The sequence below is a fragment of the Nonomuraea sp. NPDC049625 genome (assembly GCF_040675285.1).
GTDB classification, from domain to species: Bacteria; Actinomycetota; Actinomycetes; order Streptosporangiales; family Streptosporangiaceae; genus Nonomuraea; species Nonomuraea angiospora_A.
This window is the reverse complement of the sequence record NZ_JBFAOQ010000015.1, coordinates 279,640-364,861: the sequence shown is the minus strand read 5'-3', so window position 1 is coordinate 364,861 and position 85,222 is coordinate 279,640. Positions and strand designations below refer to the sequence as shown.

Here is an 85,222-nt window from a genome sequence, read left to right as displayed (position 1 = left end):
GCGCGGCGCGGCCGCCGGCAAGTGCGTCAAGTGGGGCGGCAAGGCCGGATCCAGCACGTACAACAGCCCGTCCGAGCACTGCGGGAGCTGAACCCCCTTGAACCTGCGCATTCTCCTGACCGGCGCCGCCGTTCTGCCCCTGTCGATGCTGGTGGGGCACCCGGCCGGCGCGGCGGCCGCCGATCCGATGACCGACGCGTTCACCAAGGCGGCCTCGACGTATGAGGTGCCCCGTGACCTGCTGGTCTCGGTGGCCTACTCCGAGACCCACCTGGACGGGCACCAGGGCCAGCCCAGCGCCGACGGCGGGTACGGCGTGATGCACCTGGTCACCGCCAAGACCCTCGACAAGGCCGCCACGCTGACCAAACAGCCGGTGTCCGCCCTCAAGTCGGACGACGCGGCCAACATCACGGGCGGCGCGGCCGTCCTGCGTGCCCTCGCCGACGAGCTCAAGCTCGACGCCACCGCCCGCAAGGACGCGGGCAAGTGGTACCAGGCGGTCGCCAAGTACAGCGGCGCCTCCTCCCCCGCGGTCGCCCGGCTGTACGCCGACACCGTCTACGAGGAGCTCGCCAAGGGGATCCGCGCCACGACCCCCGGCGGCGAGAGCGTCACCGTACCGGCGAGCACCGTGACGCCCGAGCGCGGCCCGTACGCCGACGCGGACGACCTCGACAAGCCCAGCACCCTCGCGGCGAGCACCGACTACCCGTCGGCCAGGTGGGTTCCGGCGCACAGCAGCAACTACGCCGTCTCCAACCGGCCCACCAGCGACGCGATCGACCGCATCGTCATCCACGTGACCCAGGGCAGCTACGCCGGCACGATCTCCTGGTTCCAGACCGGGCCCCGGCCGAACCCCACCTCGGCCCACTACGTCGTCCGCTCCTCCGACGGCGCCATCACCCAGACGGTCAGGGAGAAGAACCGGGCCTTCCACGCCGGCAACTACAACCGGCGCTCGGTCGGCATCGAGCACGAGGGCTTCGTCGACAACGCCACGTGGTTCACCGACACCATGTACCGCGCGTCGGCGGCGCTGACCCGCAACATCGCCGACCGGTACAACATCCCCAAGGACCGCAGCCACATCGTGGGCCACAACGAGGTCCCGGGCGCCGACCACACCGACCCCGGCCGGTACTGGAACTGGTCCAAGTACATGCAGTACGTCACCGGCAGCAGTGGCGGCGGCGGGGGCACCAACCCGCACACCGCCGAGTCCGTGTGCGGCACCGGCTACAAGGTGATCGACTCCGCCGCCCTCGGCTCCAGCGGCACGGTCTACCTGACCTTCAACTCCGCCAACGGCAACAACTGCGTGGCCACGATCAAGAAGGCCTCGCTGGGCAAGGCCACCGCCACCGCCGCCTTCCTGGAGGTCAAGGGCAAGACCCGGGCCACCGACACCGGCAACTTCGACTACTACGCCGGACCCATCCGGGCCACCGCCGCCGACAAGTGCGTCAAGTGGGGCGGCAAGGCCGGGACGAGCACGTACGAGAGCCCCTTCGAACACTGCGGCGGCTGATCCGCTGACCCTATGACCTGTGGCCGGATCGCGCGGGCTCGCGATCCGGCCACAGCTTTGCCGTGGGGCAATTGCGGCTGACGACACGCGGCCGATAAAGGCGTCTGACGTCCGTGTCGGGCGAGGGCCGCCAACCCGGGAAAGCCGTATTTACCGTAGCCCGGTGCCGTGTCATCATGCGCTCACCGTCTGTCGATGGGAGCGTAGTGATTCGCGACCTACTGACCGTTCTGCGCTGTGCCCGGCTGGCGATCGCCCTTCCCGTCGCGCTCAAAGACGCCGTCGCCTGCGCTCCCGACGCCGTACGCGACTTCGAGCGCGCCGTGGAACCGATCGTCCGCGACGTGTTCTCCGAGCCCGAGCGCGAGGCGATGATCGACTCCCTGCGCGGCACCGCGCTGAGCTTCAACGTCGGCATCCATGCCTATGCCAGGATGGCGGGCCGCTCCTGTGACGGGGAGCTGGTCATGCTGGCCGGATCGGTCGCCCGGCTCTATGACGACATGATCGACAACGGCGGCGACCCGGCGATCGACTCGTGGGTGGCGTCCCTCTTCAAAGCCGAAGAGCATGCCGCCTCACCTGATCATCACCAGCGCCTGCTGGCCGCGCTCTACGCGGAGATCCGCCGCCGTGCTCCCGGCGAGCTCTGGCACACCGCGCTGCTCGAACTGCACGACTACCAGGTGCTCTCCCGCAAGCAGCGCGATCCCGCCACCCCGGCGGCACAGCTCGGCAAGATCACTCGGGGGAAGGGCGGGCTGGCGGGCCTCGTACTGTTCGGCCTGGTGCATCCGGACATGAGCGTGGTGCAGCGCGACGCGGTGATGGAGGCGGGCGAGGCGCTGCAGGACCAGGCCGCAGCTGGGCCGACACCGCCGGAGTCAGCACCACCTGCCCCGCCAGCGACCAAGCCGTGACCCGGCCGTTCGCGCCGATGGCGTAGCTCGCCTCGGGGAAGCGCGCCCGGCCGCTGTCCGGTGCGAAGCGCGCGTACCGGATCTCCAGCTCCGCGCGCCTGCGGCGGACCCGCTCGACCGCGACGCGCCCGCCCGTCGCGGGCCGGTAGCCGAACTCCAGCACCACCTCTTCGTCAGGCGCGGCCCGCGTCAGCGCCTCCACGTCGCCGGGCCTGGTCAGGTCGCAGACCCGGCCGCCGACCGTACAGCGCAGGATGTCGAAGCCGTGCCCGCGCAGCACCCGCGTCTGCGCGGCCAGCCAGTCCGGCTCGAACCGGCGCTGGGCGCGCGCCAGCAGGCGCAGCGCCATGACCCGGGCCACCACGTACGCCGCGGTCAGCCAGGTGGCGGCGGAGAAGAGCGGATGCGGCGCGAAGGTCGCCGCCAGCGCGAGCGCGGCGGTGAGCACCGCCCAGCCGAACGTCGCCGCGGGGGCGCGCTCCGGCGACGGCCCGGCCAGAACTCGGCGCACCGTCACCGGCAGCCCGGGCAGCGGCACGAGCGGGACCGGCAGGTCGGGGCGGGAGTATTCGGGCCCGTAGGTGACCGGCATCTTGCCAGTATCACCCGAGACGCCGCCCGGTGTTACTGGCCTGCCGGCTCGTCTCGTTCTGCCGGACGCGGCACCGGCCCAGCCTGAAGGGCCGCGACATCCGGATGTCGCGGCCCTTCTCCCGGTCATCGCGCCGATCAGCCGAACGGCTGGTTGTCCAGCGTGTTCACCTTCACGGCGGTGATCTTCACCTGCTTCATCAGCACCTGGGACGTGCCCGCCGGCTTGGAGCAGGCGAAGCTGAGCGGCCCCGTGCCGGGGTAGGTGTGTACGACGTTGAGGAAGATGCTGTGCCTGCTGTGCGGCGCCAGCGTCACCTCGGTGATGTCGCCGTCCGAGTTGGGGCCCGTACCGATCGTGCAGAGGTAGTCGATCGCGGAGTTACCGGTGTTCTCGGCGTACAGCTTCGCGGTGATCGTGTACGAGCCCGTCCCCAGGAACCCGCTGAAGCCGGGGCTGAGGGCGTTGGAGTGGACGATCTCGTTGTCCCACCGGCTGATCACCTCCGGTGGCACCGCCTCGGCCGCGTTGACGTTCCCCGCCAGCAGCGCGCCCGCGGCCACGACGGCGGCCAGCGCGGACAGGCGCAGGCGGCGGCGGGATGGGGCGGTTGTGGGCATGGTCATGTGAGTTTCTCCTGATGTGAGCCGTCCCCCTCGCGCGGACGCGCGAGCGGCCGCACGCTGTCGCCGGCCGAGGCGGCGGTCACCGGCTCGCGTGCACCCTGGAAAACTAGCCCTCGCGGTTTCGGAAGACCGCGCAAAAATAACCGCGCCGGCCGTGCCGGTCGTCATCGCGCTTTCGTCCACCGGACCCGCACCGAAGCCCCCGTACCAGGCACGGATCTGCGTCTAGGGCCCCTCCAGGAAGCGGCGCAGCGTGGCCTCGATCCAGCCGTACGCGATCGTCTGCTCCGGCGGCCAGGGCCTGTCCTCGATGATCGACACCAGCTCCCACAGCCTGGCCGCCCGCGGGTCGTGCTCGTCGAACGTGCGCAGCAGCTCCTCGCGGCCCTGTCCCATCACCGCCAGGATCCGATCGAGGATCGGCTCGGATTCGGGGGAGCCGGGCTCGATGCCCGCCCGCGAAGCGGTCAGCGCCTCCCGCATGATCTGGGCGTTCATCTCGTGCCAGGCGTCGAAATCCCGGTCCTCCTCCCAGAACTCCGTGTTCTGCCGGCGCAGGCTGTCGCGGTAGTCCTCGTCGGCGAGCAGGTCGGCCAGCTCCAGCCAGGCGTCGAGCTGCGCGACGGTCGGCTCCTCGGGCAGTTCGGGGAGCATGGCGTCGCGCATCTGGGTCAGCCACTCGCGCCGGGCATCGATGCCGCCGCCGACCTCGTCGACGAACTCGTCCAGCAGGATCTCCATCTCGGCCGCGCCGAGCCGGCCGAGCGCGTGGAGTCTGCTCAGGTCCTCCTCGGCGGGATCGCCGTCCCGGGCGAGCGTCGCCCTGAGCACCGCCCTGGTCCGCTGGAGCGATCTGAGCTGCGTCTCGACCGCCTTGAGGTGAAGATCGAGTACGTCCCTCAGCCGGCGGTCGCCGAGCGAGCGGATCGTGGCCAGGTCGACCCCGATCTCCCTCAGCGTGCGGATCAGCTCCAGCCGCGCCCGGTCCTCATCGCCGTAGAGCCGGTAACCGGAGGCAGTGCGCTCGCGCTCGGGCAGCACGCCCGCGTCCGAGTAGAAGCGGATCGTCTTCACGGGAAGGCCGGTCAGCTTCGCCAGGCGGCCGATCGTGTAGCTCATAATTCCCTTGAGCCTCCAGTAACTGGAGACTTTAGCGTAGCCGACATGGCGAAGCAGAAGATAGCCAGGGTCGTCACCCTGCACATTCAGGCCGGCGAGGCGGGCCCCGCGAACGTCGGCAAGGACCTCGGCCCGCTCGGCATCAACCTCATGGAGTTCTGCCGGCAGTACAACGCGCAGACGCAGGACCGGCGCGGGTTCGTGATCCCCGCGGTGATCACCGTGTACGAGGACAGGTCGTTCGAGGTCGTCACCAAGCAGGCGACCACCGCCTCGCTGATCCGGCGCGTCGCCGGGCTCGACGGCGGCAGCCCGCGGCCGGGCCACCAGAGCGGCGGCTCGATCACCCGCGCCCAGCTCCGCGAGGTCGCCCAGGCCAAGCTCCCCGACCTCAACACCGCCGACCTGGATCAGGCCGAGAAGATCGTCGCGGGAACGGCCCGTTCCATGGGCCTCACCGTCCGCGACTAGAACCGGGATCCCGCTCGGCCAGATCATGATGGGCATGGGAATCTGCGTTTTCTGCGAGATCATCGCCGGGCGCGTCGAGGCCGGCGTCGTTCATGAGGATGACAGCGTGGTGGCCATCATGGACCACAAGCCGGCCACGGTCGGCCATGTGCTGGTGATCCCGCGCGTACACGTGGTCGGGCTGGCGGACGCCGATGACGCGGTCGGTACGGCGATCTGGCGCACCGCGCGGCGGGTGTCGGGCGCGTTGCGGGCATCGGGGCTGCGCTGCGACGGGGTGCGGTTGTCCCTGGCCGACGGGGAGGCCGCCGGTCAGGACGTCTTCCATCTCCACCTGCACGTGGTGCCGCGCTTCCTGGGAGACGGCGTGGTGGTCACCGCCGGCTGGAAGAAGCGGTCGCGGGAGCTGCTCGACCAGGATGCGGCGCTGATCCGGGAAGCCCTTACGTAACTCCGGCGAAAGCGTTCCTGCAATCGCCTGTTCCGCTGCACCCAGCTGCCCAAGAAAAGACGGTCTGATAATCACCTGTTTTGATCATTTCCATCTTTTTCTCCAAGTCGATCCCCGACGCGCGTTATCTCGCCTTCGAGCGGGTACCTCCAGCTCGCACCATCAGGGGGATGTGGCATTAAGTCCGATTCTTCCGAATCCGACCTACAGGGGAAGAAACAGATGATTAAGCACCGAAGCATCAGAAGCGCGCTGGCCTTTGCCGTGGCAGCGGCGGCGGCCAGTGGATTCGCGACTCTGACCTTTACGGCGTCGGCGGGCGCCACGGCCGTCACCAGCGTTCACAGCACAGTGGACACGGCGGCAACCGCGATCAACCTCGCCACCGATCCGAGGTCGGAGAAGGAAGAGCAGCCGACCCGGGCGATCGACTCGGCCTTCCAGGGCGACCCGGAGGACCCGAAGAAGCCGCCGACCAAGTTCGTCGGGGTCATCCGCGACGACAGGGTCGCGATCAGGGACCCGCGGACGATGCCACAGTGGCATGACCTGACCGAGCTGCTGCCGCGCGACTTCGGCCGTCTGGTCGACATCACCCTGGCCGCGCCCGACGAAGGCGACACCGTGCACATCACTGTGCTGAACGAGCGCGGCAAGGTGGCCCAGAGCAGGTGCACCGTCTTCCCGACCCCGGGCACGAAGGGGACGCCGGAGTGGCCTGACAACTGCACCGACTTCATCGATCTCACGCGTAAGTGAGTCGCCTGATCCACCGATGATGAATGCCGTGCCCGGGAAGCTTTCCGGGCACGGCATTCATCGTTTTTTGCTACATTTTTGTGGCTGTACGGCACACATGATAGTCCAATTGAGCGGATTTGCCACCTCATCGCCCGCGCCATTTTGGGCGATTTATGAGGAGAAAGCGCGCTATGACGCTATCCTGGACGAAACGGCCGCAGGCCATGCAAAGTCATCCCTGTAATGCATGGAGCGAGCCGAAAGGAAAACGCATGAAGCGTTACGAGAAGCCCCGTCTTATGGCAGCCGGATCCTTCCGCAAGGCCACCGGCCTCCTGGCCCTGCACGGCAACGACCGCCTGATCTTCAGCAAGAACTGAAATCGGACAGTCCATGCCCGACTGCGGCATGCTGAGCCGGCCGCACCACGGCGAGGCGTACTTCGTGGTCCTCCCCGACCACGAGGCCGCGCCCGCCGTGGCGGCGGTCCTGCGTACGGCGACTGCTCGCACCGTCACCTACGCCTCCGGACGGCCCTGGCTGGTCGGGCACTGGTCCGACGAGGAGATGACGGTGGCCGAGGCGGGCGCCACCAAGCTGGCGGTGATCGGCCGCTGCGCCTTCGACGCCGAACGGCTGGCCGCGGAGGCGAGCCGGCTGCGTGACCCGGCGCACCTCGACCGGCTGGCCCGGACCCTGCCCGGCAGCTTCCACCTCGTCGCCGCGCTGGACGGCCGGTTACGCGTCCAGGGCACCGCGTCCGGACTCCGGCTGGTCTTTCACGCGCGCGTGAACGGGCTCACCGTCGCCTCCGACCGCGCCGACGTTCTGGCCGCCGCCACGGGCGCCGAGCTCGACGTGCGGCGCCTGGCCGTACGGCTGCTCTGGCCCGTCCCCCATCCCCTGCCGCACCTCCCCCTCTGGCCGTCGGTCACCGCCGTCGAACCCGGCCACCACCTCACCGTCGCGCCGGACGGGGTGACCGCGGGGCATCGCCGCTGGTGGACGCATCCCGAGCCCGTCCGCACGCTGTCCGACGCCGCCGAGGACGTCCGGCGGGCGCTCGACGACGCGGTCGGCGCGCGCACCAAGGCGGGCGGCACGGTGAGTTTCGACCTGTCCGGAGGGTTGGACTCCACGTCGCTGTGCTTCCTGGGCGCCGCCCGGCAGGAGGCGCACCTCATCGCCTCCACCTGGCCGGGCCGCGACCCGGCCGACGACGACCTGGCGTGGGCCCGGCGCGCGGCGGCCCACCTGCGCGGCGCGGAGCATGTGGTCTGGCCGGCGGAGGAGTCGCCGCTGGTCTACGAGGACCTGCTGAGAGTCGACGACACGCTGGACGAGCCGACCATCGGCGTCATGGACCGCGCCAGGGTGCTGGCGCACCTGCCCCGGCTGGCCGCCAGGGGCAGCAGGCTGCACGTGACCGGTATCGGCGGCGATCACGTGGCCTGGTGCTCGGAGGCGAGCTACCACCGGCTGCTGCTCAGGCGGCCGATGCTGGCGATCGGGCGGCTGCGCGGTTTCCGCGCGCTGTTCCACTGGCCGTACGGACCGATGCTCCGGACGCTGGCCGACCGCCGTTCCTACCGCCGCTGGCTGTCCGGCTCGCTCGCCGATCTGCGCGCCCCGCTGCCGCCCCCCGTGTCCGGCGCGCTGGGCTGGGGGGTGCCGCCCCGGCTCTTCCCGTGGATCACCCAGGAGGCGGGCCGCATGGCCGCCGAGGTGCTCGCCGAGACCGCCCCGTACGCCGAACCGCTGGGAGCCGACCGGGGGCAGCACGCCGACCTGCACGCCATCCACGACACCTGCCGGATCATCCGCCAGTGGGACCAGATGAGCGTCCGCGCGGGGCTGCCGATGGCCTCCCCCTTCCTCGACGACCGGGTGATCGAGGCGTGCCTGTCGGTACGCCCGCAGGACCGGGTGACGCCGTGGCGCTACAAACCCCTCCTGACGACCGCGATGCGCGGCGTCGTGCCCGAGGAGTGCCTGCGGCGGACCAGCAAGGCGGAGGCCTCGCTCGACGCCGCCGAAGGTCTGCGCCGCCACGGCCCCGACATGCAGGCACTCTGGGCTGACTCCCGGCTGGCCCGGCTCGGGCTGGTGGACACCGCCCTGCTCAAGGACCTCACCGCGCACCCCGACACGCCGGGACTGCGGGAGGCGATCCTGTACTCGACCATCGGCTGCGAGGTCTGGCTGCGGACCCTGGAGCCGTTCGACAAGGAGGACGGCCGATGAGCCTGCGGCTGAGCGCCGATGTGTCCACCGCCGACACCGACTACGGCATCGTGCTTCTCAACCAGCGCAACGGCGACTTCTGGCAGCTCAACCCGAGCGGCGCGCTGGCCGTGCGCCGGCTGCTGGACGGCGACACCACGGAGCAGGCGGCCGCGGCCCTGGCGGCGGAGTTCGAGGTCGGGCACGGGGAGGCCCTGGAGGACGTGCTGGCGCTGCTGGAGCAGCTGCGGGCCGCCGGGTTGGTGGCGCCGTGACCGTTCCGAGCGCGCTGGAGCGGCCGCAGGGGGTTCCGTGGCGGGCCAGGCTGGCGGCGCGGATGGCGGTGGGAGCGGCGTTCTCGCTGGCCGTGCTGCCGCCGAGGCGCCTGCGTACCGTGCTCACCCTGCTCAGCCGGCGGGCCGGGCCCGCCACGTACGCCGAGGCCAAGGCTGCCAAGGACGCGGTGCTCGCGGTGAGCCTCACCTGCCTGGGCGTGCACGGCTGCCTTCCCCGGTCACTGGCCACCGCCCTGCTGTGCCGGATGCGGGGCTCGTGGCCGACGTGGTGTACGGGTGTCCGGGTACGGCCCCCGTTCGGGGCACACGCCTGGGTCGAGGCGGAGGGCAGGGCGGTGGACGAGCCCACACCGGAGGGCTATCTCGCCCCCTTGATCGCTGTCGCCCCGAGAGGTCAGGAGTTGTGTGGGACCACCAGTCCGGATTCGTAGGCGAAGACCACGAGCTGGGCGCGGTCGCGGGCATTGAGCTTGGTCATGGCCCGGTTGATGTGGGTTTTCGCGGTCAGCGAGCTGATCGCCATGCGGTCGGCGACCTGGTCGTTGGACAGGCCCTGCGCGACCAGGGCGACGGCCTCGCGTTCGCGGCCGGTCAGCTCTTTCAGGCCCGTGCCGGTGGCGGCGTGGAGCGGCTGGGTGACGTACCGGTTGATCAGCTTGCGGGTGATCGACGGTGCGAGCAGGGCGTCGCCGCGCGCGGCCACGCGTACGGCGTGCAGGAAGTCCTCCGGCACGATGTCCTTGACGAGGAATCCGGCCGCGCCGGCGCGCAGCGCGTTGAAGACGTACTCGTCCAGGCCGTAGTTGGTCAGGATGACGACGTGCACCCCGGCCAGGGCCGGGTCCGCGGCGATGCGGCGGGTCGCCTCGATGCCGTCGACGACCGGCATCCGGACGTCGATGAGCGCGACGTCCGGCAGGTGCCGCCTGACCAGGTCCAGGCCCTCCTTGCCGTCGGCGGCCTCGGCCACCACCTCGATGTCGTCCTCCAGGTCGAGCAGCGCGCGGAATCCGCTGCGGAGGAGCGGCTGGTCGTCGACCAGCAGGACACGGATCATGACGTACGGTCCACGGGAAGTTCGGCCTGGACGGTGAAGCCGCCCTCCTCGCGCGGTGCCGCGCGCAGGCGACCGCCGAGGGCGGTGACCCGTTCGCGCATCCCGAGCAGGCCGACGCCGGGCGGCGGGGCGGCGTCCGGGGTGGCCCTGCCGTCGTCGTCGATGCGGACCGCGAGGGCATCGGGACGGTAGTCGATCCGGACGGACGCGGTCGCGGCGGCGGCGTGACGGGCGACGTTGGTGAGGGACTCCTGAACGATCCGGTAGACGGTCCGGTCCACCGCGGCCGGCACGTCGTGGCGCTGTCCCCCGATCGTCAGCGTCGCGTCCAGGCCGGTCGTCCGGGCCCGTTCGACCAGCTCCGCGACGTCGTCGAGCCCACGCGGCGGGCTCGTGTCGTCGTCGCGCAGGGCCTCCAGGGTCGCGCGCAGCTCCCGGGTCGCCTCGCGTCCGGCTTCCTGGATCGCCAGCAGGGCCTCGGGCACCGGTTCGCCCCTTTTGCGGGCCACGTGGACGGCGACCTCCGCCTGCACCTTGATGATCGAGATCTGGTGGGTGAGCGAGTCGTGCAGCTCCCGCGCGATGTGCAGCCGCTCCTCGTCGGCGCGCCGCCGCGCGGTCTCCTCCCGGGTGCGCTCGGCCTCGTCCGCCCGCCGCTCGGCCTGCCGCAGCGCCTCACCCGCGGCACCGGCCGCGACCAGCCAGGCCAGCTCCAGAGCGCCTCTGGCCTGCGCGAACGCCTCGCCCGTGTCGTGCAGCCCCGAGGCCAGGGCCGCGAGGGGCAGGACGGCCAGCATGGCCACGCTCACCGCCACCGTGACGGCACGGTGACCTGCCCGCACGGCCGCGTACACCGCGAACAGGTACGCGACGGCGGGCACGTCGAACCCGGCCGCCTGGTAACCCGCCGCGCACAGCCCGGTGACGGCCAGGACGAGAACCGGGGCCCGGCGGCGCGCGGCCAGCGCCAGCCCGCCGGCCGCCAGCAGCGCGTAGCCGAGCAGGTCGAGGTAGGTGGTGGAGTGCTGCCCGGACAGCCCGGTGACCAGCAGCGCCGCGGCCACGCCCCCGGCGATCGCCCAGTCTGTGACAGCCGCCGGGACGCCGAACCGTCCTGTGCTCATGCGCGCACCTTAGCCGGATACCGCCGCGGGCGACTCCACCGCGCGGATGAGCGGCCGGCTACCGCAGCCGCGGTACCTGCGCGGCTTGTGCGGCATTCGCGGTAGCCGGCTGCGGCATCGGCGGCACCGCGAACTGCCCACGTCAGGCGGACGACCGGCGACGGCTCCGGCGGACATGCTCGACATCCGGTCGTAGGAGAAGGAGCACCTCATGATCATTCGTCATCTGCTCGCCACAGCCCCGGACGTCAGCGCCTATGACCTGACCCCCGGGCGTCTCTGGTCCTTGGTGGCCATCGCGCTGGGGCTGGTCGGCGTGATCCTCGGCGGGCTGGCCCTGGCCCGCTCCACCGGTCGTGCCAGGGCCGTCGTGGCCCTGGCGGCGGGGCTGGCCGGCGCGGTCGTCGGCGGGCTGGTCGTGGCCGCCGCCGAGGGCGGTCCGGGCACCGGCTACGGAATAGTCGGGGGCGTCATCGCCCTGCTGGTAGGACTGGTCGGCGTGGCCCTCAGCGGGCTGGCCCTCACTCGCTCCCGCCGCTCCTCCTTGTCACGGTGAAGGTGTGGGTGCCGGCGCCCACCTCGTGCAGGACGCTCCCGGGCAGGTCCACCTCGGCGGCCGTCCCCGGAGGGACGGTCGCCGTGACCGTGAGCGTCTCACCGTCCCGCTCCCACGAGACGGCCGCGAGGCCGTACGGGGTGTCGAGGCGGGCCGAGGCGTGCGTGAGGTCGCCCCCTGGCCGGGGCGCGATGCGCAGGCGGCGGTAGCCGGGGGCGGCCGGGGCGAGCCCCGCGACGGTGCGGTGCAGGAAGTCGGCGACCGCACCCAGGGCATAGTGGTTGAACGAGGTCATCTCGCCCGGGTTGATCGTGCCGTCGGGCAGCAGGCTGTCCCAGCGCTCCCAGATGGTGGTGGCGCCCATCGTCACCGGATAGAGCCAGGACGGGCATTCGCGCTGCGTGAGCAGCTCGTAGGCGGTGTCGTACGCCCCGACCGAGCAGAGCGCGTCGCAGATGAGCGGCGTGCCGGCGAAGCCCGTGCTGATGCGGTGGCCGTCCTGGACGACCAGCTCGACCAGGCGCCGCCCGGCCCGCTCGCGCTGCGCGGGTCCCTCCAGCAGGTCGAAGGTCAGGGCCAGCGCGTAGGAGGTCTGGCTGTCGCAGGCCAGCCGGCCCGACGGGGTGACGAACTCGCGGCGGAAGGCGGCCCGTACGGCCTCGGCCAGCTCGCCGTACCGGGCCGCGTCGGTCTGGTGGCCGAGCAGCGCCGCCGTGTCGGCCAGGACGCGAGCCGTGCGGGCGTGGTAGGCGGTGGCGACCAGCGCGGGGTCCGTACGCGTCTTGCCCGGCTTGTCGGGGGGCGCGGCGGGGTCGAGCCAGTCGCCGTACTGGAAGCCCTCGTTCCACAGGTGGTCGTCGCCGGCCAGGGACGTGACGTGCTCCACCCACGCCTTCATGCTGGCGTACTGCCTGCGCAGCAGGGCGAGGTCGCCGGAGCTCCGGTAGAGCACCCACGGGACGAGCACCGCGGCGTCACCCCACACCGCCGCGGAGCGTGGCGGGAACTTCAGCGGCACCCACGGCACGTACGACGGCACCGTGCCGAGGTCGGCCTGCTCGGCGGCCAGGTCGGCGAGCCAGGACGCCAGCGCTCCCGTGCAGTCGTACAGGAACGCCGCGGTCGGGGCGAAGACCTGGAGGTCGCCGGTCCAGCCCAGGCGCTCGTCACGTTGGGGGCAGTCGGTGGGCAGGTCGACGTAGTTGCCGCGCATGCTCCACCGGACGTTGTCGTGCAGGCGGCTCAGCAGCGGATCCGAGCAGTCGAACGCGCCGATGGGCCGCAGGTCGGTGTGGCAGACCACGGCCTGGACATCGGCAGGGCCGACGTCTCCGGGCCACCCGTCGACCTGGGCGTAGCGGAAGCCGTGCGTGGTGAACCGGGGCTCCCACTCCTCGGGCCCGTCGTCGCCGCGCAGCGTGTACGCGTCGAGCGCGGCAGCCTGGCGCAGTGGCCGCAGGGCGAGCGCGCCGTCCTCCAGGACCTCGGCGTGCCGGAGCGTGACGGTGTGCCCCGCCGGGCCCTGGACGCGGATGCGCAGGCGGCCGGCGATGTTCTGGCCGAAGTCGAGGATCGTCTCCCCGCTCGGGCCGGTCAGCACCGCCACCGGGCTCAGCGTCTCCGTCCGGCGCACGGGGGGACCGCTGGGGGCGACCAGCCGGGCCGGGTCGTGGGCGAGCACGTCGGCGGGCAGCCAGGCGGAATCGTCGAAGCCGGGCGCGGACCAGCCGGCGGGCACCAGCCGGGCGTCGTGCTTCTCCCCGTCGTAGAGGCTCGTGGCGGTGATCGGCCCGGTGGCGCAGCGCCAGGAGCCGTCGGTGACGACCGTCTCCGTCGTGCCGTCCTCGTACGCGATCTCGAGCTGGGCGATGAGCGCCGTGCGGTCGCCGTAGACGCCGGTCGTGCCGCCCAGGAAACCGATGCGGCCCCGGTACCAGCCGTCGGCCAGGGTGGCGCCGATGGCGTTGGCGCCCCGGCGCAGGAGAGTGGTGACGTCGTGGGTGCGGTAGCGCAGGCGGTGGCCGTAGCTGGTCCAGCCGGGGGCGAGCACGTCGTCGCCGACGGCGTGGCCGTTGATCTCGGCCTCGTACAGGCCGTGGGCGGTGACGTACAGGCGGGCGCGGGCGATCGGGCCGCGCAGGGTGAAGTCGCGGCGCAGCAGGAGGGCGGGGCCGTCGGGCGGGCCGAGCAGTGCCGGCGGGGGTGCGGCGGCGCCGGCCTGCCAGCCGGCGGGTTGCAGCAGGCCGGCCTCGGCCCAGGACCATTCGCTCCAGTCGCTCGCCGAGCCGTCGTGGCCGTGGACCCGTACGCGGGCACCCCGCCGTTCGCGCGAGCCCAGCGGCTCGCCGGGCCAGGGCACGAGCACCGACTCCGCCGACTCGACGCGTCCGCTCGCCGTGCCGTCGCCGAGCTCGATCTCGTAGGCGGCCTGCCGCCAGCCGGGGAGGTCGGTGGCGACGGTCCATGACAGGCGGGGCTCGTTCTCGCCGATGCCGAGCGGCTCGCGGTGGTGTTCGAAGGTGGGGGCGTGGACGTGCGGAGAGGTCATGTCATCCCTTGATGGCGCCGGCGGTCATCCCGGCCACGATCTTGCGGTTGAAGAAGACGAAGAGCAGCAGCGGCGGGATCGTGATCAGCACGATGTCCATGAACAGCAGGTTCCACTGCGTGCTGTACTGGCTCTGGAAGTTGTAGAGGGTCACCTGCACGGTCGCGTTGTCGTCGCCGGGCAGGAAGTACAGCGGGTTGACGAAGTCGTTGAAGACCGCCACCGAGCTGGTCACGATCACGGTGACGGTGACCGGCTTGAGCAGGGGGAAGATCACCCGGAAGAAGAGGGCGGGCCCGGTGCAGCCGTCGATCATGGCGGCCTCGTCCAGCTCGCGCGGGATGGCCGCGACGAACGCGCGGAAGAGCAGCACCGCGAAGGACAGGTGGAAGGCGACCTCGATCAGGATCAGCCCGGGCAGCGTCTTGAACAGGCCGATGGCCTGCAGCAGCCAGATCGTCGGGACGATCGCGGGCGGGATGATCAGCCCGGCCAGGACCAGGAAGTTCGCCAGCGACCCGATCCGGCCCGCGCGGCGCTGCAGCACGAACGCGGCCATGGCGGCGAAGAGCACGACGAGCGTGACCGACACGACGGTGAGGATCGTGCTGTTGAGGTAGGCGCGCAGCAGCACGTAGTCATGCGCCTCGATCACCTCCAGGAAGTTCTGGACGACCCGCCACTCGCTCGGCCAGGAGAAGTCCAGGTCCGCGGACTGGAGGGGATCCTTGACCGCGGTCAGCAGCATGAACGAGAACGGGACCAGGAAGACCACGGCGGCCCCGAGCAGCGCGATCCCCTCCGCGCCGAATCTCTTGAGTGCTCTCACGAAGTCACCTGCCTCTTGGCCAGGAAGCGGTTCAGGGGGACGACGATCGCGGTCACGACCACGAACAGGATCACGTTGCCCGCGGTGGACAGGCCGAAGAAGCCGGCCTGGTACTGCTTGTAGATGATCGAGGCGATGGTGTCGCTGGTGAAGCCCGGTCCGCCGCGGGTCATCGTCCAGATCAGGTCGAAGGAGCGCAGGCCCCCGATGAGGGAGAGGACGATCACCGAGTACGTGGCCGGCCAGGACAGCGGGAGGGTGACGTGGCGGAAGCGGTGCCAGGCCCCTCCGCCGTCCACGGCGACCGCCTGGTAGTAGTCGCGAGGGATGGACATGATGCCGGCGATGTAGATCACCGTGGCCAGGCCCACGCCCTTCCACACATCCACCAGGGCGACCGAGAGCAGGGCGGTGCCGGCGTCGCCGAGCCAGTCGGGGCCGTCGATGCCGACCACGGCCAGGGCCTTGTTGACCAGGCCGGTGTCCGGCCTGAGCAGGGCGCTGAAGGTGATGCCGACCGCGACCGTCGACACCAGGACGGGGAAGAACACCACCGAGCGCAGGAAGCCGCGCAGCCGCAGCCGTGAGGTGAGCAGCACGCCGAGCAGCAGCCCGAGCACCACCTTCAGCCCGGAGGTGAGCACGGCGTAGACCAGGGTGTTGGCGAAGCCGGCGCGCAGGTTCTGCTCGGCGAAGAAGTCGCGGAAGTTGTCCAGCCCCACGAAGGTGCTGTCGAACAGGGTCCAGCGGGTCAGCGCGAAGTAGAAGGCCATCGCCGTCGGCACCAGGAAGATCACCAGGTAGACGACCGCGGCCGGCAGGTAGAGCGCGTACGGGTAGGCCGTTGCGTGGGGACGGGGCAGGGCCGGGCCGGGCCCCGTGCGGGGCCCGGCGTCCTGCTGGGTCACCATCCGGGCAGCCCCAGCTGCTTGGCCTGCTTGTCCACGTCCTTGTCGTACTGCGCGGCGCCCTCGGCGGGCGGCGTCAGCCCGGAGCCGACCGCGACGGTGATCTGCTCCAGCGACGGGCCCTTGACCGGCGAGACGAACTCCAGCGCGGAGGCGGTGGCGCCCTTGTCGAGGTAGGCCTGGAGGTCCTTGGCCGCCTGGATGGCGTTGTCCGGCAGCTTGGCCCCGTTGATCCGGAACGGTCCCGCGGGCTGGACGGCCTTGCTGATCGCGTCGGTGCCGGCCGGGGAGGCGATGAAGGCGAGGAACTTCTTGGCCGCGTCCAGGTGGTCGGTGGTCTTGGCGATGTAGACGCCGGGCGGCTCCCAGACGGTGGCGCCGTTCTTGGCCGCGTCGGCGCCGGGGACGCCGAAGAAGCCGATGTCGGTGGCGGCCTGCGGCATCGTGGCCACCAGCGGCGGGATCTGGGAGCTGGTCATCGCGTAGTGCGCGCCCTTGCCTTCGACCAGCATCTTCATGCCCTGCTCAGCGGTGGCCGAGCCGAAGCCGTCGTTCTGGTAGCCCTTGGCGTGCACCTCGGCCAGGTGATCGAACCCGGCCCTGGCCGCGGGGGTGGTGGCGAACTTGGCCTTGTTGGCCGTGTAGTCCTGTGCGAAGGCCGGGACCGCGGCCTGGACGTTGTAGTAGTCGCTGAGAAGCAGCAGCTGCGAGGTCCAGGTGTCCTTGAACGTGGAGATCACCGGCGTGATCCCGGCCGCCTTGACCTTGTCGTTGTTGGCCATGAACTCGGCCCAGGTCTTGGGCACCTGGAGGCCGAGCCGCTCGTAGACCTTGCGGTTGTACAGGATGCCGCCGCCGCTCATGCTGCCGGACGGCACGCCGTACACCCTGCCGCCCTGGGTCACGGCGGGCAGGTACTCCTTCTGCACGTCGGCCAGCACCGGATCGCCGGTCAGGTCGACCATGGTCTGCGCCGGGTTGAGCGCCTGGAGCAGCGAGCCCGAGTTGTACCAGAACACGTCCGACATCTCGCCGGTCGAGAGCCGGGTCTTGATGAGGTTGTCGCCTTCGGTGCCGCCCGGCCGCGTCTCGGTCTCAATCTTGATCTTGGGGTTGGCCTGCATGAAGGCGCCCGCGAGCCCCTTGGCTCTGGCCGTGGTCGACGCGCCGTTGTCGATGAGGAAGGACAGGGTGACGGTGCCGTCGGCAGCCGTCCCGGAGTCGGATCCGCAGGAGGTCAGTGCCGCCGTCGTCAGAACGGCCAGGCCCGCTGCGAGCATGCGGTGAGAGGTCTTCACAGTGCCCCTACAGGTCGTTGAATCGTTTTAACGGGCCCCCGATGCGAGTTAACGTAGCCGTTACGCCACCAGCGGTCAAGGAAAAACGTAGACCGGTCTACGCCATATGCCCTAGAAGGGACATCGCATCTCACGGCTTATGTAAACCGGTCTACGCGGGCGTACAATCGGCGGGACTCGGCTTCGAGAAGGGATGCCCATGGTCGCGCCTGAGCGACGACGAAGAGTGACCATATCCGACGTGGCGAAACTCGCCGGGGTCTCCAAGGCGGCGGTCTCGAAGGTCATCCGGAACGACTACGGGGTCAGCGAGGCCATGCGGGACCGCGTCAAGCGGGCCATCGACGAGCTCGGCTACCGTCCCCAGGCCGCTGCCCGCGCGCTGCGCGGACGGTCGTTCACCATCGGCGTCCTCATGCAGCACATCGGGATCCCGTTCTATGCCGAGATCATGAGCGGCCTGGTGGAGCAGCTCGCGGAGTCCGACTACCAAGCGATCATGATCCAGGGCGGCACCCGCAACAAGACCGAGGAACGAGCCATCGACGCCCTGATGGATCGGCAGGTGGACGGCATTCTCATGATCGCCCCACTCGCCGCCCGCACGCAGCTGGAGCGGGTGGCACGCGAGATCCCCACCCTGGTGCTCGGCCGGCACGATCGCTCACCGGCGTACGACTCGATCGTCGACGACGACCGTACGGGCTCCGAGCTCGTCATGGAGCACCTGATCGCGCTCGGTCACCGTCGCATCGGGCACATCACCTTCCACGAGGAGCAGGGACAACCCGCCGACCACAAGCCGCACATCAGGGCCGAGACGTACGAGCGCGTGATGCGTGACCACGGGTTCGCCGACGAGATCGCCGTCGTCGCGACCTCGTACTCCGAGGACGGCGGTTATCGCGGCGCCCAGGAGCTGCTGAGCCGGTCCCCGCGCCCGACCGCGATCTTCGCGGGCTCCGACGAGTCGGCGCTAGGCGTCCTGACCGCGCTCCACGAAGCCGGTCTCTCCGTCCCGGACGACGTCTCCGTCGCGGGCTACGACAACACCCGCCTGGCCGCCCATCCCAACATCGCGCTGACCACCGTCAACCAGGACGGCGCCGTCATGGGCCGTACGGCGGGGCGGCTGCTGCTCGAACGCATCGAAGGCCGCACCACCGCCGTGCACTTCTCCGTCACGCCGAGCCTGGTCGTGCGCCGCTCCACCGCGCCGCCCGGCCTATGAGCAGGTGATGCCGGTCGGGGCGGCCGTGGACGGGCCGTTGGCCTGGTAGCCGAAGGTGGCCGTCGCGCCCGCCGCGAGGCTCGTGGCCCAGCTCGGCGCCTTGATCGTCCACGTGGTGCCCGACGACGTGACGGTGGAGCCCCAGCCGTTGACCAGGGACACGCCGGACGGCGCGGTCCACGTGATCGTCCAGTTGTTCCAGGTCGAAGTGCCCGTGTTCTTCACGGTGACGTTGGCCGTGAAACCGCCCTGCCAGGCGCTGGCGACCTGGTGGTTCACGCTGCAGGAGACGCCGGTGCCGCCCGTGGGCGTCACGGTCGGGGTCACCGTCGGAGTCGGCGTGGGCGTGGAGGTCGGGCCCTGTGAGGTGGTGTAGGTGACCTTGGTGTACGGCGTGCCGCACTGCGGGCTGCAGGCCGACGGCAGCGAGAAGCTGTACACGCGCCCGCCGTTGATCAGCGTGTCCGTGGCGTCCCGCACCCGGATCTGGAACTGGCCGCCGCCCGACGTGGTCCCGCCGATGACGTAGGACTGGCCCATGTCGCCGTTCATCTGGGCCGTCTGCCAGGTGCCGTTGGCGTAGTACTCGACGCCGTGGATGCCGTTGGCCAGGTGCGAGACGGAGATGGCCGGCCACCAGGCCTGGGCACCCTGTAGGAAGCCGAGGTTGATGTCGCCGCTGTAGTTGGGCGCGGGGACGAACGACCAGGTGACGTGCCGGTTGTTCCAGTGGTTGGGGTACATGTCCCCGATCGCGCCGCCGTTCTTCACGAACCGGTTGAGCGAGTCCTTGGACAGGTCCAGATGGTAGGGATCGTCGCGGCACCAGCCGTTGGAGTCACCGCAGCTGTCGGCGACGAGCATGGTCAGCTTCGCGCCGTTGTAGGCGTCGGAGACCCAGGAGCCGTTGCGGCAGAACGCCTGGTTCGGCGCGCCGTCGTTGGTGCCCGTGCAGTAGTCGCTGATCTCGACCTGCACGTAGCGGCCGCAGTTGAGCCCGTTGTTCCATAACCCGGCCTTGCTGAGGTTGGCTCCCGTCAGCGGCCGGGGGTAGAAGGCGTAGTCGCCGGGGGTGTTGTAGACGTTGAGCGCGACGAAGTCCTGCGAGTCGAGGCTCGCCTGGGGCATCCCGCAGCCGCCGTACGGCGAGCCGAGTCCGTCGAAGTAGGTGGCGTTGCCGGTCACCGGGCCGGGCGGGTCGGCGACCGCACCGGCGGACTGTTCCGTCAAGGACACGAAGGCGCAGAGCACGACCAGGAAACCGGGAAGCAGGAGGGCAAGCCACCGGCGACGAACGTAACTCATCGGACTCCCAACCCAGAAAGGTTCGGATCGACTCTTTCCGCGGGGCTACGGCCCGGTCAAGCACAGGCGATCGCGACCTGGGCGAACACGCCGGAAAGCCTGTAACTTTCATCGGCTCGCTATGCCACGGCGCCGTCCACGAGCTGCTGGACCCGCGCGGGGGTGTAGATGCCGTCGACCAGCAGCTGCGCCAGGCCGAGCACGCCCGCGTGCGGGTCGAGGTCGCTGCGCACGATCTGCAGGTTGCGGGTGGCCAGCGGGAGCGAGCGCCGGTAGACGATCTCGCGGATGCCGGCGAAGAGCTGCTCGTCGGTGTGGGCGAGCTGCCCGCCGATGACGATGACGCGCGGGTTGAACAGGTTGACCGTGTCGGCGATCGCGCCGCCGAGGATGCGGGCCGCGCGCCGGGCGAGCCGCACCGCGACGAGGTCGCCGCTGCGGATCAGGCGTACGGCGTCGTCCACGGTGGTCACGTCGCGGCCCGCCTCGCGCAGGTCGCGCACGATGGCCCAGCCCCCGGCGTACGCCTCGACGCAGCCCGCGTTGCCGCACCGGCAGATGGGCGGCTCGGCCACGTCGTCCACCGTGACCTGGATGTGGCCGACGTCGCCGGCCGCTCCGTCGGCACCGCGGTGCACCTTGCCGCTGGCGATGAGGCCGGTGCCGACGCCGGTGCCGATCTTGAGCATGAGCAGGTGGGGCACGTCCGGATAGCGCAGCCGCTGCTCGCCGTACGCCATGGCGTTGACGTCCTTGTCCACCAGGACGGGGCAGTCGAAGCGGGAGCGGAACCAGCCGGGGATGTCGTAGCGGTCCCAGCCGGTCATGATCGGCGGGCTGACGACCCGTCCGGTCTCGAAGTCCACCGGGCCCGGCACGTCGAGCCCGATGCCGAGCACCTCGCCGGGCTTGCGCCTGGCCGCGGCCAGGACCTCGGTGAACAGCTCGTCCACGATGGTGAGGATGGCCTGCGGGCCCGCCGTCACCTCGGCGCGAACCTCCCGCTCGGCCCGCACCTCGCCGGCCAGGTCGCACACGGCGGCCCGCAGGCCGGTCGCGCCGATGTCGGCCACCAGCAGCACCCCGCGGTCACGGTTGACCACGAACTGGCCCGCCGGGCGGCCGCGGGTGCGCGCCTCCTCCTCGGCGGGCATCAGCAGACCGGCCGCGAGCAGGCCGTCGAGCCGCTGGTTGACGGTGGTGCGCGACAGGCCGGTGTGGCGCATCACGTCGGCCTTCGTCAGGCCGTCGGGGGCGTCGCGGAACAGGCTGAGGATCTCGCCTGAGCTGGCTCCCCGCCACACGCCGGGCAGGCTCGGTGCATCCATACGGGTCACTCTAGCTATGTCTCCCACTAGACGGAAGTTAGCCATGTTTCGACATAAAAAGTCGAAAGGAGTGTTGCAATCTAACGGAAACACTGGTTACGGTCATGCCATCGACGCTGAAAGGGGCATCCGATGATGGCCAACACCCGAGGTCGCCGCACCGCGGCCCTCAGCGCGGTTCTCGCTGCGGGTGCGCTCGCGCTGGCGGCCTGCGGCTCCAGCGAGACCACCGGGAGCACCCCCGTGGCCGGGGAGGCGGGCACCGCGACACCCAAGATCGCCGCCGTGATCAAGGGCCTGGACAACCCGTTCTTCCAGACGATGAAGCAGGGCATGGACGACCAGGCCGCCACGGCCAAGGTGCCGGTCACGGTCCAGGCGGCCAACGCCATCACGGACACGACCGGCCAGGCGGACAAGCTCAACGGCCTGGCCGGGCAGGACTTCTCCTGTTACGTGGTCAACCCGATCTCCGGCACCAACCTGGTCCAGGGCCTGGCCCAGCTCTCCGCCCAGAACAAGACCGTGGTCAACATCGACAGCCCGATCGACGCCGCGGCGGCCAAGAGCGCGAACGTCAAGCTCGCGACGTACATCGGGACCGACAACGTCGAGGCCGGCAAGACGGCCGGGCAGCGCATGACCGAGCTGCTGGCCGACGGCGGCGACGTCGCGGCCATCGGCGGCATCGCGGGCGACGTGACCAGCGGCGCCCGGGTCGAGGGCTTCAAGCAGGGCCTCGGGCCCAAGGTCAAGATGGTGCAGACCGTCGCGGCCAACTGGGAGCGGCAGACCGCGCTCACCGCCGCCACCGACGTGTTGCAGGCGCACCCCGACCTGGCCGGATTCTTCGTCGCCAACGACGACATGGGGCTGGGCGTGGCGCGCGCCGTCGCCAACGCGGGCAAGGCCGGCAAGGTCAAGGTCATCAGCGTCGACGGCATCAAGGACGCGCTCGACGCGGTCAAGGCCGGCACCCTGGACGGCACCGTCGCCCAGTACCCGTACGCGATCGGGCTGATGGGCGTGGAGGCGTGCCAGGCGGCGGCGACCGGCAAGACGCTGCCCGCCAACGTCAAGGCCCCGGTCGAGCTGGTCACCAAGGAGAACGCCGACAAGGCGCTGGCGGCCACACCCAAGCCGTTCGGCAGCTACGACGACCCGTTCGCGTCCCTCATCAAGTAGCGCCTACGCCGTCCTGCCCGGCCGTCCGGCCCGGTGGGACGAGGAGTGACAGACATGGCAAACGCAACGCTCGCGGCCCGCGACGGAGAGCACTGGGCCGCGAAGCTGAAAGACGTCGGGTTCTGGGCGGAGTGGGCGGCCCTCGTCGGACTGGTCGTCCTGGTGATCGTGTTCCAGGCGCTCAATCCGACCTTCCTCAGCCCCGGCAACATCACCTCCATGCTGCTGGCCGCCGCGATCCTGATCGTGCTGGCCGTGGGCCAGACGTTCGTGATCGCCACCGCCGGCATCGACCTGTCGATCGCCTCGGCGATGACGCTGGGCGCGGTGGTCTTCGGCCAGGCGTACACGGCGCAGTGGGGGCTGGCGCTCTCCTGCGTGACGGGCGTGCTCGCCGCGGCGGTGGCGGGCCTGGTCAACGGCATGATCACCGCCTGGGGCAAGATCGCGGACTTCATCGTGACGCTGGGCATGCTCTCGGCGGCCTCCGGTCTGGCACTGATCCTCTCCGACGGCAAGCCGGTCACGATCATCGACCCGGCGCTGCTGGCCCTGTCCACCGGGAGAGTGGGGATCTTCGGCTACTCGTTCCTGATCGCGATCGTGGTCGCGATCGTGGCGCACGTCGTGCTGTTCCACACCAGGTTCGGCACCCACGTGCTGGCCACCGGCGGCTCGCCGGAGTCGGCCAACGCGATGGGCATCAGCACCCGGCGGATCAAGATCGCCGTCTACGCCATCAGCGGCGCGCTGGCCGGGCTGGGGGCGCTGCTCCTGGTCGCCCGCGTCGGCGCGGCCGAACCCGCCTCCAACACCTCCTTCCTGCTCAACTCCGTGGCCGCGGTCGTGCTCGGCGGGGTGAGCCTCTTCGGTGGGCGGGGCACCATCATCGGCCCGGTCATCGGCGCGCTGCTGCTGGTCGCGCTGGTCAACGGGCTGACCCTGCTCGGGGTCTCCCAGTTCTACCAACCGCTGGCCGTCGGCGTCGTCGTGGTGCTGGCCGCCCTGCTCACAAGGTTCCAGCGATGATCGAGAACGGCACTCCCCTGCTCGAGGCCCACGAGGTCTCCCTGGCCTTCGGCAGCGTACGCGCGCTGGCCGACGTCTCCCTCACCCTGCGCCGTGGCGAGATCACCGCGCTGGTCGGCGACAACGGCGCGGGCAAGTCCACCCTCGTCCGCTGCATCTCCGGCATCCACCGTCCGCAGAGCGGGCGCATCGTCTTCGACGGCGCCGAGACCGACTTCCGCTCCCCGGAGGACGCCCGCGAGGCCGGGATCGAGACCGTGCACCAGAACCTCGCGCTGGTGGAAGACCTCACGGTGTGGCAGAACCTGTTCCTCAACCGCGAGATCGTCCGCAGGTTCGGCCCGGTCGCCCTGCTCGACCGGCGCGCCATGCAGGCCCGCGCCCGCGAGATGGTCTCCACGCTCGCCGTCAACGTGCCTGCGGTGAAGTCCCGGGTACGCCGGCTCTCGGGCGGCCAGCGCCAGGCCGTGGCCATCTGCCGCGCCGCCGGGTTCAGCTCCAAGCTCGTGATCATGGACGAGCCCACGGCCGCGCTCGGCGTGCAGGAGACCGCCCGGGTCGAGGAGCTGATCCTCAGACTCCGCGACGAGGGTCACGCGGTCCTGCTCATCAGCCACAACTTCGCCCAGGTCATGCGGCTCAGCCAGCAGGTGTGGGTGATGCGGTCCGGGCGCTGCGTGGGCGGGCGGCGTACGGCCGAGACCACCGGCGAGGAGATCGTCGCCCTGATCACCGGCGCGCTCAGCAACTGACGCCCCAGAAAGGCAATCCACTCAGATGACCACCAACCCCATCGGCGTCCACGCTCTCGTCTGGGTCGGCGACACCGGCCCGGCCTCGCTGGCGTACGCGATCGACAAGACCAAGGCGACCGGCTTCGACCTGCTGGAGATCTCGCTGCACGACTCGGCGAACCTCGACGTCGCCGCCGCGCGCGAGGCCCTGCGTACGGCCGGGCTGGGCGTGGCCTGCTCCCGCGGCCTCGCCTTCGACGCCGACGTCTCCAGCGACGACCCGGCCGTGGTCGAGCGCGGCGAGAAGCTGCTGCACGACTCCCTGGCCACGACCCGCGAGCTCGGCGGCACCCACTTCACCGGCGCGCTCTACAGCGCGCTCGGCAAGTACGGCCGCCCGCTCACCGAGGCGGGGCGGCGCAACGTGGTCGCGGTGCTGCGCCGGCTGGCCCAGGAGGCGAGCGCCCACGGCATGACGCTCGGCCTGGAGATCTGCAACCGGTACGAGACCAACGTCATCAACACCGCCGGGGACGCGCTGCGCCTCGCCGACGACATCGGCGAGGACAACGTCCTGATCCACCTCGACACGTACCACATGAACATCGAGGAGGACGACCTCGTCCGCCCCGTGCGCGAGGTCGGCGACCGGCTGGGCTACGTCCACATCGGCGAGAACCACCGTGGCTACCTCGGCTCCGGCCACCTGGACTTCACCGCGTTCTTCCACGCTCTGGGCGACATCGGATACCAGGGGCCGATCACCTTCGAGTCGTTCTCCTCGGCGGTCGTGATGGAGGGGCTCTCCAACGACCTGGCGATCTGGCGCAACCTGTGGGACGACGGCGAAGACCTCGCCCGGCACGCCCGCGCCTTCATCGCCGGCCACCTCCACACCAGCCCGGCCCGATGAGCCTGGACGACCTCCTCGCCCGGGCCCGCTCCTGGGGCGGCCGGCGGGCCCTCCTGGGCATCACCGGCGGCCCCGGCGCGGGCAAGACCACGCTCGCGGTGACCCTCACCCGCCTGCTCCGGCAGGAGCCACCCCCCGGCCTCACCGCCGACTGGGTGGCCCACGTCCCGATGGACGGCTTCCACCTGGCCGACGTCGAGCTCGACCGGCTCGGCCGGCGTGACCGCAAGGGCGCCCCCGACACCTTCGACGCCGCCGGCTACGCCGCCCTTCTCCGCCGCCTGCGCGAGGACGAGGAGGACGTGGTCTACGCCCCCGCCTTCGAGCGCGACCTGGAGCAGCCCATCGCCGGCAGCATCCCGGTCCCCCGCGCCGCCCGGCTGATCATCACCGAGGGCAACTACCTCCTGCTCGACGAGGGTGGCTGGGGCCGCGTACGCCCCTGGCTGGACGAGGTCTGGTACTGCGATCTGGGCCACGCCGAGCGCGTGGACCGGCTGGTCACCCGGCACATCCGCTTCGGCAAGCCGCCGGAGCACGCGGTGAGCTGGGTGGCGGAGGTCGACCAGCGCAACGCCGATCTGATCGCCACCACCAAGCCGAAGGCGGACCTGATCGTCCCCGACGCCGTCATCCGGTCGATCGAGCATCCCGGCGGCATGTGAGCGGCTCCGTCCGGCCTGCGGCTAAGCCTCCGCTCGGGGTATCGCGGTCATCAGGAGGCGCTTGTCCGGTTTGCCGTTCGGCGCCGGTGGCGCCTCTTCGATGACGGTGATCGTCGCCGGCACACACGCGTCACCCAGTTGCCCACCGACCCGCCTCCGCAGCTCACCGAGGTCCGGGGTCCGGCCCGCCACCGGCACCACGAACGCGTGCACCGCCTCGCCGGTGTTCTCGTCGGGGGCGCCGACCACGTACGCCTCCGCGACATCGGGGGACGCGGCCAGAGCCCGCTCGATCGGGCCGGCGTAGTAGAGATTCGCGTTGACGATGACGACGTCCCGCGTCCGCCCGGCCAGGTACAGCCGCCCGTCCTCGTCGAAGTGGCCCAGGTCCCGGGTGCGCACCCACCCGTCCACGAACACCTCCGCGGTCTCCGCCGGTTCGGCCCAGTAGCCGATGGCCTGCGCGGGTGTGCGGACGTACAGCTCGCCGTCGACGCCGGGCGGGACGGGCCTGCCGTCCGCGTCCCGGATCACGACGTCGACGGCGTCGGGCGGGAACCCGACCGAGGGAGGGACGTCCGACGGCATGGCCATCGAGATCGTGCCGGTCTCGGTCTGGCCGTAACCCTGGAACACGACCGGGCCGAGCACGTCGAGCGCCTCTCGGAGCCGGGACGCCGCCAGTGGCGACCCGGACACCATGAGCGCCTGGAGACTGCTCAGGTCGGCCGGGTCGTCACGCTGCGCGGCGACGAGTTTGTACAGGCGGGGCACGGTGATGACGGTGGCGGAGGCCCGATGCCTGACGATCGCGTCGGGGAAGGCCGGCGGGTCGGCGACGACCATGGCGCCGCCCGCGGCGAGCGTGAGCACGCCGTACTCCATCATCACCTGGCTGCTCAGCGACCCGAACACGAGGTAGCGCCGCAGCCGGGAGGCCAGCTCCCGGATCGCCGGCGGCCACGCCCGCGGCCGGGCCGTCCACGCCGCGTTCATGGCGGCGTACGTCTGCGCGCACGCCTTCGGCGTGCCGGTGCTGCCGCTGGTGTGAAGGAGCCGGGCGACATCGTGCGGCCGGCCGGACAGCTGCGGCGGGCCGCCGTCGTCGGGCGCGGCCAGCAGCTCCGGCACGGTCAGCGTGCGCGGCGCGTGTTCCGGACCGGTGGGCGCGTCGGTCACGACGGCGGCGACGTCCTGGCGGAGCAGGTGGCGCAACTGGCCGTCGGACAGCCCTGGCCGCACGCCGACGACCCGGGCTCCCACGACGTACCCGGCGATGATCGCGGCGAACGCTTCGGGGGTGACGCCCAGCAGCATGGCCAGGCCGTCCCCCGGCCCGACGGCCGCGGCGCGCAGCCCGGCCGCCATCCGCCGGACGAGGCCGAGCAGCTGCGCGCCGGTGACGGCACGGGCACCGTGCTCGAAGACGGGCCGGTCCCCGGCCGCGGCGAGGAGGTCGAGGACGACGCCCGGGTACGGTTCAGCCGGCGTCGGCAAGGCACTCCTTGACGAAGACGGCCAGCGGCTGCTGGTGCACCGCCGGCAGGTCCCACTGGTTCTCCAGGTTCTCGGCGAGGTGGTGGACGCCGGCCGGCGCCCCGTCGCGGTAGTGCCGCACCACCGGGTGCAGGTAGCTCGCGTCGTGGGCGTTGACGGCGTCGTTCTCGACGACCCTCGGGACCGAGATGTCGAAGGGGTCGACGGCGTCGTGATCCTTTCCGTACTCCAGGGTGACGACGAACGCGTGCCGGGCCGGGCCGAACCCGCCGCCGGCGACGTAGGCGACCGGCACCTCCTCCTGGTAGAGCGCGGTGGCGCCGTCCACCGTGACCAGGTCGCCGAGTACGCCGAACTGCTGCCAGAGCGCGGAGGAGCGGTTGACCCTGGCGATGATCGCGTCGCTGATCGCGTCCGGGGCCGGATCCACCTGCTCGGCCGGCCAGGTCCCGCCGTGGTAGCGGGTGGTCAGGATCCGGTGCAGCGCGCGCACCCCGTAGCGGAAGCCGTGGATGAACCCGCTGGTGGCCTTCTTGAAGTCGCGCTGCTGGGTGAGCGTGCCGGCGAAGTACAGGTCTGGCACGTTGACCGACTCGTACGCCGGCGTCTGCTCCGGGAACCGGTCGTCGATGACCAGCGCGGGCCGGCAGCCGTCGTCGAACGCCGAGGCGTCGAACCGGAACCCGGTGCACACGATCACCCGGTCGTAGAACAGCTCGCGCAGGGCCTCCACGGTGCGGGCGTAGCGGAACATCACCCGGTAGCGGCCGTCCTCGCGGCGTTCGATGCTCTCCACCGTGCCGTCGAGGACCGTGTTCTGGGACTTCAGCTGGTAGCTGTCGAGGAAGTTGTTGTTCACCGCGCGCAGGTGCCCGACGTAATGCGACTGCCAGGCCATCCTGATGGAGTGCGGCCCGGCGATGTGGATGACCGCGGCCTGCTCCATGAGCGCGTCGGCGGTCTCGAATCCCGAGTTGCCCTTGCCGATCACCAGGACCCGCTGGTCGGCGAAGGACGCCGGGTCGGTCTCGAACGTGTCGTAGCGTTCGGCGGTCTCGATGCCGGGGATCGGCGGGACGTACAGCTGGGAGACGCCGGTGGCCATGACCAGCCGCCGGCCCGCCCACGAGCGTCCGCCGCGGTCGGTGACGGTGAACCCGCCGTCGTCCCGGCTGATCCGGACGACGTCGGTGTCGTAGCTCACCCGGACGCCGGTCGCCGTCGCGAAGTCGGACAGGTAGCGCACGAGATCGTCGGCCTGCGGGAAGTACCGCTCGCTGTACCGGGTGAACAGCAGCTCGGGATCGTCGCTCAGCAACGAGTTCCAGTCCATCCGCAGCCGCAGCTCCGGGTCCGCGTACCCGGTGTGCACCTTGTTGATGGAGATCAGCCGGCGGTGCCGCGGGAACCTGGTGAAGAAGGTGCCCGGTCCGGCTCCGCGTTCCAGGACGACATAGTCATGACCGCTACGTTCGAGCGATGCGGCGAGCTGCAGCCCGGCCGGTCCGGCCCCGATGATCAGGTAGTCATGCGCCATGATCTGGAAGCTACGGACGAATTCTCAGAAGATTCTGAGAATTGACCGCCTATGGTCCGGGCATGCCCGCCGCCGAAGTTTCCATAGATCTCAGCGTCCCGCTCCGCTCGGCCGACCTGCGCCGCGCCGCCGCACCGGTGTCCGTCGTGGTCGACGCGGATGTCCGCGACCGGGTCGAGCGCGGCCGTGACTTCCTCCGCGACGTGCTGCGGGAGGAGGAACGTCCGGTCTACGGCGCGACCACCGGCTTCGGCGCCCTGGTCGGGTTTCCCGGCCGGGAGGAGGAGGCGGACCAGTGTGACAACACCCTGGCCCACCTCGGCGCCGGGCAGGGGCCGGATCTCGCCCATGAGGTGAGCCGGGCCGCGCTTCTCGTGCGCGTGTGGTCGCTCGCGCAGGGGGTGTCCGGGGTTTCGGCGCACGTGATCGACGGGCTCGCCGCGATGTTCGCGACGACGTTCGTACCGGCGATCCCCCGGTACGGCTCGGTCGGCGCGAGCGGAGACCTGATCCCGCTCGCCTGTGCCGCCCAGGCGCTGCGCGGCCGGGGTGAGGCGTACGTCGACGGCCGGCGGATGCCCGCGGCCGAGGCGCTCCACCATGCCGGGCTGACCCCGTTGACGCTCGACGGCCGGGACGCCCTCGCGCTGGTCAACGGCACGTCCCTCACCACCGCCGCGACCGCCCTGGCCCTGGACGGCGTCCGCTCCGCCCACCGCGCGATGCAGGCGCTCACCTGCCTGCTGGTCGATCTGCTGGGCTGCGACCCGGGCTTCCTCGACCCGCGCCTGATCGCGGCGTACGGCCACCCGGGTGCGGCCGACGTCGCCGACGGCATGCGCAAGCACCTTTCCGGGATCGTCCCGGCCGGCACGCGCGCGCTGCAGGAGCCGTACAGCATCCGCTGCTCTCCCCAGCTGCTGGGCGCCGCCGAGGATGCCCTGCGGTACGTGGACGGCGTCGTCGCGGCCGACCTGTCCGGCGTCAGCGACAACCCGCTGTTCTTCCCCGGCGACGACCTGGTGGTGCACGGCGGCAACTTCTTCGGGCAGCCGGCCGCCTTCGCCTCCGATGTCCTCGCGATGGTCACCGCTCAGCTCGGCAACCTCGCCGAGCGGCAGCTGGACCTCCTCGTCGACCCGGCCCGCAACGGCGGCCTGCCCCCGATGCTCGCCGCCGGGCCCGGCCGTCAACACGGGATGCAGGGGGTGCAGCTCGCCACGACCGCGTTCGTCGCCGAGATCCGCCACGCCGCCGTACCGGTCAGCATGCAGAGCCTGCCGACCAACCTGCACAACCAGGACGTGGTGCCGTTCGGCACCCAGGCCGCCCTCCGCGCCTACGACACGGCCGCCCTGCTGCGGTTGCTCTGCGGGTCGCTCGCGGTGGGGCTGCGGCAGGCCGCGCACGTCGGCGCCCGCCGCCCCACGGCTCCGGGCTGCGCGGCGCTCCTCGACGCCCTGATCGAGGCGATCCCTCCGGTCGACCCCGACCGCCCGCTGGACGCCGATGTCCGCAAGGCCGCCGAGCTCATGGTTGACGTATGGTGACCCTGAGTGACTACGCCGAGTTCGGGGGCCGGGATGAGCAAGGAAGCGTGGCTGTACGCGCCGGAATGCCTGGATGCCGCGAGTGACGATTTCGGGCACCTGATCAGGCGGCGGCCCGCGGCCGTGTACCGGCCGGGATCGGCCCCGGACGTGGCCGCCGCGGTGCGCCGGGCGGTCAAGCAGGGGATGCCCGTGGCCGCCCGCGGGCAGGGCCATTCCGTCTACGGCCGGGCGCAGGCCGAGGACGGTCTCGTGATCGACATGAGCGACCTGAACGCCGTGCACGCGGTCGAGGCCGATCGCGTGACCGTGGGCGGCGGCGCGACCTGGCGGTCGGTGCTCGACTTCACCCTGCCGCACGGCCTCACCCCGCCGGTGCTCACCGACTATCTCGACCTTTCGGTCGGCGGGACCGTTTCCGCGGGCGGTCTGGGCGGCATGACGTTCCGGCACGGTTTCCAGAGCTGCAACGTCATCGAGCTGGAGGTGGTGACGGGCGAGGGCGAGGTCGTCACGTGCTCGGCGAGCGCGCGTCCCGAGCTCTTCGACGCCGTACGCGGCGGGCTCAGCCAGTACGGGATCATCACGCGGGCCGTCCTCCGGCTCGTCCGCGCTCCCGAACGGATCCGCCTGCACACCCTGTCCTACCCGGACCACCGGGCGATGACGGCCGACCAGCGCCACCTGCTGTCCACGGACCGGGTCGACTTCCTGCAGGGCACGATCCGGCCGGGCCGGCAGTGCGTGGTCGAAGTAGGGGTCGGTCACTCGGCCGACTCGCCGCCCGATGACGAGGAGACGCTGGCCGGCCTGTCCGACCTCCGCGACCGGGCCGAGCGCGTCGATCTGCCGTACCTGGAGCTGTTCCTGCGGCTGAGCAAGCTCGAGAGCCACCTGCGGGCGGCGGGCACCTGGCACCATCCCCACCCGTGGCTGCACTCCTTCGTCCCGGACGCGGCCGCCGACGGGTTGGCCGCGGAGCTCCTCGCCGACGTGACCCAGGAGGACCTGGGCGAGTTCGGGCGCATCCTGCTCTACCCCATCCGCCCCGGCCGCGTGAGCTCGCCGCTGGTGCGCCTGCCGGAGGGGGAGGTCGCGTTCCTCTGCAGCCTCGTGTGCTTCCCCGCCGACGATCCCCTGCTGGTGGGCAGGCTGGTCAAGACCAACCGCGCGCTGTACGACCGCATCCGCGCCATCGGCGGCCACCTCTACCCCGTCAGCGCCGTCGCGCTCACGCGGGCCGGCTGGAAGGACCACTACGGCCCGTTGTGGCCCGCCGTGGAGCACGCGAAGGCCCGATTCGACCCCCGCCACCTGCTGACTCCCGGGCAGGGGATGTTCGCCGAATAAATCTTGAAAAAACTTCGGGGCGCGTGTCGAAAACGCCTCCCCTCGTTCGCAGCGTGTCCAGAGGGCCGGATGGGCCGGCCCCGCCGACGCGAGGTTGACGACCATGACCCGGCAGCTTGCCCACTCCCCCGCCCGACCCACCTCCACCCAGCGCCTGCTCCTCGGCTGCGGCGTCGCCGCCGGTCCGTTCTACGTGATCGTCGCCCTCGCCCAGGCGTTCACCCGTCAGGGCTTCGACCTGGCCCGCCACCCGTGGAGCTTCCTCGCCAACGGCGAGCTCGGCTGGATCCAGACCGCCAACTTCGTCCTCACCGCCCTGGCCACCATCGCCGCCGCCGCCGGCCTGCGCCGAGCCCTGGCGCCCGGCCGGGGCGCCCGGTGGGCGCCGATCCTGGTCGGCGTGTTCGGCGCCAGCATGATCGGCGCCGCGATCTTCCCCGCCGACCCCGCGATGGGTTTCCCCGCCGGGACCCCGGAAGGCCCGGGCGTCATCACCCTGTCGGGTACCCTGCACCTGGCCGCCGGCGGCGTCGGGTTCCTGTGCATGGTCGCGGCCTGCTACGTCATCGCCTCCCGGCAGTCGCGTGAGGGCCGCACGGGCTGGGCCCTGTACTCCCGCGTCACCGGCACGCTGTTCCTCGGCTCCTTCGTCGGCATCGCGAGCGGCGGCGGCGTCGCCTGGACCAACCTGCTGTTCGTCGCCGCCATCGTGGCGGTCTGGAGCTGGCTGTCGCTACTGTCCCTGAACCTCTCCCGCGCCTGACCTTCCACCCCACCCATAGAGAAAGGAAATGTCACCATGCGCTACCTGGTCACCCTCAAAGTCAACGCCCAGCCCGAAGGGCCGCCGCCGGCCGACCTCATGGAGGCCATCTTCAAGCTCGGCCAGGAGGCCACCGAGGCCGGGGCCCTGCTCGACAACAGCGGCCTGGCCCCCAGCTCCGAGGGGGCGCGGGTCGAGGTGAGCGGGGGCCGGCTGACCGTCAGCGACGGCCCGTTCGCCGAGGCCAAGGAGCTGATCAGCTACGCACTGTACGAGGTCAGGAGCAAGGAGGAAGCCGTGGAGTGGACCACCCGCTTCGTCAAGCTCCACCGTGACCTGTGGCCGGGATGGGAGGGCGAATCGGACGTGCTGCGGCTGTTCGGGCCCGAGGACTTCGCCCCGCCGGCCTGACCTGGTGCCCATCCGGCCGCGGACCACGTCCGCGGCCGGATGCTGTATGCAGGACGCATGACGGTAGCCGATTCGCACCGGGCGGTGGAGGCGGTGTGGCGGATCGAGTCCGCCCGGGTCATCGCCGCCCTGGCCCGCATGGTCAACGACATCGGGCTGGCCGAGGAGCTGGCGCAGGACGCGCTGGTGGCCGCGCTCGAAGAGTGGCCGCGTAAGGGCGTACCCGACAATCCGGGCGCCTGGCTGACGCTCGCGGCCAAGCACCAGGCCCTCGACCAGTTCCGCCGCCGCGACACCTACCAGCGCAAGCTGCAGCAGATCGGCCGGGACATGGAGCTGCGCCAGGAGTCGGCGGAGGCCGAGCTCGACGAGGCCCTCGACGACCACATCGGCGACGACCTGCTCCGCCTGATCTTCACCGCCTGCCATCCCGAGCTGCCCGCCGAGGGCCGCCTCGCGCTCACCCTCCGGCTGCTCGGCGGCCTGTCCACGGCCGAGATCGCCCGCGCCTTCCTCGTCCCGGAGCCCACCGTCGGGCAGCGCATCTCGCGGGCCAAGCGCACCCTCGCCGACAAGAGGATCCCGATCGAGCTGCCGCCGCCCGCCGAGCTGCCCGCGCGGCTGGCCTCCCTCCTGGAGGTCATCTACCTGATCTTCAACGAGGGGTACGCGGCGACCGCCGGCGACGACTGGATCCGCCCGTCGCTGTGCCAGGAGGCCATGCGCCTCGGCCGCGTACTGGTCGGGCTCATGCCCGCGGAGCCCGAGGTGCACGGCCTGCTCGCGCTCATGGAGATCCAGGCCTCGCGCATCCCGGCCAGGACCGCCCGCGACGGCTCGCCCATCCTGCTGCTCGACCAGGACCGCAGCCGCTGGGACCGGCTCCTGGTCCGCCGCGGCCTGGACGCGCTGCGCCGCGCCGAGGAGCTGGGCACGCTCGGGCCGTACGGGCTGCAGGCGGCCATCGCCGCGTGCCACGCCCGCGCGCTCACCCCGGAGGCCACCGACTGGGAACGCATGGCCGCCCTCTACCGGCTGCTGGCCCACCTCACGCCCTCGCCGATCGTCGAGCTGAACCGGGCGGTCGCGGTCGGCATGGCGTACGGGCCCGAGCGCGGGCTGGAGATCGCCGACGGCCTCCGGGACGAGCGCGCCCTGCGGGAGTACGCGCATCTGCCCGCTGTCCGCGGTGACCTGCTGGCCAAGCTCGGCCGGGCCGAGGAGGCGGCCGCCGAGTTCCGGCGCGCGGCCGAGCTGACCCGGAACGTCCGCGAGCGCGACCTGTTCCTGGAGCGCGCCGCCGCGCTGTCATAGTGCGATAACGGTCACCGGACGATCCGCTCCCGGGCCCGGAGCAAGGAGCCGCTGCACGGGGCCGCCTGCCACTTCCCGCTCCAGGAGGTGGCGGCCGCTGATCGATCAGGAGGTGGCCGTGGCCCGGCCGAACAGCCGGCCGGCGAGGTCGACGCCCACGACCGTGCCGCTGTCGTCGCGGGTGAAGAAGCCGCGCTGCCCCTTCAGGCCGCCCTCGGTGATGATGTACTCGTTGCCGTCGCCGGGCAGGAAGCCGACGGCGGCCGGCGGGTAGTCCGGGGGCATCTCGGTCTCCGACGCCTGGCGGATCTCCGGCTTGATCCCGACCTCGAGGGTGAGCCGGGTGCCGTCGGTGGCGAGGTCGAGGTTCATGGCGTCGATCTCGTAGCGGCCGGCGACCTCCTCCGCCCGCGCCCGGTCGTACGGGATCGGCTCGGGGTCCCGCTCGACCACGCCGAGGCAGTGCTCCAGCGCCCAGCGCGCGACGCTCTCGTTGAACCGGTAGCCGTCCGGACCGGCGTTGGCCAGCGAGACGACGGCGAAGTCGTGTTCGGGCACGATGAGCAGCTCGGCGAACTGGCCGTTGCCGGATCCGCCGTGCCCGATGGTGCGCACCCCGTCCACCTCGCGCAGGAACCAGCAGATGCCGAAGGCGTCGCCGAGCGTGCTGGCCCGCAGCTCGACCGTCGGCTCCCGCATGCTCCGCAGCGTCTCGGCGGGCAGCACCCCCACTGCGCCGCCCAGGTGGAAGCGGGCCCAGGCCAGCAGGTCGCTGACGGAGGAGGCGAGGCCGCCGCCGGGGTTGTTGCCGCGCATGCCGGCCCGCCACGCCTTCCACGGCCGCGCGAACCGCAGCGTGCCGTCCTCGCCGCGGTTGTAGCCGACGGCGAAGCGGCGGACCATGACGTCGTCCGGCTCGAAGAAGGTGTTCGACAGCCCGGCCGGCTCCAGGACCAGCGCGGACACGGCCTTCTCGTAGCTCAGGCCGGTGACGTTCTCGATGATCCGGCCGGCCAGGTTGTAGCCCGCCTGGCTGTAGGAGGCGCGGGCGCCGGGTGGCGCGATCAGCGGCAGGCCGGCCAGCTGCGCCACGAACGCGGCCAGGGAGCCGTCCTCCTCCTCCACGTCGATCAGGTTCCAGTCCAGGCCGGCGGTGTGGTTGAGCAGGTTCAGCACGGTGATCCGCGCGGCGGCGGCCTCGTCGGCGAGCGTGAGCTCGGGGACGTAGCGGCGCACCGGCGCGTCCAGCTCCACCTTGCCCTCCGCGACCAGGCGCATCAGCGCGGTCGCGGTGAAGGTCTTGGTCACCGAGCCCAGGTGGAACAGGGTTCGGTCGTCGACCGGCAACGGGTTGTCGAGGCTCGTCACGCCATGTGCGGCGACGAACTCCCGGCCCCCGGCCAGCACCCCGACGGCGACACCGGGGATCCCGAACTCCTTGGCCGCCGCCTCGACGAACTCGGCCAGCTTCTCCTGCGACATGTGATTCCCTCTCGGCTTCTCGTACGCTCTGACGTGCACGTACGACGATGGCCGCCGCCGCTGATACGGGTCTGACAGCGCGCTGCCACGCGCTCTCAGCGCTGCGACTGGCCAGGGACGGGCTTCACATGCGCCGGGTCATCTCATGGTCACGATGATGCGCTGGTAGGCGGTCAACGCCGGGCTGCCGTCGTCCTTCACCTCGACGATGACGTGGATGGTGCTCCCCGGCCGCGCGTCCGCCGGCACGGTGAAGCTCGCCTTCGAGGAATGACGTCCCGGTGCGGCGGCCGTCGCGCCGTCATCGGTGGTGAGCTCGACTGCGCCCCGGTAGCTGCCCGCCTCCTGGTACTGCCACCAGCGAGAGCTGAGTGCGTCCCCGTCGGGATCGGTCGCCCTGGCGGAGAGGCGCACCTTCTGCCCGGGCCGCGCGCTGATGTCGCGGCGCCCCGCCGGCAGGGTGACCTCGGGCCGGTGGTTCGCCGCGCGGAAGTCGGGCGTCACGCTCCATCGCAGGCGCGCGGCGAAATCGAGCTGGGCGGCCTCGAACCAGCGGGCCGCCGCATAGTCGGCCGGCGCGTTGCCCTGCGGATCGTGGTCCACGGCTTTCGAGGCGAGCCATTCGGACGGGTCGTCGGGGCTCTGCTCCTGGCGGCCGCCCCATCCGCCGTAGCCGCCCTTCTCATGACCGCGCAGACCGTTGTCCACGAGGTTCATGAAGTTGGAGGTGTCTCCTTCGGAGATCCAGGAGCCCTTTTCCTGGATGGGCATCCATATCTTGTAGCCGCGCGCGCGTAGCTCGTCCTCGCCGAGGTAGGACAGGCCGAAGTGATCCCAGACGTCGCCCTCCACCATCTGCTTTCCGTCACCCCAGATCCGGTACAGCTCGCCGAAAGGCCCCTTGCCGGACACGTTCTCCGCCGTCCATCGGGCCGACAGGTATTTCGCGTGCTCGGGAAGGACCGTGCGGCGGGCGAAGTAGCCCCAGATCGTGGTCGCCACGTCCCGTGCCTCGATGTCCGGCCAGTTGGGGGCGATGTAGTCCTGGTAGCCGGCATCCTGTGAGCCGAACTTGGTGATGATCGCCTTTCGGGACACCTCGCGGCGGACGCGGTCCCACCGGGGCGTTCCCTCGTACTGTTCCTGGATCGATTTCAGCGCGCGGGCGATCGTGCTCGTGCCTCCCCACGCCTGCAGGTAGACGGGTCCGCCCTTGCCGTCGAGGAGAACGTCCTTGATGAGGTTTGATCCCGGGGTCTCCTTGGAGATGTCCCCTTCGAACTCGACGTTGCCCACGCGGATCTTGGAGAGCAGACTGCGGGGGTCGGGGTAGTCGCGGTCATGGCGTACGAGGTTGGGATAGACCTCGGCGTACGCCTTCACCGCGGTGTGGATGAACTGCTCGTCCCGCGCCCACCGCCACGACGTCTGCGAGGTGGTGTACTCCCTGCCCGGCAGGAAGAACTCCGTCCCCTTGCCGTCGCCTTTCCAGTGAAACCGGCTGCTGGCGTAGACGAGCCCCTCGGTCGTCACCTCATTGCTGTAGAGCAGGTATCGGATCAGCGAGTTGGCGTCGTCGAGTTCGGGGTCGGCGGTGACGATGGTCCGCGGCCGGGGGCTCTGGGTGACGGCTTCGGCCGGCGGCGCCGTCATGCCCGCCGTGAGCGAGAGCAGTAAGAAAGTCCCGAGAGATCTGCGTATCCACTGACGAGCCATGCTCTCTCCTGCCGCGCAATGTCCTGTTGTGAATATCTATTCACTAACGACTGGACATTTATCACGCTACGGAGAGTGCGCATCCATGTCAATGGCGGCCGGCCTCACGCCCCGCCGGTGGACTCGCGGGCCACGACCGTGAAGCGGCTGACGAACTCGCGCGCGACCTCCCGCTTCTTGCCCTTCTCCGTGATCCGCTTGGCGAGGAACCGGACGGCCGTGCCGGCCATCAGCGAGTGATCGGGGTCGATCGACGACAGGGAGGGCACGATGTAGCCGCCTTCGGCGATGTTGTCGAAGCCGATGACCTTCACCTCGCCGGGCACGCGGACGCCCCGGTCGGCCAGCCCGCGCAGCACGCCGATCGCCACCGTGTCGGTCACGCAGAACACGCCGTCGAACTCCACCCCGTCGTCCACCAGGCGCCGGGCCGCGGCGGCCCCGCCCTCCATCGTGAACCGCGAGGTCGGGGCCACGAGCCGCGCGTCGAAGGCGACGCCGGCCTCGTCGAGCGCCTCGCGGTAGCCGGTGAAGCGCAGGCTGGAGACGTTGACCTCCTCCCCCTGGGCGCCGCCGTCGACGAGCGCGATGCGGCGGCAGCCCCGCTCGATCAGGTGGGCGGTGGCGGCGCGGGCGCCTTCGACGTTGGGCATGGCGACGTGGTCCACGGGCCCGTCGAAGATGCGCTCCCCCAGGATGACGATGGGGTAGTCGACCTTGAGCAGGTCGGTGTCGGTCGGCCCGAGCCCGACGGTGCTGAGGATGAGCCCGTCGTAGAGGCGGTTGCGGGACAGGGCGAGCGCGTCCAGCTCGCCCTCGCGCGAGGCGCCGGTCTGCTCGATGGCCACCTTGAGGTTGTGCCGGGCCGCCGCCGTGATGATCTCGGCCGCGAGCTGCCCGAAGTACGGCCGGTCCACCTCGGGTACGGCGAGCCCGATCGTGCCGGTCCGCCCGGTACGAAGGTTGCGCGCCGCCACGTTGACCCGGTAGTCGAGCTGGTTGATGGCCTGCAGCACGCGCTCGCGCGTCTCGGCCTTGACATGGGGGTGGTCGTTGAGCACGTGGGACACCGTCATGGCGGACACCCCCGCGGCCCTGGCCACGTCCTGGATCGTCACCATTTCTGGATCACCCGCACGGCCCGCATCCTCTCACGCGTCAACCCTTGACGCTCCCCCGCAGCAGCCCGTTGACGATGTGCCGCTGCATCGCGATGAAGAAGATCACGACGGGAGTCAGCACGATCACGCTGAGCGTCATGAACGCCGGCCAGTCCACCGAATACTGCCCGACGGCCTTGTAGACCTGCAGCACCAGGGTCTGCTTGTCGGGCGAGCTGATGAACACGTTCGGCGTGATGAAGTCGTTCCAGATCCACATGGTCTGGAACACGCCGACCGTGATGAGGATGGGCCGGATGAGCGGCAGCACGATCCGCCAGTAGATCTGCCACGGCCCCGCGCCGTCGATGCGTGCCGCCTCGAAGATCGAGATCGGCAGTGACCGCAGGTAGCCCTGGATGAGGAAGTAGCAGAAGACCGAGCCGGCGGCGTACAGGAAGATGAGCCCTTCGAGGCTGTCGACCAGCCGCAGCTGCACGAGGATGCGGTAGACCGGGATCAGCGTGGCCTGCCCCGGCACCAGGAACGCGATCACGAGCAGCGCGCCGGCCACCCGGTTGAGCAGCGTCTTGCGCAGCAGCATCGCGTACGCCGCCATCGACCCGATGATCAGCATGATCACGATGGAGACGGCGGTGACGTACAGCGTGTTGAGGAAGGACTGCAGGATCGGCGTGCTCTCGAAGACCCGCGCGTAGTTGTCGAGGTACAGGCCCGACGGCAGGCCCAGCGGTGAGGCCGACGTCTCCGCCTGCGTCTTGAAGGTGTTGACGACGATGTAGTAGAACGGCACGCCGACCACGGCGGCGGCCAGGATCATCGCGAAGCTGAGCAGCGGCCTTCTCATGACAGGCGCCCTTCGAGCCGGCTCGACAGGACCAGTTGGACGGCCACGATCGCGCCGACGACCAGCATGAAGACCACTGCCAGCGCCGATGCCTGGCCGAACTTGGCCTGCGCGATGCCGCTCTGGATGATCGACTGGGTGATGGTGAACGTGGCGTAGCCGGGGCCGCCCTTGGTGAGGGTGTAGGGCAGGTCGTAGACCTTCAGGCCGCCGGTCATCAGCAGCAGCGAGCTGATGGTGACGGCCGGGGCGAGCAGCGGCAGCGTGATGGAGAGGAACGACTGGCGCGGCGAGGCGCCGTCCACCCGCGCGGCCTCGTAGTAGTCGTCGGGGATCGACTGCAGGTACGCCAGGTAGAGGATGGCGTGCCAGCCGGTGGACGACCAGACGGCGACCATGATGACCGACAGCTGGGCGAGCGTGCTGTCGGACAGCCAGGGCACCGGGCCCAGCTCTCCGAGCAGGCTGTTGATGGCGCCCGACCCGAGCGGCGACAGGATGAACCCCCACACCAGGCCGAGGATCGCGATGCTGGGGATGGCGGGGAAGAAGAAGACGGCCCGCACCACGCTCCGGCCGAAGAAGCGCCGGTTGAGCAGCACGGCCAGCGGGATCGCCAGCAGGGTGATGATCAGCGTGGTGCCGATCGCGTACAGCAGCGTGAACCCCAGCCCGGCCAGCATGGCCGGGTCGGCGAAGATCTTCCGGTAGTTCTCCAGCCCGACGAAGTTGACCTCCGTCGAGTAGCCGTTGAAGTCGGTCACGCTGAAGTAGAGCGACTGCGCCAGCGGGATCGCGAACAGCACCGCGAACACGATCCCGATCGGCACCAGGAACGCCTGCAGCCGCAGCCCCTCCAGCCGCTTCGGCGAGACCAGCCAGGACAGGGCGCCTGTCGCGGCGGGCGCCCTCGTGCCGAACGCCGTCATGTCAGCTCTGGCCCTTGAGCCGGTTGTCGAGCGCGGCGGCCACGTCGGCCGGCTGCTCCTGGCCCTGCACCATCAGCTGGAGCTGCGCGACCGCCTCGGTGTTGAGCGCGTCCTGCGCCCGTGGCCAGGCGATCTGCGGCAGGTAGAAGGTGCCGTCCTTGAGCGCCTGGAGGTTGGGCTCCAGCACCTTGTCGATCTCGGGCGTGACGTCCGACGTGGTCGTCATGGCCGCCGTCTGCTTGTTGAACAGCGTCACGCCTTCCTTGCTGCCGAGGTACGTCAGGAACGCCTCGGCCTCCTTCTCGTGCTCGGTCTTGGCGTTGATGGCGTAACCGGGCGAGGCCGCGCCGGACCAGAACGGCTTGCCGTCGGGCGTCGGCACGCCGACGAAGGCCATGTTCATCTTCGGCGCCTTCTCCCGCAGCGTGGACACGTTCCACGGGCCCGCGGAGATCATCGCGACGCGGCCGTTGGCGAACTCGTCCACGATCTGCTCGCCGCTCAGGCCCACGACGTCCTTGCTCATGACCCCGCTGGTGAACAGCTGGTTGAAGTTCGTCAGCGGCCCGAGCCACAGGTCCCCGAACTTCTTCTGGCCCGCGAAGATCTGCGCGTCCACGTCGCCGCCCTGGCGCGCGTTCTCATGGCCGACCAGGGCCGCGAGGGTGAGCGGCATGCCCGTCACCGAGTCGTAGTACGGCGTCGTGCCCGCCGCCTTGAGCTTCTGGCACAGCGCGACGAAGTCGGCCCACTTGGTCGGGAACTCGGTGACGCCCGCCTTGGCGAGGAGGTCCTTGTTGTAGAGGATGCCGGCGGACCACGACGAGATCGACATCCCGTACGCCTTGCCGTCCCGGGAGTAGGTGGCGGTGTTGAACTTCGACATGTTCGCCATGTACGGCTTGCCGGTCAGATCTTTGACGAAGCCGCCCTGGATGAGGTTGGTCTTGTTCTCGGCCGCGATCGCGAACACGTCGGCGCCGGTGCCCGAGACGAGCCGGGTCTGCAGCGTGGAGATGTACTCGGCCACCGGCGGGGCCGTGGAGAACTCGACGTCGATGGTGGGATTCTGCTTCTCGAAGGCCTCGATGATCGGTTTCATCGACTGCTCGTTGTCCCAGGAGAAGAACGTCAGCTTGGTCTTCCCGCCGCCTCCGCCTCCTCCTCCCGAGCCGCATCCGGTCAGGGCCAGAACGGCAGCCGCCAGGATCGCTGTTGAGCTTCTGAGCAGGGACATCGCGCACCTCTTTGGCACTCATACCGGGGGGTCGGGCACGTCGGATCGTCGTCCGCGGACGCCTGGACAGCTGCGCCCGCTTGGGGGTTGTATCGATAAAACATGTATCGACACAGATCGCAGCCTGTCAAGAGTGCGTTACCGATCGCGCAACAGGCCAGGCCCGTCCAAGTGAGGGTCTGGCCAGGCTCGATGCGGACATGTAACGTTACGAACCTCAAGCCTTCTGGGCGTGCCAGAGGGCGGCGAGCTGCCGGGTGGCCAGGCGGGACGGGACGGCCCGGAGCAGCGTGTCGCGCAGCCACGCGGCGAGACCGGTCTGGGAGGTCAGCCGCGACTGCCGGGACGCCGCCCGCATGATGCGGTTGGCGCTGGGCCTGCGCTCGGCGTCGTAGCGCAGGAGCCGCTCGGCGACGTCGGCCGGCTCGGCGCCGGTCAGGTGGCGGGTCAGCGCGGCCGCGTCCTCGAAGGCCTGGCTGGCACCCTGGCCGAGATCCGGTGGCATGGCGTGCGCGGCGTCGCCGAGGAAGGCGATCCGGCCGGCCGCGTACGAGGGCAGGGGTTCGGCCAGGCGGGCGATCGGGTCGACGTAGATGTCGTCGGCTGGGGTGGCCTCGATCAGCGCGGTGACGAGGGGGTGCCAGTCGGCCATGAGGGAGAGCATCTGCCGGCGTGCCTCGTACGCGTCCGGCGGCGTGCCGTGCAGGACGGAGTCGGTGAACCAGTAGAGGCGGTCCTCGCCGACGGGGAACAGGCCGAACATCGCCCCGCTGCGGCGGTCGACCAGCTGGCTGGCGAGCAGGTCCGTGGCCAGGCCGGCAGGGCGGGGCAGCATGCCGCGCAGGTCGATCCGGCCGGTGCGCCGCAACCCGGGGTGACCGGGGAAGAGTTGTGCGCGCAGCTTGCTGCCGATGCCGTCGGCCGCGACCACGGCATCCGCTCTCGCGACGGGGTTCCCGTCGCTGATCACGCTCACCCCGGCGGGATCGGGCTCCAGGCGCTCGACGGGGGTCGCGGTGCGCACCAGGCCGGGAGGCAGCGGGGCGCGCAGCGCCCGGTGCAGTTCCGCCCGGTCGATGATGGCGGCCGTCCCGACCTCCTGCTGCGCCCGGGCCAGGTCGGTGATCAGCAGCGGCCGTCCGCGCCAGTCACGCAATCCCCCGAGGGTCGCGTGCATGACGTGCCCGCGAACGTCGTCGGCCAGCCCCACCGCGTCCAGCGCGCGAAGCCCGTTGGGCATGACCACGATCCCGGTGCCGGCCTCCCGGAGCTCGGCGCCCCGTTCGAAGAGGGTCACCTCATGACCCAGGCGGTGCAGCCCCACCGCGGCCGCCACTCCTCCGAGCCCGGCGCCGACCACCACGACCCTCATGAGGCCTCCCCATCAATTCACTACGATCGTACTAGTACGGGCATTGGTATCATGGCCGCATGCCGCCCACGAATCCAGCCCGTCGCCAAGCCCTGACCGATGCGGCCATCGAGTTGCTGGCGTCGTCGGGTGCGCACGGGCTGACCCACCGCGCGGTGGAGAAGGCGGCGGGCCTCCCGCCGGGGACGGCCTCCAACTACTTCCGCAGCCGGGAAGCCCTGCTGGTGGCCGCCGCGGAGCGCATCGTCGAGCTGCACCACGCCGACACCGACCGGGCCGTCGAGCAACCGGCGACCCTGGTCGACCTGCTGACGGAATCGCTGCTCACAGCGGCGACCACGCTGCGCGACCGCTATCTGGCGATCTTCGAACTGCAGCTGGAGGCCGCGCGCCGGCCGGTGCTCGCCTCGGCGCTCGCGAGGCTGCAGGACACGGCGGTGCTGGTCACCGCCGGGCACCACGACCAGCTCGGCCTCACCATCCCGCGCGAGAAGATCCCGGCCCTGATCGCGCTCTATGGCGGTACGCTGTTCACGCTGGTCAGCGCGCCGCCGGGGAGCGTCAGCAGGGACGTCGTCCAGAATGTGGTGCAGGTCATGGTGTACGGCTGCATCGAGGACGTCCAGGCACGAAAAGGTCAATCCACGGCAAAACTTTTCGGACGCGACGGTGAATAGGAAAGTCTCATCCAGCTGCACCGGAAGCGTGTGATAGGGTGGGGGAGTTGCAGTTGCGGTACCCATCGACTTAGTGCGCGCCCGACGGAATACAACCTTCGGGCGCGTTTTGTTTGCCGGGCAATTCCGGATGGGCTCATGTTTTCTGCACTTATCTAAAGGAGATCTACATGGCTACCGGAACCGTGAAGTGGTTCAACTCTGAAAAGGGCTTCGGCTTCATCGCGCAGGACGGCGGCGGCGCCGACGTCTTCGCGCACTACTCGAACATCGTGTCCAACGGCGGCTACCGCGAGCTGACCGAGGGCCAGAAGGTGTCCTTCGACATCGTCCAGGGCCAGAAGGGCCCGCAGGCGGAGAACATCGTCTCGGCCTGACGCAACAGCGCACGTCGAGAACGGGCCCGCACCCTCATGGGTGCGGGCCCGTTTTCGTCAGGGATTCTGGAAGGCCACCTCGGGATTCGCCGCGGACGGGCCGTCCAGCAGCGGCTGGTGCCTGCCGCGTAGGTGCTGGTCGAAGAAGGCGCCCACATAGGCCGTGGTGATCTCGCCCGATCGTTCGCCCGAGAGCGGGGCGGAGGGGTCCACGACTCCCGCCTGCCCGCCGATGATCGTCAGGTCGATGAAGGTGAAGTGCCCGGAGTCGGCGACCGTCAGCCAGCGCTTCCAGCCGTCCAGCCGCTGCCAGGCCAGCGGCCAGCTCGTGTCGACGCTGTCGGGCGAGTGCTGGGCCTTGGTGCCGAGCATGAGGAAAGGCCGCTTACCGAGGCCGGACTGCGGTACCGGCGCGAAGAACGTGCCGTCCATGTCCACCCCCGCGCGGATGCGGCGGTCGGCGGCCATGACGGCAGCGGCGGCGTTGCCGCCCAGGGAGTGCCCGGCGGCTCCGATCCGCCCCGGGTCGATCATCTTCCAGCGCTTCCAGTGGGTCAGCTCGCCGACCACGAAGGAGAGGTCGGCGCCTCGGCCCTCGGCGGCCTTGGCCATCAGCTTCTTTTCCGCCTCGTCGGAGGGGGCCCGCTCGATCGCCTCGCAGGCGACGCAGGTCAGGGTACGGCCGCCGGGGAAGGCGGTCCCGTACGACTCGTAGGCGTGGTCCACGAGCGCGACGACGTACCCCTTGGACGCCAGCTCCTCGGCGAGTGTCGTCAGGGTGGCGCGGTTGAGCGTGAAGCCCGGCGAGAGCAGCACCAAGGGATGCCTGCCGCCGATCGGGCGGGCGCCGGCGCGGGCGTTCACGCGCACGCCGGCGAGCTGCTCGGCCTTGAACCTGGTGTCGAGCTTCAGCCCCTTGAGCAGGAGCCGGGCCTCGTCGACGGTCATGTACGGGGCGGGGCCGCCGCCGGTGGAGGCGGGGTAGTACATCGACACCATCAGCTCCCGCCCGTCCGCGGTGGGCACCCACGGGTCGGGACGCTTCCTGTCGACGAGGTGCAGGGTGTCGCGACCGACCGCGTACTGCCCGGTGGGGCGGGGAATGGAGAAGGCTTCCGCGGAGGCGGCGGCCGCGGAAGCCGGAAACACGGCGCCCAGCAGAGCGACGATTGCGAGCGCAAGACGGGATCTCATCATGGGCAGGAGCGTAGAAATGACGCCTCTGTCGCCGACACTCCCGAAAGGCCCGTTCGCTCCCTTACTTTCGTCAACCTAGTCGCCGGCGGCGCTCCGGTACTGGGCGGCGAGGGCGACGGTCTGCTGCGCGGTGTACGGGTCGAAGGTGCGCAGCGCCCGGGCGTCCAGACCGGCCAGCAGCCGGGCGGCCTGCTCGGGGTCGCCGTCGCGGCGGACGTACTCGTTGTCCTGGAACCGGATCGACGGGCGGGCGGCGTCGAGCGCGGCGGTCCGGACGATCGCCGCCACGACCGGGTCGTGGCTCCCGGTCTCGGCCTGGCGGCGCTCGCGTACCCCGGCCAGCGCCTCGCCCGCCGAGGCGAGGGCGTCGCTGCCGCCGAGGGCGAACCACGCGCCCGTCTCCGCCGCGTGCAGCACCTCGGCGTCGCGCTCCTCCGCCACGCCCTGCGGGGGTGTGATGCGGACGCGCAGCGGCTCGCCGGTGACCACCCACTGCACGGGCTCCCCCGCCGGGTCGCGGGCGGGGATGCCGAGGACCGGCGTGATGTCGTATTCGCCGGGTTCGGCGAAGGTGAAGCCGGCCGAGCCGAAGGTGAGGTTGACGTTGTTGCTGATCGCCCCGCTGGGCGGGATGGTGAGCTTCGCGGTGGAGTCCATGGCGGCCATGCACCGCTGGGCGATCGGGGTGAACGCGGTCACGTCCGCCGGCGGATCGCTGCGGCGGCGTACCAGGATCTCCAGCGGCCCGGCCTTCGGGTCGAGCACCCAGCGCTCCACCTCCAGATCCGCCGCCGTGCGGTTCTCCAGGGTGACCTTGAGGAACACGGGCTGGCCGAAGGCGAAGACCGGCCCGGACTCGGGCGCGGCGAGCGTCAGCCGGTAGCCGTCGAACGGGATCTCCGGCGCGTACGGCGAGTGCCCGCCGCCCCCGTCGGCCCAGTAGCGAACGGAGTGGAAGGGCTCACCCCCGGGGATCAGCGCCGTCAACGGCCCGTGCCGAAGAAATGTCAGCTCGTCGGCGTCGAAGGTGAACGCGAACTCCCGCCAGTAGTCCTGCTCGTGGCCGCCGCCCAGGTATCGCCAGTCGTAGTTCATGAAGGAGGTCGAGTCGGCCCGGCCGACCACGCGCTCGAAGCGGTGCGCGAGGTTGAGCGCGTGCCCGAGCTCGTGCACGATGGTCCTGATGATCTTCTGATCCCTGGTCGCCCCCTGGAAGCCGGCGGTGAAGACCGCCGCGCCCTGCCGCTGGAGCAGCCCTTCGGCGTCGAACATCACGCCGGCCTGCCCGGGGATGGCCGCCCGGGACAGCAGGAGCAGATGCAGCTCCCACGCCCTGGCGCGCAGCGACGCGTCGCCCGTGATGAGCATGAGATCGCTCAGCATGGTGTAGAGCAGCGAGTCGTCCCAGGCTCCGGCGATCCCGGCGGGGATGGGGCTCTGCCGCCCGACGTCCTTGATCGCGAACCCGGCGCCCCGCAGGCAGCCGTTGATCGTGCGCTCCACGCCCTGGAAGATCACCGGGCTCGGCGCCGGGACGTTCTGCTCCAGCTCGATCTCCAGTCCCAGCTCGCGCAGCGCGTCGTCCTTGTGCTCGACGGGGACGACCACCTCGGTCTGGGTCGGCAACCCGTTCAGCGGGGCGTCGAGGACGAACGTCACCGACACGCCGTCGCTCTGCGCCAGGGCCAGCGACCCCGTCGTCTTATTGGTGGGACCGGCCTGCCAGATCGCCGGCCACTTGCCGTCGTCGAGCGCGACCTTGGTGCCGGGCGCGGTGCGCGCCGACGCCAGGTACGCCTTCCGGCCGTCCGCCGCGACCTGGAACACGTCCGCGCTGATCACCCCCGAGCCGTCCGCGTCCACCCGCAGCGTGACCGAGATGCCGCCGCTCTGCCCCTCGTAGCGTCCGTCCCTGATCATGGGATCTCCTCGATGTCGATTGCACCGTTCCAACGATGGGGCACGACAGGCCGGGATCGCATGAGTATCCCCTACTCAACCACCGCCTCGGCGACGATGGGGCTGTCGTCGTCCATCAGGAAGCCGCCGGACTGGTGCCGCCAGAGCCGGGCGTACGGGCCTTGGGTCTGCAGCAGCTCGGCGTGGGAGCCCTGCTCCACGATGCATCCCCGGTTGAGCACGACCAGCCGGTCCATCCGGACGACGGTGCTCAGGCGGTGGGCGACCACGAGCGCGGTGCGGTCGCGCATCAGGTGCCACAGGGCTTCCTGGACGAGGATCTCGCTCTCGGAGTCGAGAGCGCTGGTGGCCTCGTCCAGCAGCAGGATCGGGGCGTCGCGCAGGATGGCGCGCGCGAGCGCGAGGCGCTGCCGCTGGCCGCCGGAGAGCTTGACGCCGCGCTCGCCGACCAGGGTGTCGAAGCCGTCCGGCAGGGACTCGGCGAACTCCGTGACGTGCGCCGCCCGCGCCGCCGCGAGGATCTCGGCGTCGGTGGCGCCCGGCCGGGCGAACGCGATGTTGTCACGCACCGACCGGTGGAACATGGCGGGTTCCTGGGGGACGTACGCGATGAGGCTGCGCAGGTCGGCCTGGCGCAGCCGGGAGATGTCCTGGCCGCCTATCAGGATCCGGCCCGCGTCGACGTCCATGAGGCGCAGCAGCAGCCGGGTGAGGGTGGTCTTGCCGCCGCCGGACTGGCCGACCAGCCCGATCTTGGTGCCGCTGGGGACGTCCAGGTCCAGGCCCTCGAACAGGGGCGCGGCACCCTCGTGCGCGAACCTCACCCGCTCGAAGCGGACGCTCGAGTCGGCCGGGCGCAACGGCTGCGGGTCGGCGGAGTCCAGCACGGTCGGCGGCACGAGGAGGAGTTCGGTGAACTGGGCGGCCTCGGTGAGCACGCTCTCGATCCGCCGGTAGATCTGGTTGAACTCGAACATGATGCTGATCGCGCTCGTGTAGTAGGAGAACGTCACCACGATGGCCTCGACGCCCAGACCGCCCCGCAGCACCACGGCGAGGAGCAGGCCGACGGCACTGGTGAGGACCGAGATCGGGGCGACGACCGTGTCCACCCGCAGGTTGCCGTAGTCCCAGGACCGCAGCGCCAGCCGCTGCTGCTCGGCGATCCTGGCCCGGTGCTCGGTGGCTTCGCGGTCTTCGGCGGCGAACGCGCGGACCGTCTCCATGTTGGCCAGCACGTCGGCGACGTGGCCCGACACCAGCACCCTGGCGGCCTCGCGCTCGTCGACCAGCGCCTGGCGACGGCGGATCAACGGGGCGACGAGCACGCCGGTGACGACGATGAGACCGATGAGAACGAGGACCAGCAGCGGGTGATACTGCCACAGCACCACCGAGGCGAAGGCCAGCGGCATCAGCTTGGCCATGATCGAGAAGGTGAGCGTGTCGGCGAAATCCTCGAACCGGGAGGAGAATCCCAGCACCCGCTTGGTCAGCGAGCCGGCGAAGTTGTTGTGGAAGAACGCGGCGTCCTTGGTCAGCAGCTCCTCCATGCCCACCACGCCGAGCCGTTCGATGCCCCGGGCGTCCGTGCGGTTGAGGAAGTGCAGCCCGATCCGCCACAGCACCTCGCCCGCCAGCAGCAGCGCGCCGAAGGCGAGCACGTACGGCAGGAGCGTGGCGACGGTGCCGTCCCCGCCCCCGGCCAGCTGCCCCACCAGCCCGGCCACCGCCAGCGGCGCCAGGTAGGACAGGCAGATGTTGCCCAGCGCCGGCAGGGTGAGCGCGGGCACCGCGACCCACCGCTGTCGGATCAGCTCACCGCAGTAGTAGCGCAGTGCCAGCATGATCGCCGACCTCCGCGCAGATGGATTGCCTGGGGAATCCTGAAGTGTTCCGAGCACAGCCATCCGCCCTCCCGAATGCAGACACCGCCCCGCTAAATGCTGCCGTCCGGGGGTACGAGGGAGCGAACGATTTTCCGGCCGCCGCCCCCTCGTACGACGCGGGCTTACTGGATTGCGCCGGATTGGGAGAGAAGGTCCTGATACCAGGTGTCGTACGGGTGGTTGGTCGCCGGGTAGTTGGCGAGCGGGCTGGTCGCGTCGCCGGTCGAGTCGAAGTCCCAGCCCCGTACGAGCCGTCCTGCCTGCCGTGCCGCGGTGATGAACGAGGACTGCGTGGCGGGCGCGGCGTAGAACAGCGCGCCCTGCTGGAGCTCCGCGCTGTCGCCCTGCTGGAACTCGTCGAAGGCGACCTGCTGGTAGCGGATGCGGTCGCCGGTGTACCTGTCGGTGTCGATGCGCAGGGTCTGCGACGGGGTCGGGCCGTCGGCGCCGGTCCACACGCGCACGCGAGAGGTGCCGCTGGCCGAGGTGGTCTTGTCGTAGCGGGCGTCGGAGGTCTTGGCGTTGCCGCTCCACGAGACCGTCATCGCGCCGGCGTCGAGCACGCCGTCCCAGTCCCAGTTCTGGCTGCTGCTCTGGCTGCGGTGGATCTCGCGCAGCTGAGTGCCCGCCGGATCGGTGAACCTGATCGTCGGCAGGACGCCGTCGTCGTACTTGTGGCTGGCCGACCAGGTGATCTCGCCGTCGGCGCCGAGGCGGCCCACGCGGTACCACAGCGTGGTCGCGGTCTGGGACTGGTGGACCTCGACCAGGTCGCCGTTGTCGTTGAGGGCGACGGCCGGCGTCACGCCGTTGTCGTACTTGCCGTGGCGCAGCCAGGTCACGCGGCCGTCGGGGCCGTACGTGCCGGACCAGTACCAGAGCGCGCCCGCACCCGAGTCGTGCACCTCCACGACCTGGCCGCGGCCGTTGATGGCGACGGCCGGGTTGGAGCCGACGTCGCGCTTGTACTGGGTGCGGGTCGTCCCGTTGCCGGAGATCAGGGGCAGCACCCGGCCGCGCAACGCGTCCACCGTCGGCGGGGTCGCCGGGTAGTCCTTGGCCCAGAGCAGCCGCGAGCCGAAGACGGAGACGAACTCCTGGTTGAGCGCCGCCAGGTTGCCGGCCGCGTACGAGGTGTTGTCGGTCAGGTCGTCCTTGATGTCGAGGGCGACGACGATCGGGGCGGCGGTGGGATGCTGCGCGGACCAGGTGTTGATCACCTTGAGCCAGTCACGCAGGAGGTTGGAGGCGGGGTTGCCAGAGTGGTCGACCTGGTTGCCCGGGGAGTCGTGGCCGATGGAGTAGTCGTTCGAGGTGGCGTAGCCGTTGTCGTGTATGTCGAGTTCGATGAAGCGGATGCCGTGGTCGAGCTGGTAGGCGATCGAGTTCTTGGCGCCGGCGACGTTGCCCGAGTAGCTGTTGTGCGTGGCGCGGAAGATCGCCGAGGGTAACGGCGGGTCCGCCTGCGCCTCGGCGGGTCCGCTGATCAGCAGCGCGGACGCGGCGAGGGCGAGCGCGGACAGGACGGTTCGTGATCGGAGCATGCTCTGATCATCACGTCGAAGATCTTTCCCGACAATACTGCTGCCGAGGCCGTTCAGGTAGGGCTGTCCCTACCATGGACACGCCCGTGCGCAGGGTCGATGCGTCATGGTCCCGGCTCGTAGCGTCTTTCCCATGAGAACCCTCCAGCGCCGCCTCGCCACCGACACCCGCTACACCCTGCTCGGCCTCCCGCTCTCCGTCGCCTCCTTCGCCACCACCGTCATCGGTGTCTCGGCGGGCCTGGGCAGCGCGGTCGCCTTCGTCGGCCTGCCGGTGCTGGCCGCGACGGCCGCCGCGGCCAAGCACCTCGCCGACCTCGAACGCGTCGCGCTCCCCGACGTGCTCGGCCACCCCGTCGCCCGCCCGGCGTACACCCCCGTCCCCGAGGGCGCGGGCTGGTTCCGCCGCGTGATGAACCCGCTGACCAGCGGGCAGGCGATGATGGACCTGCTGCACGGGATCGTCGCGCTGCCGTTCGCGCTGGCCGCCTTCGTCCTCAGCGCCGTGTGGTGGGCCGGGGCCATCGCCGGCCTCACCTTCCCCATCTACGGCTGGACCATCGCCCGGATCCCCGGCGCCCTCGAGAACGGCCTGCCCGAGTGGCTGGGACTCGCCCCCACCCCCACGACGTTCGTGCTCGTCACCACGGCGGTCGGCGCCCTGTTCGCGCTGACGCTGGTGCCGGTGGTCCGGATGGCCGCCCTCCTCAAGGCGAGCGTGGCGCAGACCATGCTCACCCGCGCCGTCCACCCGGAGCCCGCCGCGACCCGCGAGCCCTCCTGGGTGATCGCCCGATGACCCACCATGGCCGCCTCTGCCCGCGTGAGCCGGGCAGAGGCGGCCATCGTCATTTTCCGGACAGGTCAGGCGCGCAGCACCTGGACCACGCGTACGCCGCTGAAGACCCCCATCGCCAGGTGCGCCCCGACGAGGGCGACCTGGAAGAGCCGCAGGGATACGGTGAGCCGCGGGTCGTCGTAACCGCCGTCGTAGAAGCCGGAGACGAACGCGAGAACGCCCGCGACCGCGAGCAACCCGGCGGAGACCGCGGCCACGCCGCGGTGGCTGCGGGTGGTCCCGAAGGCCAGGACGGCCTGGACGATCATCATGGGGAGCGGCGCGGACAGGCGCGCCTCGGAGCCGAGCGCGTCGAGCAGGGTCGGGCTGAGGCCGGTGCCGATGGAGATCAGGGCGCCCGTGACGTCCATGACGAGCAGCAGGGCGACCAGGGCTGGGACGGGGCGGTTCATGGTGATTCCTCCGTGTGTCGATGGAGCAACCATGGGCGCCCGGCCGTCCGCGTTTCACGAGGCCACGGTCATGATCGCGACGGGACGTCCGGTCCCGGCCGGGCGGGACGTGACAGTCGGGACATCCTGTCCCGTGACCTGCGCACGCGCGGCGGGCACAATGGCGCCGTGTCACCACGCGACAGGCAGGCCAAGGCGGGCGCCGCCGCCGGCGCGGCCCTCACGCTGGGCCTCACCGCGGCCGGCATCGTGCTGCACGTCGCCGACGGGCAGACGCCCGGCAACCCCGATCTCATGGCGTGGTGGCCGATGAGCGCGACGGCCGCCTGCTCGTACGGCCTGATGGGCGCCTGGCTCGCCGGCGCGCGCCCGCGGCTCGTCATCGGCTGGCTGCTGCTGGCGATCGGTCTCCTCCAGGCGATCAGCTTCGCCGGCCCCCAGTACGCCGTGCACGCGCTGGCGATCGGGCACCCGCTGCCGGGCGCCGAGGCCGCGCTGTGGGTCGGAAACTGGACGTGGCGCACCGGGTTCGCCCTCATCGCCCTGGTGCTGCCGCTGCTGCTGCCCGACGGGCGGCTGCTGGGGCGCGGCTGGCGACCGGCGATGTGGCTGGCGGCGGCCGGCGTGCTGGCGGCGAGCGTGGACGCGGCGAGGACCGGCTACACCGTGGACGCGCCCAGCCTGATCGGCACCTACCTGCGCAATCCCGTCGGCGTGGACCGGCTGCCGCCGTGGCTGGGGCTGGCGGTGAACGCGGTTCCGGCGGCCGCGCTGGCGTTCGCGCTCGTGTGCCTGTGGCTCCGATGGAGCGAGGGCGGCCTGTCGCAGCGGCAGCAGCTCAAGTGGATCGGGCTCGGGTTCGCGGCCACGGTGGTGCTGTTCGGGCTGGGGTTCCCGCTCGGCCCGGTGGTGACCGCGGCGGCGATGCTGCCGCTGCCGCTCGGGTGCCTGGTGGCGGCCATGCGGTACGGGCTGTGGGACGTCGACGTGGTCGTCAGCCGGTCGCTGCGCTACACCCTGCTCCTGCTGTGCGCCCTGGTCGGTTACACCGCGCTGGTGGACGTCCTGAGCGGCCTGCTCGGGCGCTCGACCGGCGCGCCGCTGGTCGCCGTGGCGGTGGTGGCGCTGGCCGGCCGCCCGCTGGAGGGCCTGCTGCGGGGCCGGGTGAACCGGCTGGTGCACGGCCAGCGCGAGGACCCGTACGCGGTGCTGGCCGGCATCGCCCGGCGCCTGGACGCCGCCCGCGACGCGGACGTGGTCGGCGCCGAGCTGCTGCCCGAGATGACCCGCACGGTGGCCTCGACGATGCGCCTGCCGTACGTGGCGATCGAGCTGGCCGACGGCGAGCGCGTCGCGCACGGGAGCCCCGTGGCGGAGACCGAACGCCTGCCCCTGCGTTACGGCGGTGCCGACGTCGGCACCATGCTGGTCGGCCACCGCGCCGACGGGCTGAGCCGGGCCGAGCGCAGGCTGCTGGCCTCGCTCGCCGCGTCCGCCGGGGTGGCCGTGCACACGGTCTCCCTGACACGGGACCTGGTGCGCTCGCGCAAGCAGCTCGTCACCGCGCGGGAGGAAGAGCGGCGTCGGCTCTACCGGGAGCTGCACGACGGCTTCGGCCCCCTGCTGGCCGCGGCGGCGCTGCAGGCCGAGACCGCCCGCGACCTGATCGGCGAGGACCGGGCGGCGGCGACGCGGCTGCTGGACAAGGTGGTCCCGCGGCTGCGCGGGGCGGTGGACGACGTCCGCGGGATCGTGCACGGCCTGCGCCCGCCCGCCCTCGACGATCTCGGCCTGCCGTCGGCCGTGCGCGAGCTGGCCGGCCGGTTCGCCGGCGCGCGCCTGCGGATCGACGTCGAGATCGCCGAACCCCTGGAGCCGGCGCCGGCCGCCGTCGAGGTCGCCGCGTACCGCATGGTGGCCGAGGCCCTGACCAACACCACCCGCCACGCGGGCGCGGCCACGGCCCGGGTCGAGCTGCGGCGCGAGGCGGACGACCTGCGGGTCGTGGTCGAGGACGACGGCCGCGGCATGCCGACGGCGCCGGTGCCGGGCATGGGGGTGGCGTCCATGCGGGCCAGGGCGCGCGAACTCGGCGGTGACCTGACCATCGGCGCCGGGACCGGCGGCGCCGGAACCCGCGTCGAGGCCCGCCTGCCGCTGCACACGCGAGGCGAGATCGAGCTGACCGAGGAGGTGCCCGCGTGAGGGTGCTCGTCGTCGATGACCATCCGCTCTACCGGGAGGGACTCATCACCGCCCTGGAGTCCCTGCCGGACGTCGAGGTGGTCGGGGAGGCGCCCGACGGGCACGAAGCCGTCCGGCTCGCCGCCGAGCTGACGCCGGACATCGTGGTGATGGACCTCAACCTGCCCGCGCGTGACGGCGGCCCGGCGCTCAACGGCATCGACGCCACCCGCGAGATCGTCCGGCACCGCCCGGAGATCGCGGTGCTGGTCCTGACGATGCTGGACGGCGACGACTCGGTGTTCGCGGCGATGCGGGCGGGCGCGCGCGGCTATCTCGTCAAGGGCGCCGACCGGCAGGAGATCGCGCGGGCGCTGCGGGCCGTCGGCAGCGGCGAGGTGGTCTTCAGCGCGGCGATCGCGGGACGGGTGCTGTCGTGGTTCGCCTCCGGCGGCCGGGCCGCGACCATGCCGTTCCCCGAGCTGACCGAACGCGAGCGCGAGGTGCTCGATCTCGTGGCCCGCGGGCTGACGAACGCCGCCATCGCCAAGCGGCTGTTCCTGTCGGACAAGACGGTCCGCAACCACGTGTCCAACGTCTTCACCAAGCTGCAGGTCGCCGACCGCGCCGAAGCCGTCGCCCGGGCCAGGGACGCGGGCCTGGGCACGGGCGGCTGATCATCCCGTACGGACCGGCGGCCCGTCGGCAGCCGATCCCGGCGTGTGTGGTCAACTGGCGGCATGACTGCGGAGAGCTGGGACGGGATGGGTGTGCGTGAGCTGGGCCGCACGGGGCTGCGGGTGACACCCGTGGGGATCGGGCTGGCCGCGCTGGGCCGGCCGGCGTACATCACGCTCGGCCGGGAGGAGGACCTCGGCGATGATCGCAGCGTCGGCGCGATGCGGGCCCGGAGCTGGGCGGTCCTGGACGCGGCGCTGGCGGCCGGGGTGCGGTACTTCGACGTGGCCCGCTCCTACGGCCGGGCGGAGGAGTTCCTAGGCGGCTGGCTGCGCGAGCGCGCCATCGCGCCCGGGGCGGTGACCGTGGGGTCGAAGTGGGGGTACGCCTACGTCGGCGACTGGCGGATGCAGGCCGACCGGCACGAGGTGAAAGAGCTGTCCGCCGGGCAGTTGCGACGGCAGCTCGACGAGACGCGGGAGCTGCTGGGCGAGCACCTGTCGCTGTACCAGATCCACTCGGCCACCCTGGAGAGCGGCGTGCTCGACGACCGGGACGTCCTCGCCGGGCTGCGCGAGCTGCGCGCCTCCGGCGTGTCGGTCGGCCTGTCCACGACCGGGCCGCGTCAGGCGGACACCATCGACCGGGCGGTCGGGCTCGGCCTGTTCGACACGGTCCAGGCGACCTGGAACCTGCTCGAACCGTCCGCCGGCCCGGCCCTGGACCGGGCCCATCGCGCCGGGCTGGGGGTGATCGTCAAGGAGGGCGTGGCCAACGGCCGCCTGACCGCCCACGCCGCCCCGGACGCGCTCGCCCGCGCCGCCCGGGAACGCGGCCTCACCCCGGACGCTCTGGCCCTGGCCGCGATCCTGGCCAGGCCGTGGGCCGGCGTGGTGCTGAGCGGGGCCGCGTCGGTGGAGCAGCTCCACAGCAATCTCGCCGCGGTCCGCATCGCCTGGGACCCGGACCTGGACGAGCGGCTCGCCGCCCTGGCCGAGGATCCCGAGACCTACTGGGCGACCCGGGGCTCGCTGGCCTGGCAGTGACCCCGGGCGGCCGATCGCTCAGGGCGCACGGCACGGGCTCATCCGACGGGCCGTCCCGCCCGGGCTGCGTCGAGGCGGCGGCGGGCCAGGTCCGTCGCGGCCCGGGCGGGGGTGACGTTCCGGTGTTCGGCCTCGTGGAGCAGCTCGGTGACGGTGTGCTCGATGGCCTCGACGCGTACGCGGGCCTCCTCGGGGCTCTCGTGACGCAGTTCCACGGCGAGCGCGTTGACGGCGCCGCCCGCGCTGACGACGTAGTCCGGCACCCAGACGATGCCGCGCTCGTGCAGCAGGTCGGCGACGGGCTCGGTGGCGAGCTGGTTGTTGGCGGGCCCGGCGATGGCGGCGCAGCGCAGCTCCGGTACGACGTCCCCGGTGAGGATGCCGCCGAGCGCGGCCGGGACGAGGAGGTCGACCTCGGCGGTGAGGGCCTCCCCGGGCGAGGTCCAGGTCGCGCCGAGCTCGCGGGCCGGGGCCCGCTTGGCGGGGTCGATGTCGCTGACCAGGAGTTCGGCTCCCTCCTCGGCGAGCAGGCCGGCCACGCGGAGGCCCACGCTGCCGAGTCCCACCAGCGACACGCGCGCGCCCTTGAGGGCCGAGGTGCCGTGGAGGCGGTGGCGTACGGCGCGCAGGGCCGCCAGCGTGCCGAGCGCGGTGGCCGGTGAGGAGTCGCCGCTGCCGCCCTGCTCCACCGGCCGGCAGAAGACGTGGGCGGTGCGTTCGCCGATGACCGCCATGTCCTCGGGGCTCGTCCCGACGTCCGGACCGGTCGCGTACGTGCCGTCCAGGGACGCGACGGCGTCCGCCACGTCCTCCAGCAGCTTGCGGCGCAGCGCCGGATCCAGCTCGGTGCCCTCGGGCACGGCGACGACGGTCTTGCCGCCGCCGTTGGCCAGCCCGGCCACGGCGCACTTGGCGGTCATGCCGGCCGACAGGCGCAGCGCGTCGGCGAGCCCGTCGCGCCAGTCGGCGTAGCGCCAGACGCGGCATCCGCCGACCGCCTGGCCGAGCGCCGTCGAGTGGACGGCGACGATCACCGGCAGCCCGGAGCGCGGGCCGGTGCGGATGGCGACATGTTCGTGGTCGAGTTCGGGCACGGCTCCGGTCCCTCCGGTCGAGCGGCATCAGGGCTCAAGCGTCCGCCATACGCCGGCGCGCAGGCCCCTCGGCCCGAACGAACGGCCGGAAATCGGCGCGACCGCGCGAACGAGACGAACTTCGTTTGGCGATCGGGCGGCTTCACCGACCGAATGGCGAGACATCGGATGAACGATCCCGTCCGACACGCCCATGCCCGGAAAGTTTCCGGAAATCGGCGATATAGCTCCGATCTAAGGCATTGACGTCCGCCATCTCACAGGGTCATATCGGTTGTAACACCCTACGGAAGGCAGGTACGCATATGTCCCAGCCGAAAGAGCAGGGCAAGAAGCAGCCTCGCAGGATCCACGAGAAGAAGGTCCGGACCCGCGGCGAGGAGACGACCTGGCACAAGCCCGACTACCAGGTCGTCGAGGCATCGATGGAGATGACCGCGTACTTCCTGGCCACCCGGTAACCGGGCGCCGCCATGCGACTGCAGGTGCTCGGCACCGCGGCCGGTGGCGGCGTGCCCCAGTGGAACTGCGCGTGCCCCGGCTGCTCCGGGGCGCGCGCCCATCCGGGCCGCCGCCGACGTCACGCCAGCCTGGCCGTCCAGCTCGACGACGGCGCTTACGTGGTCAACGCCACGCCCGACATCGCCGAGCAGATCGAGTCGTGCGCGTGGCTGCGCCCGGGGCCGGGCCCCCGCGAGTCGCCGCTGAAGGGCGTGATCCTCACCGACGCCGAGCTCGACCACACGATCGGCCTGCTCAGGCTCAGGGAGGCCGACGCGCTGGAGGTGCGTTCCACCCCGGTCGTACGGCACGCGCTGCACCCCTTCGCCGAGCTCCTGCGCCCCTACCTCCAGCTGACCTGGGCCGACGCCGCCACCATCCCGGTGTCGGGCAAGCGTCCCCGGTATGCCGCCGGCTCCCCCGAAGCCGCGGGCTGGGTGTCGGCGCTGCGCCTCGGGCTGCTGGTGTACGCCCCCGCCATGGGGGTGTGGCCGGACGAGCTGGACGAGGCGTTCCGGCAGGCCGCGTGCGTGATCGTGGACGGCACGTTCTGGGACGACGAGGAGCCCCGCCGTACCGGGATCTCTGCCAGGACCGCCACCCAGATGGGCCACCTGCCGATCGAGGCGACCATGGAACGGCTCTCCAAGCTGCCCGGCCGCCGCCTGTACACCCACCTCAACAACACCAACCCCCTCGTGGACCCGGCGGCCGAGCAGCACGAGGTGCTCGCCGAGCTGGGGATCGAGGTGGCCGCCGACGGGATGGTGATCGACCTTTGAACGGCTTCGAGGCCGAGCTGCGGGCCGTACCGGAGAAGCGTTACCACCACCTGCACCCGTTCAACCAGCGCATGCACGCGGGTGAGCTGACCCGGGACGAGCTGCGGGGCTGGATACTCAACCGCTTCCACTACCAGCGGCACATCCCGGTCAAGGACGCGTTCGTCCTGGCCAAGCTGACCACGCCCGAGCTGCGCAGGATGTGGTTGCGCAGGATCCAGGACCACGACGGCGCCGCGCCCGGCGAGGGCGGCATCGAGCGGTGGCTGCGCCTGGGCGAGGCGGCGGGGCTGGAGCGGTCGCTGCTGCTGTCGGGCGAGGGCGTGCTGCCCGGCGTGCGGCTGGCCGTCGACGGCTACGTGAACCTGTGCCGCAACGGCTCCGCGCTGGAGGCCGTCGCGGCGTCGCTGACCGAGCTGTTCGCCCCGGACCTCATGCGTACGAGGATCGCCGCCTTCGAACGGCACTACCAGTGGATAGACCCGGACGGACTGCGATATTTCCAGGTACGCGTCTCCCAGGGCCGCCAGGACAGCGGCGAGGCTCTGACCCTGGTGCTCGACTGGGCGCGGACGCGCGCCGATCAGGAGAAGGCCGTCGCGGCGCTCGCCTACAAGTGCGACCTCCTGTGGTCCTTGCTCGACGCCGTGGACGGGGCGTACCGATGACCTGGCGCCCGGTGCTGTCCCGCTCGGCCATGCTGCGCCACGACCCCGTACGCGGGGCGGACCTGCTGATCGTGCCCGAGCGGATCGTCGTGCTCAACGCGGAGGCCGCGGCCATCGTCGCCCTGTGCGACGGCGCGCGGACCGTGGCGGACATCGTCGCCGAGCTGCCCGAGGGCGCGGAGCCCGACGTCGTGGAGTTCCTCGAACGGGTCCGGGCCGAGGGCTGGCTCCGGTGAGCGCCCCCTGGGCCATGCTGGCCGAGCTCACGCACGCGTGCCCGCTGCGCTGCCCGTACTGCTCGAACCCGACCGAGCTGGCGGCCAGGTCGAGCGAGCTGGACACCGGCGAGTGGCGGCGGATATTCGGCGAGGCGGCGGCGCTGGGCGTCGTGCACGCGCATCTGTCCGGCGGCGAGCCGCTGCTGAGACCCGACCTGGCGGAGATCGTGGCGGCGGCCGACCACGCGGGCGTCTACACGCAGCTGGTCACCAGCGGCGTCGGGCTGAGCGAGCGCAGGACGGGCGAGCTCGCGGCGGCGGGGTTGCGCAGCGTGCAGCTGTCGGTCCAGTCGGCCACGGCGCCGGAGTCGGACCGGATCGCCGGGGTCGCGTCGTTCGCGAAGAAGGAACGGGCCGCCGCGGCGGTGGTCGCGAGCGGCCTGCCACTCGGGCTCAACGTGGTCCTGCACCGGGCCAACCTGGACGCCGTCGGCGAGATCATCGAGCTCGGGCTGGCGTGGGGCGTGGAGCGCATCGAGCTGGCCAACACCCAGTTCTACGGGTGGGGGCTGCTCAACAGGTCCGCGCTGCTGCCGACCAGGGAGCAGCTCGCCCGCGCCGAGGCCGTAGTCCAGAAATATCGGGAAAAGACGGATGTTGAGCTGATCTGGGTGATCCCTGACTACTTCGACGGCGTGCCCAAACCCTGCATGGGCGGCTGGGGCGCGATCTCGATCACCGTCGCTCCCGACGGCCGCGTGCTGCCCTGCCCGGCGGCGTACGACCTGCCGCTGGACCTCCCCAGCGCCCGCGATCACTCGCTCGGCTGGATCTGGGAGCACTCGCCCGCCTTCAACGCCTACCGGGGCACCGGCTGGATGCGCGAGCCGTGCGCGAGCTGCCCGCGCAAGACGCTCGACTTCGGCGGCTGCCGCTGCCAGGCGTACGCGCTGACCGGCGACGCGAGCCGTACCGATCCGGCCTGCGGGCTCTCCCCCGACCACCACCTCGTCACGGAGCTGACGGCGGAGGGCACGTTCACCTACAGGCGGCCGGCGCGCTAGGAGCCCTCCGCGTATGCGCGGCGTCAATCCGCGGTAGACGACCGCGTCCTACGGTCGGCGTCATTCGCCTTTGCCGCCGACCGAGGAAGGCAACCATGTTCCGCACCCCTCTCCGCCGAGGTCTCGCCGCCGCCGCGGCCTGCATCGCCCTCTCCGGGTCCGCGAGTGCCTGCGGTGGCGGCGGGAACGCCGAAGTGTGCACCGAGACGTTCAAGCTCTACGAGGACTACACGACGCAGGCGCAATCCGCGGCCGGCGACGCCGCGAGCATGAACAAGCTGAACGCCGACATCGGCGCCAAGGTCAAGGAACTCGCGGGGAAGGCCGAAGGCGACCTCGCCACGGCCCTGAACGGCATGGCCGACACCTTCACCAACGCCCAGATCGACCCCTCCGACAAGGACGCGGCCCTGGCCGAACTGCAGGAGGTGCGGACCAACATGAAGGCCGCTCTGGACAAGGTCAACGCGATCTGCACCTGATAGGCGGAGAAAGGCGGTGACCTCTCCTGACCGAGCGGATGTGGTTCACGCTGCTGGGCCCGGTGCGCGTGCTGCGGGAGGAGCGCGAGGTCCGGCTGGGCGGGCCGCAGCAGCGTGCCTTCCTGGCCCTGCTGCTGGCCGCCGCGGGACAGCCCGTCGGCGTCGATGACCTGGTCGACGGCCTGTGGGGGCAGGACCCGCCGCCCACCGCGCTCAACGTGCTGCATCGGAACGTGGGAAGGCTGCGCCGGGCGCTGGAGCCGGGGCTGCCGGCGCGGGAGGCGGGCCGGTGGCTGCTGCCCGCGGCGGGCGGTTACCGGCTCGCCGTGGACGCGGCCGGCGCGGACCTTCTCCTGTTCCGGGAGCAGGTGGCGCGGGCCCGCGCGGCCGCCGCCGAGGATCGGCCCGCCGAAGCGGTGGACCACTACGTGCGGGCGCTGGGGTTGTGGCAGGGGGCCGTGGCCGCCGGGATCCCGCCCGCGGTCCGAGCCCGGCCCGTGTTCGTCGCCCTGGACCGGGAGTACGCGGCGACGGTGGGCGTGGCCGCCAACTACGCGCTGGCCGTCGGCAGGCCCGCGCCGCTGCTGCCGGCCGTACGGGCGGCGGCCGAGCGGGAGCCGCTGGACGAGCTGCTGCAGGCCCGGCTGGTTCAGCTGCTGGCCGCGACCGGCCGCCGGAGCGCGGCCCGCGACCACTATCTCCAGGTCCGCGCCCGGCTGGCCGAGGATCTGGGCATCGACCCGGGGCCGGAGCTGACGGCCGCGGGAGAGGACGTGCTGCGCCGTCCAGCCGCCCAGCCAGGGGCGCGGGCAAGCATGACCGGGCCCGCAGCGCGGCTGAGCATGACCGGACCCGCCCAGCCCGGGGCGTGGGCGAGCGTGGCCAGGCCCGCCCAGCTGCCCGCCGATCCGCCGGTCTTCGAGGGGCGCCACGCGGAGCTGGCACAGCTGCCGGCCCCGGAGGAGGACCACGCCGGGCCGGACGCCGCGCAGGTCAGGGTCATCTACGGCATGGGCGGCATCGGCAAGACCACCCTGGCCGTGCGCTGGGCGCATCAGGTCGCCCACCACTACGCCGACGGGCAGCTGTTCCTGAACCTGCGCGGCTTCCACCCCAGCGACCAGGCGATGAGCGCCGGTGAGGCACTGGACACGCTGCTGGCCGGCCTCGGCGTGGCCGCGGAGGAGATCCCGGTCGACGTGGAGGCGCGGGCCGCGCTGTTCCGCGACCGCGTCGCCGGACGGCGGATGCTCCTGCTGCTGGACAACGCCCGGGACGCCCGGCAGGTACGCCCGCTGCTGCCCGCGTCCCCCGGCTGCCTCGTCATCGTGACCAGCCGCAACCGGCTCGACGGGCTCGCCGGCGCCCACCCGCTGGTCCTGGAGCCGCTGCCGGCCCGCGAGGCCGCCGACCTGCTGCGTGCCCGGCTGGGCGCGGCGCGGGTGGAGGCGGAGCCGGACGCGACCGCCCAGATCCTGTCCCTGTGCGGCGGGCTGCCGCTCGCGCTGGTCGCCGTCGCCGCCCGCGCTCTGACCCACCCGTCCTTCACGCTGGCGTCCATCGCGACCGAGCTGCGCCAGGCGCGCGGCAACCTGGACGGCTTCACCGGCTTCGACGCGACGGCGGCCCCGCAGGCGGTGTTCTCCTGGTCCTACCGCGCGCTCACCCCGGCGGCGGCCCGGCTGTTCCGGCTGCTCGGCACCGCGCCGGGGCCCGACATCAGCGCGTCGGCCGCGGCCGGCCTGGCCGGCCTGAGCCTTTCCGGCGTGCGCCCGCCGCTGCTGGAGCTCACCGCCGCCCACCTGCTCACCGAGCACGTGCCGGGCCGCTTCACGTTCCACGACCTGATCCGCGCGTACGCCGCCGAGACGGCGGCCGAGGAGGAGGCGGATCACGATGTCAGCGCCGCACTGCACCGGCTGCTGGACCACTACCTCCGTACGGCGCACCGCTGCTCGGAGCTGATCAAACCGGGCCAGAACACGATTCCCTTCCCCGAGCCGCAGGACGGCGTCACCCCGGACCCGATCGACGACACGGTCCGGGCGCTGGCCTGGTTCGGCGCCGAGGAGGATGCCGTCCTCGCCACCGTCGAGCACGCCGCCCGGCTCGGGCTCGACCACCACGTCGCGCATCTGGCCTGGTCGGCGCATACGTACCTGATCCTGATGCGCCCCGCGGAGCGGGTGCTGGCGCTGGCGCGGACCGCGGTGCGGGCCACGGAGCGGCTCGGTGACCCGCGCATGCACGCCCACGCCCTGCACGCCCTGGCGTCGGCGTGCACGCGTGCCGGGCTGCCCGGCGAGGCGCACGACGCCTACCGGCGTGCTTTGAGCCTGTTCACCGAGCTGGGGGACGTGAAGGGCCAGTCCGTCGCCCATCTCGAACTGACCCGCCTGCACGACCGGCAGGGCCGTTACCAGGAGGCGCTGCGCCACGCGCGGCGCTGCCTCGTGTTGTCCCGCCAGGAGGGAGCGACCCCGTTCGAGGAGGCCGGTGCCCTGAACGCGGTGGGTTGGGTGCTGATCCGGCTGGGCGAGCCGCGCGCGGGCCTGGCGTACAGCCGGCGGTCGCTGAAGCTGCAGACCAACGTGGTCGGCCAGAGCTTCGTCCTCTACACCATCGGCTGGGCGCATCACCTCCTGGGAGAGCACCGTGCGGCGATCGACAACTACCGCAGGTCCCTGGCGCTGGGCGACGGCCAGAGCTGGCACGGTCGTGACCACGACGCTCTGGTGCTGGAGCGGCTCGGCGACGCCTTGGATGCCGCCGGTGATCCCGGCGCGGCCAGGTCGAGCTGGCGGGCCGCCCTGGAACGCCTCTACGACTCCCGGACCGAGGCCAGGGCGGCCCTCACCGCCAAACTCGACGGCGGATCAGCCCATGGGCAGGGCCGCCGGTCGCCGTGAGCGGTGCCTCAGCCCATGGGCAGGGCCGCCGGCCGCCGTGAGCGGTGCGTCAGCCCATGGGCAGGGCCGCCGGTCGCCGTGAGTGGTGCCTCAGCAGCCGGCTCAGCGCGGCGTCGCACTGTTCGACGCCCTCGCACGCCCACGCCTGCCGCCTCGCGAACGCCTTGACCAGGCCGTGGTACCGGTAGGTCCCGCCCGGCCCGGCCAGCAGCAGGTGCGCGTCGACCAGCGACTCCAGCAGCCGGTGGGCCCGCGGTCGCGGCAGGCCGAGCAGCGCCCCGACCGACTCTGCCGTCAACTCGCCGTAGTCGGGCAGCGCGGCGAGCCGGAAGGCCGTGGCCTGCTGCGGATCGAGCCGGCTCTGGGCCAGCAGCAAGGGCGCCTCGATCAGCGCGCAGCCGTCGTTCGCGCCCGCGGGCCGGTACAGGTCGTCCTCCAGGCGCATGCGGACCTGCCGCACCGTCCAGTGCGGCCGGGCCTGCAGCAGGTCCGCGGCCACGCGTACGGCCAGTGGCTGGTGCGAGCACAGATCGACCAGCTCGACCGCGTCCTGCCGGTGCCCGAGGACCCGCCTGTGGCCGGCCAGCCGGGCCAGCAGCTCCAGCGCGTCCGCCGGGGGCAGGGCGTCGAGCCCGATCCAGCGGGCGCCGGGCAGGTCGATCAGGTGCCGCCAGGTGGTGACGATCGCGGCACAGCCGGGCGCCGCCGGCAGCAGGTGGCGTACCTGGTCCGCGTCGCCGGCGTCGTCCAGCAGGATCAGCACCCGCCGGTCGGCCAGCACGGTTCGCCACAGGGCCGCCCGCTCCTCGAGCCGGTCGGGCAGCCGATCCCCCGGCACGCCGAAGGAGCGCAGGAAGAAGCCCAGGACCTCGGCGGGGTCCGCCGGGCGACCGGCGGACGTTCCGAGATCCGCGTAGAGCTGGCCGTCCGGGAACCGGTCCCGCATCGCGTGCGCCGCCTGGACGGCCAGCGCGGTCTTCCCCACCCCGCCGAGCCCGGTGATCGCCACCACCGGCGTCCACCCGCCGGGACCGAGCGTGTCGTGGACGGCGGCCAGCTCCGCCTCCCTGCCCACGAAGCCGGGTGGCGCGGCGGGCAACTGGGCGGGCGGCCGCTCGGGCGCGACGACCGGTCCCGGCACCGGCGGGGCGAGTCCGGGGTCCGCGCGCAGGATGCGCTGGTGCAGCTCGCGCAGGCCGGTGCCGGGGTCGATGCCGAGCTCCGCCGCGAGCAACCGCCGTACCTCGTCATAGGCGCCCAGCGCCTCCGCCTGCCGGCCCGACCGGTAGAGGGCGACCATCTGCAGCTCGCGCAGCCGCTCGCGCATGGGCTCGGCGGCGACGGCCTCGGCCAGCTCCTCGCTCGCCTCGGCGTGCCGGCCGAGCTCCAGGTCGAGCGACAGCCGCTCCTCCAGCGCGGCGACCCGGCGCTGGACCAGACGGGTCCGCTCCTGGTCGACGTAGTCGCCGCGGGCCCCGCCCAGAGGCGGGCCCTGCCACAGCCGCAGGGCGCCGCGCAGCAGGCCGGCCGCCTCGGCCGCATTCCCCCGAGCCCGTACGGCCTGCGCCTCCCGCACCTGCCCGAGAAAGGTGTGCCAGTCCACGGACACCGCGCCGGTGGAGATGACGTAACCGCAACCGGACGACCTGATCACCCGATCGTCGTCCTCGCCGGATGACACGACACGGCGCAGCCGGCACACATAGGTACGCACGACGGCCCGCGCGCTCTCCGGCGGCCGCTCCCCCCACAGCGCGTCCACGATCTCGTCGATCGACGCCGCCTCGCCCTCGCGTAACAGCAGGAAGGCGAGCAACGCCCGCTGCTGGGGTGCGCCGAGGTCGAGCTCCGCGTCACCGCGCCATCCCCTGACCGGCCCCAGCAGGGCGAACCGCAACCCAGTCTTCATGATCGATCGTTCCTCCCCCCATCGGTAAGACCCCTGGTCAGACCGCGGGAAATCGTAGGCCGCCCCTTGTGACCAAGGACTGACCGAAGTGTGACCGCGGCTCACCCTCGACGAGCCGCCACCAGTTCGGCGATGGACTCCAGGGCGTCGAAGCCGGCGATCTCCTCGCGCAGCTCCCGTGCGCGGGCGCGGTAGGACGGCGTCGACAGGACGGTGTTCACGGCCGAGCGGAGTGCGGCGTCGTCGGGTCGCGCGGTGGCCAGGTTGACGCCCGTACCGCTCCACTCGACCCGGGCGGCGATCAACGGCTTGTCCTCCGTGACGCCCGCGACGACGAGCGGGACACCGTGCCGCAGGGCGGTGTGCACCCCGCCGTAGCCACCGTTGGTGACCAGGAGGTCGGCATGGGGCAGCAGCAGGTCGAAGGGGATGAAGTCGGCCACCCGGGCGTTGTCGGGAACGGTCTCCATGAGGCTCCGCACGTCCTCGACACCGCCCGGCCGCGCGGTCGCGGCGACGACGAGGACGTCGGAGTCGGCGAGGACGCGCAGCGTGGGGACGACCAGCTCCTCCAGGTCCACGTTCGCGAACGTCCCCTGCGTCGTCACCACGACCGGGCGGCCGTCCGACAGTTCCCTCCACCACGACGGCCGCTCGAAGGCCCCGGGAGGTGCCGACGGCAGGGGGCCGACGAAGCGGAAGGAGCTCGGGAGGTCGTCACGGGGGAACTCGAACCCGGGGACGGTCAGCTGCAGGTAGTGGTCGGGGACGGTGATCAGGCCGGTGAGCACGAACTCGGGAAGGCTCACCCCGACCGACTCGAACAGCTTCTCCAGATGCTGCTGCGCGTCCACGTGGATCTCGGGGCCCCAGCCGGTCGCCGGGGGCGGCGGCGAGACGCCCACGCTGACGGTGATCGGACGCGTGTCCGGCCCGGAGGCCAGGGAGAGCGGCAGGGCCCCGAGGAACAGGTTGTCGGTGATCACCGCGGTGGCCGGGATGTCGGCCAGCAGCCGCCGCAGCGCCTCGTACTGGGCCGGAACCGGGTCGCCGAAGATGTGCTTGACGTCGAACCCGAGCTGGACCGGGCCGGGAGGGAGCTGCCCGCGTTCGGGGAACTCCAGGTCCATCCGCCGGTCGTCGTAGTCGGCCTCCTCGGGGAGCGCCGTGAAGTACGCGCCGACGGCCTCCGCACGCTCCTTGAACCTCGTGCCGGTCAGGAAGGTGACCTCGTGACCGCGCCGCACCAGATCGGCGGCGACGGCGAGGAGGGGAGCCACGTGCCCGTTGGCGGGCGTGGCGGCGATAATGATCTTGGGCATGGACATCTCCGCTGTCAGAACGTGAGAAACAAGCGGAGATCGTACGTTCGCCCTTGTGCATAACTAGTGACCAGATTCAACACATGCGAACGGCCGCCGCCGGAGCCCGTGCTCCGGCGACGGCCGCGTCCGTGGCCTCAGGACCTGCTTTTCTTGCCCAGCATGCTCGTGGCGGCCGCCACGCAGGCGACGGCGAGGACGAGTTGCACGACGATCACCAGCCACGTCTTCTCGCTGAAGCCGAACAGGTAGGCGATCCCGGTGCCGACCCCGGCGGCGACGATGCCCGCGGCGATGGTGGCGAACCAGCCGATGTCCTGGCGTCCGGGCAGGAGCAGCCGGCCGAGGCCGCCCACGACGGCCCCGCCGATCACGGCGCCGAGCAGGATGGTGAGCATTTCAGTCTCCTTGCGTGAGTGTTTTCCGATGGGTCGGAGCTAGTTGCCGCTGTCCTGCTGGGCGAGGTCGCCGCAGGTGAAGCCCTCTCTGCGCTCGGGATCGAGCTGGATCCGGCTGAGGTTGGTGGTCTCCATGGGCCTGCGGAAGGTCTCGAGCTTGTCGCAGTCGTACATGACGTACGTGCCGTCGCTCTCGCCGAGCAGCATCATCCAGCGGCCGTCGTAGAGCGGCTTGTCGTCCTCGGCGCTCTTGACCACCGTCCACTGGTCCTGGAAGCCGACCGCGCCCAGCAGCTCGCTGGCCTGGCCGGTCTCCTGGACGTCGATCGCGCCCTCGACGAGGCTCAGGATGAGCAGGAACCCCAGGCCGACGCCGGTCAGGCCGCCGACGATCACCTTCGTGCCGGCGCGCCCGACGGGTTTGCGGCGCATCAGCCGGAACGGGATCAGGAAGGCCAGCACGCCCAGCCCCACCGCGACGACGACCATGACGAACAGGTCAAGCGTGCCGAAGATGCGGAAGATGCCCCAGTACGTCGCACCGCACCACAGCGCCGCCACCGTGGCGGCGATCCAGGGCCGCTTCCTGACCCCCTGGAAGAGCCTGTTCGCCGCGCCGCCGGTCAGCTTGTCGATCAGCCATGCCAGGCCGGCGATGACGCCGAGCAGCGGAAGGGCGACCAGCAGGAGCAGGACCAGGGTGCTCGTCAGCCGGCCGAGCAGGACCGACTGGTCGACGCCCACCTGCTGCGGGTTGACGCCGAAGACGGCGTACATCTGCTCGACGCCGATGTAGAGGACCGCATAGAGCGCCACCGTGATCGGCACGACGACGGATCCGATGCGTTCGAGCAGCGTCATGACGCCGCCGCCGTCCTCCTGCTCCTGCTCCGGCCCCTGCTCCGGCCCCGTGGCGACGGCGCTCTCCGGAGCTTCGGGAGGGTACCGGTGCTCCGGCGATATCCGATGACTCGACATGGCCCACGACCGTAGGACCCGCCCGCATGCGGAACGTTGACGGCGCGTATACGCGGCGGCGGAGACGAGCCCGGCCTGCCTACTGCGCGCCGTCCGGCTCGATGAGGTGATCGAGGAGGACCTGGCTGATGTCCTCCAGTTGCCGCAGCTGCTCCGGGGTGAGCAGGTCGATCAGGTGCTCGCGCACACTGGCCACGTGGCGGGGAGCCGTGGCCCGCAGCGCGGCCAGGCCGTCGTCGGTCAGGACGGCGAGCCAGCCACGCCGGTCGTCCACGCAGTGCTCCCTGCGCACCCATCCCTTCTCCTCGAGCTTGTTGACCGCGTGGGAGATGCGGCTGGGCTTGGAGTTGGTCCAGTGCGCCAGCTCGCTCATGCGCATGGTCCGCTCAGGCGCCTCGGAGAGCAGGACCAGCAGCTCGTAGTAGGTCGGCGGCATGCCGGCCCCGGCCAGCAGGTCGCGCTCCAGGCGGTCGGTCAGCAGGCGGCTGGCCAGCCCGAAGGCCCGCCAGGCCCGCTGTTCGTCGTCGTTGAGCCATCGCGTCACGAAGGCATCGTACTGAATGGTTTCGCGCTGAAATAAGCGCCGGACCCGGCCCCGGGGGCGGGCCCGGCGGGTCCGACCGTGGTCAGTATCGGAGCTTGCGCAGGTAGCGGTAGCCGACCTCCGCGGTCTGCCGGGGGGTCACGTCGGGAGTGTCGTTCTCGACGATGTACTCCTTCACCTGGTGTTTCTCGAAGATCCGCCGGAAGTCGATGGTCCCGGTGCCGAGGTCGGCCATGTCGCCGTCCAGGTGCCGGTCCTTGACGTGGAACTGCAGCACGCGCTGCGGCGCCCTGCGGATGACGTCGAGGGCGAAGCGCACCGGGTCGGCGGCGCCGCGTCCGACGCCGCCGGTGACCGCCCAGTAGATGTCGATCTCCAGGTGGACCAGGCGGGGGTCGAGCTCGGAGGTGAGCACGTCCCAGGGGGTCTTCCCGCCTCCGAGGTCGGTCGTGAACTCGTGGGCGTGGTTGTGGTAGCCGTAGCGCAGACCGGCCGCGCGGGCGGCCTGCGCCTCGACGTTCATGCGCTCGGCCCACGCCTTCCACTCGTCCAGGCTGGTGGAGTTCAGGTAGGGGACGACCATGAAGGACTGGCCGAGGGTCAGCGCGTTCTCGATCTTCGTGTCCAGGGCGGCCTGGTCGGCGGTGAGGCCGTCGTGGCTGGAGCTGGCCCGGATGCCGAGCCCGTCGAGGAACGTACGGAGCTGCCTGGCCGTGCGGCCGAAGTAGCCGAGCGCGACCTCGATCTTCGGGTAGCCGGTCTCGGCCAGGTAGGCGAGGGTGGCGTCGTAGTTCTTGGCGAGGTCGTCGCGTACCGTCCAGAGCTGGATGCTGATCTGGTCCCGGGGGATGCGGTTCCTGCCGGGGTGGTGCGCGGTGGCCGCGGCGGCGGCCGGGGAGGCGGCGGCGACGGCGGCCGCCCCGAGTCCGAGGCCCGCGGCGAGCAGGGAGCGCCTGCTGGGGCCGTATCCGTAGCACATGGGGGGTTCTCCTAACGTGTGGGCTGGAGGATGACCTCGTCGCTGCCGGTCAGCGAGGGCAGGTCCGCGCCGCCGGGGTCGGTGTAGGTCGCGACGAAGACGCCGGTGAGGTGGTCGGTTTCCGGATCGTGCCCGCTCGGCACGGTGGTCTGGATGGAGCCCGTGCAGCCGCGGGCCGTGGTCTGCGGGTGGCCGTGCTCGTCGTGGCCGAGGATGTAGTCCACGGTCACGTTGGCGCAGTTCACCGGCTGGTCGTCGGTGACCCGCACCTCGAACTCGACGGCGTCGCCGAACCTGAACGTCTGCCCGTCGGCGGGCCGGACCAGCTCGACGACCGGCGCGGCGTTGCCGACCACGATCCGCACCGACGTCGCCGCCGACCTGCCGGCCTCGTCGCTGACGCGCAGCGTGGCGTTGTAGAGGCCGTTCTGCCGGTACGTGTACGACGCCTGCGGGCTGCGGGAGTCGACCCGGCCGTCGGCGTCGAAGTCCCAGGCGTAGCGGATCCGGTCCCCGTCGGCGTCGGTCGTGCCGGCGCTGGTGAAGTCGACGGTGAGCGGCGCGTGGCCGGCGGTCGCCGACGCGGCGGCGGCCGGGACGGGAGTGTGGTTGCCGGTTTTGCCGATGTAGTCGAAGCGTGAGAGCTGGGCGTCCGGGTTCTCCTGGAAGTAGCCGTCGCCGTACTCCAGCACGTAGAGCGCGCCGTCGGGGCCGAACTCCATGTCCATCGGGTTGTCGAACACGAGCGACGGCAGCACGTCCTCGATCCGCCCGTCACGGTGGAACGCCTTGACGTAGTCGCGGGTCCACTCGTAGAAGAGCGGGACGCCGTCGTAGTACCTGGGCCAGGCCACGGTGGTGCGGCCCTGCGCGGCGCGCGGGTCGTAGGCGTACGCGGGCCCGGCCATCGGGCCGATGCCGCCGGTGCCCAGCTGCGGGAACTCCTGCGACGGCCCGTACGAGTACCACACGTCCGGCTGGACCACCGGCGGCAGCCGGCGCAGGCCGGTGTTGTGCGGCGACTCGTTGACGGGTGCGGCGCAGGCGAACGCGTTGCCGGACGCGCCGGTCGCGAAGTCGTAGTCGACGTACGGGAGCCGCGCCGTCGCGCAGTACGGCCAGCCGTAGTTGCCCGCCTTGCGGATCTTCGTCCACTTGCCGTTTCCCGCCGGACCTCGCTGCGGATCGGCCTCCCCCGCGTCGGGCGAGTAGTCGGCGACGTAGAGGTCACCGTTGGACCGGTTGACCTCGATGCGGAACGGGTTGCGCAGGCCCATCGCGTAGATCTCCGGCCGGGTGCCCGCGGTCCCCGGCGGGAAGAGGTTGCCGCGCGGGATCGTGTAGGAGCCGTCCTGGCGGACCTTGACGCGCAGGATCTTGCCGCGCAGGTCGTTGGTGTTGCCGGCGCTGCGCTGGGCGTCGAACGCCGGGTTCCGGTCCGCCCGCTCGTCGAGCGGGGTGTAGCCGTCGGAGGAGAACGGGTTCGTGTCGTCGCCGGTCGACAGGTAGAGGTTGCCGGCGGCGTCGAAGACGATGTCCCCGCCGACGTGGCAGCAGATGCCGCGGTCCACGGGCACGTCGAGGACGCGCTGCTCGGTGCGCAGGTCGATGGTGGAGCCGGTGAAGCGGAACCGGGACAGCCGGATCAGCCCCTTGAAGGGCGCGAAGTCCGCGGGCTTGCCGGTGACCGGGGCGTCGCCCTCGTTGACGTCCGGCGTCGCGGGGTCGTCGATCGGGGTGCCGAGAGGCGGCGAGTAGTAGAGGTAGACCCAGTCGTCCTTCTTGGAGCCGGTGCCGAAGCCGGGACCGAGGGCGATGCTCTGCAGCCCCTCCTCGTCGTGCCGGTAGACGTCGAGCCGGGCGGCCAGCGTGTTGAGGCCGGTCTTCGGGTCGTTCAACCAGACGTCGCCGCGCCGGGTCGTGTGCAGCACCCTCGAATCCGGTAACACCGCCAGGTCCATCGGCTCGCCCGGATTGTCGTTGAGCGTCACCTTCTGGAAGTCACTGTCGGGAGGCGGGGCCGGGGCGCTCGCGGCGCTCCCGGCGCTCCCGGCGCTCCCGGCGCTCCCGGAGGCGTGGGCGGCGGCGGGCAGGAGGATCGCCGCGGCAGACACGGCCGCGATCACGGTTCTCACTCGCATTGCCTCTCCCTTCGGTCTACTCGGGGGATAAGAGAGGGCAAATCACCGTGAATGTAACCCGAGTTACGCCGATAGAGGAGGGGGCAATCGCGGATGATCGAGCATCTTTCGCCTTCTGCTCGGACTAAGTGCCCCCATCGGTTCCAAGTTGCGCTGCAGTGTGCTCCAAGTCGGCTTGATCACACTTGGCCAGTGGAATTCCGAGTTCTGGGGCCCTTGGAGGTCCGTACCGGTGACGGGCGGGCCGTCGCGCTGGGCGGGGCACGCCCGCGGGCGGTGCTGGCGCGGCTGCTGGTCGCGCGGGGAACGGTGGTCTCCTCCGACGCCCTGATCGACGACCTGTACGCCGGAGCGCCGCCGCCCAGCGCCCTGCCCACGCTGCACTCGTACGTGTCGAACCTGCGCCGCGCCCTCGAGCCCGGCCGCCTCCCGCGCGCCCGGCCCGGACTGCTGATCGGCCGGCCGCCCGGTTACCTGCTCGCCGCCGAGCACGTGGACGCCGACCGGTTCGCCGAGCTGCTGCGCCGGGCGGAACTGCGGCCACCGGTGGAGGCGCTGGCCTGCCTGGAGGAGGCGCTCGGGCTGTGGCGCGGCACGCCTTACGGGGAGTTCGCCGAGGAGCCGTGGGCCGTCACCGAGGTGAGCCGGCTGCGCGAGCTGCGGCTGGTCGCGCTCGAACGGCGCGCGAACGTGCTCCTGGAGCTGGGCCGGGCCCAGGCGGTGATCACGGACCTGGAGACCGAGGCGGTCGCGAACCCGCTGCGCGAGCGGCTGTGGAGCCTGCTCGCGCTGGCCCTGTACCGTACCGGCCGCCAGGCGGAGGCGCTGGGCGTGCTGCGCCACGCGGCCGAGCTGCTGGCCGACCAGCTCGGCCTCGACCCGAGCCCCGAGCTGCGCGCGCTGGAGCAGGACATCCTGCGGCAGGCGGGCTCGTTGCTCCCCGCGCACGACACCCCCGCGTTCGTCACCGCGCCCCCGTCCACCCCCGCGTTCGTCACCGCGCCCCCGTCCACCCCCGCGTTCGTCTCCACGCCCCCGTCCACCCCCGCCATGCGCGGGCGCGACCGGCAGCTCGCCGAGCTGACGGCGCTGGCCGCGCGGGCCGCCGACGCCGGTCTGTCACTGGCGGCGGTGAGCGGCGAGCCGGGGATCGGCAAGACGCTCCTGCTGGAGGAGTTCGGGACGCACTGCGCCGCCCGGCTCGGGCAGCTCGTGCTCCGCGGACGCTGCCACGACGCCGAGGGCACGCCGCCGCTGTGGCCGTGGATCCAGGTCCTGGAGGCGCTCGAACACCACTGCCCGCCACCGGACCGGCAGGCGCTGGCCGGGCTGCTCGACGCCGGGACCCCGGCGGGTCCGGCCGACGGGATGCTGTTCCAGCGGAACCAGGCGGTGGCCCGGTGGCTGTCGTCGGCCGCGCGCGCCCGGCCGCTGGTGATCGTCCTGGACGACCTGCAGTGGGCCGACGCCGCGTCGCTGGACCTGCTCAGGGATCTCGTCGTGCTGCTGCGGGCGGCCTCGGTCACGCTGGTCGCGGCGTTCCGCACCGGGTGCGACGACCCGCTGGGCCGGCTCGCCCACTACGACCTGCTGAGCCTGCGCATGTCCGGCCTGGAGCCGGCCGCGGTGCGGGCCATGGCGGCGGACCTGGGGGTGGAGCTCGACGCGGACGCCGCGCTGCGGATGGCCGGGCGGACCGCGGGCAACCCGTTCTTCATCCGGGAAAGCCTCCGGCTGCTGGCCCAGGGGCAGGCCATGGACGCCGTCCCGGACGGCGTCGCCGAGCTGGTGCGGCAGCGGCTCGACGCGCTGGCCGGGGACCCGGCGGCACTGGAGGTCGCCGCCGTGATCGGCAGGGAGTTCGACCCCGCGATCGTGACCGAGGTAGCGGGCCAGGAGGCGAGCGACCTGCTCGACCGCGCGGCCCGTCCGAGTCTGGCGGGCGACCTGCTCGACCGTGCGGTCCGCTCGGGTCTTCTCCAGGCCGCCGGGAGCGGCCGGCTGGCCTTCGCCCACGACCTCGTCAGGGAGGCGCTGGTACGGGATCTCCCGCCGCTGCGCAAGGCCGCCGTCCACCGCGACCTGGCCGCCGCGCTGGCCGCCCGCCCGTCGACCGACGTGGCCGTCATCGCGCACCACGCCGTACAGGCCGGGCGGGAGTCGTACGGCCAGGCCGTGCACTGGGCCACCGCGGCGGCCGAGCAGTCCGGCCTGCGCCTGGCCTACCAGGAGGCGGCCACCTGGTGGGGGCACGCGGTGGCCGCTCACGACGCGGCCGGCGGCGATCCCGCCCAGCACGTGGAGCTGCTGCTCTGCCACACCCGCGCGCTCCTGGCCGCCGGCGATCCGGCCACCGCCCGCCGGAGCGCCGCCACCGCCCTGCGCACCGCCGACCGCATCCCCGCCGGCCACGTCCCCGCCGGACCGCGCACCGCCGACCGCGTCCCCACCGGACCGCACACCGCCGACCGCGTCCCCGCCGGTCGTGACCTGGTCGTCCGGGCTCTCACCGCGCTCGACACCCCCGCGCTCTGGGTGCTGCGCGACCCCTACGAGACGGTCCACCGCCCTCTCGTGCACCGCCTGGAAACCGCCCTCGACGACCTCCCCGCCACCGACTCCCCCGAACGCGCGCTCCTGCTGGCCCGCCTCGCCCAGGAGCTCTACGACGGCACCGCCGACCCCCGCTGCGACACCCTCTCGGCCCAGGCCGTCGCCATGGCCCGCCGCCTCGGCGACCCTCACCTGCTCATCCGCGCCCTCAACGCCCGCCACCTCTCGATCCCCCAGCCCCAGTCCCTGCCCGAGCTGATCAAGCTCACCGGCGAGCTCCACGAGCTGGCGCGGCGCACCCGCAACCCCCGCGTCGAGCTGCTGGCCGGAATGATGGACACCCACAACCGGCTGGAGACCTTCGACATCGCCGGCGCCGACCAGGCCGCCGCGCGCTGCGAGGCCCTGCTCGAACGCCTCCCGCTGCCCTGCCCCGCTTCCAGCACACCCTCTGGCGGGCCAACCGGCTCGCCCTCGACGGCCGCTTCGACGAGGCCGACCAGGTCTACGACGACGCGGACGACCAGGCCAGCGACCTCAAGCTCTGGCACGCCCGCCCGGCCGTCGCCGCCGGCCGCATCGCCCTGAACCACCACCGCGGCACCATCGCCGACGCCGCGTCCCTCATCGCCACCGTCCGCGCCCACCCCACCCTGTACCACGACGCCACCACGCTCCACCTGGTCGCCCAGGGCCGTCTCGACCGCGCCAGGAGCCTCAACGGCGGCCCCCGACCGGCCCCGCCCCGCGACTGGTCCTGGCTGTCGGCAACCTGCCTGCGCGCCGCCGCCGTCGCCGCGGTCGGCCGCCCCCACGAATGCCGCGCCGTCTACACCGCCCTGCTCCCCTACAGCGGCCGCATCTCCGCCCTGTCGGCGGTCCTGTGCCTGGGCCCCGTCGACTGGTACCTCGCCCTGCTCGCAACCGCCACCGGCCATCACGACACCGCCGCCGCCCACCTCACCACCCTCGAACAGCAGGCCGAAGCCGCCGGCCTGCGCTGGTGGCGCGACCGCGCCGCCGCCACCCGCGAGCCCCTTCACGTGGCGACCAGTGGATGACAGGCGCCGCCTGGTCGACTGGCAGGCCGATCACGAGAAAGCCGCTTTCGGTCAGCTCAGCAGCTCGCGGACCAGCGCCTCGCTCCACCAGCGCTCGACCCGCTCGGGTGACCAGCCGCGCTCGGCGGTGAGCGTGGCGTAGACGTCGATGCTGCACATGCCCGCATAGACGTCCACGGCCGCCGGCACGTCCAGGCCCGGGCGGAGCGCGCCGGCGGGCCAGGAGGAGAACACCGCCGTGCGGGTCTCGTCGGCCCGCCTGCGGCCGTCGCGGTAGACCGTCGCCAGCTCGGGCTCGACGCGGCCGGCCTCGCGCAGCAGGGTGATGACGTCCCCGGCGCGCTCGTACAGGCGCCGGTCGAAGCCGGCCATCGCGGCCAGTTGCCGCGCGGGATCCGTCCCGGGGGCCTCCAGCTCCGCGAGCTGCTGGGACGGGTCGGCCGACAGGTCGGCGGCGTCGGCCAGGGCCCGGGTCAGGCCGGTCTTGTTGCCGTACACCGAATAGACCGTCGGCACGGAGACCCCCGCCTCGCGGGCCACGTCGCGTACGGTCGTCGCCGCCCAGCCGCGCTCGACGAAGAGCCGCCGCGCGGCTCGGGCGATCTCGGCCCGCGTCTCCAGCGCCTGCGTCGTACGGCGCAGCGAGTCGTAACGGCGCGGCCCCACCTCTGCCTCCACGACTTGCACCCTAAGGCTTTGCGCTACTTATGTTGAATATAAGTAGCGCGACATCTCCGCCCAGGAGCCCCCTAGTTGGCGAACGACTTGACGGTTTCCAGGAGCACGTCGTCGAGTGGGGTGGGGGTTAGGCCGAAGGTCTTCACGGTCAGTGAGGCGTCCAGGATGAAGGGGCGCTGGTACTGATATTGCATCTCCCATGTCTGCGCCATGATCGGGTCGGCGAGGCCGGCTTTGTGCAGGTCCAGGGGTGACATGCTGATCAGTTGTGGCGCGGGAGCTCCGGCCAGCTCGGCGAACCTTTCCGTCACCTCGCGTACGGTGACGTCGGAGATGGGAGGCACATGCCAGGCCCGGCCCCATGCCCGCTCGTCGCGACTGAGGGTGACCAATGCGTTCGCGGCGTCGCCGGGGTGGCTCCAGCTGTGCGGTGCGTCCAGGTCTGCCGGTACGACCGCGGGCTCGCCGGCCAGCACCGGCGGCGCGATCAGCAGATTGAACATCGATAGTTGGCGGGGTCCGATGAAGTCACCGGGCCGCACTTCGGTGAATCGAATCCGTCTCTCGTTGTGGGCGGTGATGGCGTCCTCCCACATCTGCGCCCGGACCCGTCCCTTGATGGTGGTCGGCGACATGGGGAGATCTTCGGTCAGGGGCTCGCCTGGGGCCGGAGGGCCGTATCCGTAAGTGTTGCTCAGGTTGACGTACCCGGCGCCGCTGCGTTCGGCTGCGATCAGCAGCGCGGCCGCCAGCGCCGGGGTCTCCACGGGCAGCAGGTCGTAGGCCGGTGTGGCGCAGTTGAACAGTGTCGTGGCGCCACTGGTCAGCTCGGTGAGCCGGGCGGCGTCGCGGGCGTCGGCGGCGATCGGTTCGATCAGCGAATGCTCGGGCCCGCCGCCACGCCGACTGAGGATGCGGACACGCTCACCGGATTCGGCGAGCAGGCGCGCGGTGGCGATTCCCGAGGCGCTGGTTCCGACGACGACGTGGAATGACATCGAGACTCCTTCGTGGGGATGCAGGGTGTTCAGCCGAGGTCGGACAGGTCGATGGCGTCGGCCATGGCGCGGTATCCGGCGTCGTTGAGGTGCAGGTGGTCACCGGAGTCGAAGGCCGGGTCGAGCCGGAACGCGTCCTCGGGCGAGCCCACCACACGGTCGAAGTCGATGACCGCGTCGTACTCGCCCGAGGTGCGGATCCAGGCGTTGATGGCGGCGCGTTTGGCCTCGCTGCGCGCGGTGGAGAACGCCGAAGGCCCCGCGGGCATCACCGTGGCCCCGACGACCCGCAGCCTTGCGGTGCGGGCCTGCTGGATCATGTCGCGGAAGCCTGCGATGACCTCGCCGGAGGAGACCTCGGCATACGGCGCGAAGGTGGGGAACGGCGACGCCTCGGCCACCTCGCTGATACCGATGTCGTTGATGCCCAGCAGGATGACGACCGTTCCCACGCCCGGCTGACCGAGGACATCGCGACGGAACCGGGACACCGCGCTGTCACCGAGCCAGGCCGAGTCGACCGTCACCCGGTTGCCGCCGATGCCCTGGTTCAGCACGGCGCGGGGACGGCCCGCCGAGGCCAGGCGCTCGGCGAGCGCGTCCGGGTAGCGGCGGTCGGCGTCCAGGGCGCTGCCCACGCCCTCGGTGAGGGAGTCGCCGAACAGCACGACGCCCGCAGGCCGCACCGGGCCGCCGGTCACGTCCAGCCCGCTCAGGTAGTACCAGGACTGCGAGGTCTCAGCGAACGCCGTGCCGTCGGCGTCGTCCCGGTGGTCTCCGTCGGCACGGTAGTTGGTCGCCAGCGCCTGGGCGTGGAATGTCGCGGGGCCGGTCGGCTCGGCCGCATAGAACGTGATCGTCACCTTGTCCAACGGCGCCGTCCTGAACGGTGTCAGGTCGCTGGCGAGTTCCGCACCGGCCGCGATCGTGAACGTCCGCTTCCCATCGACGGTGAGGTGCCGAAGAGTAGCCTCCTGGATGGCGGCGCCATCCGCACAGGCGGCGATGGTGGCCCCGGTGATCGTGAGCGGGCCGGTCCCGTAGACGTTCGACAGCCGGATCCGGACCGCGTCGCCGCCGGCGGTGACCCGGAGCACTTGGCGGACGGTCTGGCTCGCGAAGCCCTCCTGGGACCAGTTCGGGGCGAAGCTCTCACTCGGACGCTGCATCGAGGTGGTCCAGGCAGCGGCCCAGGTGGTCGCGGTCGTAGCCGGAGCGAGGCCGGCATCGGCCGTATTGGTCGGTGGCATGACAGGCACAGGCGCATCCCTCAGGCATCAAGATCGAAAGCTTGTCCGCGATCCACCGTAAGGAGCCGATGACAGATGATGAATATCTTGCCGTCCGAAATAGATGTCCCAGCGTCTAATGATCATTGCTAAGTTGCAGCAATGGACGTTCTCGGTGACGTGCTCGCCGCGATGCGCGCCGGACGGCCGTACGCGGGTCGGACCAGATGCTGGGAGCCCTGGGGCGTGCGGTTCCCGGCCGGCGACTCGGCCTGCTGCCACATCGTTCTGCAGGGCGCGTGCTGCCTGATCTCCCCTGACGGCGCGCCGTTGACGCTCGGTGTCGGCGACGTGCTGTTCACCGCGCCGGGGCGGGGGCACGTGCTGGCCGACCGGCCCGGCAGCCCCTTGACCGACTTCCGTCCTGTCCGCGACGGCGAATCTCTGATCACCGACTTGAACATCCCCGGCCCAGGCGCCGCCACCGAGATGCTCTGTGTCTGCTACAGCTTCGACCGCGTCCGCCCCCATCCGCTGCTCGCCGACCTGCCGCCGGTGATTCACCTACCTGCCCGGCTCGGGCGCCACCGCTCGCTCCGCACCACCGTCGACCTCATGGGCGACGAACTACGCGAACCCCGCGTCGGCTCCGAAGCGATCTTGGCCCCGCTCATCGACATGCTCCTGCTGTACGTCCTGCGCGCCTGGCTCGACGAGCAGTCCGCAGCCGGTGCCACCGGATGGGCCGCCGCCCTGACCGACCCGGCCATCGGCACCGCACTGCACGACATCCACCGGCGCCCCGAACACCCCTGGACCGTCGCAGAACTGGCCACCCGGGCCGGCGTGTCCCGCGCCACCTTCGCCAAACGGTTCGTCACCGCCGTCGGCCAGCCACCTCTGGCCTACCTCACCTGGTGGCGGATGAGCACCGCGTCTCGACTCCTGCTCGGCACCGACGCCCCACTCCAGAGCGTCGCCGAACGCTGCGGCTACGGCTCGGAGTACGCGTTCGCCAAGGCGTTCAAACGCGAGTACGGCATAGCCCCGGGCCGCTACCGGCGGAGGGCCCGCTCGGGCTCGGCGGCCGGCTGATCTGGGTGGTCTGGCTGGCGATGTACGGCATCCGCCTGCGCGAGGCGTAGCGGCCCACCTGGAGCTCCTGGCCGGTCTCCCCCGGCGCTCCCGCGAGCCGCGCGAACGGCGTCCGGCTCACACTGTCTCCATGGCCACGGCGATCGTGCTGTTCAACAGGGACCTGCGCGTCCACGACCACCCCGCCCTCGTCGCCGCCTGCGAGCGGGCCGAGCGGGTGGTGCCGCTGTTCGTGCTGGACCCGGCCGTACCGGAGGGGAACCGGCACGGTTTCCTCCTGGAGTGCCTGGCCGAGCTGCGGGCCGCGCTCCGCGCCCGCGACGGCGACCTGGTCGTACGGCAGGGCGACGTCGTGCACGAGACGATGAAGCTGGCCGCGGAGGTGGACGCGACGACGATCTGCGCCGGCGCGGACGTCAGCTCGCTCGCCCGGCGGCGCGAGGAGCGCTTCGCCCGGGAGCGGATCGAGTACCTGCGTTTCCCCGGCGTCACCGTCGTGCCACCGGACGCGCTGCGGCCCTCGGGCGGCGGCGACCACTACCGGGTCTTCACCCCCTACTGGCGCGCGTGGACCCGCCACCCCCGCCGCCCGGTCCTGCCGCCGCCGCGCACGGTGCGGACGCCCTCGGGCCTGGCCGCCGGGCGGCTGCCCCGGCCCCAGTCACCCGGGCCGATGCCCGGCGGCGAGCCGGCGGCCCGCGAGCGCGCCGACCGCTGGCTGCGCCAGGGGCTGGACGGCTACGCCGAGGGGCACGACGACCTGGCGGGCGACCGCACCTCGCGGCTCAGCCCGTACCTCCGCTTCGGCTGCCTGTCGCCGCTGGAGCTGGCCTGCCGCGCCGAGCGCAGCGAGGCCTTCGTCCGCCAGCTCTGCTGGCGGGACTTCCACCACCAGGTGACGTACGCGTTCCCGCGCATCGGCCGCGAGAACTACCGCCACCCCGAACGGCGCTGGCGGCACGACCAGGACGCGCTGCAGGCGTGGCAGGCCGGGATGACCGGGCTGCCCATCGTGGACGCCGGGATGAGGCAACTGCTCGCCGAGGGCTGGATGCACAATCGGGCCCGCCTGATCACGGCCGCATATCTGGTCAGGCATCTCGGCCTCGACTGGCGCGACGGCGTACGGCACTTCTTCGAGCACTTGCTCGACGGCGATGTGGCCGACAATTCGGGCAACTGGCAATGGGTCGCCGGCACGGGGAACGACACCCGTCCCAATCGCACCTTCAATCCCCTACGTCAGGCCAAGCGCTACGACCCCGAGGGCCACTATGTCCAGCGCTATGTGCCCGAACTCGCCGCCGTGCCGGCCCCGTACGTCCACGAGCCCTGGCGACTTTCCGCGCCGCCCGCCGGGTACCCCGCGCGGCTTGACAGTGCCGCTGACCAGGGATGACTCGCGGACGATCTATTACGCCGGCCGTGTCACGAAGAATCTGGTCACAAACATTTCCCGAAATAACCGGTCTATCGTATTGTCATTGACTGGAATTGTTGGAACATATGGTCAGAGTCATCGAGTGAAGTCCAAAGATCGCTTACCGCAAAAAGGTCAGCGGCGAGGGGAAAGGGGACAACGCTCATGCACCGACGTGCTGTCCGAAACCTGGCCAGGCTCGACACGACGCAAGCCAGAATCACTCGGATATTCGACGCTGCCGCAGGTGGGAAGGACAACTTCCTGGCGGACAAAGACGTGGTGCGCCATTTTGATCAAGTTACACCTGCCCTCACGACCGCGGCCCGCGCCGTTCTACAATTCCTGTCCCGGGTGGTGGCCCACCTGGCGGCCGAAGGCGTGGACCAGTTCATGATCGTGGGCAGTGGCGTCCCCAGCGGCCTCTCGGCCGGGAACCGGTTACACGACATAGCCCGCCGCGCCTCGCCCGGGTCCGCCGTACGCGTCGTGTACGTCGAGAACAACCCGATGGTGGTGGCCACCGCCCAGGCCACCATCGAGCCCTTCACCGACCTGGTCCGCGTGGTGGACGGCGATGTTCGGGAGATCGACGAGATGCTCCAGGACCACGTGGTCCAGACGTTCATCGACTGGGAGCGGCCCCTGGCCGTGCTCCTGCTGTCGTCGCACAGCCTCGACGACGACGAGTACGCCCACTACGTCGTCAAGCGGCTCCAGCACGCGGCGCCCAAAGGCAGCTTCCTCGGCCTGCTGCACACCACGTTCGACGCCGTCCCGCCGGAGCTGCTGCCCGCCATCCGCGACATGGTCGCCATGACGCTGCCTCGCCTCGCGATCCGCTCGCGGGAGGAGGTCGCGGCCCTGCTCGACGGCCTCGACCTGATGGAGCCCGGGCTGGTGTGGGTGCCGGAGTGGCACCCCGGCGGGCGTGACCTCGCCTGCGCCGACGAGCCGAGCGCGTCGGGCAACTACGGCGCCGTCGCCCACATCCCCTGACGCGTCGCTCCGAGTCCGGAATCGTAACGAAATCGCATTCGCATAAGTGAGGGCGAGAGCTTATCGTGGAGTTGGGAGCGCTCCCAATCTGAGAGACGTGATGCGTATGTCCCCCCGCCCCAGCTCCTTGTCCGCCGCTCCGACTCGCGCGGTCGCGTACCTGCTGCCGTCGGTGCCGGCCGGTGTCTGCGAGGCGCGCTCCCTGGTCCGGACCGAACTGACCGGCTGGGGCCTGGAAAGGCTGATCGACGACTGCGTGCTCATCGTCAGCGAACTGGTGACCAACGCCGTCCGCTACGGCGGGTCGGCGTACGCGTTACGCCTGGAAGATCGTACGGACCGGTTGTACGGGGAGGTCTTCGATCCGGGCGACGGCGAGCCCCGCCCGTGCTCGCCCGACGCGGACGCGCTCTCGGGGCGGGGGCTGCAGATCGTCTCGGCGATCGCCGACGACTGGGGAGTGACCGCGGCTGACGGCGGCAAGGTCGTCTGGTTCTCGGTCCTGAGCGCCATCTGACCGGCGTGACGGGCCGCCCTCAGACCGGCGTGGCGGGCGCGGTTTCAGCGGGCTCGGCGTCAGCGGACGAGGACGTCAGCGGGCGCGGACGTCAGCGGGCGCGGACGTCAGCGGGCGAGGATGCGGGCCAGGGCGTGCAGGGTCTCCACAGGTGTGCCGGGCGGCGGGGAGACGCGGAGCACGGGTTCGCGCAGGTCCAGCGGCGCGCGGGCGGTCGGTACGACGTTGACCAGCAGCGACGCCTCGGCGGCCCGGACGGCGGCGCTCTGCGCGCTGTCTCCCGGCGGCGGCCGGAGCGTGACCAGGGCGGACGGCTCGTCGAGCGGCTCGACCACGCGCCACCCGCCGGCCCCGTCGAGCACGCCACGCGCCGTACGGCCGAGGTCGGCCAGATGCGCGTGGACCGCGAACGGCCCGAGCTCGTGATGCTCCAGCACGGCCGCCCCGAGCCCGGCCCGCGCCGCGACCGCCGCCTCCGAGCTCTCGAACCGCGCCACCCCGGGCACCGGCACCGGGCCACCACACTCGGGCACCACCCCGGGCAGCGCCACCGGGCCACCGCACTCAGGCAGTGGGCCGTCAGAAGTCCACAGGTGGCCACCCAGGGTGGAGACCGCGGCGTCCATGGCCGGCGTGAGCCCGGGGATGATCAGGAAGCCGACGCCGCGCGGCCCGGCCAGCCACTTGCGCGAGGTCCCCACGTACGCGGTCGCACCCGCCCCGCGTACCTCGACATGCCCGAGTGACTGGCAGACGTCGAGTACGAACGGCACCCCCGCCGCGCGGCACAGCGCCCCGATCTCCTCGGCGGGCTGCACGACGCCACGATGGGAGGCCACGTGGGAGACGATCACCAGGTCGAGCCCGGACGCCAGCAGGGCCCGCAGCCCTTCGAGGTCGAGGCGGGCGTCGCCGTCCACCGGCAGCTCGACCGGCCGCCAGCCGCGCTGGGCGGCCAGGCGGTGCAGCAGCATCAGCGTGCCGCCGTACTCGGTGCGCGCGTGGCCGACGCGGCTGCCCGGCGGGAGCCGCCACCCGCCCAGGAGGGCCGCCATCGCCGCCGTCCCGCTCTCCAGGAACGCCACGTCCGCCGGGCCGCCCCCGACCAACCCGGCCAGGGCCGATCTGGCCGGGGTGAGGTCGGGGACGGCCGCGTAGCCGCCGCGTTCCCGTTCCAGCCGCAGGTGCGCCACGACCGCGTCGAGCACCCGGTCGCTGAGCACGTTGCAACCGGCCGCGTCGAGATGCCCGGGCGGCACGACGCTGCGCGCCGCCCGCCACAGCTCACCGGCCCGCGCCGCCCACCCGGCCCGATCGGCCCGCGCGTCCGGCCCGACTCCGGCGGCCGACGCGTCCGGCCCGGCCCCGGCGGGCGGCGCCACCTGCCCCGTTCCGGGGATCATGCCTCCGCCAGGATCAGGGTGAAGTCACCGTCCGGGTCGGTGTAACCGCGGCGGACGAGGAAGCCCGCCCCGGCCAGCTCGGCCCGCAACCCTTCCGGCCGGAACTTGGCGCTGATCTCGGTACGCATCTCCTCCCCCGCGGCGAAGTCCACCTCCAGCCCGAGCTCCGAGACCCGCACCCGCAGGTCCCGGACGGCCCGCAGCCGCATCTCGATCCATTCGTGCCGCTCGTCGTAAAGCGCCACGTGCTCGAACGCCTCCGGCTCGAAGTCGGCCCGCAGCTCCCGGTTGATCACGTGGAGCACGTTGCGGTTGAAGGCGGCCGTCACTCCGGCCGCGTCGTCGTAGGCGGCCACCAGCCGCTCGGTGTCCTTCACCAGATCGGCGCCGAGCAGGAACGTGTCCCCCCGCCGGAGCGTGGCCCGCACCTCCTTCAGGAACGCCCGGCGGGCGACGGGTTCGAGGTTGCCTATCGTGCCGCCGAGGAAGGCCACCATCCGCCGCCCGGTACGCGGCAGCAGCCCCAGGTGCTGCTCGAAGTCGGCGCACACCGCCCGCACGTCGAGCCCGGGGAAGCGCCCGGCGACCCGGCGCGCCGCCGCCTCGAGCGTGACGGCGTCCACGTCCACCGGCGTGTACGCGCGCAGCGTGCCCGCCGCGGAGAGCGCCTCCAGCAGCAGCTCCGTCTTCTCGCTGGTGCCCGACCCCAGCTCGACCAGCGTGTCCGCGCGGGAGGCGGCGACCAGGTCCGCGGCCCGGGACCGCAGGATCGTCAGCTCGCGCCGGGTCGGGTAGTACTCGGGCAGCCGGGTGATGCGGGAGAACAGCTCGCTGCCCGCGGTGTCGTAGAACCACTTGGGCGGCAACCACTTCGGCGAGGACGTCAGACCCATCCTGACGTCACGTTCGAGGGCCTGCCGCAGGTAGTCACGGTCGAGATGGTTGATCACATGCACGGACGACTGGCTGACGGCCATGAGGCCTCCTATGGTGAGATCACAACGGCTGCACGGCAACGCGGTCGGGGGTGACGGTCAGCAGGCTGCGCTCGGGAACGGGCTGCCAGCCCGGCAGGTCGTCGAGCGGCTCGCTGGCCACGCGCACGCCGTCGTGGCTTCGGTGGTGGAAGAGCGTGTCGCCCCAGGCGGTCGCGGCGATCGAGGCGCCGTCGCAGGCGAGCAGGTTGAGGCGGGCGCCGGGGTCCTTCTTCCCGGCGTGGACGACGACTTCGGCCAGCGCCTCGCCCAGCCCCAGCCCGGCGCGCCCGCGCAGGAACACGGCGGTCGCCATCCAGGCGGCGTCGCACGCGCTCTCCGCGCGACCGGCCAGGTCGTCGGCGAGGTCGCGGAGCGCGTCCTTGCTGACGCGCCCGTTGTGGCTGAGCAGCCACCCCTTGTCGGTGAACGGCGCGGTGGCGCTCTCCTCGATCGGCATGCCCGCGGTGGCCGAGCGCACGGCCGCGAGCAGGCAGGTGGAGCGGGCGATCTGGGCGAGCGCGGGCAGGTTGGCGTCGGACCAGATGGGCACGGTACGGCGGTAGCGCACGGGCTCGGGGCGCGTGGAGTCGTACCAGCCCATGCCGTAACCGTCGGCGTTGATCATGCCGTTGCGCTGGTGCCGGGGCGCGTACGACTGCTTGAACAGGCCGTGCTCGGGTTCGTGGATGAGCCAGGTGAGCGGGCGGGGCTCGCCCAGCCAGGCCGCGTGC

77 protein-coding genes (1 of these 77 cut by a window edge) are annotated in these 85,222 nt (G+C 71.6%); 38 read left to right on the top strand and 39 right to left on the bottom strand.

The annotated features are described in order from the left end of the window. The first annotated feature begins 97 nt into the window (after positions 1-97). Positions 98-1,534 carry an N-acetylmuramoyl-L-alanine amidase gene (locus AB0J87_RS47810; RefSeq protein ID WP_363978436.1) on the top strand — a complete coding sequence of 479 codons (1,437 nt, stop codon included), beginning with the start codon at positions 98-100 and terminating at the stop codon, positions 1,532-1,534. A gap of 741 nt (positions 1,535-2,275) precedes the next feature. Here the strand turns inward: AB0J87_RS47810 and AB0J87_RS47805 are convergent. The 3 genes from AB0J87_RS47805 to AB0J87_RS47795 form a co-directional block, all read right to left on the bottom strand. Beyond that, positions 2,276-3,046: a hypothetical protein gene (locus AB0J87_RS47805; RefSeq protein ID WP_363978433.1), complete on the bottom strand. Its 771-nt coding sequence runs from the start codon at positions 3,044-3,046 to the stop codon at positions 2,276-2,278. A 137-nt stretch (positions 3,047-3,183) separates the two neighbouring features. Continuing rightward, a complete protein-coding gene (locus AB0J87_RS47800; RefSeq protein ID WP_363978430.1) occupies positions 3,184-3,672 on the bottom strand; it encodes a hypothetical protein in 489 nt (162 codons plus the stop codon). A gap of 225 nt (positions 3,673-3,897) precedes the next feature. Then, the gene (locus tag AB0J87_RS47795) at positions 3,898-4,791 is read right to left on the bottom strand and encodes a MerR family transcriptional regulator (protein ID WP_363978427.1); all 894 of its coding nucleotides are present in this window, start codon (positions 4,789-4,791) and stop codon (positions 3,898-3,900) included. Between the two features lie 45 nt (positions 4,792-4,836). Here AB0J87_RS47795 and rplK point away from each other — a divergent pair, with 45 nt between their 5' ends. The 7 genes from rplK (at position 4,837) to AB0J87_RS47760 (ending at position 9,404) form a co-directional block, all read left to right on the top strand. After that, complete coding sequence (gene rplK, locus AB0J87_RS47790) at positions 4,837-5,262, top strand: 50S ribosomal protein L11 (RefSeq protein WP_363978424.1); 426 nt, start codon at positions 4,837-4,839, stop codon at positions 5,260-5,262. Positions 5,263-5,296: 34 nt separating this feature from the next. Then, entirely contained in the window at positions 5,297-5,713 is a 417-nt protein-coding gene (locus AB0J87_RS47785; RefSeq protein WP_363978421.1) for an HIT family protein, read from the top strand. 351 nt (positions 5,714-6,064) lie between these two features. Next, positions 6,065-6,472 (top strand): hypothetical protein, encoded by a 408-nt coding sequence (locus AB0J87_RS47780; RefSeq protein ID WP_363978418.1) that lies wholly within the window; start codon positions 6,065-6,067, stop codon positions 6,470-6,472. A 254-nt stretch (positions 6,473-6,726) separates the two neighbouring features. Continuing rightward, entirely contained in the window at positions 6,727-6,834 is a 108-nt protein-coding gene (locus tag AB0J87_RS47775) for a keywimysin-related RiPP (protein WP_350723271.1), read from the top strand. Positions 6,835-6,847: 13 nt separating this feature from the next. Continuing rightward, complete coding sequence (locus tag AB0J87_RS47770) at positions 6,848-8,698, top strand: lasso peptide isopeptide bond-forming cyclase (RefSeq protein WP_363978414.1); 1,851 nt, start codon at positions 6,848-6,850, stop codon at positions 8,696-8,698. Then, positions 8,695-8,952, top strand: coding sequence for a lasso peptide biosynthesis PqqD family chaperone (locus AB0J87_RS47765; RefSeq protein ID WP_350723274.1), 258 nt, complete (start codon positions 8,695-8,697; stop codon positions 8,950-8,952). Before AB0J87_RS47770 ends, AB0J87_RS47765 begins: the two co-directional genes overlap by 4 nt. Further along, entirely contained in the window at positions 8,949-9,404 is a 456-nt protein-coding gene (locus tag AB0J87_RS47760; protein ID WP_363978410.1) for a lasso peptide biosynthesis B2 protein, read from the top strand. The genes AB0J87_RS47765 and AB0J87_RS47760 overlap by 4 nt, the downstream gene beginning before the upstream one ends. Here the strand turns inward: AB0J87_RS47760 and AB0J87_RS47755 are convergent. Continuing rightward, a complete protein-coding gene (locus tag AB0J87_RS47755) occupies positions 9,368-10,030 on the bottom strand; it encodes a response regulator transcription factor (RefSeq protein WP_363978407.1) in 663 nt (220 codons plus the stop codon). The two genes, AB0J87_RS47760 and AB0J87_RS47755, sit on opposite strands and share 37 nt — an antisense overlap. Next, positions 10,027-11,154 (bottom strand): histidine kinase, encoded by a 1,128-nt coding sequence (locus AB0J87_RS47750; RefSeq protein WP_363978405.1) that lies wholly within the window; start codon positions 11,152-11,154, stop codon positions 10,027-10,029. The genes AB0J87_RS47755 and AB0J87_RS47750 overlap by 4 nt, the downstream gene beginning before the upstream one ends. 211 nt (positions 11,155-11,365) lie before the next feature. On the opposite strand from AB0J87_RS47750, the gene AB0J87_RS47745 reads away from it, so the two are divergent. Further along, entirely contained in the window at positions 11,366-11,710 is a 345-nt protein-coding gene (locus tag AB0J87_RS47745) for a DUF6223 family protein (RefSeq protein ID WP_363978402.1), read from the top strand. Here AB0J87_RS47745 and AB0J87_RS47740 read toward each other — a convergent pair. From AB0J87_RS47740 to AB0J87_RS47725, 4 genes are read right to left on the bottom strand one after another with little or no spacing between them, the layout of a single operon-like run. Beyond that, positions 11,676-14,258 carry a family 78 glycoside hydrolase catalytic domain gene (locus AB0J87_RS47740; protein ID WP_363978399.1) on the bottom strand — a complete coding sequence of 861 codons (2,583 nt, stop codon included), beginning with the start codon at positions 14,256-14,258 and terminating at the stop codon, positions 11,676-11,678. The two genes, AB0J87_RS47745 and AB0J87_RS47740, sit on opposite strands and share 35 nt — an antisense overlap. Position 14,259: 1 nt before the next feature. Next, positions 14,260-15,087 carry a carbohydrate ABC transporter permease gene (locus tag AB0J87_RS47735; RefSeq protein ID WP_363978396.1) on the bottom strand — a complete coding sequence of 276 codons (828 nt, stop codon included), beginning with the start codon at positions 15,085-15,087 and terminating at the stop codon, positions 14,260-14,262. Beyond that, positions 15,084-15,998, bottom strand: coding sequence for a sugar ABC transporter permease (locus AB0J87_RS47730; RefSeq protein ID WP_363978393.1), 915 nt, complete (start codon positions 15,996-15,998; stop codon positions 15,084-15,086). The genes AB0J87_RS47735 and AB0J87_RS47730 overlap by 4 nt, the downstream gene beginning before the upstream one ends. Continuing rightward, a complete protein-coding gene (locus tag AB0J87_RS47725; RefSeq protein WP_363978390.1) occupies positions 15,992-17,293 on the bottom strand; it encodes an ABC transporter substrate-binding protein in 1,302 nt (433 codons plus the stop codon). The genes AB0J87_RS47730 and AB0J87_RS47725 overlap by 7 nt, the downstream gene beginning before the upstream one ends. Before the next feature lie 241 nt (positions 17,294-17,534). Here AB0J87_RS47725 and AB0J87_RS47720 point away from each other — a divergent pair, with 241 nt between their 5' ends. Further along, positions 17,535-18,524 carry a LacI family DNA-binding transcriptional regulator gene (locus AB0J87_RS47720; protein ID WP_363978387.1) on the top strand — a complete coding sequence of 330 codons (990 nt, stop codon included), beginning with the start codon at positions 17,535-17,537 and terminating at the stop codon, positions 18,522-18,524. On the opposite strand, the gene AB0J87_RS47715 is transcribed toward AB0J87_RS47720, so the two are convergent. Both AB0J87_RS47715 and AB0J87_RS47710 read right to left on the bottom strand, forming a co-directional pair. Next, complete coding sequence (locus AB0J87_RS47715; protein WP_363978384.1) at positions 18,519-19,829, bottom strand: cellulose binding domain-containing protein; 1,311 nt, start codon at positions 19,827-19,829, stop codon at positions 18,519-18,521. The two genes, AB0J87_RS47720 and AB0J87_RS47715, sit on opposite strands and share 6 nt — an antisense overlap. 119 nt (positions 19,830-19,948) lie before the next feature. Next, positions 19,949-21,157, bottom strand: a complete 1,209-nt coding sequence (locus tag AB0J87_RS47710; RefSeq protein ID WP_350723289.1) for an ROK family protein — start codon at positions 21,155-21,157, stop codon at positions 19,949-19,951. Positions 21,158-21,289: 132 nt separating this feature from the next. On the opposite strand from AB0J87_RS47710, the gene AB0J87_RS47705 reads away from it, so the two are divergent. The 5 genes from AB0J87_RS47705 to AB0J87_RS47685 are packed head-to-tail and all read left to right on the top strand — an operon-like array spanning position 21,290 to position 25,683. Beyond that, positions 21,290-22,342: a substrate-binding domain-containing protein gene (locus AB0J87_RS47705; protein ID WP_355194000.1), complete on the top strand. Its 1,053-nt coding sequence runs from the start codon at positions 21,290-21,292 to the stop codon at positions 22,340-22,342. Between the two features lie 54 nt (positions 22,343-22,396). Continuing rightward, positions 22,397-23,371, top strand: coding sequence for an ABC transporter permease (locus AB0J87_RS47700; protein WP_363978379.1), 975 nt, complete (start codon positions 22,397-22,399; stop codon positions 23,369-23,371). Continuing rightward, a complete protein-coding gene (locus AB0J87_RS47695) occupies positions 23,368-24,123 on the top strand; it encodes an ATP-binding cassette domain-containing protein (RefSeq protein WP_363978376.1) in 756 nt (251 codons plus the stop codon). The genes AB0J87_RS47700 and AB0J87_RS47695 overlap by 4 nt, the downstream gene beginning before the upstream one ends. 25 nt (positions 24,124-24,148) lie before the next feature. Beyond that, positions 24,149-25,018, top strand: coding sequence for a sugar phosphate isomerase/epimerase (locus AB0J87_RS47690; RefSeq protein WP_363978373.1), 870 nt, complete (start codon positions 24,149-24,151; stop codon positions 25,016-25,018). Further along, entirely contained in the window at positions 25,015-25,683 is a 669-nt protein-coding gene (locus tag AB0J87_RS47685; protein ID WP_363978370.1) for a nucleoside/nucleotide kinase family protein, read from the top strand. Before AB0J87_RS47690 ends, AB0J87_RS47685 begins: the two co-directional genes overlap by 4 nt. Before the next feature lie 21 nt (positions 25,684-25,704). On the opposite strand, the gene AB0J87_RS47680 is transcribed toward AB0J87_RS47685, so the two are convergent. Then, on the bottom strand, positions 25,705-27,180 hold the full coding sequence (locus AB0J87_RS47680) for a fatty acid--CoA ligase family protein (protein WP_363978367.1): 1,476 nt from the start codon (positions 27,178-27,180) through the stop codon (positions 25,705-25,707). Next, positions 27,164-28,717, bottom strand: a complete 1,554-nt coding sequence (locus AB0J87_RS47675; RefSeq protein WP_363978364.1) for an NAD(P)-binding domain-containing protein — start codon at positions 28,715-28,717, stop codon at positions 27,164-27,166. The genes AB0J87_RS47680 and AB0J87_RS47675 overlap by 17 nt, the downstream gene beginning before the upstream one ends. Positions 28,718-28,779: 62 nt before the next feature. On the opposite strand from AB0J87_RS47675, the gene AB0J87_RS47670 reads away from it, so the two are divergent. From AB0J87_RS47670 to AB0J87_RS47650, 5 genes are all read left to right on the top strand, one after another. After that, complete coding sequence (locus AB0J87_RS47670; RefSeq protein WP_363978361.1) at positions 28,780-30,267, top strand: aromatic amino acid ammonia-lyase; 1,488 nt, start codon at positions 28,780-28,782, stop codon at positions 30,265-30,267. A 33-nt stretch (positions 30,268-30,300) separates the two neighbouring features. Then, entirely contained in the window at positions 30,301-31,617 is a 1,317-nt protein-coding gene (locus AB0J87_RS47665; RefSeq protein ID WP_363978358.1) for an FAD-binding protein, read from the top strand. A 103-nt stretch (positions 31,618-31,720) separates the two neighbouring features. Then, complete coding sequence (locus tag AB0J87_RS47660; protein WP_363978355.1) at positions 31,721-32,380, top strand: DUF998 domain-containing protein; 660 nt, start codon at positions 31,721-31,723, stop codon at positions 32,378-32,380. A 36-nt stretch (positions 32,381-32,416) separates the two neighbouring features. Next, positions 32,417-32,791, top strand: coding sequence for a YciI family protein (locus AB0J87_RS47655; RefSeq protein ID WP_350723308.1), 375 nt, complete (start codon positions 32,417-32,419; stop codon positions 32,789-32,791). A gap of 57 nt (positions 32,792-32,848) precedes the next feature. Next, on the top strand, positions 32,849-34,105 hold the full coding sequence (locus AB0J87_RS47650) for an RNA polymerase sigma factor (protein ID WP_363978352.1): 1,257 nt from the start codon (positions 32,849-32,851) through the stop codon (positions 34,103-34,105). 105 nt (positions 34,106-34,210) lie between these two features. Here AB0J87_RS47650 and AB0J87_RS47645 read toward each other — a convergent pair whose 3' ends face one another. The 7 genes from AB0J87_RS47645 to AB0J87_RS47615 form a co-directional block, all read right to left on the bottom strand. Beyond that, on the bottom strand, positions 34,211-35,587 hold the full coding sequence (locus AB0J87_RS47645) for a serine hydrolase domain-containing protein (RefSeq protein ID WP_363978349.1): 1,377 nt from the start codon (positions 35,585-35,587) through the stop codon (positions 34,211-34,213). A 138-nt stretch (positions 35,588-35,725) separates the two neighbouring features. Continuing rightward, positions 35,726-37,303, bottom strand: coding sequence for a nucleoside hydrolase-like domain-containing protein (locus AB0J87_RS47640; protein ID WP_363978346.1), 1,578 nt, complete (start codon positions 37,301-37,303; stop codon positions 35,726-35,728). A gap of 104 nt (positions 37,304-37,407) precedes the next feature. Further along, on the bottom strand, positions 37,408-38,424 hold the full coding sequence (locus AB0J87_RS47635) for a LacI family DNA-binding transcriptional regulator (protein WP_363978343.1): 1,017 nt from the start codon (positions 38,422-38,424) through the stop codon (positions 37,408-37,410). Positions 38,425-38,461: 37 nt separating this feature from the next. Then, positions 38,462-39,271: a carbohydrate ABC transporter permease gene (locus AB0J87_RS47630; protein ID WP_350723315.1), complete on the bottom strand. Its 810-nt coding sequence runs from the start codon at positions 39,269-39,271 to the stop codon at positions 38,462-38,464. Beyond that, on the bottom strand, positions 39,268-40,200 hold the full coding sequence (locus AB0J87_RS47625; protein WP_355193977.1) for a sugar ABC transporter permease: 933 nt from the start codon (positions 40,198-40,200) through the stop codon (positions 39,268-39,270). Before AB0J87_RS47625 ends, AB0J87_RS47630 begins: the two co-directional genes overlap by 4 nt. A gap of 1 nt (position 40,201) precedes the next feature. Continuing rightward, positions 40,202-41,437 (bottom strand): extracellular solute-binding protein, encoded by a 1,236-nt coding sequence (locus AB0J87_RS47620; RefSeq protein WP_363978338.1) that lies wholly within the window; start codon positions 41,435-41,437, stop codon positions 40,202-40,204. A 217-nt stretch (positions 41,438-41,654) separates the two neighbouring features. Continuing rightward, positions 41,655-42,809, bottom strand: coding sequence for an FAD-dependent monooxygenase (locus tag AB0J87_RS47615; protein ID WP_363978335.1), 1,155 nt, complete (start codon positions 42,807-42,809; stop codon positions 41,655-41,657). 59 nt (positions 42,810-42,868) lie between these two features. Between AB0J87_RS47615 and AB0J87_RS47610 the strand changes: the two genes are divergently transcribed. Together AB0J87_RS47610 and AB0J87_RS47605 are read left to right on the top strand one after the other, a co-directional pair. Then, on the top strand, positions 42,869-43,486 hold the full coding sequence (locus AB0J87_RS47610) for a TetR family transcriptional regulator (RefSeq protein WP_363978332.1): 618 nt from the start codon (positions 42,869-42,871) through the stop codon (positions 43,484-43,486). A gap of 170 nt (positions 43,487-43,656) precedes the next feature. Then, on the top strand, positions 43,657-43,863 hold the full coding sequence (locus AB0J87_RS47605) for a cold-shock protein (protein WP_192788611.1): 207 nt from the start codon (positions 43,657-43,659) through the stop codon (positions 43,861-43,863). Between the two features lie 57 nt (positions 43,864-43,920). On the opposite strand, the gene AB0J87_RS47600 is transcribed toward AB0J87_RS47605, so the two are convergent. From AB0J87_RS47600 to AB0J87_RS47585, 4 genes are all read right to left on the bottom strand, one after another. After that, on the bottom strand, positions 43,921-45,060 hold the full coding sequence (locus AB0J87_RS47600) for an alpha/beta hydrolase (RefSeq protein WP_363978329.1): 1,140 nt from the start codon (positions 45,058-45,060) through the stop codon (positions 43,921-43,923). Between the two features lie 75 nt (positions 45,061-45,135). Then, complete coding sequence (locus AB0J87_RS47595; protein ID WP_363978327.1) at positions 45,136-46,980, bottom strand: hypothetical protein; 1,845 nt, start codon at positions 46,978-46,980, stop codon at positions 45,136-45,138. A 71-nt stretch (positions 46,981-47,051) separates the two neighbouring features. Beyond that, on the bottom strand, positions 47,052-48,827 hold the full coding sequence (locus tag AB0J87_RS47590; RefSeq protein ID WP_363978324.1) for an ABC transporter ATP-binding protein: 1,776 nt from the start codon (positions 48,825-48,827) through the stop codon (positions 47,052-47,054). Positions 48,828-48,991: 164 nt separating this feature from the next. Beyond that, positions 48,992-50,413 (bottom strand): hypothetical protein, encoded by a 1,422-nt coding sequence (locus tag AB0J87_RS47585; RefSeq protein WP_363978321.1) that lies wholly within the window; start codon positions 50,411-50,413, stop codon positions 48,992-48,994. A 133-nt stretch (positions 50,414-50,546) separates the two neighbouring features. On the opposite strand from AB0J87_RS47585, the gene AB0J87_RS47580 reads away from it, so the two are divergent. Beyond that, positions 50,547-51,212 (top strand): sensor domain-containing protein, encoded by a 666-nt coding sequence (locus AB0J87_RS47580; protein ID WP_355193961.1) that lies wholly within the window; start codon positions 50,547-50,549, stop codon positions 51,210-51,212. Positions 51,213-51,277: 65 nt separating this feature from the next. Here AB0J87_RS47580 and AB0J87_RS47575 read toward each other — a convergent pair whose 3' ends face one another. Further along, entirely contained in the window at positions 51,278-51,664 is a 387-nt protein-coding gene (locus tag AB0J87_RS47575) for a hypothetical protein (protein WP_363978318.1), read from the bottom strand. Between the two features lie 168 nt (positions 51,665-51,832). Here AB0J87_RS47575 and AB0J87_RS47570 point away from each other — a divergent pair, with 168 nt between their 5' ends. From AB0J87_RS47570 to AB0J87_RS47560, 3 genes are all read left to right on the top strand, one after another. Further along, entirely contained in the window at positions 51,833-53,869 is a 2,037-nt protein-coding gene (locus tag AB0J87_RS47570; protein WP_363978315.1) for a histidine kinase, read from the top strand. After that, complete coding sequence (locus AB0J87_RS47565) at positions 53,866-54,525, top strand: response regulator transcription factor (RefSeq protein ID WP_363978312.1); 660 nt, start codon at positions 53,866-53,868, stop codon at positions 54,523-54,525. The genes AB0J87_RS47570 and AB0J87_RS47565 overlap by 4 nt, the downstream gene beginning before the upstream one ends. 63 nt (positions 54,526-54,588) lie before the next feature. Next, a complete protein-coding gene (locus tag AB0J87_RS47560; protein ID WP_363978309.1) occupies positions 54,589-55,572 on the top strand; it encodes an aldo/keto reductase in 984 nt (327 codons plus the stop codon). Between the two features lie 38 nt (positions 55,573-55,610). On the opposite strand, the gene AB0J87_RS47555 is transcribed toward AB0J87_RS47560, so the two are convergent. Further along, a complete protein-coding gene (locus AB0J87_RS47555; protein WP_363978306.1) occupies positions 55,611-56,666 on the bottom strand; it encodes a Glu/Leu/Phe/Val dehydrogenase dimerization domain-containing protein in 1,056 nt (351 codons plus the stop codon). Between the two features lie 305 nt (positions 56,667-56,971). On the opposite strand from AB0J87_RS47555, the gene pqqA reads away from it, so the two are divergent. The 7 genes from pqqA to AB0J87_RS47520 all read left to right on the top strand — a co-directional run bounded on the left by pqqA (position 56,972) and on the right by AB0J87_RS47520 (position 63,290). Then, positions 56,972-57,127, top strand: coding sequence for a pyrroloquinoline quinone precursor peptide PqqA (pqqA, locus tag AB0J87_RS47550; RefSeq protein WP_225963807.1), 156 nt, complete (start codon positions 56,972-56,974; stop codon positions 57,125-57,127). 12 nt (positions 57,128-57,139) lie between these two features. Continuing rightward, positions 57,140-57,949, top strand: a complete 810-nt coding sequence (locus AB0J87_RS47545) for an MBL fold metallo-hydrolase (RefSeq protein ID WP_363978303.1) — start codon at positions 57,140-57,142, stop codon at positions 57,947-57,949. Then, entirely contained in the window at positions 57,946-58,617 is a 672-nt protein-coding gene (pqqC, locus tag AB0J87_RS47540; protein ID WP_355193948.1) for a pyrroloquinoline-quinone synthase PqqC, read from the top strand. Before AB0J87_RS47545 ends, pqqC begins: the two co-directional genes overlap by 4 nt. Continuing rightward, entirely contained in the window at positions 58,614-58,853 is a 240-nt protein-coding gene (gene pqqD / locus AB0J87_RS47535) for a pyrroloquinoline quinone biosynthesis peptide chaperone PqqD (RefSeq protein ID WP_363978299.1), read from the top strand. Before pqqC ends, pqqD begins: the two co-directional genes overlap by 4 nt. Next, positions 58,850-59,899, top strand: coding sequence for a pyrroloquinoline quinone biosynthesis protein PqqE (gene pqqE, locus AB0J87_RS47530; RefSeq protein WP_363978296.1), 1,050 nt, complete (start codon positions 58,850-58,852; stop codon positions 59,897-59,899). The genes pqqD and pqqE overlap by 4 nt, the downstream gene beginning before the upstream one ends. Before the next feature lie 95 nt (positions 59,900-59,994). Then, positions 59,995-60,381 carry a hypothetical protein gene (locus AB0J87_RS47525; RefSeq protein WP_363978293.1) on the top strand — a complete coding sequence of 129 codons (387 nt, stop codon included), beginning with the start codon at positions 59,995-59,997 and terminating at the stop codon, positions 60,379-60,381. A 38-nt stretch (positions 60,382-60,419) separates the two neighbouring features. Further along, the gene (locus AB0J87_RS47520) at positions 60,420-63,290 is read left to right on the top strand and encodes a BTAD domain-containing putative transcriptional regulator (RefSeq protein WP_363978290.1); all 2,871 of its coding nucleotides are present in this window, start codon (positions 60,420-60,422) and stop codon (positions 63,288-63,290) included. A gap of 49 nt (positions 63,291-63,339) precedes the next feature. Here the strand turns inward: AB0J87_RS47520 and AB0J87_RS47515 are convergent, their stop codons facing one another. From AB0J87_RS47515 to AB0J87_RS47485, 7 genes are all read right to left on the bottom strand, one after another. Then, the gene (locus AB0J87_RS47515) at positions 63,340-65,199 is read right to left on the bottom strand and encodes a BTAD domain-containing putative transcriptional regulator (RefSeq protein ID WP_363978287.1); all 1,860 of its coding nucleotides are present in this window, start codon (positions 65,197-65,199) and stop codon (positions 63,340-63,342) included. Between the two features lie 101 nt (positions 65,200-65,300). Beyond that, positions 65,301-66,521: a nucleotide disphospho-sugar-binding domain-containing protein gene (locus AB0J87_RS47510; RefSeq protein WP_363978284.1), complete on the bottom strand. Its 1,221-nt coding sequence runs from the start codon at positions 66,519-66,521 to the stop codon at positions 65,301-65,303. A 137-nt stretch (positions 66,522-66,658) separates the two neighbouring features. After that, entirely contained in the window at positions 66,659-66,919 is a 261-nt protein-coding gene (locus tag AB0J87_RS47505; RefSeq protein WP_350723358.1) for a GlsB/YeaQ/YmgE family stress response membrane protein, read from the bottom strand. Between the two features lie 39 nt (positions 66,920-66,958). Beyond that, positions 66,959-67,897, bottom strand: a complete 939-nt coding sequence (locus tag AB0J87_RS47500; RefSeq protein ID WP_363978280.1) for a hypothetical protein — start codon at positions 67,895-67,897, stop codon at positions 66,959-66,961. A 79-nt stretch (positions 67,898-67,976) separates the two neighbouring features. After that, entirely contained in the window at positions 67,977-68,441 is a 465-nt protein-coding gene (locus AB0J87_RS47495; protein ID WP_350723362.1) for a MarR family transcriptional regulator, read from the bottom strand. An 82-nt stretch (positions 68,442-68,523) separates the two neighbouring features. After that, positions 68,524-69,420, bottom strand: a complete 897-nt coding sequence (locus AB0J87_RS47490; protein ID WP_363978276.1) for a sugar phosphate isomerase/epimerase — start codon at positions 69,418-69,420, stop codon at positions 68,524-68,526. An 11-nt stretch (positions 69,421-69,431) separates the two neighbouring features. Then, positions 69,432-71,561, bottom strand: coding sequence for a PQQ-dependent sugar dehydrogenase (locus AB0J87_RS47485; RefSeq protein WP_363978273.1), 2,130 nt, complete (start codon positions 71,559-71,561; stop codon positions 69,432-69,434). A 192-nt stretch (positions 71,562-71,753) separates the two neighbouring features. Here AB0J87_RS47485 and AB0J87_RS47480 point away from each other — a divergent pair, with 192 nt between their 5' ends. Continuing rightward, entirely contained in the window at positions 71,754-74,702 is a 2,949-nt protein-coding gene (locus AB0J87_RS47480) for a BTAD domain-containing putative transcriptional regulator (RefSeq protein ID WP_363978270.1), read from the top strand. Between the two features lie 524 nt (positions 74,703-75,226). Here AB0J87_RS47480 and AB0J87_RS47475 read toward each other — a convergent pair. From AB0J87_RS47475 to AB0J87_RS47465, 3 genes are all read right to left on the bottom strand, one after another. After that, positions 75,227-75,853 (bottom strand): helix-turn-helix domain-containing protein, encoded by a 627-nt coding sequence (locus AB0J87_RS47475; protein WP_355193929.1) that lies wholly within the window; start codon positions 75,851-75,853, stop codon positions 75,227-75,229. A gap of 71 nt (positions 75,854-75,924) precedes the next feature. Then, on the bottom strand, positions 75,925-76,851 hold the full coding sequence (locus tag AB0J87_RS47470) for an NAD-dependent epimerase/dehydratase family protein (RefSeq protein ID WP_363978266.1): 927 nt from the start codon (positions 76,849-76,851) through the stop codon (positions 75,925-75,927). A 29-nt stretch (positions 76,852-76,880) separates the two neighbouring features. Next, positions 76,881-78,020: an SGNH/GDSL hydrolase family protein gene (locus tag AB0J87_RS47465; protein WP_363978263.1), complete on the bottom strand. Its 1,140-nt coding sequence runs from the start codon at positions 78,018-78,020 to the stop codon at positions 76,881-76,883. A gap of 222 nt (positions 78,021-78,242) precedes the next feature. On the opposite strand from AB0J87_RS47465, the gene AB0J87_RS47460 reads away from it, so the two are divergent. From AB0J87_RS47460 to AB0J87_RS47445, 4 genes are all read left to right on the top strand, one after another. After that, positions 78,243-79,175 (top strand): AraC family transcriptional regulator, encoded by a 933-nt coding sequence (locus AB0J87_RS47460; RefSeq protein ID WP_363978260.1) that lies wholly within the window; start codon positions 78,243-78,245, stop codon positions 79,173-79,175. 130 nt (positions 79,176-79,305) lie between these two features. Next, the gene (locus AB0J87_RS47455; RefSeq protein WP_363978257.1) at positions 79,306-80,574 is read left to right on the top strand and encodes a deoxyribodipyrimidine photo-lyase; all 1,269 of its coding nucleotides are present in this window, start codon (positions 79,306-79,308) and stop codon (positions 80,572-80,574) included. Positions 80,575-80,760: 186 nt separating this feature from the next. Then, on the top strand, positions 80,761-81,594 hold the full coding sequence (locus AB0J87_RS47450) for an SAM-dependent methyltransferase (protein ID WP_363978254.1): 834 nt from the start codon (positions 80,761-80,763) through the stop codon (positions 81,592-81,594). 100 nt (positions 81,595-81,694) lie between these two features. Then, the gene (locus tag AB0J87_RS47445; RefSeq protein WP_363978459.1) at positions 81,695-82,111 is read left to right on the top strand and encodes an ATP-binding protein; all 417 of its coding nucleotides are present in this window, start codon (positions 81,695-81,697) and stop codon (positions 82,109-82,111) included. 107 nt (positions 82,112-82,218) lie between these two features. On the opposite strand, the gene egtE is transcribed toward AB0J87_RS47445, so the two are convergent. The 3 genes in view from egtE to egtC are tightly spaced (at most 19 nt apart) and all read right to left on the bottom strand, a layout consistent with a single transcriptional unit that may run on beyond the window. After that, positions 82,219-83,514 carry an ergothioneine biosynthesis PLP-dependent enzyme EgtE gene (egtE, locus tag AB0J87_RS47440; protein ID WP_363978251.1) on the bottom strand — a complete coding sequence of 432 codons (1,296 nt, stop codon included), beginning with the start codon at positions 83,512-83,514 and terminating at the stop codon, positions 82,219-82,221. Further along, positions 83,511-84,491 (bottom strand): L-histidine N(alpha)-methyltransferase, encoded by a 981-nt coding sequence (gene egtD, locus AB0J87_RS47435; protein ID WP_363978248.1) that lies wholly within the window; start codon positions 84,489-84,491, stop codon positions 83,511-83,513. Before egtD ends, egtE begins: the two co-directional genes overlap by 4 nt. Before the next feature lie 19 nt (positions 84,492-84,510). Then, a protein-coding gene (gene egtC, locus AB0J87_RS47430) for an ergothioneine biosynthesis protein EgtC (RefSeq protein ID WP_363978245.1) crosses the window boundary here: on the bottom strand, positions 84,511-85,222 show its 3' portion. Its footprint extends 8 nt past the window's final position; 712 of the gene's 720 nt are visible here — the last part of the coding sequence; the start codon falls outside the window, past its right edge; its stop codon occupies positions 84,511-84,513.

Coding starts and splice junctions, on each gene's coding strand:
- AB0J87_RS47485 (WP_363978273.1), bottom strand. CDS start 71,561: ATGCGAGTGAGAACCGTGATCGCGGCCGTGTCTGCCGCGGCGATCCTC.
- AB0J87_RS47620 (WP_363978338.1), bottom strand. CDS start 41,437: ATGTCCCTGCTCAGAAGCTCAACAGCGATCCTGGCGGCTGCCGTTCTG.
- AB0J87_RS47800 (WP_363978430.1), bottom strand. CDS start 3,672: ATGACCATGCCCACAACCGCCCCATCCCGCCGCCGCCTGCGCCTGTCC.
- AB0J87_RS47560 (WP_363978309.1), top strand. CDS start 54,589: ATGACTGCGGAGAGCTGGGACGGGATGGGTGTGCGTGAGCTGGGCCGC.
- AB0J87_RS47690 (WP_363978373.1), top strand. CDS start 24,149: ATGACCACCAACCCCATCGGCGTCCACGCTCTCGTCTGGGTCGGCGAC.
- egtE (WP_363978251.1), bottom strand. CDS start 83,514: ATGATCCCCGGAACGGGGCAGGTGGCGCCGCCCGCCGGGGCCGGGCCG.
- AB0J87_RS47510 (WP_363978284.1), bottom strand. CDS start 66,521: ATGCCCAAGATCATTATCGCCGCCACGCCCGCCAACGGGCACGTGGCT.
- AB0J87_RS47615 (WP_363978335.1), bottom strand. CDS start 42,809: ATGAGGGTCGTGGTGGTCGGCGCCGGGCTCGGAGGAGTGGCGGCCGCG.
- egtD (WP_363978248.1), bottom strand. CDS start 84,491: ATGGCCGTCAGCCAGTCGTCCGTGCATGTGATCAACCATCTCGACCGT.
- AB0J87_RS47795 (WP_363978427.1), bottom strand. CDS start 4,791: ATGAGCTACACGATCGGCCGCCTGGCGAAGCTGACCGGCCTTCCCGTG.
- AB0J87_RS47745 (WP_363978402.1), top strand. CDS start 11,366: ATGATCATTCGTCATCTGCTCGCCACAGCCCCGGACGTCAGCGCCTAT.
- AB0J87_RS47685 (WP_363978370.1), top strand. CDS start 25,015: ATGAGCCTGGACGACCTCCTCGCCCGGGCCCGCTCCTGGGGCGGCCGG.
- AB0J87_RS47765 (WP_350723274.1), top strand. CDS start 8,695: ATGAGCCTGCGGCTGAGCGCCGATGTGTCCACCGCCGACACCGACTAC.
- AB0J87_RS47695 (WP_363978376.1), top strand. CDS start 23,368: ATGATCGAGAACGGCACTCCCCTGCTCGAGGCCCACGAGGTCTCCCTG.
- AB0J87_RS47585 (WP_363978321.1), bottom strand. CDS start 50,413: ATGCTCCGATCACGAACCGTCCTGTCCGCGCTCGCCCTCGCCGCGTCC.
- AB0J87_RS47755 (WP_363978407.1), bottom strand. CDS start 10,030: ATGATCCGTGTCCTGCTGGTCGACGACCAGCCGCTCCTCCGCAGCGGA.
- AB0J87_RS47580 (WP_355193961.1), top strand. CDS start 50,547: ATGAGAACCCTCCAGCGCCGCCTCGCCACCGACACCCGCTACACCCTG.
- AB0J87_RS47645 (WP_363978349.1), bottom strand. CDS start 35,587: ATGTCGCAGGAGAAGCTGGCCGAGTTCGTCGAGGCGGCGGCCAAGGAG.
- pqqD (WP_363978299.1), top strand. CDS start 58,614: ATGACCTGGCGCCCGGTGCTGTCCCGCTCGGCCATGCTGCGCCACGAC.
- AB0J87_RS47750 (WP_363978405.1), bottom strand. CDS start 11,154: ATGAGCACAGGACGGTTCGGCGTCCCGGCGGCTGTCACAGACTGGGCG.
- AB0J87_RS47705 (WP_355194000.1), top strand. CDS start 21,290: ATGATGGCCAACACCCGAGGTCGCCGCACCGCGGCCCTCAGCGCGGTT.
- AB0J87_RS47660 (WP_363978355.1), top strand. CDS start 31,721: ATGACCCGGCAGCTTGCCCACTCCCCCGCCCGACCCACCTCCACCCAG.
- AB0J87_RS47770 (WP_363978414.1), top strand. CDS start 6,848: ATGCCCGACTGCGGCATGCTGAGCCGGCCGCACCACGGCGAGGCGTAC.
- AB0J87_RS47515 (WP_363978287.1), bottom strand. CDS start 65,199: ATGAAGACTGGGTTGCGGTTCGCCCTGCTGGGGCCGGTCAGGGGATGG.
- AB0J87_RS47445 (WP_363978459.1), top strand. CDS start 81,695: ATGCGTATGTCCCCCCGCCCCAGCTCCTTGTCCGCCGCTCCGACTCGC.
- AB0J87_RS47450 (WP_363978254.1), top strand. CDS start 80,761: ATGCACCGACGTGCTGTCCGAAACCTGGCCAGGCTCGACACGACGCAA.
- AB0J87_RS47730 (WP_363978393.1), bottom strand. CDS start 15,998: ATGGTGACCCAGCAGGACGCCGGGCCCCGCACGGGGCCCGGCCCGGCC.
- AB0J87_RS47600 (WP_363978329.1), bottom strand. CDS start 45,060: ATGATGAGATCCCGTCTTGCGCTCGCAATCGTCGCTCTGCTGGGCGCC.
- AB0J87_RS47775 (WP_350723271.1), top strand. CDS start 6,727: ATGAAGCGTTACGAGAAGCCCCGTCTTATGGCAGCCGGATCCTTCCGC.
- AB0J87_RS47605 (WP_192788611.1), top strand. CDS start 43,657: ATGGCTACCGGAACCGTGAAGTGGTTCAACTCTGAAAAGGGCTTCGGC.
- AB0J87_RS47590 (WP_363978324.1), bottom strand. CDS start 48,827: ATGCTGGCACTGCGCTACTACTGCGGTGAGCTGATCCGACAGCGGTGG.
- AB0J87_RS47675 (WP_363978364.1), bottom strand. CDS start 28,717: ATGGCGCATGACTACCTGATCATCGGGGCCGGACCGGCCGGGCTGCAG.
- AB0J87_RS47805 (WP_363978433.1), bottom strand. CDS start 3,046: ATGCCGGTCACCTACGGGCCCGAATACTCCCGCCCCGACCTGCCGGTC.
- AB0J87_RS47500 (WP_363978280.1), bottom strand. CDS start 67,897: ATGTCGAGTCATCGGATATCGCCGGAGCACCGGTACCCTCCCGAAGCT.
- pqqA (WP_225963807.1), top strand. CDS start 56,972: ATGTCCCAGCCGAAAGAGCAGGGCAAGAAGCAGCCTCGCAGGATCCAC.
- rplK (WP_363978424.1), top strand. CDS start 4,837: ATGGCGAAGCAGAAGATAGCCAGGGTCGTCACCCTGCACATTCAGGCC.
- AB0J87_RS47640 (WP_363978346.1), bottom strand. CDS start 37,303: ATGGCTCGTCAGTGGATACGCAGATCTCTCGGGACTTTCTTACTGCTC.
- AB0J87_RS47525 (WP_363978293.1), top strand. CDS start 59,995: ATGTTCCGCACCCCTCTCCGCCGAGGTCTCGCCGCCGCCGCGGCCTGC.
- AB0J87_RS47670 (WP_363978361.1), top strand. CDS start 28,780: ATGCCCGCCGCCGAAGTTTCCATAGATCTCAGCGTCCCGCTCCGCTCG.
- AB0J87_RS47625 (WP_355193977.1), bottom strand. CDS start 40,200: ATGACGGCGTTCGGCACGAGGGCGCCCGCCGCGACAGGCGCCCTGTCC.
- AB0J87_RS47460 (WP_363978260.1), top strand. CDS start 78,243: ATGGACGTTCTCGGTGACGTGCTCGCCGCGATGCGCGCCGGACGGCCG.
- AB0J87_RS47700 (WP_363978379.1), top strand. CDS start 22,397: ATGGCAAACGCAACGCTCGCGGCCCGCGACGGAGAGCACTGGGCCGCG.
- AB0J87_RS47470 (WP_363978266.1), bottom strand. CDS start 76,851: ATGTCATTCCACGTCGTCGTCGGAACCAGCGCCTCGGGAATCGCCACC.
- AB0J87_RS47635 (WP_363978343.1), bottom strand. CDS start 38,424: ATGGTGACGATCCAGGACGTGGCCAGGGCCGCGGGGGTGTCCGCCATG.
- AB0J87_RS47455 (WP_363978257.1), top strand. CDS start 79,306: ATGGCCACGGCGATCGTGCTGTTCAACAGGGACCTGCGCGTCCACGAC.
- AB0J87_RS47655 (WP_350723308.1), top strand. CDS start 32,417: ATGCGCTACCTGGTCACCCTCAAAGTCAACGCCCAGCCCGAAGGGCCG.
- AB0J87_RS47715 (WP_363978384.1), bottom strand. CDS start 19,829: ATGAGTTACGTTCGTCGCCGGTGGCTTGCCCTCCTGCTTCCCGGTTTC.
- AB0J87_RS47465 (WP_363978263.1), bottom strand. CDS start 78,020: ATGCAGCGTCCGAGTGAGAGCTTCGCCCCGAACTGGTCCCAGGAGGGC.
- AB0J87_RS47490 (WP_363978276.1), bottom strand. CDS start 69,420: ATGTGCTACGGATACGGCCCCAGCAGGCGCTCCCTGCTCGCCGCGGGC.
- AB0J87_RS47575 (WP_363978318.1), bottom strand. CDS start 51,664: ATGAACCGCCCCGTCCCAGCCCTGGTCGCCCTGCTGCTCGTCATGGAC.
- AB0J87_RS47545 (WP_363978303.1), top strand. CDS start 57,140: ATGCGACTGCAGGTGCTCGGCACCGCGGCCGGTGGCGGCGTGCCCCAG.
- AB0J87_RS47710 (WP_350723289.1), bottom strand. CDS start 21,157: ATGGATGCACCGAGCCTGCCCGGCGTGTGGCGGGGAGCCAGCTCAGGC.
- AB0J87_RS47595 (WP_363978327.1), bottom strand. CDS start 46,980: ATGATCAGGGACGGACGCTACGAGGGGCAGAGCGGCGGCATCTCGGTC.
- AB0J87_RS47520 (WP_363978290.1), top strand. CDS start 60,420: ATGTGGTTCACGCTGCTGGGCCCGGTGCGCGTGCTGCGGGAGGAGCGC.
- AB0J87_RS47665 (WP_363978358.1), top strand. CDS start 30,301: ATGAGCAAGGAAGCGTGGCTGTACGCGCCGGAATGCCTGGATGCCGCG.
- AB0J87_RS47610 (WP_363978332.1), top strand. CDS start 42,869: ATGCCGCCCACGAATCCAGCCCGTCGCCAAGCCCTGACCGATGCGGCC.
- AB0J87_RS47740 (WP_363978399.1), bottom strand. CDS start 14,258: ATGACCTCTCCGCACGTCCACGCCCCCACCTTCGAACACCACCGCGAG.
- AB0J87_RS47785 (WP_363978421.1), top strand. CDS start 5,297: ATGGGAATCTGCGTTTTCTGCGAGATCATCGCCGGGCGCGTCGAGGCC.
- AB0J87_RS47505 (WP_350723358.1), bottom strand. CDS start 66,919: ATGCTCACCATCCTGCTCGGCGCCGTGATCGGCGGGGCCGTCGTGGGC.
- AB0J87_RS47650 (WP_363978352.1), top strand. CDS start 32,849: ATGACGGTAGCCGATTCGCACCGGGCGGTGGAGGCGGTGTGGCGGATC.
- AB0J87_RS47630 (WP_350723315.1), bottom strand. CDS start 39,271: ATGAGAAGGCCGCTGCTCAGCTTCGCGATGATCCTGGCCGCCGCCGTG.